This window comes from Arthrobacter sp. BL-252-APC-1A (assembly GCF_009696625.1).
GTDB lineage: Bacteria > Actinomycetota > Actinomycetes > Actinomycetales > Micrococcaceae > Arthrobacter_B.
This window is the reverse complement of the sequence record NZ_VULS01000007.1, coordinates 1-110,501: the sequence shown is the minus strand read 5'-3', so window position 1 is coordinate 110,501 and position 110,501 is coordinate 1. Positions and strand designations below refer to the sequence as shown.

Below are 110,501 nucleotides of genomic sequence, written 5' to 3'. Positions count from 1 at the left end.
CGGCTACCAGATCGCCACGCACTCGGTGGGCGACGCCGGTGTGGGCCAGATCCTTGAGGCCTACAAGCGTGTGGGCACGGCATCGGCTGCCGGTGCACCGAACCGCATTGAACATCTGGAAGTCCTGACCGACCCGGACATCTCAAACCTGGCAGAAACCGGCGTCGTAGCGTCCATGCAGCCCCTGCACATGCAGTGGCGTGCGGGAGACGGCACCGATGCCTGGGCGTCCAGGCTGGGCCCGCACCGCTCCCACGGCGGTTTCCGGGTCAGGGATGTGCTGGAAGCCGGCGGCCGCGTTGCCCTCGGTTCAGACTGGCCTGTGGCGCAGTACGACCCGCGCCTCGGCATGGCCTGGGCGCGGCTGCGGCGTACCCCCGGAAACGTTCAGGCCCCTGTTTTCGAACCGGAACAGAGGCTGAGCGGCTACGAAGCGCTGCTTGGTTACACCCGCTGGGCAGCCGAGGCACTGGGCCGCGGTGACCTCGGCGTGATCAAACCCGGTGCAACCGCAAACCTGGTGCTCTTCGCCGAAGATCCGGCAGAGACCGACGGCGATGCTCTCACCGACCTGCCCGTGCTGCTGACCGTAGTTGGCGGAGAACCCGTCCATTCCGCGCTGGCGTAGTTCCGCCTGCCTTACTGCTTTCTTCCTCCCCTGCCAGTTCCTGGCCCCCACAGAAACGGAAATCGGATGGCAATTCCCCAACCTGCCCCTGCGGCAGTCCGTAAACCCCAGCTGAAGCGCACCCTTGGGCTTCCCTCGGTTGTGTTCTTCGGACTCGCGTACATGGTGCCGCTTACCGTCTTCACCACCTACGGCATCGTCACGGAGCTGACCAGCGGGCATCTTCCCGCTGCCTACGCAGTGACCATGGTCGCCATGATCTTCACTGCCGTTGCCTACGCAAACATGGTTCGTGCCTATCCGGTGGCCGGAAGCGCCTACACCTACGTACAGCAGTCCTTCGGTGCCTCCACGGGTTTCCTCGCCGGCTGGGCGCTGCTCCTGGACTACCTGTTCCTGCCGATGCTCAACTACATGGTCATCGGGATCTACATGGGTGTGGCCTTCCCTGCGATCCCCGCGTGGATCTGGGTGGTTGCGGCCATCGCCATCGTCACCACCTTCAATGTGATCGGCATCCGCCTGGTCGCCAGCGCCAACATGATCCTGATCGCCGCCCAGGCGGTATTCATCCTCGTGTTTGTGGTGATGTCCCTTGGCACCTACGCAGGCTACGCCGAGCCGATTAGTCCGCTGGCACCCTTCTACAGCGAAGGATTCGATGCCGGCACCATATTCGCCGGCGCCGCAATCCTCTGTCTGTCCTTCCTGGGCTTCGACGCCGTCTCCACCCTGGCGGAAGAAACCCGGGACCCACGGCGGATTATTCCGCGGGCCATCCTGCTGTGTACCGTCCTTTCCGGCTCGATCTACCTGGGCCTGTCCTGGCTTGGCCACGTTGCCTTCCCGGACTGGATGTCCTTTACGGATCCCGACTCCGCTGCCGTTGACGTCATGGTCCACGTGGGCGGCACCTTCCTCAGCACGTTTTTCACGGCAGCATATGTAGCCGGCTGCATCGCCTCCGCCATGGCATCCCAGGTATCCGTTTCCCGGATCCTGCTGTCCATGGGCCGCGACGGGACACTCCCCCGCGGCGTGTTTGGCAGGATCCACCCCCGGTTCAAGACGCCGTACTCCGCCTCGCTGATCGTGGGAGCGGTCTCCCTGGTGGCTCTTGTGCTCAGTCTCGAACTGGCTTCTTCGATGATCAGCTTTGGGGCGCTCATCGCTTTCACCTTCGTGAACCTCAGCGTGATCAAGCACTACGCCATCGACAACGGGCGGCGCACTGGCCTGGACGCGCTGAAATACGTTGCCGTGCCCGCCGTCGGCGTTGCCCTGTGCCTGTGGCTCTGGACTTCGCTCTCCGCCACCACCTTTGTTGTGGGGCTGATTTGGGTTGGGGTGGGCGTTCTCCACCTCCTGTACCTCACCAGGTTCTTCCGGCGCCCGACGCCGACCCTGGACTTCAGCGAGACACCTGCCATCCCGGAAGACAGCCGGAGTTAGCAAAGCTCCAACAGGGGAGATGACGCCGAAGCGTCATCTCCCCTGTTTTTGTTGCTACCTCTTGCCGGAAGCAGGTTTGTACTGCAAACTACTTTGCATGAGCGAAAAAGCCTTCCGTAACGGCCAGCTTGAAGCAGGCAAACCGGATCCTGCCGGGGCCGCCGCAACGTCCGGAAAAGAAACGGACGGGCATTCAGCCCCTGAAGAGACCATGGACCTGCATTCCGCCCTCCGCGTGGTCCAGGATGCAGAGCGTTCCGCCCGCCGAACCCTCAGCGGAAACACATCCCTGGTGTACCTGCTCTGGGGTGTCACCTGGATTATTGGCTACGGCTCTTTGTGGGGAACACAGCAGGGGTGGCTTCCGCTGGAACCTTCGGCAGCACTGGCGATCCTCGGAATAGCCCTCGCAGCAGCCACCGGCTCGACTATTGCGATCTTCTTCCGCAGCAGCCGGGGACTGCGCGGACAGTCCGCGTTCCAGGGCGGAATGTACGGCGCCGCCTGGGCACTCGGGTTTACCGTCATGGGAGCGCTGAGTGCTGTGATCGGACGGGCGGTCGACGATTTCTGGCTGCGGGGCCTGCTCATCAACTCCGTCGCGATCCTCATCGTCGGGTTGCTGTACATCACCAGCGGAACCACCTTCAACGACCGCGCCCAGTCCTTCCTTGGAATCTGGCTGCTGATCGTCACGGTGGCAGCCCTCGTCTCCGGACCGGATTTCTTCCTGGCCGTTTTCCTCTTCCTAGGGGCCACCGGCATGCTGGCCGGAGCCGTGGTTGAACACCTGCGTACCCGCAGGCTCCGGAACGGGCGGGCCCATGCCTGAACTCGACCCGGTCATCCACGCCGAATCCCGGCTGCGTGCCCTCACTACGCTCAACGAAGTCGGTGAGAACAACCAGATTGCCTTTACCAAACTCCAGAAAATGCTGGAAATGACAGCCGGCAACCTCTCCACCCACCTGCGAAAGCTTGAAACCGCGGGCTACGTGGAAGTCACCAAGACGATAGAGGGCCGCACCCCCGCTACCTACGTGGGCATTACCCCCGAGGGCAGAGCCGCCTATGCCCGCTACCGCAAGAACCTTTCCGACCTGCTCTCCGGCCTGGCATAACGAATATTCCGGCCGGCCCTGCCACCAGGAGATAAGCAAAATGACCGCTCCTTCCCGAAGCTTCCAGGAAGTCCTGGCGGCAGCTCACGGAGTCAGCAAGGCCTACGGTGCCACCACTGCGCTGGACGGCGTGGACTTCACTGTCACTGCCGGCGAGACCGTCGGTTTGCTGGGACCCAACGGCGCCGGCAAGTCCACACTCCTGAACCTGCTCAGCGGTCTCCGGCAGCCCGATTCCGGCCGCGTCGAGCTTTTTGGACAGGATCCCAGGAACCCGTTGGCCCGCCAGGCATTAGGCACCACACCGCAGGCGACCTCAGTGCCGGCAACGCTGCGCGTGCGTGAAACGGTGGACTTCGTCGGATCGCACTACGCCAGTCCGGTGCCAACAGCAGAGCTGCTGGACGGGTTCGGACTGGGGGCTGCGTCCAATAAACAGTGCGGGGGGCTTTCCGGCGGCCAGCAGCGCCGCCTCCTCGTGGCCCTGGCCCTGGTGGGCCGTCCCCGCCTGGTGATCCTGGACGAGCCGACCACCGGCCTGGATGTCGAGGCCCGCGAGAACCTGTGGGAACGGCTGGCAGACTACCGTGCCGGCGGCGGCACGCTGCTGATTACCAGCCATTACCTCGACGAGATCCAGACCCTGGCCAGCCGGGTAGTAGTGATCAACGGCGGCTCCGTGGTGGCCGACGGCAACGTGGATGCGATCCGCAGCCGGGTGAGCATTAGCCGGGTTTCATTCCACACTTCCCTGCCGCCGTCGTACTTTGAATCCCAGCCGGGCACCGTGTCGGCGAGCCTGTCAGCGTCCGGCGCAACAACAGTACTAACGCACGACGCCGATGACACGGTTCGCCGGCTCGTTCGGGAGCAGGTGGAATTCCGCGGACTGGAGGTCCATGCCGCGAGCCTGGAGGAAGCCTTCATCTCGCTCACGCAACGGGCCGGCGGCCCGGAACACAACACGGAAAGGAAGGCAGCCCGATGACCGGTACTGCCGCGGCCCGTCCGCCTGCAACCCAACCGGCTAACAAGCCGCTGTTCGAGCTGATCCGCATCCACACCCGCGCGCAGGTCCTGGAACAGCTGCGCATTCCGGTGGCCGTTCTGTCCTCAACGGTGTTCCCGACCCTGGCGCTGGTGTTCTTCGTGCTGCCCCAGACGGCGGTTACGTCCGACCCCCAGGCCTCACTGATGTCGATCGCGCAGCTGGCAGTCTTCGGCGTGATGAGCGCGTTCCTCTTCAACTACGGCATCGGCGTGGCTGAGGAACGGGCCAATCCATGGAGCAGCTACGTCCGGACCCTGCCGGTCGGGGCCTTCCCGGCAACCGTGGCGCGGGCAATAACGGCCATGATGTTTGCGTTCTTCGCACTGGTCCCCGTGCTGGTAGTGGGAGCCACCACTACGGCTGGACTGCAGCTCTACACTGACGGAACGCTCTCCTGGTGGCGCATTCCGGTCTCAGTGGTGGTCTGGCTTCTTTGCGGGCTCCCGTTCCTTTTCCTGGGACTGCTGATCGGCTACCTCTGTACGTCCAAGGTCGCGATCGCAGTGACACAGGTGGTCTTTTTCCCGCTCGCCTTCGCAGGCGGCATGATGCTTCCGCCGGTCATCTTTTCTCCGGGGCTGAACACCTTCTCGCAGTTCCTGCCCTCCCGGGCCGCGCGGGACATCTCGGTCTCAGCGCTCTCCGGCGAGGATCTGCCGGCCACATCCGTACTCTGCTTCCTGGTCTGGACTGTGCTGCTCTGCGCGGGCGCTGTGTGGGCCAACCGCAGGGATCAAGGCCGGAGGTTCCGCTAGGACTGGCCGGAGCGGAAGAACTCGCCGCGGTCGGCGGTGTAGCCGAGCTCCGTTTCCACCGCCGCGCCCTTGCCGGCCGGCAACGCCATGACCCGGCGGCTCCGGGCCACCAGGGCAGCCAGGCCGCTGGTGCGTGCCTGCGCTTTGGATGCAGGCGGCCGCTGGCCGCGGGAAAGTGTGACGACGTCACCGGCAAGTCCGGCAGCGAAGACCCGGCCCATGTCGGCACTGCGCTGCTGGACCTGGTCCAGCTCCGCGGAAAGCTGGTCCACCCGCTCGCGCAGCCCGCTGACCTGCTGCTGCAGCTGCATGATCCGTTTGATGCCTTCCAGGGAGACACCTTCCTGGGATAGGCGCTGAACCTCCCGCAGCATCTCGATATCCCGCTGGGAATAGCGCCGGGAACGGCCCGGAGCCCGGCTGGGGCTCACGATCCCCAGCCGGTCGTACTGCCGGAGGGTTTGCGGATGCATGTCGGCGAGTTCCGCGGCAACCGAGATCACGAAGATCGGCGCGTTGACGTCAATGCCCACTGCCTTCTCCTTCGCTTCCGTGTGTTGTCGTTATCTTAGCCGGGCACCGGCCAAGGACCGCCGAGGTCCTAGAGACGCGCCTTGGCGGCCAGTCCAGCGCGGGGGTCCTCGCCCCTGGTGGCTTCGGCGAAGGCTTCGACCGCTGCCTTGGCATCCTTGTTCAGGTGGGAGGGAACCGCCACGTCAACAGTCACCAGGAGGTCGCCGTTGCCTTTGGAGGTGTGTACGCCGCGGCCCTTGACCCGCAGCGTGCGCCCGGACGGTGTTCCCGCCGGCACCTTGAGCTTCACCTTGTCCGAGGTCAGTGTAGGAACCTCGATCGTGGCACCCAGTGCCGCCTCCGGGAACGTCACTGGAACGTGGATGCGGATATTGTTCCCGTCCCGGACAAAGAAGTCGTGCGGGGTGACGTGCACCGTGACCATAAGGTCCCCGTTGCCGGCAGCGCCGGGCATCCCCTTGCCGCGGACCCGGATCCGCTGGCCGTCCTTGACCCCGGCCGGGACACGGACTTCCACTACTTCGCCGCTCGGCTCGCGCAGCCCGATTACCGTGCCGTTGATGGAGCCGGCAAAGGAAATCGTAGTGCTGGCTGTACGGTCGGCACCCTTCTGCGGCGGTGCTGAACCGAAGCCTCCTCCCCCGCCAAAGCCGCCGCCGCCAAAGAGGTCGGCGAACTCCGGCGGAATATTGCCGCCGCCGGTGCTGTAGGTAGTGCGGCGGGACCGGCCGGACGGCTGGCCGAAGAGGCCGCCGAAGATGTCCTCGAAGCCCGCACCTGCACCTCCTGCCGGGCCGCCTCCGCCGCCCGCCGAGAACCGGGCACCGCTGCCCATGGCGCGGATGGCGTCATACTGCTGGCGCTCCTCGGCATCGGAGAGCACCGAGTATGCCTCGGAGACGTCCTTGAACATCTTCTCCGCGGCAGGGTCATTCTGGTTCTGGTCCGGGTGGTACTTGCGGGCGAGCTTCCGGTACGACTTCTTGATGTCGGCGTCGGAAGCGTCCTTGGGAACACCCAGAATCTTGTAGAAATCCTTGTCGACCCAATCCTGGCTAGCCAATTGGTGTCCCCTTCCTCTGTCTTGCATAAACAACGCTTGGGCCTGCTCCGATGCGGAGCCGCCGGGGACCGCCGAAGCGGCGGTCCCCGGCGTGAAGTGCTACTGCTCCGGAACGGAGACGATCACCTGTGCCGCACGCAGCACCCTGTCGTTGGACTTATAGCCCGTGCGCAGGATCTGCGTAACGGTGTCCGAGGTGACGTCGGGGCTCTGCTGCTGGATAAGCGCTTCGTGGACGTTCGGATCGAACTCCACCCCGGTCTCATCGATCCGGGTCAGGCCGTAGCCCTTGAGCGTATTTTCCAGCTTTACCGAGATGGATGCGAAAGGGCCCTCAGCAAGGTCCCCGTGCTTGCGGGCCGCCTCGATGTCATCCAGGACAGGCAGGAGGGAATTGAGCATTCCGATCACTGCCATTTCCCGGGCGACGTCGCGGTCCCGCTCCACGCGGCGGCGGTAGTTGACGTACTCCGCCTGCAGGCGAAGCAGGTCATTGCGCAGCTCTGCGGCTTCAGGGGATCCGGCAGCCGCCGGGGCCTCGGCCCCGGCGCTGTTCAGGATCTCTTCGGCCTGGGAGAGCGCATCGCCTTCGGCGCTGCCTCCCTCCGGGGCGGGCTGGCTGCCCGCCTCGGAGGATCCTGCCTGCTGCGACTGCGGTTCCTGGTTTTCCTCCGGCTCGTTGCCGGGGGTCTGGTTTCCGTTGCCGTTCTCAGCAGCCATGGCTACTTCTTTTCTTCGTCGTCTACGACTTCGGCGTCCACGATGTCTTCATCGCCGGCTGCCGAGCCGCCTGCGTTCTCACCGTCGGCAGAGCCACCGGCTGCGCCGGCACCCGAGTCACCTGCTGCCTGGGCCTGCGAGTAGATCGCTTCGCCGAGCTTGGTCTGGGAAGCCTGCAGCTTCTCGAACGCGCTCTTCACCTCGTCGTCGTTGTCGGTTCCTTCCAGTGCCTTCTTCAGCGCATCGACGTCGCCCTTGACCTCGGACTTGACGTCCTCGGGCAGCTTGTCGTCGTTGTCGGAAAGGAGCTTGTCCACCGAGTAGGCCAGCTGCTCAGCGGAGTTGCGGACGTCGGCAGCCTCACGGCGCTTCTTGTCCTCCGCAGCGTGCTCTTCCGCCTCGCGGACCATGCGGTCGATGTCTTCCTTGGAGAGGGAGGAACCGCCGGTGATGGTCATGGACTGCTCAGCGCCGGTGCCCTTGTCCTTCGCGGAGACGTGGACAATGCCGTTGGCATCGATGTCGAAGGTGACCTCAACCTGCGGCACCCCGCGCGGAGCCGGTGCAATACCGGTCAGTTCGAAGGTGCCCAGCGGCTTGTTGTCCCGGGTGAACTCACGCTCGCCCTGGAAGACCTGGATGGCCACGGAAGGCTGGTTGTCGTCAGCGGTGGTGAAGGTCTCGCTGCGCTTGGTCGGGATGGCCGTGTTGCGCTCGATCAGCTTGGTCATCACGCCGCCCTTGGTCTCGATGCCCAGGGAGAGCGGGGTGACGTCGATCAGCAGGACGTCCTTGCGCTCGCCCTTCAGGACACCTGCCTGCAGGGCTGCACCTACGGCAACAACCTCATCCGGGTTCACGCCCTTGTTCGGTTCCTGGCCGCCGGCCAGTTCCTTGACGAGCTCGGAGACGGCAGGCATACGGGTGGAGCCGCCCACCAGGATGATGTGGTCGATGTCCGAGACCTTGATGCCCGCTTCGGAGATGACGTCGTTGAACGGCTTCTTGGTGCGGTCCAGCAGGTCCTTGGTCAGGTCCTGGAACTTGGCCCGGGAAAGGTGCTCGTCCAGGTGGACGGGGCCTTCGGGGGTCACCGAGAGGTACTGGAGGGAGATGTTGGTGGAGGTGGCCGAGGAGAGTTCCTTCTTGGCCTGCTCTGCAGCTTCCTTCAGTCGCTGGAGGGCGATCTTGTCCTTGGACAGGTCTGCACCCTTTGCCTTGGCCTGGGACAGCAGGTAATCAACGATGCGCTGGTCCCAGTCGTCGCCGCCAAGGCGGTTGTCACCGGCAGTGGCGCGGACCTGGATGGTAGAGAAGTCGTCTTCGTCCTTGCCGACTTCCAGCAGGGAGACGTCAAAGGTTCCGCCGCCGAGGTCGAAGACGAGGATCAGTTCGTCTTCCTTGCCCTTGTCCAGGCCGTAGGCCAGGGCAGCGGCGGTGGGCTCGTTGACGATGCGCAGCACGTTCAGGCCGGCGATTTCGCCGGCTTCCTTCGTGGCCTGGCGCTCGGCGTCGTTGAAGTAGGCAGGAACGGTCACGACGGCGTCGGTGACCTTTTCACCCAGGTAGGCTTCGGCGTCGGCCTTCAGCTTCTGCAGGATACGGGCGGAGATCTCCTGGGCGGTGTACTTCTTGCCGTCGATGTCCACGTTCCAGTCGGTGCCCATGTGGCGCTTGACCGAGGAAATGGTGCGGTCAATGTTGTTGACGGCCTGGCGCTTGGCGATCTCGCCAACCAGGACTTCACCGGACTTGGCGAAAGCGACGACCGACGGGGTGGTCCGGCCGCCTTCGGCGTTGGCAATGACGGTGGGCTCGCCGCCTTCGAGGACGGAGACTACGGAGTTGGTTGTTCCGAGGTCGATACCTACTGCACGTGACATATTTGCTTCCTCTTTCCTTGGAAAACGATGGCCGCCGGAGACTTCCGGATCCCGGAGATCAACGGCAGCCACCCGTAGCGCATATTGAGCGTTCTGCACTCAACTTTACCGGCCGGTGCGGGTTTGTCAACAAAGTTGAGTGATACTCACTCAACTTTGGCCCGCTATGGCAGCGCCGTCAGCGCCCAACTGCGTGGAGCAGGGATCGGGCCCAGAATTCAGCCTTTTCAAGCTCTCCCGGAAGGAGCGGCCCCTCGGTTCCCTTCACGTAAAAGGGCTGCGGGGCGGAAATGATCTCAGCCCCGTGCTGCCGCAGCTCATCGCTCAGCTTCTTGGCCGCATCCCCGTGGACAAAGAGCCGCACCCGGGTATCGAAGGCGGCGGCTTTGACACCGTGCAGCTGATCGGGCCCGAATGCTTCCAGTGCTGCCGAAATGATCGGCGTGGGACGCCAGCCGTTGATCGGGCTGCCTACCACCAGGAGGTCACCGGGATGGAGGTCCTTCGGACGGAACTCCGGAACCTGTACTGCTTCCGCACCGGTCCCGTCCAATGAGCGCGCGATGGCCTCGGCAATGTGCCGGGTATTGCCGAAGGCAGAGTCATACAGGACGACGGCTTTCATGCACGGTTCCCTTTCCTCTGCAGGTCCCGGTTACATCACCTTCCATCAAGGCACCGACACGGTGCGCGGCACAAGGGTTTGCCCAATCCGCGCCCTCCGGCAGCGGATATGACACAGCATGACCGGCCGGGGCGCATTGCCTGCATTCCATCCTGCGACCCGAGTATCGTCCTGCTATGCCCCAGGACACGTATTCGCATGGACACCACCGCAGCGTGGTGAACGCCCACGCCGCCCGCAGCGCCAGTGACTCTGCCGCTTACCTCCTGCCCCGCCTGCAGCCGGGGCACCGGATTCTCGATGTTGGCTGCGGTCCCGGCAGCATCACCGTGGATCTCGCGGCGGTGGCCGCGCCCGGCCGGGTCACGGGACTGGACCGTTCCGAGGATGTGCTGGTGCAGGCGCGGGCTCTGGCCGCCGAGCGCGGCACGGAGAACGTGGAGTTCCTGCCGGGGAACGTCTACGACCTGGATTTCCCGGATGACACGTTCGATGTGGTCCACGCGCACCAGGTGCTGCAGCACCTGACCGACCCGGTGGCAGCGCTGCACGAAAGGCGCCGGGTGACCCGCCCAGGCGGCCTGGTGGCAGTGCGCGACGCCGACTACCACGGTATGAGCTGGTACCCGGAACTGCCCGAGCTGGACGAATGGATGGACACCTACCAGCGAATTGCGCGCGGCAACCGGGCTGAACCCAATGCGGGACGCCGGCTGGTGAGCTGGGCCCTGGAGGCAGGCTTCACCGAGCTGGAGCCGTCGTCCTCGAACTGGCTGTACGCCACGGAAGACCGCCGCCGCTGGCACGCCGGTGCCTGGTCGCAGCGAGTACTCCAGTCGGCCTACGCAGAGCAGGCCGTTGAACGCGGCCTCGCTTCCCGGGCAGACCTGGCCCGGATCGCAGAAGCGTGGCTGCGCTGGGGCGAGGCCGCTGACGGCTGGTTCCTGATTCCCAACGGCGAACTCCTCGCGCGGGTGTGATCCGGTTTCCGGCCCGCCGCACTGCGGCTGGGTAGGCTTAAGCGATGTACCGCATCATTACGGTGTGCACCGGCAACATCTGCCGCTCCCCGATGGCCCAGTTCATTCTTGCCCAGGCGCTCGCCGAAGCCGGGCTGGCGGCAGAAACGGCAGTTGATTCCGCGGGTGTCACTGCCTGGGAAGCGGGACGGCCCATTGATCCCCGCGCTGCCGCCGAGCTCCTCAATCACGGCTATCCCGAACCCGCCGTCGACAGCTTCCGGGCCCGTGCCTTTGAGCCGGAATGGTATGGGGAACGGGACCTTATTCTCGCCCTGGATTACGGACACCTGACTCATTTGCAGGCAGAAGCCCCGTCCGGGTTCCGCTCCAGGATCCGGATGCTGCGCAGCTTCGACCCCGCCGCCGCGGACCTGCCGGCCAGCGGGCAGGGCATTGACGATCCCTGGTACGGCGACATGTCCGATTTCGATTCCTCCTACGCCCTGATCCAGGCTGCTGTGCCGGGTGTTGTGGACTTTGTCCGGTCTGCGCTGGCGGACCGGCACCCGTGAGAGTTCAGGCAACGCGTCCGCTACTGATCGGCATCGACGGTTTTTCCGGCGCGGGCAAGACCAGCCTGGCACTGGCACTGGCGGCTGAGCTGCGTGCCCGCCGTTCCGTGGAAGTCTTCCATCTGGAAGATGTCTATGCCGGGTGGGACGGACTGCGGGACGGGATGGAGTATTACCGGCTCAAGGTCCTGTCCCCGCTGGCCGCCGGTGAACCCGCACTGTGGCAGGCCTGGGACTGGGTCGCCGGATGCTACGCCCAGACGCACCGGACCGAACCGGCGGACATCGTGGTCTTCGAAGGTGTTGGCGCCGGACACCGTGCTGCCCGTGATCTCCTGGACGCGGTGGTGTGGATCCAGGCACCGGAGCAGCTCCGGAAGGAGCGCGCACTGGCCCGCGACGGCGAAACCTACGCGCCGCACTGGGACCGGTGGGCGGCACAGGAAGGGGCCTGGGCAGCGTCTGATCCGGTGGCTGATGCTGCGGACATCGTTGTCTCCACGGGAACCGCGTCCGGCCAGCTCCACCTGTACGTAAAGCGCGCGCTGGAGGCGCTTCCGCTCCCGTCAGCAGGCTGGGGACGGCAAGGGCGGTAAGGGCAGGTTCGGGAGCAGGCTACTGCAGGGTGGCCGTCAGCCGGGCAACGTTGTCCACGTAGCGCTGCCAGACCGGCCGGTTGCGCCATTCCTCGAGGATCAGTTCCTTGGACAGGCTGCGGTAGGTGTCCTCGATCTGGCGCGTCTTCTCCACGATGTTCCCGCCGAACATCATCATTGAAACTTCCAGGTTCAGCGAGAAGGAACGCATGTCCATGTTGGATGAACCCAGCACGGCAACATCGTTGTCCACGGTGAAATGCTTGGCGTGCAGCACCAGCGGTGCGGGGTACTGCCAAATCCGGATGCCGGCGTCGAGCAGTGCCTCATAGTAGGAACGCTGGGCATGGTCCACCAGGAACTGGTCGCCGCGCTCGGAGACGAACAGTTCAACCTGCACGCCGCGCTGGGCCGCCGTCGTAATGGCGTACAGCAGCGAATCATCCGGCACAAAGTACGGGCTGGTGATGGAGATGCGCTCGGAGGCGGAATACAGCAGCGACGTAAACAGCCGCAGGTTGTTCTCCGTGGTGAAACCGGGCCCGGAGGGGACTACCTGGCAGGTGATGTCCCCGGGCTTGGAGGTCCACTCGTACAGGCTGAGCTCCTGTTCGAGGTTCTCGTCCGTTTCCATGTTCCAGTCCGTAGCGAACACCACGTTGATTTCATCCACTACCGGCCCCTCGAGCCGGCTCATGAGTTCCACCCATTTGCGGCCCATCCTGTGGTTGTGGGGTTTGCGGTAGCCCGGTTCCACCAGGTTCTGCGACCCGGTGAAGCCGATGACTCCGTCCACTACAAGGATCTTGCGGTGGTTACGCAGGTCCGGCCGCCGCCAGTGGCCGCGCAGGGGCTGGATGGGAAGCATGGGGTGCCACTGGATCCTGCTGGTCTTCAGTTCCTTGAGCAGCTGCCGGTAGCCCTTTACCCTCAGGGTGCCAATGTGATCGAACAGGAGGCGCACGGTCACGCCGCGTTCGGCGGCGTCCTTCAGCGCGGTAAAGAATTCCCGGGTGACGGCGTCGTAGCTCATGATGTAGAACTCGACGTGCACGTACTTGGCAGCCCCGCGCACCGCGTCCGTCATCTGGCGGATGGATTCCTCATAGTCCCGCTGAAGCTCGACCTTGTTGCCGTCCAGGCTGGGAAGCGATCCCAGCCGCCGGTTCAGTTCCACGGCGGAGAGTACCCAATCCGGCCCTGAGTAGGAGCTGGACTCGGCCTCGAGCTCGCGGGTGTTCTCGCGGACCCTGCGGTTGATCATGGTCTGGCGTTCGACACGCTGTTCAGAAAGCCTGTGGTTGCCGAACAGGGTGAACAGGATGATCCCGGGGACCGGCAGGAAGAAGATCGCCAGCAGCCAGGCCATGGCCGTGGTGGGACGGCGGTTTCCAGGCACAACGCCGAGCGCAATGATCCGGATCGCGAAGTCGAGGATCGTCAGACTTGTCGCAAGCCAGTTTGGAGCAGTAACCGTCCACCACACGCGCGCTTGTCCCTCCGACCACCCAACCGTCCCTTCAGCCTAGCCGGACGGGAGCCAGGTTTGGCACACAGGGCGCACTAGGCTTGCTTCATGACAGTTTTGGTATTCCTGGATCCCGCGTTCCCGGCCGGCCGCGTGGCCGATGCTTCCAAGCCGCAGCTGATGGCTACGGACCTTGGGGTCACCCGCGGTGACGGTGTTTTCGAGTCGATGCTGGCGGTGGACGGGCATCCCCGGAAACTGGCCATGCATTTGGAGCGGATGGCGTCTTCAGCTGCAGCGCTGCAGCTGGATTTCCCGTCCTCTGCCCTCTGGGAGGCCGCCATCACGACGGCGCTGGCCGAGTTTGAGCGTGTCCACAGCGGGGTGCCCGCAGTGGTGAAACTGATGCTGACCCGCGGCCCCGAGGGCGCCGGTGTCCCAACCGCATGGGTGGCAGCCTCCCCGGTGCCGGATTCGACGGCGAAGCAGCGTGAAGAAGGCCTGGACGTGCTCCTGTTGGACCGCGGCTACGACTCTTCCGTGGCAGAGCGTGCCCCGTGGCTGCTCCTGGGCTCCAAAACGCTCTCCTACGCCGTGAACATGGCGGCCATCCGCTTCGCGAAACAGCACGGAGCAGACGACGTCATCTTCACTTCCTCGGACGGCAAGGTCCTGGAGGGTCCCACCTCCACCGTTGTCCTGGCTGTGGTCGAGGACGGAATCAAGACCCTGCTCACTCCCGAACTCGAAAGCGGGATCCTGCCCGGCACCACCCAGAGTGCGCTTTTTGCCGCCGCGGAGAATGCCGGCTGGCAGCTTGGCTACGGACCGCTGGAACCATCCCACCTGATGCAGGCGGACGGCGTGTGGCTGATTTCCAGCATCCGCCTGCTGGCACCGGTGAAGTCAGTCGACGGCGAACCGCTGCCGGTGTCCGCCGAACTGACGGCCGAGCTCTCGGCCCTGGTGGAAACCGTCCTGTAGCCGCGGTGAGGGCCGGGCGCGAGGTTCGAAGATGGAGCAGGCCCCCGGCCGGCCGTGTCCTAGGTCAGGATGAAGTTGAATGTTCCCGCAGCCACCGAAGCGGCCACGGCGGCGGCCGCCAGTCCCACTCCGTAACCGAGCACCCAAAGGTCTATGCGGCTAAACGTGGACGAACGTGCCCATGTCCGTTCTCCGCTGCCGAATCCGCGCGCTTCCATGGCTACCGCCAGCCGGGTTGCCCGGCGGATGGCCTGGACCAGCAGCGCCAGACCCTGCCCCAGGAAGTTGCGGAGCCTGCCCAGAGGGGAGGCTGCGGCGTCGGCCCCGCGGGCATGCCGGGCCAGTCCCAGGGTGCGCCATTCTTCCACCAGCAGCCCTACCAGCCGCATCGCCGCAAGCGCACCGAGCACAAACCTGGACGGCAGATGCAGCCGCTGGGCCAGCGCATCAGCGAGGTCCGTGGCATCAACGGTGACCAGCAGGAAAATGCCAGGCAGTGCGATCGCCAGGCCGCGAAGCCCAATGGCGATGCCTGCCGCCACCGAATCCGCGGTGAACAGCAGCGGACCGGCATCCAGCAGCACTTCTCCGGTTTTCTCGGCCAGCAGTGCCGTCCCCCAGGCGCCCACCAATGCAGCGATCAGCAGGGGCCAGATCCGTTTCACCAGGGTCCACGGGTTGATGCGCAGCAGCGGAAGCAGTGCCAGCTCACCGGCCAGAACCACCGTGGCACTGACCCAGTCCACGGTCAGCAGGACGGCGGCTGTGACCGCGACGGCGGCGCCCAGGGTGGCCAGCGGGTTGGCCGCGGCGAGGCGTGAGGCTCCCGATGCAGGAAGGGCTCCCGGAGCCGCGGGCTGGATGGCCGGCGCACTCATGCTGCCTCTCCCGTCATTCGCTGTGGAGAAGGCAGCAGCCGGGCAGTGCCGTTCTGGACCTGCAGTACGCTCCCGCCCAGGGCCGCGATGAACTCCCGGTCGTGCGTCACCGACACGACCGCACAGCCCGAATCCCGGCGTTGTTCGGCAAGCAGCGCCACCAGTTCGCGCCAGGTATTCGCATCCTGCCCGAAGGTCGGTTCGTCCAGGAGCAGGATGTCCGGTGCGGTAGCCAGCATGGTGGCCACCGACAGCCTGCGTTTCTCCCCGCCGGACAGCGTAAACGGGTTGACGCCCAGCAGCCCGTGCAGCCGCAGCCGGCTGGCCAGGGACTCCACCGTTGCCGCTGTTTCGGAGTCCCCGCGTCCGGCATGCCGTGGACCGAAGGCGAGTTCGTCCCGCACGCTGCCGGTCAGGAACTGGTGCTCGGGTTCCTGGAACACCGTCCCGATCCGGGTAACGAGCTGGGCAGACTTCCACTTCGACGGGATGCTTCCTGCCTCCCTGGCCAGCCCGGGAGCTGCCTCGAGGGTGCCGCCCCGGGGACGCAGCAGCCCGCCAAGGGTCAGGGCCAGCGTGGACTTTCCAGCACCGTTGGGACCGGTAATGCCAAGTGCGTCACCGGCCTTGAGGGAAAGACTGACGCCGCTGAGCACCGCTGGGCCCTTTGCCGTCCGCGCCACTTCCAGTTCACGGGCGTTCAGCAGCGCTTCCGCCGAAGGATCAGCAGCAGAAGGTTCCGGAATGGACTGGGCGGCGCCGGGCAGCCAGACTCCGGCCTCAGTAAGCCGGGCACGTGTCCGCTCGGCGGTGAGTACCTCCTGCGGCGGGCCGTCCGCCAGCAGTCCCCCGCCGGCGTCGAGCACTATCACCCGGTCCACCAGTTCCGCCCAGGCGGCAACCCTGTGCTCCACCACAATCAGGGTGGCGCCGGTCCGGTCCAGAACCCGGGCGACGGCGTCCCGGATCTCCAGCACACCCTCCGGGTCCAGGTTGGCGGTGGGTTCGTCCAGCAGCAGCAGCCCCGGGGACATGGCCAGGATGGAAGCCAGAGCCAACCGCTGCTTCTGACCGCCGGAAAGCGCAGCAGTGGAGTGGTTCAGCGGGAGGGCCAGCCCAACGTCGTCGAGGGCAGACTGCACCCGCGCCCAGATCTCCGTGCGCGGAACGCCAAGGTTTTCCGCCCCGAAGGCAACCTCGTCGCCCACCCGGGAGAGCACAATCTGCGAGTCCGGGTCCTGGAGCAGCAGCCCGGCTCGGCCGCGTGCTGATTGCGGGTGGACGCCGTCGAGCGCCAGCGTTCCGCTCTCCGTGCCGCCGGTGTCCTCTCCCAGTACGCCGGAAAGCGCGTGCAGCAAGGTCGATTTGCCTGCCCCGGACGCGCCCAGCAGGAGCACCCTCTCCCCCGCTGAGATCTCAAAAGATGCGCCCTGAACTGCCGGCGCCTTGCGGCCGGCGTGCCGCCAGCCCCAGTCCCGCGCGGTAACAGCCACAGGCCTGGACACCGCGGAAATACTCCGGTCCATCTACGCGTCCGCCGTCCGTCCTGAAGCGAAGGCGGAGAGGACCCCCGTCCGTGCCAGGGCCCGGACGGCCAGCCAGGACAACGCTCCGGCGAGGATCATCCCGGATACGGCGGCGAATACGGCGTAGAGCGCCTTCCACTGGAATGCCCATTCAGGCATGTAGAGGATGGTTTCACTGACCCCGAGGAAAATGCCCGAGCCCAGTCCGGCAAGCAGGGACACCGGAAGAGTGAACTTCCGGTAGAGGAAGATCAGGAACACCAGCTCCGCGCCCAGGCCCTGGATGGCGCCGGAAAGCAGCACGGACAAGCCGAACTGGGTTCCCAGCACACCGGAAACGGCTGCAGCGAGGACTTCGCAGTACAGTGCCGCTCCGGGTTTGCGGATGATCAGTCCGCCAAGGACGCCCGCGATCAGCCAGCCGCCGGTGTAGAGCCCGCCCAGCGGAGGGAAGGCAACGAAGAGGGCAGCCACACCGCCGTAGGCCAGTGACCAGGCCCAGAACACAACGCCGGTAGCAACGGCGAGAACGGACGCGACAACAATGTCCACTACGCGCCAGGATGACCGGTTTCTCGCAGTGGTGAAAGTGGTTTCTTGCATGGAAGGTTCCTCCTGGATTCAGGAGGGGAGGGAAAACCGCCTGCGGCGGTGCACCCCTGAGAACTCGACTCCCTTCGCCGGTACTAACCGGAGCAGGTTCGAGGGTCTGCGGCTTGTTCCGCACTCTCAGCGCCCGAAAACCGGCTTCCGGATGGCCCGGAGCCGGGAAGCGGCGCTCCCCTGTCGTATGTATGCGAGGTCCACTGTACACGCAGATCCGAGAGGAATCCCTGTGCGGCAGGTAGCGTAGGGAGCAATACCAACGCACAACACAAGGAGCACTCATGAACCTGATCCTGAAACTGCTGGGCACCGGTGTCAGCGTGGGCGCGGGCCTGGCCTCCGCGAAGATCCTGGATTTTGTCTGGACCAAAGCCACGGGCAATGAGCCACCCAAGGACAAGGACGGCGCGCTGGACGCAAGCCTGCGTTCCGCCGTCATCTTTGCCCTGGTTTCCGGAGCTGTCAGCCAGGTTATCCGGGTGCTGACCAACCGCGGCACGCAGCGCGCGATCGCCCGCTACAGCCGCACTCCCGAGGTCGTCTAACCCGGCTTCGTTCCACCATCGAGATGACAGAAACTGCCCGTATGAGCGTTTATACGGGCAGTTTCTGTCATCTCGATGGTTTTCTTTTGGGGAGCCGGATCAGCCCTCGCGGCTGCGTCCCGGAGGGCGGGAGGCAGCTTCCTCCTCAGCCTTGGCCTGCGCCAGGTCCTCGTCGCTGAGTTCCCCCGTGTAGTAGGTGCCGTCGGGCTCCTGTCCGGGATCGTCGTCGACCTTCGGGTCCGCAGAGTCCTCTGCATCTTTCTTCTCTGCCGTGGCCTCGAACATCAGCTGCTGGGCCCGTTCCACAACATCATCGAGCTCATCGATGGTGAGCAGCTCCGGACGAAGGTGCTTGGTCCGGTAACCCGCACGGCCCACCATGTGGGCTGAGACCGGAGCGGTGAGCAGCATAAAGATCCAGCACAGGCCGAGCACCGGAAGCAGGACCCAGCTGCGGAACTCCACGGCCATGGCCAGCAGGAAGAGCAGCAGGCCAAGCACCTGCGGCTTGGACGCAGCGTGCATCCGGCTCATCAGGTCAGGGAACCGGGTCAGGCCGATTGCCGCCGCCAGGGACATGGTGGCGCCGCCCAGCAGCAGGACCGCCACGATCACGTCAATCACAGTCTCGCTCACGGCTACCTCCGGTCCGTTACGAAGCGGGCCACGGTCACGGAGCCAATGAAGCCGATCAGCGAAATCGCGATCACCAGGGCAAGGAAGTCGAAGTTCCGATACACGACCATGTCCACTATCAGCGCGCCGCCGACGATCGCCAGCAGCACGTCCGCAGCGAGTACCCGGTCGAGGATGGAGGGTCCGCGGATAATCCTAAAAATGGCCCCTGCGGCAGCGACCGCCAGCATGACCGAAACGACGATGATTACAGCAGTCACCGGCTGACCTCCCCTGCGCGCAGTTCCTTCAGGTCTTTCTGTTCAGCCCGGACCAGCGCCAGGTCTTCCTTGGTGCCCATCATCCGGATCAGCCAGGATTCAGTGGCCCGCACGTCATCCCGGATCTTCTCGGCGGCTTCCTGGCTGTCCACACCCAGGCAGTGCAGGTACAGGGTGGACGTGGAACGGTCCACTTCCACCACCAGCGAGCCGGGGATCAGGGACAGCGCGTGGCCGGTTGCCGTGACCAGCAGGTCCGAATGGCTGCGCAGTTTCACGGCCACGACGGCGTTCCTGATCCGGGGGCCCTGGACCGTAGCCAGCCACAGCACGTGGAAGCTGGCGATCACCAGTTTCCGGAGGAAGCGTGCTCCGAACCCGGCGGCGTAGATGAGATTGAACCGGCCGGACAGGTCCACGGGCGGCAGGTAGAAGATGTTGGTGACTACGAAGGCGATGATCGCGCCGAAAACCAGGTTGCCCAGGCTGAAGTCCTGCCAAAGGGCTCCCCAGAGCAGGACCAGCCAGATGATCAGCGGCAGTTCCTTCAGCAGCGGAATCCGGGGATGGCTGCGCATGCGTGCTTTCTTGGTCACGGTGCACTCCCTTCGCCCAGGACGGCTTCAATGTACGGAGTGCGGTCCAGCAGGTCCTGCGCTGCGTCGTCGCTCAGGGAGAACAGGGGGCCGGCCAGGATGGTCAGTGACACACCCAGCGCCACCAGGCCCACGGTCGGGTAGACCATGGACTTCGGCAGCAGGTTTACCGTGGAACGGCCGCCAAAGCGCCCGCTGCTCTGTCCGCTCACGTTGCCGGAGTCGCGGACGGTGCTGCCGTCCGTAGTAGTGGCCAGCAGAATCGGATCCGGGTGTACGGCATCCTCCGGAGTCCGCCAGAAGGCACGGTTCCAGACCCGCGCCATTACCAGCAGGGTGAGGAGCGAGGTCAGCACGCTTGCTGCGACCAGGATGTAGGCCAGCGGGGTTCCGAGCTCCACGCCGGCCTGCATGAGGCCCAGCTTGCCCAGGAAGCCGGAGAACGGCGGAATGCCGGCAAGGTTGATGGCCGGGATGAAGTAGAGCACGGCCAGGAGCGGGGACAGCCGGGCCAGCCCGCCCAGCCGGTCCATGTTGGCAGTGCCGCCGCGGCGTTCGATCAGGCCGGTGACCAGGAACAGGCTGGTCTGGACCGTGATGTGGTGGACCACGTAGAAGACAGCCGCTCCAATGCCCACGACGGAGGCCACCGCCAGGCCAAAGACCATGTAGCCAATGTGGCTGACCAGGGTGAAGGAGAGCATACGTTTGATGTCGGTCTGGGCCAGGGCACCGAGGATGCCCACCAGCATGGTCAGCCCGGCCACCACCATAAGCAGCGTGTTGATCCGGTCTCCGGGGAACAGCAGGGTTTCGGTCCGGACCATGGCGTAGACGCCAACCTTGGTCAGCAGGCCGGCGAACACGGCGGTGACCGGTGCAGGAGCCGTGGGATAGGAGTCAGGGAGCCAGAAGGACAGCGGGAACACGGCCGCCTTGATGCCGAAGGCAACCAGCAGCATCAGGTGCAGCATCATCTGCGTTCCCGGGTCCAGCTCGCCCAGCTTGATCGCCAGGTCGGCCATGTTCACGGTGCCGGTCGCGGCGTAGATCATGCCGATGGCGGTAAGGAAGAGCACCGAGGAAATGACGCTGACGACGACGTAGGTCACTCCCGCTCGGATGCGGGGTGTGGTGCCGCCGAGCGTCATCAGCACGTAGCTGGCGGTGAGCAGGATTTCGAAGCCGACGTAGAGGTTGAACAGGTCCCCGGCCAGGAACGCGTTCGAGACTCCGGCAACCAGGATCAGGTAGGTCGGATGGAAGATCGAAATAGGTCCGTCTTCATCACCGTCGGTCATGCCCTGGCCGGCAGCATAGATAAGCACGGCCAGGCTGATGGCCGTGGAGACCACCAGCATCAGTGCGGAGAACTGGTCCACCACCATGGTGATGCCGAACGGCGGAATCCACCCGCCCAGGTTCACCGCCTGCGCGCCGGTCTGCCACACGGCACCGAGCAGGATGCATTCCAGCACCAGGGTCAGGGTGAGCACACTGATCGAGACGATCCGCTGGGAGCGCTGGTGCCGGATCAGGAGGAATGCCAGCGCGGCGCCGAAGAACGGCAGGACGACGGCAAGCGGGGCAAAACTGGAAGCGTTCATCGTTTTGCCTCTCCTGTAGGTCCGGTGCCCTGTCCGCGCTGCGAACCGGGTGCTTCTTCGGCCTCATCAGCCGGCGTGAACTCAGTCGTGTCCTCGGGGACATCGGCGTCGTCTTCCGCGTCGTAGCTGCTCTGGCTGGCCACGCGGCGGTCTTCAATGTCGTCCTGGACCTCGTCCTGCCGCCCAAGCACCCAGGAGCGGTAAATGATGCCCAGCATGAAGGCAGTGACGGAGAAGGAGATAACGATCGAGGTGAGGATGAACGCCTGCGGCAGCGGGTCGTTGTAGTCTTCCGGCGGGATCTCAGCGTTGAACAGCGGTGCCAGCCCCTGGTACCCGCCCGTGGCGAGCAGCAGGATGTTGGTCGCGTTGGTCATCATGGCCAGTCCCAGCACCACCCGGGTCAGGCTGCGTTCCAGCACCAGGTAGATTCCCGCCGCATAGAGTGCGCCCATGATGAGCAGCAGCGTGATGTTGACGCTCATCGGGACACTCCTTCCGTTTCAAGGATTTCGGGTTCGGGCTCCACCAGGTCATCGTCGTCGTCATCGTCTGAACCGCCTTCGCTGCGTTCATCGATTTCAGACCCGAGGCTGCGCAGGACGTCGAGCACCAGGCCGACCACCACCAGGTACACGCCAATGTCGAAGATGGTGGAGGTGACGAACTTGATGTCCCCGAAGACCGGCCAGGTGAACTCGATAATCGCGCTCTGCAGGACCTGTCCGCCGAAGGACAGCGGAGCTGCCGCGGAGAGGGCAGCGAGGCCCAGTCCGCCGCCCAGCAAAGTGCCCGCGCTGACGGGAGTTGCTTCGGCAAGCTCGAAGCGTCCGCCGGCAAGGTAACGGATGGTCAGCGCCAGTCCGGCCATCAGGCCGCCCGCGAAGCCGCCGCCGGGGGTGTTGTGCCCGGCAAGGAGCAGGTAGATGGAGAAGATGATCACCGAGTGGAACAGCAGGCGGGTGACGACTTCGAAAATAATGGAGCGGCGTTCGGGAGCGAGCGTCCGTCCGGCTACCAGCCAGGCTTCACGCGCCACCGAGGAGAACTTGCGGGCCAGCGCCAGGGTTGCGGCTTCACGCTCGGAGGAGGCGAAGTGCTCGCGGCCCCGGTCCACTGAACCGGTTGCCACTTCGTTGGCACGGCGGCGCTTGTCGCCGCGGCCGCGGATAAAGATCAGGGATGCGACGCCGGTAGCAGCCATGGCCAGGACGGAGATTTCACCGAAGGTATCCCAGGCGCGGATGTCCACCAGGGTCACGTTGACGATGTTCAGTCCGCCTCCGCCCTTGTAGGCAAGTTCGGGGTAGGACAGTGAAATGGGCTCGGCAACCCGGGACGCCATTGCGGACATCGCAAAGACCACCATGGCAGCGCCGAAGCTGATTCCCAGCAGGGCACGGAGCAGCCGCTGGCCGGTAGGCTCGCGCTTCCAGAGCCGGGCAGGCAGGGAACGCAGCGCCAGGACAAAGGCCACCAGGACGATCGTTTCCACCAGCATCTGGGTCAGGGCCAGGTCCGGTGCGCCCTGCAGGGCGAAGATGAGCGCGATGCCGTAGCCGCTCACGCTGACCATAAGCACGGCCAGGAACCGCTTGTTGGCCCGGGCTGCACCCACGGCACCGATCACCACAGCTGCACCCACCACTGCCTGCAGCGGGGTGTCGAACCAGTAGAAGTTCTCCGGCATTGGCGCGTTGCGAAGCAGGACGGCGCTCAGCGGGGTAACGATTGCCATGCTCAGGATGACGAACAGGTAGAACGTCAGCGAACCACGCTGCGTGCGGCCGGTGACCCAGACAGCGGCGTCGTCCAGGATGCCGATCAGGCCGCGGTAGGAACGCTCGGCATCAAGCGGGCTTGCGACACGGGCCTGGAACTTCTCCATCCGGGTGCGCTGCCAGAACAGCAGGCTTCCGGCCGCGATCGTCAGGGCAGTGAGGCCCAGGGCCAGGGTCAGGCCGTGCCAAAGCGCCAGGTGCGTCGCTTCGCCCTTCAGCGGGTAAAGATCCGCGTACGGGCTGATAATCGTGTCCAGCGGCTTGGGCCAGAGGCCAAAGAATACGGTGGCAGCTGCGAGGAGCGCCGGAGGTGCCAGGAAGGGCCACGGAATCGCCTTGAACGCTGTGGGCTTGCAGGATTCCTTGGTGGCAAAGCCGCCCCACACAAACCGGCAGCTGTACGCGAAGGTCAAGATGGCACCGGCAACCACGCCGATGAGCAGCACCACAGCCGTAGGCGTGCCCTGTTCCTCGGCGAAGTGGACGTAGGTCTCGTAGACGGATTCCTTGGCCACGAATCCCAGCAGCGGCGGCAGGCCCGCCATGGATGCTGCGCCAATGGCCGCAACAACGGCCAGTATGGGAGCCGAACGCCCGACGCCGGAAAGCTTGCGGATGTCTCGGGTACCGGCCTGGTGGTCGATGATGCCCACAACCAGGAACAGGGTGGCCTTGAAGAACCCGTGGGCAACAAGCAGGCCCAGCCCGGCCAGTGCCGCTTCGCGGTTGCCCAGCCCCACAACGAGCGTGAGGAAGCCGAGCTGGCTGACAGTTCCGTAGGCAAGCATCAGCTTCAGGTCGTGCTGGCGCAGTGCGCGCCAGCCGCCCAGGAGCAGGGTGGCAAGGCCCAGCACGGTGATGACCGGGGTCCAGTAGGTTGTTTCCCAGAATCCCGGGGCCAGGCGGGCGACGAGGTAGATGCCGGCCTTCACCATTGCGGCGGCGTGCAGGTAGGCACTGACCGGGGTGGGCGCGGCCATGGCGGCCGGGAGCCAGAAGTGGAAGGGGAAGAGCGCGGACTTGGAAACCGCACCAAGCAGCAGCAGGACGACGGCGACGTCGACGATGACTCCGCTGGCTGCCAGTTCCGGAGCCATCGCCATGATCTCGGATATCCGGTAAGTGCCTGCGGCGGAGCCGAGCATGATCATGCCCACGAGCATCGCAAGCCCGCCGAAGGTGGTGACGATCAGGGCCTGCAGCGCTGCACGCCGTGCCGAGAGCCGGTGGGCCGCGTAGCCGATCAGCAGGTAGGACAGGATTGTTGTCAGTTCCCAGAAGATGAACAGCAGGATCAGGTCATCTGCGGTAACCAGACCAAACATGGCCGCGGCGAAGGCCAGCAGCTGGGCGCCGAAGCTGCCCATTTTCGGATCTTCCGGACGGAAGTACCGGGCGCAGTAGAAGAGCACCAGGGAGCCGACGCCAAGAATGAGTATTGCCAGGACGGCGGAGAGCGCGTCCATCCGGAACGCGAGTTCCACGCGGAGGTCCGGGATCCAGGAAATGATGACCGACGGCGGCGCGTTCGGGGCCCCGGAAGCCAGGGACTGGTCCGAGTCGATGTACCGGGGGTAAGTTGCCATGAGCCAGATGAAAGCGCCGGCCGGAACTGCCGCCAGGAGATAGAAAGCAGACCTGCCAATCCGGCGGAAGAATAAGGGCGCCACTAGTGCCACCGCAAATAGAACGGTTAGCACAAATAGCACGTAGATCTCCCGGGTTCTCTGATGGGCCTTGCAGGTCAGAACACAGCTTTAGTTATCAACGTCGGGTCGAGGGGCTTCGTTTATTCTAGCTGAGGCATAAGCGCCGGTCACATTCAGTGCCCCTTGCATCCGCCGCAGATTTGTGACGCGTCCCTTCTCCTTTCGCACCCATTTGCCCGCTAGCATCTGGATCATGGCTTCGACGACGCACGCATCCCCCGGACACTCCGGGGCCCCCGCTAAAGCGCGACGGCGGGAGGTTTGGGCGTGGGCCTCCTGGGACTGGGGATCGGCATCCTTCAACGCCGTCATGACGACTTTTGTATTCACCGTCTATCTGACATCCGACTCATTTGGTGGCGAAGATCACGCTTCTGCCGTCCTCGGGGCGGGTTTGGCGGTTGCGGGTGTGCTGGTAGCCGTACTGGCGCCCGTTGCCGGCCAGCGCTCGGATGCAGGCGGGCGCCGCAAGCTGTGGCTGGGCATCAATACAGTTGCGGTCTGCATAGCAACCGGCCTGTGCTTCTTCGTTTATCCGGGTGAGAACTTCCTCCTGCTCGGCGTCGCCCTGATCGCGCTGGCCAATGTGTTTTTCGAGTTCGCCAACGTGAACTACTTTGCGATGCTCAAACAGGTCTCCACACCCTCCACTATCGGCAGGGTCAGCGGGTTCGGCTGGGCCATGGGCTACGTGGGTGGCATCGCCGCACTCGCCCTGGTGCTGGTGGGCTTCATCAACCCGGATGTCGGGTGGTTCGGAGTCACTTCAGAGAATGGCCAGAACATCCGTGCAGTGGCAGTCTTCTCCGCTGTCTGGTTCCTGGTGTTCTCCCTGCCAATCTTCTTCACCGTCCCCGAGGTCCCGCGGCAGCGCGCCGCCAAAATCGGATTCTTCGCGTCCTACGGCCTGCTGTTCCGCCGAATCAAGGCCATCTACAAGACCAGCCCGCACACCATTTTCTTCCTGCTGGCCAGTGCCGTGTTCCGGGACGGGCTGGCCGCAGTGTTCACTTTCGGCGGCGTGATTGCCGGCGGAACCTTCGGCTGGGAGCTGCCCCAGGTCATCATGTTCGCCATCTTCGGGAACATCGTCGCAGCAGCTGGATCGTTCGCCGGAGGCTTCCTGGACGACCGGATTGGCCCCAAACCGGTGATCGTTGGAGCTCTCACCGGCCTGCTGCTGGCCGGATCTGCCATCGCTGTCCTGGGAGCGGGCGATGTCAGCGTCTTGGGCCTGGAATGGACCGGAGACACTACGTTCTGGATCTTCGGCCTCGCTTTGTGCCTGTTCGTGGGACCGGCGCAGTCCGCCTCCCGTGCCTTCCTCGCACGGCTGGCACCCGAAGGCGAGGAGGCCGAACTGTTTGGGCTTTACGCCACCACGGGCCGCGCGGTGAGCTTCCTTGCACCATCGCTGTTCGCTGCGTTCATCGCCATATTCGGGGCACAGCGCTACGGCATCATCGGAATCCTGCTGGTCCTGCTCCTGGGACTGCTGGCGCTCCTGCCGGTCCGTTCCCCGGACCGCACCCCCAGGGCCGTCGTTCCCGAGATTTAGCAGACGCTATTCCAGCTGGGCTACCCACTGCCGCACGACGTCGGTGAAGTCCGCCATGGCCGCTTCCGCGGCTGCGCGGCTGGAGAGCGTGATGACTCCCCTGTTCCGTCCAACCATCCGCAGCACCTTGTGCGGATCATTGACGGTGATCTCCCGATGGTCAGGCTTGGGCCTTGCACCGGTGTGCAGCACTACCTGGACGTTGTCCGGCCGCCAAAGGTTGAACGTGGCGAAGTCATCGCGGAGGGTGAAGTTCGGCGCGTTCCACTTGATGTTCTCGCGGATCTGCGGGTCAACCGAAAGGATGGCCTCACGCAGGTGCCGCACCACCGAGGACATGGGGTGGTCCAGGGCAGCCAGGTAGTCCGTCAGGGCATCTAATTCTGCGGGTTCCATGCAGGACAATCTGGCACCGTGCCGAGCAGGTGTCCACAGTAAGGGCGCCTTGGCGCCGGACCTGGCCCTAGATGCTGGTGCGGTGGAAGTTCAGGTGGCTGCGCGACGCCGTCGGGCCCCGCTGTCCCTGGTACCGGTTACCGTAGACACCGGACCCGTAGGCGTACTCGGCCGGCGAGCTGAGCCTGAAGAAGCAGAGCTGGCCGATTTTGGAACCGGGCCACAGCTTGATCGGAAGGGTCGCCATGTTGGAGAGCTCGAGTGTCACGTGGCCGGAGAACCCGGGGTCGATAAACCCGGCGGTGGAGTGCGTCAGCAGGCCAAGCCGGCCCAGCGAGGACTTGCCTTCCAGCCGCGCAGCGACGTCATCGGGCAGGGTGACGCTTTCATACGTGGATCCGAGGACGAACTCACCCGGATGGAGGATAAAGGGCTCGTCAGGGGCCACCTCAACCAGGCGGGTAAGGTCCGGCTGGTCCAGGGACGGATCAATGTGCGCGTATTTATGGTTGTCGAAGAGCCGGAAGTAGCGGTCGATCCGCACGTCGACGCTGGAAGGCTGGACCATTGCGGGGTCATAGGGATCCAGGACGATCCGCTCGTCGGCAATTTCGGCTCGAATGTCGCGGTCAGATATCAGCACCTTCTAAAAATAGCGCATCCTCAACGCTGCCCAATTTCGGTGCGCACGGCATAGAGCTCGGGGAAAAAGGTGAGGTCGAGGGCGCTGCGGAGGAAGTGTGCCCCTGAGGAGCCGCCGGTTCCCCGCTTCATGCCGATTGTGCGCTGCACGGTGAGCAGGTGCCGGAAGCGCCAGAGCTGGAAGTTGTCCTCCAGGTCCACCAGTTCCTCGCAGGCCTCGTAGATGTCCCAGTTCTCAGCAGGGTTTTCATACACGTCCCGGAATATGTCCATCAACGGGCCGCTGAAGACATGCGCCTGGGTGACGTCCCGGTCCAGGAGTTCCTGCGGCACCGGGTAACCGCGCCGGTGCAGGGCCCGGATGAATTCGTCGTAGACGCTGGTCCCCGCAAGAAGGTCAGCCAGCAGTTCCTGGGCCTGCGGGTCCGCCCGGAACACTTCGAGCATGGCGGCGTTCTTGTTTCCCAGCAGGAACTCAACCGCACGGTACTGGTAGGACTGGAAGCCGGAAGAGGCTCCGAGCTCGCCGCGGAACTCCGCGTACTCCGACGGCGTCAGGGTTGCCAGGACGGACCACTGCTCGGTCAGCGAACGCTGGATGTGCTTGATCCGTGCGATCCCTTTCATGGCAGCACGCAGGTCGTCATTCATCAGCCGGGTACGGACTCCGCGCAATTCGTGGAGTACCAGCTTAAGCCAAAGCTCGGAGGTCTGGTGCTGGATGATGAACAGCATCTCGTCATGGTGGTCACTGACCGGGTGCTGGGCGGAGAGCAGTTCATCAAGGCCCAGATACGAGCCGTAGCTCATTTTCCTGCTGAAATCCCGCTCAATGCCCGGCTCCAGGTCCCGGGTGTTCCGGTCTACGCTCATCACTGCTCCATTTGTGGCTGTGGTTTGGTCTGTTGTCCCGGGCCTGCCGGGTGCGCGGTCCGCAGTGCTGACTTCACGGTAGCGGCAGCCCGCCGGGATTTTCTTCTGCGCCACGGACAGGCTGTGGAAGACTGGCCGTTTATGCATCCGACCCTCCAGAGGAGGCCCCCCTTGGACAACGGCATTAACAACACGCCCGACGGCGCAGCTGAGGAAGCAGGCGAAACCCGCCCGAGCTCACCCGAACCTGCCACTGCGCTGGAGCAGGCCATCGTGGCCGGCCAGTCGGGCACGATCAGCAACCAGGACGTCATTACCGCAATCTGGAATTCGGAGCTGCTCAGCGTGGGACGCCTGACAGTGGAGGACGACCCCGCCAGCTTCCAGGCGCTGGTCCTGCAGTCGCCCGAAGGAGCAGCTCCCGTAGCGGCCACTTTCACGGACGCCCAGCGCATTCCGCAGCGGATCCGCGACACCGCCCCGATTATGGTCAAGGCCTCCGGCGAAGCCACCCTGCGCAGCATCGCTCCCGGATACGGGCTGGCCATCAACCCCGGCAACTCCCTGGGCCTGGAACTCGGCCCCGAAGGCGTCGAAGCAGTAGTCGCCGCGTTTGGCGGCTCCGCAGCAGGCACAGACTCCTCCAACGAATAACACCTTCCCTGCCCGGTCCCCGGGATTTGCGGCGCGTTTATTGCCCTATGGATACGCCCGCACGGTTTTGCACCTAACGGCATTGCAGTGGGGGTGGCGGCGTCTACTCTGAGGAAACTCACTACAGATGGAGGGCTGTAAAGTGACCTGTTTCCCAGCTTCCCCAATGAACTGCTCGATCGTTCCGCCGTATCTGCTCTCCCGGATTGCGGACCGTCCCGACCGGCTCGCTGCAGCGGCCGATGCTGCCAGGCGCACGCTCATGGAATTCACTTCCGTGGCGGAAACCCGGCAGCTCGGCCGCTCCGCGATGCCTCCGTCCTCAGGAACCGCGTTCAGCCCCAAGCTCCGCAGGACCGTATTTGACGCCCTTGGGCAGCAGGAACTCCCGGGCAAGGAAGTGCGGACTGAGGGAACCCCGCCTACGGGCGATCCCGCCGTCGACGAAACCTACGACGGGCTCGGTGCCACCTACGCACTGTTCTCTGACGCGTACGGCCGCTCATCGGTCGACGGCGCCGGGCAGCCGCTGCTCGCAACCGTCCATTACGGCCGTGACTATGACAATGCTTTCTGGAACGGGGCCCAGATGGTCCTGGGTGACGGCGACGGCGAGGTATTCCAGCGGTTCAGCAAATCGCTGACGGTGATCGGCCATGAGCTGACCCACGGCGTCATCCAGTACACCGCCAACTTTGTCTACCAGGACCAGGCCGGGGCGCTGAATGAATCCGTGGCCGATGTGTTCGGAACCCTGGTGGAGCAGAAACTCCGCGGGCAGACGGCGGAGCAGGCCTCCTGGCTGATCGGGGAAGGCCTGTTCACTCCGGAAGTCTCCGGGACTGCCCTCCGATCCATGTCAGCCCCCGGCACGGCTTACGACGACGACGTGCTGGGCAAGGATCCGCAGCCGGCCAACATGGCGGACTATGTTGAAACCACTTCGGACAACGGGGGCGTGCACCTGAATTCCGGAATTCCCAACCACGCCTTCTACCTTGCCGCCGTGCGGCTGGGCGGATTCGCCTGGGAACGCGCAGGTCAGGTCTGGTACGACACCATTACCGAGCCCGGCCTCCCCGTCGACTGCACGTTTTCCGTCTTCGCCGCAGCCACCGTTGCGGCCGCGGAAAAGCGCTACGGCTCCGGAAGCGAAGAAAGTTCTGCTGTGCAGGCGGCATGGGAAGAGGTTAATGTCATGGTATGAGACTCGTTGTGGTGCGTACCGGAGGTATGGCTGGCATGCGGCGCACGTGGAGCAGTGAGGTGAGTTCCGAAGAGGCCGAAGAACGCTGGCTTCCCCTGCTCCAGGACCCGCCTCAGGAAGAGCAGAACGGTGCCGACCGCTTCACGTACGAGATAAGCGTGGGCAAAGAGGCCGTCACCATCCCGGAGACTTCGCTCAAGGGACGCTGGCGCGAGCTGGTGGAGCGGGCGCGCAGCGGCGAAGCGGCCCGCCGGGCCTAGCCGTTCTCCGGCGCACCGGAGCCTTACCGGCAGCCGAAACGTGTTTAGGCTGCTGGTGCCAAAGACATGTAAAGTGGTCTCCTGTGCCGGTGTTCACCGGCCCATGCGGGCGTAGCTCAATGGTAGAGCGCTAGCTTCCCAAGCTCGATACGCGGGTTCGATTCCCGTCGCCCGCTCCAACACGGATCACCCTGGCTCACCGGCCGGGGTGATCCTTTTTTGAGCCCAGGGGCCGGACCGGGGCGGGCGTAGACTTGTACACGCTATGAACCGCAAAATGTTTAAGTCCAAGATCCACCGGGCTACCGTTACCCATTCAAATCTCCACTACGTCGGGTCCGTGACGATTGACGAGGATCTTCTGGACGCAGCGGACATCCTTCCCGGCGAGCTGGTAGCGATCGTGGATGTGGACAACGGCTCGCGGCTGGAAACCTACACCATTGCCGGTGAACGCGGTTCCGGCGTCATAGGCATCAACGGGGCAGCCGCGCACCTGGTGAACATTGGCGACAAAGTCATCCTGATCACGTACGCCGACATGACCACCGAAGAGGCCCGCGCCTACGTTCCCACGGTGGTGCACGTTGATGCGGACAACCGCATCCTGCAGCTCGGCACGGATCCCGCCGAAGCCCTCACCCCCGGCACGGAGCGCCCTCCGCTGGCTGCCTCCCGTTCCTAGCGCCGCGGACATACCAAGTCCCTGACGGGAGCGGGCTGGGCCCCCGACGGCGCAAGCCTGCAGATACCTGCGGGCACACTACTCACCTTCGGCCCTTTTTTGCTGCCCAAACTACGCTTGTTCTGCCCGCTTCAACACGGATCGGTAACGGCCCACACCCCTGCCACCTGAGGTTTCGCTGGTTTCACCAGCGAACTGTGGCGCAACCCACCCCTGAGGGCATATGGTCGATCGAAAGGTTGCTGAGCTTCCTTTCGCGGAACATCACTGAAGTCCGTGCCTACGACGAGGTGGAGGCATATACCCATGCCACAAGGTGCAAAACATCACGGCAGACACCGGATGAAGAAGTCTGCAGCTGCGGGGTTCGCCCTCGCCGTTGGTGCCACTCTGCTGGCCGGCTGCAGCTCGGATTCCGGTTCTGCGCCGACCCTGACGTGGTACATCAACCCCGACGACGGCGGCCAGGCCGAACTCGCGAAGCGTTGCACTGACGCTTCGGACGGGGCATACACCATTGAGACTTCGCTTCTTCCCAACGATGCCCCGTCGCAGCGGGAGCAGCTGGCGCGGCGGCTCGCAGCCGGTGACACCAGCATGGACATCATGAGCCTGGACCCGCCCAACGTCCCTGAATACGCGGAACCGGGATACCTGGCGCCGATTCCTGATGACGTGCGTGAACGCACCACCGCCAACGTCCTGGAAGGCGCCCTTGCCGGTGCCACCTGGAAGGACGAGGTAGTCGCCGTCCCGTTCTGGGCGAACACTCAGATTCTCTGGTACCGCAAGTCCGTGGCCGAGGCCGCCGGGCTCGATATGAGCCAGCCCGTCACCTGGGACCAGCTGATCGAAGCGGTCGCCAGCCAGGACAAGTACCTCAGCGTCCAGGGCGCCCGGGCCGAGTCCATGACCGTATGGGTGAACGCTTTGATCGAATCGGCCGGCGGGCAGATCGTGGAGAACCCGGATGCCTCGGCCGATGAGATCCGGCTGGGCATCGACTCGGATGCCGGGAAGAAGGCCGCCGAAATCGTCTCCACCATCGGCAAGGAAGGCCTCGGCGGCCCGGGGCTTCCAACCCAGACCGAGAACTTTTCGATGATCCAGTTCCAGGGCGACAAGGGAGCGTTTATGGTCAACTATCCCTTCGTCTGGCCCGCGACCAACGCTGCCGTTGAGGAGGGTGCCCTGCCGGCTTCCCTGATCGACGACATTGGCTGGGCACTGTACCCCCAGGTCAACGAGGGCGAGGAAACCGCTCCCCCGCTGGGCGGCATCAATTTGGGCGTTGGCTCCAAGAGCAAGCATCCGGATGAGGCCTTCGACGCGATCGAGTGCATTGTCAGTCCTGAGAACCAGGCGTATTACTTCGCCAGCAACGGCAACCCGCCCTCGAACCCGGATGCGTATAACGATCCGGAGGTGGTGGATACGTTCCCCATGGCAGGGACGATCCGTGAATCGCTCGATCTGGCCAAACCCCGCCCGCAGACTCCGTACTACAACGAAATCTCCACCGGCATCCAGCAGACCTGGACTCCGCCGCAGGACGTCAATCCGGACACCACGCCGGAAACCAGCCAGCAGTTCATTCTTGAGGTCCTGAAGGGAGAGAGGCTGCTATGAGTACGTCAGTCGAGACGCGTGCCGCCGCTGCCGGCGGCAGTCCCAAAGGACGCAAACCCGGGCTGAGCGACCGGGCCAGGGCTGAACGGCGGCTGGGTTTCTGGCTGGCCGGGCCTGCGTTCATCATCATGCTGGCCGTAACCGCTTATCCCATCCTCCTGGCGCTCTGGGATTCGCTCTTCAAGTACCGCCTGACGGCTCCGGACGACCGGGAGTTCGTCTTCCTCAGCAACTACGCGACCATCCTCACCGATGAAGTCTTCTGGCGGGACCTGGGAGTAACCCTGCTGATCACCGTGGTCACCGTGGTGATCGAGCTCGTGCTCGGTTTTGCGCTGGCCATGGTCATGAACAGCGCTCTGAAGGCAGTCCGCGGCTGGCTGCGCACGGCCATCCTGGTCCCCTACGGCATCATCACCGTGGTATCGGCATTCGCCTGGTTCTACGCCTTCGACATCAACTCCGGATACATAAACCACTGGTTCAGCTGGGTGCCGGGCATCAGCACCGACCTGAACTGGTTCGCTGACTTCGGTACCGCCATCACCGTCATCATGGCCTCGGAGATCTGGAAGACGACGCCGTTCATCTCCCTCCTCCTGCTGGCCGGACTCGCGCAGGTCCCGGGTGAGCTCACCGAGGCGGCAGAGGTCGACGGCGCCACCTGGTGGCAGCGGTTCTCCCGGGTGATCGTGCCGAACATGAAGGCAGCCATCATGGTGGCCGTCCTGTTCCGCGCACTTGATGCCTTCCGAATCTTCGACAACGTCTACATCATGACCAGGGGCGCCTACGGCACTGAGACCCTGTCCCTCCTGGCCTACCGCACATCGATTACCCGGCTGGAGATCGGCATGGGTTCGGCAGTTTCAGTCCTGTTGTTCCTCTGCGTGATCCTGATCTGCTTCGTGGCGATCAAACTTTTCAAGGTGGACCTGACCGGCGCACGAGGGGGCAACTAAATGGAATCGTCACCGATACGCAGGCGCATCACCTGGACCATCATTTCCATCCTGGTGATCGTCTATGCGCTGTTCCCCGTTGCATCCATCTTCGCGACGTCGTTCAAGCTTCCCAGCGACCTCACCTCCGGCACGTTCCTGCCGACCACCTGGTCCACGGTGAACTACGAACAGATCCTGGTTGGAGACGCACAGGAACTGTTCCTCTCCGCGCTGCGGAACTCGATCGGCATTTCGCTGATCGCCACGTTCATCGCCGTCGTACTTGCTACGTTGTGTGCCTACGCCATCGCCCGCCTGGATTTCCCGGGCAAGCGGCTGGTGCTGACCACAGCTCTTGGCGTCTCGATCTTCCCGGTGATCTCCATCGTGACCCCCTTGTTCAACCTCTGGCGGAACATTGGTCTCTACGACACCTGGCCCGGGCTGATCATTCCCTACCTCTCGCTTACCCTTCCCATCTCCATCTGGACCCTGGCCGCGTTCTTCCGCCAGATTCCGTGGGAACTGGAGCAGGCGGCACAGGTGGACGGCGCCACCACGTGGCAGGCGTTCCGGAAGGCGATCGTTCCGCTTGCCGCGCCCGGCGTCTTCACGACGGCGATCATCGCATTCTTCATCGCCTGGAACGACTTCGTGTACGGCATTTCACTCACGTCGACCTCAGCCGCCCGGCCGGTTCCGGCCGCGCTGGCCTTCTTTACGGGAGCTTCCCAGTTCGAGGCACCAACGGGGGCAATTTCCGCAGCAGCGATCATTGTGACCATCCCGGTCGTTGTACTCGTACTGCTGTTCCAGCGACAGATCGTATCCGGACTAACCCAGGGCGCCGTCAAGGGCTAGCCCCCAGACGCACGGTACTAGAAAAGGAGCCATGAGCATGGCATCTATCACTCTCAACCATCTCGTCAAGAAGTACGGGGACGGCTTCCCCGCCGTCAACGACGTCAGCCTGGACATTGCCGACGGCGAGTTCATCATCCTGGTGGGACCGTCCGGCTGCGGTAAGTCGACCCTGCTTCGTATGATCGTGGGTCTGGAGGACATCACTTCCGGTGACCTGCTGATCAACGGTGAGCGCGTCAATGACAAGGCTCCGCGGGACCGGAACCTTGCGATGGTGTTCCAGAACTATGCCCTCTATCCGCACCTGACCGTATTCGAGAACATCGCCTTCCCGCTGCGGCTCAACAAGGGCAAGTACAACGATGAGGAAGTTAAGCGGCTCGTTAATGACGCAGCTTCCACCCTGGAGCTGACGGAGCACCTGGACCGCAAGCCCGCGAACCTCTCAGGCGGCCAGCGCCAGCGGGTAGCCATGGGCCGCGCGATCGTCCGTCAGGCCGATGCGTTCCTGTTCGATGAGCCGCTCTCCAACCTCGACGCCAAGCTCCGCGGCCAGATGCGGTCGGAAATCTCGCAGATGCAGCGGCGCCTGGGCGTGACCAGCATCTACGTGACCCACGACCAGACCGAGGCCATGACCCTCGGCGACCGCGTTGCAGTCCTGAAAAAGGGCATCCTGCAGCAGGTGGCGTCCCCCCGTGAACTGTATGAGCAGCCCGTCAACCTCTTTGTAGCCGGTTTCATTGGCTCCCCCTCCATGAACTTCCTCCCGGCGACCATCAAGGAAGGAAACATCCTGGAGACCGCCGTCGGTGATATCCAGGTCCCCGAAGACAAGGCTGCCAAGGCACAGGGCAAGAAAGTCGTGCTGGTGGGCATCCGGCCGGAGTTCTTTGAGGATGCCTCGCTGGTGGAAGGTGACAAGCTGGCGAAGGGATCCACTTTCAAGGCCGCCATCACCCACACCGAATGGCTCGGCAACGAACAGTACGGTTACATCCACTTCGACCCCACGCCCGAGGTCCGGGAACTGCTGGACAACCTGGCGCGGGACATGGACGCGGATGAACTCCGCCCGCAGATCGTGGTGACCCTCGACGCCGCCAGCCGGGTACGCGGCGGCCGTGAGGCAGAGCTGTGGCTGGACACCCGCAAGATCCATATCTTCGATCCGGAGACGGGCGAGAACCTGACCCGCGATCCGGAGGCCGGCGCGGAACTGACTGAAGAAGCTAATGAGCGGCGTGCCGAAGAAATCGCCATGGCCCGCGACGAACAAAAGGAAGCCGCGGCCACCGCAGCGGACGCCTAAGGGGCATCGGTCCGGCTGACCCGGGGACGGCACGCAGCCGCCTCCGGGTAAGCTGCGCCCGCCCGCGGCAGGTAACGTAAGAGCGTGCAGGCATCATCACCGGTAATCAGGGCAGTCACCATATGGCTCACTGTCCTCATGCTGACCATCGCGTCCGCCGTCGTCGCCATCTGGCTCGTAAACGCAAAGGTTTACGGGCCGGCCAACCAGGTGGAGGACTATTTCCAGGCGCTTCAGGAGGGCAACGGCGGCCAGGCCCTCGGGATCCTGAACGCCAAGGTTCCAGACGCCAACGCCGCCCTCCTGGACGGAGAGGCGCTGAAAGCCTCCATGGACGGGCTTGAAGTGCTGTCCATGGATGAAGCAGAAGCATCCGTTAAGGGACGCACCGACGTTGTGGTCAAGTACCGGCTGGATGGATCCGAACACCAGTCGACCTTCGAACTTGAGCGGACCGGTACCCGCTGGATCTTCTTCGATGAGTGGAAGATCCGTCCGCAGGAACTCCCGACCTTCCAGGTCAACGCCGCCAACCAGAACGAGGCTGTGCTGAACGGCAGCCAGGTCCTGCTGCCCGAGGGCAGCAACACGTTCACAGCGTTCTACCCCGCCCGGGTGGCGGCCTCCTACTCGAGCGGGTACTTCGAGGCTCCTGAACAGGCGGCAGTCCTGTCCTCTCCCGGAGATTCACTGGACCTGACGCTGCGGAGCCAGCCCACCGATGAGCTGGTGGAAGCGGTTGACACCCGGGTCCGCGAGTTCCTGGACAGCTGTGCCGGGGAACAGAACCGGCTGGCGCCTCCGGGCTGCCCCTTCTACCACCTGACGGACAACCGGGTTGAGCCTCCCATCACGTGGGAGATTGTCGATTACCCGAGTGTTGAGATCTCCCCCGCAGAGGGTCACTGGGTGCTCGCCCCGCTGCAGGGCACGGCCCGGGTCAAAGCCACCCAGACCGATCTGTTCTCCGGGGTGCAGAGCCCTCTGGTGGAAGACAAGGACTTCACCTTCGGTGCCCGGCTTTCAGTGACTGACGGCGGCATCTCCCTTACCGCGGTTATCGAGTAACACGAGATAGCAGAAACTGCCCGTATCCGGCCGGATACGGGCAGTTTCTGCTATCTCGTTGGGTGGGGGTGCGGGAGTTAGTCCAGTCCGCGCAGATCCAGGGTCAGTTCAGTCTCGCCGCCTGCCTGCACGACCACGGGGATGCCCCAGTCCTGCTGGTACAGATGGCATGCAGCATGGTCCGGGATCTCTCCCCCCGGTTCGCCGTCACATGCTGCGGCACGGGCGGTGATGTGCAGGACGCCTTCAGTGACGGCGTCGGAAAGCACCAGTTCACGGACCAGCCCGACGGCGGTGCCGCCTCCGGAGACCAGCAGCTCCTCGGGTGAGGAGGAGATCTTCAGCTGCGTCGGGTCTCCCCAGCGGTCGTCCAGCTTCTGTCCCTTGGGCGCTGCGAAACGGACCGTCAGCCCCAGCGGGCCGGCCGCGATGGCCGTCTTGGGGCGCTGTGTCTGACGCGCTCCCTCATCCACTGACTGTGCTTCCTTGGGGATGGGAAGCCGCACCAGCTGGTGCTTGTTGGCCTCCACAACGATCAGGAGCGGCTCAGCGGCTGTTGTGTCGATGAGGACCCCCGATGGTTCCGCAAGGCCGCGGGAGAGCGTCGAGACGCTTTGCGCGGCAGGATCGTAGCGCCGCACGGCACCGTTGTAGGTGTCGGCAATGGCTACTGAGCCGTCCGGCAGCACAGCGACGCCCAGGGGATGCTGCAGCCGTGCTTCGGCGGAGGCGCCGTCGCGGTAGCCGAAGTCGAAGAGTCCTGCGCCTACTGCAGTTTCGACCGTGACTGCCGTTTCCGCACCCGACGTGTCGAAGGTAAGTTTCCGGAGCGCTGACGTTTCCGAATCCGCTACCCAGATGCTGCCCTCGGCGTCCTGTGCCAGGCCTGAGGACTGGGCGAACCATGCGGCGCCACCGTCGCCGTCGAGCAGTCCCTCCAAGCCTGTGCCGGCCAGGATGGAAAGAGCGCCGGTGGCGGGATCGAACGCGAAGATCTGGTGCGTTCCGGCCATGGCGATAACGGCCTGGTTCAGGGCGGTGGACCAGAGGACGTCCCAGGGGGAGGAGAGCGACGTGCCCAGCGGGTCGGTTCCGAGATCGGTCGATACGGGGGCGGACTGGTTCTCCGCGTCGAGCAGCCGCTGCACTCCGTTGCCGGCCACCGTGGTGACTGCGCCCGTGGCGAGGTTCACGCCGCGCAGGCGGTGGTTCACGGTATCTGCCACCAGGACATCGTAGTCAAGGGTCTCAGCGACAGCGGCCGGCAGCACGGCGAGCCCCTGCGGTTCGTTGAACCGCGCAGTTCCGGCGTCGCCGTCGCGCCAGCCCTTGGTGCCTTCGCCAATGGTGCGGCGGACGGTGGTGAGGTCCGCTTCCAGCTCCACCAGACGGTGGTGCCCGGTATCGGCAACCAGGAAGGTCCCCTCCGGAAGGGCAACGGCCTTGCCCGGGAAGCGCAGATCGCCGGACGTCGCCTCGGCCGGGACGTAGGGACCGTCCCCGCGGTGCAGGGTGCCCTTCGCTTCGTGCTCGGCAACAAGCTCGGCGACGAGGGACTCCAGCCCGGCTGCGTGGCCCTCACCGGAGAGGTGGGCAACGATGTAGCCTTCGGGGTCGATGACCACCAGGGTGGGCCAGGCGCGGGCGGTGTAAGCCTGCCACGTTGCCAGTTCCGGATCGTCCAGGACCGGGTGGTGGATTTCGTAGCGTTCGACGGCGGCCGCCAGGGCAACCGGGTCGGCTTCGTGCTCGAACTTGGGCGAATGAACGCCCACCGTCACCAGGACGTCTGAGTACTTGGCTTCCAGGGGCCGCAGCTCATCCAGCACATGCAGGCAATTGATGCAGCAGAAGGTCCAGAAGTCCAGCAGCACAATCTTGCCGCGGAGGTCTTCGAGTCCCAGCTGCCTGCCACCGGTGTTGAGCCAGTTGCGTCCCTCCAGTTCGGAGGCCCGGACGCGGTATCCGGCGCGCACCGTTTCAGTCATCTGCGTTCTCCTTGGTCTGTCCTAGCATCACGTTCGGCCAGCTGGGCGAACATATTGTTGTAAGCCGTAAGTTCAGCATCGTTATTCCGTTCGGCCGCACGGTCTTTGCGTTTTGTTTCACGTGCATCCGTGCGCGACCACTGAAGTGCGACGCCGATTGCCACCAGGACAGTGGGAATTTCGCCGATTCCCCACATGATGGCTCCGCCGAGCTGCTGGTCCTCCAGTGCGCTGACACCCCAGTCCCGGCCCATGTTGCCGAAGTACGACGCCTGGATGAGCGAGGTCTGGCCCATGACCGCGACGCCGAAGAACGCGTGGAACGCCATGGTTGCCAGCAGGATCACCAGGCGCAGCGGGTACGGGGCCCGGCTGGGCAGCGGGTCGATCCCGATCATGGTCAGGATGAAGATGTAGCCGGTGAGCAGGAAGTGCAGGATCATCAGCTCGTGGCCCACGTGCTCGCGCAGCGCGAACCCGAACAGCTCCGAGTAATAGAAAATCACGATCGAGCCGGCAAAGTTCACGGCGGCAAAGATCGGATTGGTGATGATCTTGGAGTACCGCGAGTGCACCGCGATCAGGATCCATTCGCGCAGTCCGCGGCTGCCGTCCCCGCGCGGAGTGAGAGCCTTGAGGGCCAGCGTCACGGGCGCGCCGAGGACCAGGAACAGCGGGACCACCATGGTCAGCGCCATATGTCCGAGCATGTGCGTGCTGAACAGCACCATGCCGTACACCGCCGGCGCGCCGGAGGTGACGTAGGTGAGGGCGATCAGGCCCACGAACCAGCAGACGGTCCGGACGAAGGACCATTTGTCCCCCCGGCGGCGCAGCTTGCGTACGCCCAGCAGGTACGCGACGCCGATGGTCACCACAATGGCGACCCAGAGCCAGTCGAAGCGCCACTCGGTGAGGTAACGTTCCGCGGTCAGCTCGGGCGGCAGGTCGTAGCCGGTGAGGATGCGTGCAGGCGACGCGTTCGGGGGCAGTTCCTCCGGACGCGGCGGAGCGGTGCGGGCCAGCGCCGCAGCCACGCCGGAGATTGCCCCCATGATCAGCAGTTCGACGCCGATCAGCTGCCACAGCACACGGCGTGCGCTCATACCGCCGGAAGCGGGCGTCGTCGCACCCTTGCCGGAAGCGGCCACCGGAAGCTGCGGGATGATCCAGCGGCGGTGAAGCAGGCCTAGGATGCCCAGCACCAGGGTTGCCGCGACCTTGAAGAGCACCAGCGCCCCCCAGCGGGAATCCAGCTGTTCCAGGGACGTGATGCGCAGGGACGCGTTCACCAGGCCGGAGAGGGAAACCAGCACGAAACCGAAGCCGGCCAGGGCCGAGAAGCGGCGCAGGACCGTGCCGGTGATGTCCCCGAGCTGCTTGGCAATAACGGCGAGGACAATGATCCCGCCAATCCAGACGCAGACGCCGATCAGGTGCAGGCCAATGGAGTTCACCGCGGCGCTGTGGTCATCGCCGCCGGCCGCGTGGCCCACCAGCGCCATTGGCAGCAGGCCACCCACGGCAAGGATCAGGGTCAGCGCCAGGCCGGTCAGCGAGCGGACACCAAATGTCAGGGTGGTCACCACGGCAGCGATGATGCTCACTGCCAGCCAGGCCCGGCCGTTGGCGAAGTCCGTCAGGAAGGACGCGAGCCCGTCGGTGTAGGAGGGGTCAGGGCTAAGGGGCAGTCCGGACACGTCGGAGTAGGTAAAAAGCATGACGGCGATGGCGGACAGCGTCCACAGTGCCGCGGCGCCGGAGGCCAGGTACATGGCCTGAGTGAAGGCCGGATGCTCGGGGCGGGTTTCCCGCTCGCCCCTGCCGCGTTTAGGTCCCGCGTGCTTGGGCAGAATGAAGACGGCAAACACCAGGGCGCCGATGACTGCTGCCACGGCGCCGTTCTGGACGGCCTTTGCGATGGGCAGGCCCCAGCGTGTCAGCGCGCCCGGATCCGCCAGCTGAGCGGCGGCTGCTGAGCCTGTAAACAGCAGCGCCACTCCGAGCGCCAGCAGCATAACGGCGGCGCCTGCGGCGAGCCAGCCGTTGCGGGCGGGATGACCGGGTTCGGACGCTCCGCCGGCTGGACGGCCAGGGAGCGTGTTCTGGGTCTTGGCAGAGTTCGGCACGCTATCCATTCTCTACCCCTTGTAAAAATTGGGCCAATCACTGCCGCAGATTGATCCATTCGGCTGCGGGTGGCGTACCGGATGCGCGGCAGCAACACAAAGGACCGGTACCATTCCGGCACCGGCCCTTCGAGTGAAAAGCGAAATACTACTTCTTGGCGACAGCAGCCTTCAGCTTGGAACCTGCGGTCAGCTTGACGCTGTGGCCGGCCGGAATCTGAATGGTTTCGCCGGTCTGCGGGTTACGGCCCTGGCGAGCTGCGCGGTCGGTGCGCTCAACAGCAAGCCAGCCCGGGATGGTGATCTTCTCGCCGTTGGCAACGGAAGTGGCGAAGATGTCGAAGACAGCATCGAGCACGCCGTTGACGGCGGTCTGGCTGTTGCCGGACTTCTCTGCGACTGCGGCAACAAGTTCACTGCGGTTCATAGCCAATTTATGTCCTCCTGGACTCTGGTGTTTAGCGCGAGCGGTTCACGGATGCGTAACCGCCTCTGTTCGAAAACTTACCAGCTTAGGAGCCCAAGTCGCGCAGAAAACCGCGGGTTTTCGCGGTTTTTTCGGGTTTTTGGACGAATCAGGGCAGTTTTTGGTCTGCGGAACTGCCTAGGACGCAAAAAGGACGGCAACCATAACGGTTGCCGCCCTTTTCAGGCGTGGAAAGCGATGCTTACCAGCTGGACTTCTTGATGCCGGGCAGTTCGCCGGCGTGAGCCATATCGCGGAAACGCACGCGGGAGATACCGAACTTCTGGAGGGTACCGCGGGGGCGGCCGTCGATCTGGTCGCGGTTGCGCAGGCGAACCGGCGAAGCGTTGCGGGGAAGCTTCTGCAGGCCGAGGCGTGCTGCTTCGCGTGCTTCGTCAGTCGCGTTCGGGTCGACCAGGGTCTTCTTCAGTTCGAGGCGCTTGGCAGCGTAGCGCTCAACAACAACCTTGCGCTGCTCGTTGCGGGCAATCTTGGACTTCTTTGCCATTCTTAGCGCTCCTCACGGAATTCGACGTGCTGGCGGATCTTGGGGTCGTACTTCTTCAGAACCATGCGGTCCGGGTCGTTACGACGGTTCTTGCGGGTCACGTAGGTGTACCCGGTGCCGGCGGTCGACTTCAGCTTGATGATCGGACGAACGTCCTTATCCTTAGCCACTAGAGCTTCACACCCTTCGCGAGGAGTTCGGTGACGACTGCGTCAATGCCGCGGACGTCGATCGTCTTGATGCCGCGGGCCGAAACCTGCAGCGTCACGTTGCGGCGCAGGGACGGAACCCAGTAGCGCTTCTTCTGAATATTCGGGTCGAACCGACGCTTGTTGCGGCGGTGCGAGTGCGAAATGCTGTGACCAAAGCCGGGAACAGCTCCGGTTACCTGGCAGTAAGCTGCCATGATCTCTCCTCCAGTTGTAGTAAATATGACGGTCCTCAAAAAACAAGCACCAGGCGATGCCGCCATGGCACCTGCAATAAAGAGCGTCCCGCCACCAGTTTTGACACCGTTATTACTGCGACTTTCCGGAGGTTGACCTGGCGGGGTGAGATCCAGCCGAAGTGCCTCGCCGCGGGGAAGACGGTGAAGTTCGGGCAGCCATAGCAGTAATCCGCTGTGACAGCCTTCAATTCTAGGTTTATACGGGCGGCCACGCAAATGCCCTGGTCCGTACCCTTGCGGGACCAAACCAGATCATGGGCGCGACTTAACGCCTTCCTATCCTAAACGGTTACGTCGCCTGAGCCAAACCGGCTAATCAGTGGAAGGCTTCTCCAGCGCTCCGGCGGAAGTCACGACGGCGATCCCGGTTTCCGGGTCCTCTTTCACACCATCCAGGTCAGTTGCACCGCCCACCACGGCTCCGGAATCCACCACCATGTTCCGCAGCCGGGCGCCCGTGATGACGCGCACGCCGTCGAGCAGGACACAGCCGTGGACCTCGGCACCGGGCTCGATGTGGCAGTCCGGTCCCACGACGCTGCGGGTGACTTCACCGTCCACCCGGCAGCCCGGAGCCAGCAGGCTTGTTTCCACCCGGGCAGATGCACCCACGAAGGCGGGCAGCCGCCGCGGAGTCGCGGAGAGGATCGGCCATGCCGGGTCATCGAAGACCATCCCGTGGCCGTCCAGGAGGTCCATGTGGGCCTGATGGTAGCTGTCCGGAGTACCCATGTCCCGCCAGTAGCCGTCCAGCCGGTGCTCGACGACTTTCTCCCGTTCCACAAGATAGGGCAGCAGCTGGTCTCCGTAGTCCTCCAGCTTGCCGTCGCGTTCCATGAGTTCCTCGAGGCTGCGCAGCAGCACCTCGGCGTCGTAGAGGAAAATTTCCGCGGCGATCAGGTCTGTCCTGGGATTCTCCGGCTTGTACTCGAACCCGGTGACGGTCCCGCCGTCCACTTCCAGGACACCGTGCTCGGACGGGTCGTGGACGATCCGGTGGCTCACCACGGTCAGCGCTGCTCCGGCAGCCGAATGCGTGGCAATCACGTCGCGGTAATCCAGGCGGTAAAGGTGGTCGGCGCTGAGGACCAGAATCAAATCGGGGTCGTATTCGCGGATGTAGTCCACCTGGCGGTACAGGGCATCTGCGTTGCCCTCGGCGAACCCTTCACCATCAGAGCCCTGGAACGGCGGCAGGACGCGCAGTCCCCCATTGGTCCGGTCCAGATCCCAGGGACGTCCGCTGACCAGATGGTCGTTCAGTGACTTCGGTTCGTACTGCTCGACGATCCAGACGTCGCTAAGTCCGGAATTATGCAGGTTGGAGAGGGGAATATCGATCAGCCGGTAGGAACCGCCCACCGGCATTGCCGGCTTGGCGCGGGTATCCGTGAGGCTCCCGAGCCGTCCGCCGGAACCTCCGGCAAGAATGATGGTCAGTATCCGGGGCTGGCGCATTCAGGATCCTTCGGTTGGGGCACCCGGGCGGTCCGAGGCCGGATCGAGCAGTGTCAGGATTTTCGTGCCGACGCGGGTCAGGTCTTCGACATCTTTGTCATCCAGCGCGTCGAAGACAGCCGCGCGGACGGCTTCCACATGTCCGGGAGCAAGTTCGACGAGCGCATCCATGCCTTCTTTGGTGAGTGCCGCCGTCGTCACCCTGGCATCCGCAGGGGACGGAAAACGGCGCATCCAGCCGCGCTGTTCCAGCTTCTTCACTACATGGGACAGGCGGGAAAGGGACGCGTTGGACCGTGAAGCAAGCTCACTCATTGCCAGCTGCTGCCCTTCCGCTTCGGAAGTCATTGCCATGACGTGGTAATCGAAAAGCGTGATCCGCGCCCGGCGGAAGAGATCGGCATCGAGCGTCCCCGGAAGGCGGGTGGCCACGGCATAGATGGAAAGCCAGGCGCTGCGCTCCTGCGGGCTCAGCCAGCGGGTGGGCTGCGGTTCGGTCATGCGGGTAATTCTCTCACGTAACTTGAGGCTTCAAGCTGGTCCTCTGGAAGACAGCCGCGGCCGCCGGCGTTGCGCGCACCGGCCGCGGCCGCCTCCCGGAGGAGCGGCTAGCGGACCGGTTCCCGGTCGCCCTGGTCTGCGGGAGGTGCAGAGACTCCAGCGGCATCGAACGGCAGGGAGTCGACGTCGAGCAGCGGGTTCTCATCCTGGGTTTCCACCAGCTCGCGGGCTTCGGCCTCCGTGGCGACGCTGGGCATTGAACCCGGCATGGGCCGTTTGGCCGATTCCTTCATGATGCCGATCGCGACCGCACCGACCGCTGAGGTGGCCATCAGGTAGTAGGCGGGCATCATGTCATTGTCGGTGATGGTGATGAGGCCCTGCATGATCAGCGGAGCCGTGCCGCCAAAGATGGCCACGGCGAAGTTGTACGCGATGCCCATTGCTCCGTAGCGGCTTGCCGTCGGGAAGAGCGCAGGCAGCGCTGAGGCCAGGTTGGCTACGTAGAACGTCACCGGGACAGCCAGCAGTGCCAGGCCGAGGAGAGTGGACCAGATGGGCCCCAGCCCGATCAGCACAAATGACGGGACCGCCAGGACAATCGTTGAGCCTGCACCCATCCAGAGCACCGGGCGGCGGCCGATGCGGTCTGACAGCCGGCCGGTAAGCGGGATGCACAGCGCCATCGCCACGAGCACGGGAATGGTCAGCAGCGTTCCGTGTACCGGGTCATATCCCTTTGAATCGGTCAGGTAGGAAGGCATGTAGGAGGTCAGCGCGTATCCCACGGTGTTCGCTGCTGCCACCAGCACCATGGCCAGCACAATCGGCCGCCAGTAGGTGCGGAAAATGCCGAACGTTCCCTGTGCCACGGCATCTTTGTCAGCTGCCTTGCCGGCAGCTGAGGCGGCCTGTTCCTCCTGCGCATCCAGGGTCGCCTGGAATGCCGGGGATTCTTCGATCTTGAGGCGGAAGTAGATCGCAACGGCACCAAGCGGTCCGGCGATCAGGAACGGGATGCGCCAGCCCCAGTCGAGCATCGTTTCTTCGCTCAGGGTCAGCTGGAGCGTGGATACCGTCAGCGCACCCAGGGCGAAGCCCATGTAGCTGCCGAGGTCCAGGATGCTGGCCAGGAAGCCGCGCCGCTTATCCGGGGCGTATTCGGAGACGAAGGTTGTCGCGCCGGCATATTCGCCTCCGGTGCTGAAGCCCTGGAGCAGTTTCATGAGAATCAGCAGCACGGGCGCAGCCATGCCGATCTGGGCGTAGCCGGGGAGGAGCCCGATCGCGAACGTGGACGCTGCCATCAGGATCAGCGTGGTGGCCAGCGTCTTCTGGCGGCCGATCCTGTCGCCGATGCGGCCGAAGATCACGCCGCCCAGCGGGCGGGCAACGAAGGTTGCCGCGAACACGCCCAGGCTGAACAGCAGCTGGGAGGCGGGGTCGGCGTCGGACAGGAAGACGGCGCCCATGGTGACGGCGAGGTAGCCGTAGACACCAATGTCGAACCACTCCATGGTGTTGCCGACGACGGTGCCGCCGACGGCTTTTTTCATCATCGCGTGGTCAACGACGTTGACGTCTTCCACCTCAAGGCGGCGCCGGCGGAGCGGACTCCGCTTCGGCTTGCGTGCCGCTGCACCCGGGAGTGAACCGGGCGGAGCGGAGCTCATATCAGGTGCTTCTTGCTGCATTTGGGCCTTCTTCTCTAGAGGTCATCTGCGTAAGGGCAATGTGCATCCCTGTCCCGGACAGGTCCGGGCAGACCAACAAGTGTAAAAAAGAAGGCCGTATTAGCCGAATCGTAAGCGTACTTATGCTTGAAGATTCCCACTGCAGGCACCTGTCTTGGCCACTATCCGCAAGGAGAAGCAGCAATTTATGTGAAGTGGATCACATTATGGATTTTGGATGCCCTGCACTGCACTCCTGCAGGCTTTTATCCCTGCGGAGTGAGCTGCACCAGGGAGGGGAAACGGGCACTGAGGTTGTCTCCTGAGGAGACCCCTCGAAGCCTCCTGCCCACCCAGGGACCCAGGTACTCCCGCGCCCACCGTGCGTCGTGCCTGAGCCGCTGGATCCGGTCACGGGCGGGAAGGGTATCCAACTCTGGGACGTCCAGGGCATCGGTGGCCCGAAGGACTTCCAGGACCTTCTTCGCAGTGAGGATATGGCCGGCCGGGGACATGTGGAGCCGGTCCACGTCCCAGTACCTTTCATCCTGAAGGACTTTCAGCCGCCAGTAGTCCACCAGGATCGCCCCGTGCGCATCCGCGGCTTCCCGCACCAGTTCGTTGTACAGCGCCGTGCGGCCCCGGGTCCGGCCGAAGATCGGTGACTGTCCGGAATCGAATCCGGTGAAGACCAGCACCGCCGCTCCGGAAGCGCGCAGGCGGCCGATCGCGGAGTCGTAGGACTGCACAATCGCGTCGATGTCCACCTTCGGCCGCAGGATGTCATTGCCGCCGGCGTAGATGCTGACGAGGGTAGGTTCCAGGGCCAGCGCAGGCTCAATCTGTTCGTCGATGACCTGGCGGAGTTTTTTGCCGCGGATGGCCAGATTGGCATAGCCCCATGAATCGTCTGCCAGGGCCAGCTGTTCGGCAACCCGGTCTGCCCACCCCCGGACACCGTTGGGCCGGGACGGGTCCCAGTCCCCCACACCTTCGGTAAAGGAGTCTCCAAGGGCCACGTATCGCTGCGAGAAAGTCACCACCACAGCCTACAAGCCGATCTTCCGCCAGCCGGGCAACGGGCAGTCTAGACTCGGAGCCGGAACACTCCCGTCAATCGAAGGGCACCATGTCCAGCCAGTCCCAGACGCAGAACGCTCCCGCACCGGATCCGCGCAGCTCCGGCCGGCGCGCCGCCGTCGTCATTAACCCCACCAAGAAAACCGACGTGGATATCCGCGCCCTGGTGGAGGACATCTGCCGCAGCGAAGGCTGGGCAGAACCGCTGTGGCTTGAGACCGAGGCGGACGACCCGGGCCACGGGATGGCGAGGGAGGCACTAAAACAGGGCGCCGACGTCGTAATTGCTGCCGGCGGCGACGGAACCGTCCGCTGTGTGGCCGCTGAACTTACGGGCACGGACACGCCGCTGGGCCTGCTCCCCCTTGGCACCGGCAACCTGCTGGCCCGGAATCTGGACGTGCCGGTGGACGATCCCGAAGGGGCCGTCCGCACTGCCCTGACCGGAACCGAACGGCGCATCGACGTGGTCCATGTGAAGGTGGACGAAGCCGTGGACAGTGAGATCTTCCTGGTTATGGCCGGACTGGGCTACGACGCCGTGATGATGGGGGACACGAACACTTCCCTCAAGGACCGCGTGGGATGGCTGGCCTACGTGGACGCCGGCATCCGGAACCTGCCCGGCAAGCCGGTGAAGACCATGATTTCGATCGACGGCGGGAAGCCGTTCTCCCGGCGGCTGCGCAGCGTGATGGGCGGGAACTGCGGCAAGATCATGGGCGGCCTGGAGGTCTTTCCCGGCGCGAAGATCGACGACGGACTGCTGGACATCATGACAATGGCCCCCAAGGGCAGCCTGGGCTGGCTGTCAGTGGCTGCCGGCCTTCTGCGCCGCGGCAAGGGACGGGGAACAGCCGTCGAGTACTTCCAGTGCAAGAGCGCTGATATCTGGGCAGACACTCCCCAGGACTTCGAAATGGACGGGGACCATCTGGGCAGTGCCACCCGGCTTTCCCTCCGTGTTGATCCGAGTGCCCTGAGGATCCGGATGCCGCACGGGAAGAAGGACCCGGCAATCCTCACCAACCCGGAGCCCTAGTCCCGGTGACCGTTTCTTAAAGCAATCAGCCCCGGTCTTGTCCGGGGCTGATTCAGTTGCCTAGAGCCAGGACATCGGATCGATGTACTCGCCGTTGATGAGCACTTCGAAATGCAGGTGGGGGCCGGTTGAGTTACCGGTGCTGCCTACGGCACCAATAACCTGGCCTTCTTCAACCTGCTGGCCGGGTTCGACCCAAATGTCATTCAGGTGATTGTAGGTGGTGAGGACGCCGTCCCCGTGGTCGACGACGATCCGCAGGCCGCCTCCGCCGGTGGTGTGCCAGCCGGCTTCGGTTACCGTGCCCGTCCGCGCGCTCCGGACGTCGGTGCCCAGTGCGCCGCGGAAATCGGTGCCGGTGTGCCATTCCTGGCCGTAGCCGGTGATCGGGTTGAGCCGCCAGCCAAACGGCGAGGTGATCACCAGGCCGTCCACCGGTACCGATGGTTTTGCCGGGGCTTCTTCCGTGACGGGTGCTGTTGAGCCCGTGCCTTCCTCCGCAGGTGCTTCCTGTGCAGGTGCTTCCTGCGCGGGTTCGGGCTCCTCGAAGGGCCGGGTGACCAGCTGGCGGTCCGCAACCGTCTCCGGTGCGGCCACGGTAGCGGCTTCAGCCACCCCGAATACCATCCCCGTCAGCAGCAGGGAGGCACCCGTTCCGAGAGCCGCAGTCTTGCGGGCAGGCGTGCTGCAGCCCTTGGCGCGCTGCAGGATTTCCCGGACCTGCCGGGAAAGGGCCTCCCGGGAGAGAACCGGCCCCTGGCCGTTGCCGGGCAGCCCGGCGTGCCTTCCCCCTGGGCGGTACCGGGACGCTGTCTGGGAAACGTACCGGCGGAGCGCGCCAGTGAGGTTCCTGGCAGTCTCGTTTACATGTGTTGTCATGCACACTCCACTGTGGCTAGACATCAGTTCTGTCGGTACTGCTTGTGCCTGAGGAGGACGCGTTGAATTACGCAGATTCGAGTGACTTGTTCCAGTTTAGGCAAGCAGATATTGACAGTGGAGGTTTTGTGTGGGATCCAACAGACCGCGGTGGCACGGTCTACAGCGCCCGTGTCCGGGCTGGTTCACAGCCTAAGGGGAGGAAGACTCAGTGTGGGAGCAGCAGCTACGCGGTCTCGGCCCGGCCGTGGCGCCAGTAACCCATAAACGCGACCTGCTTCCGGTCAATTCCCGCCTCACGGACGAGGTAGCGGCGAAGGCCCCGGACCACGGCTGCTTCGCCGGCAATCCAGGCGTAGAACGGCAGGGCTCCGGCCGGGGTGTTGGGGCTGGGAGAGTTCTCCACGACTTCCGGCGCCAGCCGTGCCGGGGTCTCCCACAGGATGACTGAATCGATGTCCACGTCCTCCAGCTCCTGCCGGCGGGCGGGAACCGGCGCAGCTTCGATCCTCCCCACACTGGCGTAACCGGGCACGGCCACGGCGCTTCGTACTGCACTTTCAAGCGCTTCACCATGAGGGCGGCCGTTCCGCGGCAGCCAGGTGACGGCAACCTTGGACGGGGTGGAAAGGGGCTGGATGTCCGAGGCATCCGGGATCTCCAGCAGAGCGTGTCCGGTGAAGTCCGCCGGCAGATTCTCCAGAATGGAGGCGATGGCGGGCACGGCTGTCTCGTCCCCCGCGAGCAGGACGTGCTGGGCGAGTCCGGGCCGCCATTCAATGCCGCCGTAGGATTCCGCGGTGACGCAGTGCACCACGTTGGGGCCGATAACCGTGACACGGTCTCCGGGCTTGGCTTCGGCAGCCCAGGTGGAGGCTGGACCACCCACGCCGTCGGCGTCGAAGTGGAGCACGAAGTCGACGTCAATTTCCGGCTGCGGGAGTGAACAACGGGCGGCACGCACCGTGTAGGTGCGCATTGAGCCGCGTTCCTGCACGTCCATGGCGAGCCAGTTCCGGTACCAGCCGGCATCCTCGCAGTCGATCACGGGCAAGGGCGTCCGGGTGCCGTCGGCTGCCTGCGGCGGAATAACCACCTTGATGCGCAGGTCATCTGTGCTTCCCTGCACCCCGAAGTCGCGCAGGCACTCGCCGCCAAAGGTAATGCGCTGGAAGTTCGCGCTCAACCGCTGCACTGCACGGACTTCGACGTCGAAGGCCAGAACCGCGGCGTTGGCGCCCTGGCGCCGGGGAGCCGCAGCTGCAGCCTTGGTGGTGGTGCGGGTGCCGGTCATGAAGCTGCCTCCATAGGATTGCGGGTCTCAAGGCGGGAATCGTGCGGGTTGGGCAGGTAGCCCACGGCTGGGGGCTGCTTTGCGGGTGCAGCCGGCGGGCGGGTGTGATGCCGGCCCACCGGCACCACCATGGGCGTGCCCGAAACGGGATCGGGGATGACAGCGGCTTCCAGGCCGAACACGTCCTGGACCAGCTCTTCGGTGACAATCTCCTCAGGGGTGCCCTGCGCTGCGATCCGGCCTGCCTTCATGGCAATGAGATGGTCCCCGTAGCGGGCAGCGAGGTTAAGGTCATGCAGCACAATCACCACGGTGGTGCCTGCCCGCTTGTTGAGGTCCGTGATGAGGTCGAGGACCTCAACCTGGTGCGTGACGTCAAGGAAAGTAGTGGGCTCATCCAGCAACAGGATGTCTGTCTGCTGAGCCAGTGCCATGGCAATCCAGACCCGCTGGCGCTGCCCGCCGGAGAGCTCATCAATATCCCGTCCGGCCAGTTCAAGTGTGCCGGTGGCTTCAAGTGCAGCGGCTACGGCGGCTTCGTCTTCTGCGTTCCACTGACGGAACCAGCCCTGGTGCGGGTAGCGTCCGCGCCCCACCAGGTCCGCCACCGTAATGCCGTCAGGAGCGTTCGGGGTCTGCGGCAGCAGGCCCAGGATGCGTGCGACTTCGCGGCTCGGCATGGCGTTGATGTCCCGCCCGTTTAGCTCCACCGCTCCGGAGGCAGGCTTCAGCAGCCTGGCGAGGCCGCGCAGCAGCGTGGACTTGCCGCAGGCGTTTGCCCCGACGATCACGGTAATCTTGCCGGCCGGCAGTTCCAGGCTGAGCCCGTCGACTACCGTCCGGTCTGCGTAGGAGAGCACCAGGTCCCGCGCTTGAAGCTTATTCTGCATGCTTTAGCCTCCTTGGCCAACACGGTTGGAGCTGACGAGCAGCCACAGCAGGAAGGGCGCTCCCAGAGCGCCGGTAACCACGCCAACGGGCAGTGCGCCCGGGAGCAGGTTGCTTGCCGTGAAATCGGCGGCCAGCAGGATCACGGCACCGGTCAGTCCCGCTGCTGCCAGGGACGCACGGCCTCCGATCAGCCGCCGGGAGATTGGTCCCGCGAGGAACGCCACGAAAGCCACGGGCCCGGCTGCCGCGGTCGCAACGGCTGCGAGGGCCACGCCGGTGAACAGCAGTCCCGCACGGGTACCTTCGACCGGCAGGCCGAGCCCGGCAGCGAAATCGTCACCGAGTTCAAGGACCCGCAGGCGCCGTCCCAGCAGGACCGCGGCGGGAAGGAGCACCGCGAGGGCAACGGCCACAATGCCGGCGCGTTCCCAGGACGCAGAGTTCAGGGAGCCGGTCAGCCACACCAGCGATTCAGCCGCAGTGCGGACGTCTGTGCGGGTCAGCAGGAAGTTGACCAGGGCCTGGAGCACCGCGGCAAAGCCGATTCCGATGAGCACCAGCCGGGCTCCCGCCGCTCCGCCGCGTCGGCTGAGCAGATGAAGACAAACCGCAATCAGACTGGCCCCGATCAGGGCGGCCAGGGAGACGGAAGCACCCGCAGCGCCGAAGACCACCATGGCGGTAACCGCTGCAGCGCTGGCGCCGTAGCTGATCCCGATGATGTCCGGACTGGCCAGGGGGTTGCGGAGCATTGTCTGGAAGAGATGGCCGGAAACGCCGAAGGCGGCTCCGATAAGGACTGCGGTCACGGCGCGCGGCAGCTTGCTCTCCATCACGATGAAGGATGCTCCCGGGATCTTCTCGCCGGCCAGGATCCGCACAAAGTCCGGGATCGTCACGGTATAGCTGCCCAGCAGCACGCCGGCGAAGAACAGGACGACGACGGCGGCGGCCAGGGCGGCCAGCACTCGCCGGCGGCGGCGGCCGGTGCGGCGGCGGACGTCATGGACCATGGCTGCAGCGGAGCTGTTCCCGCGCAGCAGGGGTGCGGCGCTCACAGCTCGGCCAGCTTCCGCCGGCGGATGATCGCAATGAAGACGGGTGCGCCAATAACGGCGGTCATGATGCCCACAGGCACCTCGCCCGGTGGCAGGATAAGCCGGCCAACGACGTCGGAAACCAGCAGCAGGACCGGCGCCAGCACGGCTGAAATAACCAGGATCCACCGGTAGTCGGGGCCGGCCAGTCCGCGCACGAGGTGCGGGATGACGAGGCCCAGGAAGGCGATGGGACCGGCTGCGGCAGTGGCAGCGCCGCAGAGCAGCACTACCCCGACCGCCATGATGCCGCGTGAAAGCGCCACGTTCTGCCCAAGGCCGCGGGCGGCGTCGTCACCCAGGCTCAGGTTGTTCAGCGCCCGCCCGGACGCCAGCAGAATTACCGCGCCGACGGCGAGGAAAGGGATCAGCGGGACCAGCACGTCCCAGCCGCGGCCGGAGACGGTGCCGACCTGCCAGAAGCGGAATGTGTTCAGTGTCTGCTGGCTGGAGACAAGCACGGCAGAGAGCAGGCTGGTAAGCCCGGCAGTAAGCGCCGCTCCGGCCAGTGCCAGCTTCACAGGCGTAGCCCCTTCCCGCCCCAGGGAAGCAACGGCATAAACCAGGAGGGCTGCCAGTGCCGTACCGGCCAGCGCGAACCACACGTAGCCGGTGAAGGAGGTGACGCCAAAGACGTAGATGGCCGTCACGACCGCGAACGCGGCGCCGGCGTTGAGCCCCATGATGCCCGGATCGGCCAGCGGGTTGCGGGTCATACCCTGCAGTGCAGTTCCGGTCAGGCCGAGCGCTGCTCCGATGAGGAGGGCTGCGACCGTGCGGGGAAGCCGGCTCAGCACTACCGCGTGGTCGCCGTTGGCAGGATCAGCGCTGGTGAGGGCCTGCCACACGGTTTCAAGGGACAGGGGGCGTGCGCCCAGCGCAACGGATGCAAAGGCTGCGGCCAGGAGTACGGCCAGGGATAGACCGAGCAGGAGCGTGGGCTGAATCCGCCGGCGGTTCCCTGCAGGCAGCTGCGGGCCGGAAACAGGGGTGCTGACCATGGCTGTTGAGGACACGGCGGCACCTCCTGAAGCCAGCGGTATATGACTTAAGTAAGGCTAACCTACAGCCGGTCAGATTAAGAAACAGTTCTGTGCCGTATTACTCCCGCCGGGAGGCCAGTTGTGGCCCTTATGAAGGCTCAGAGGAGCCGTAACTGACCTCTCGCGTGGGAGTACGTGCGGCAGGGGTGCAAAAAGGCGGCTATTCGGCGCCGTGCCCCGGGGTAACTTCCTCGCCTGGGCGGACCGGGCCGGGAGCGGTTCCGTTTCCGAACGGACGTCCGCCGAGCGCTTCCCTGCCGTGATCGGTCAGCCAGACTGAGTTGTCCGGTCCCTTCGGGACAATTCCCGTGGGGTTAATGTCTTCATGGACGATGTAGTAGTGCTGCTTGATCTGCACGAAGTCCACGGTGTCGCCAAAGCCTGGGGTCTGGAACAGGTCCCGGGCGTAGCCCCAAAGGTTAGGCATTTCGGTGAGCTTGTTCCGGTTGCACTTGAAGTGGCCGTGGTAGACGGCATCGAACCGGACCAGGGTGGTGAACAGCCGGACGTCGGACTCGGTGATGGTGTCACCGATGAGGTAGCGCTGCTTCGAAAGCCGGTCTTCCAGCCAGTCCATGGCCGTCCAGAGCCGGTCATAAGCAGCGTCGTAGGCTTCCTGGGAACCGGCGAAACCGCAGCGGTAAACACCGTTGTTAATCTCGGTGAAGACGCGCTTGTTCACTTCGCGCATTTCATCCAGGTGTTCGGCCGGCCAGAGATCCGGTGCGCCCTCGCGGTGGAAGTCCACCCACTCGGTGCAGAAGTCCTCGGTGATCTGCGGGAAATTATTGGTCACCACGGCACCGGTGGGAATGTCCACTACCGCGGGGACCGTGATTCCACGGCTGTATCCGGGAGTCCGCCGGAAGAATGCTTCCTGCAGGCGTTCGATCCCGAGCACTGGATCCTTTCCGTCCGGATCGAGGTCGAAAGTCCAGCTGCGGGAGTCATGCGTGGGGCCGGGCGTGCCCAGGGAAATGGCGTCTTCGAGTCCCAGCAGGCGGCGCACAATGATGGTGCGGTTGGCCCAGGGGCAGGCCCGCGCAGCGATCAGGCGGTAGCGTCCAGCTTCCACCGGGTAGCCGTCCCGCCCGTCGCGGGTGATGCGGGTTTCGATGTAGTTCGTGTCGCGGGTGTATTCCTGCCCGCCGGACACATAGGACCCCTTGGTGCTGTAGTCCCCGCCGGATGCTGTCTCCGCCATGCTCGCTCCATCCCTCAGCCGCGTACCTGCTCTGCCCTCCACCCTATCGCCCTGCCCGCGGAGCAGGTTGCGCTGTAGAGTCGGGGACCAACAGCACTGCCGAACCGCGGGTTCTCAGAACGAAGGGACTTTCTTGATGCGCGTAGCCGTCCTCGGAGCCACCGGAAACGTCGGGACCGCCGTCCTGCGGCGACTGCAGGCCGCACGGGCTGAGCGCCCCGGCGGACTGGAGATAGTCGGCGTCGCACGCCGGGTCCCGGCGCAGGCGACCGGCCCCTATGAAGGGGTGCAGTGGCACAGCATCGATGTGGCAGCCCGGTCCGGGACCGAGGATCTCACTGAGGTGCTGCGCGGAGTGGATGCCGTGATCCACCTGGTGTGGGCCATCCAGCCGAACCGTGACGAAGCCGAACTTCACCGGATCAACGTCCGCGGCACGCAGAACATGCTGGCTGCGGCTGCTGAGGCCGGCGTCCGGCAGGTTGTGTGCGCCTCCTCGGTGGGTGCCTACTCCCCCGCCCCGAAGGACAGGCTGACGGACGAAAACTGGCCGGCCCGAGGCATCGCCACTTCCCACTACAGCCGGCACAAGGGCGAGCAGGAAGAGCTCCTCGACGATTTTGAGCGCCGCTACCCCGAAATCCGCGTGGCGCGCCTGCGCCCCGGACTGATCTTCCAGTCCGACGCCGGCAGCGAAATTGGGCGCTATTTCCTCGGTCCGCTCGTTCCCCGCTCCATCCTGAACAAGCTCAGCCTGCCGCTGATCCCGCTGCCGGCAGAATTCTCCTTCCAGGTGGTCCATGCGGACGACATTGCCGACGCGTACTGGCGTGTGGTGGACCAGCGGGCTGAGGGTGCCTTCAACATAGCGGCGGATCCGGTTGTGACACCTGAACTGCTCGCGGGCCTGCTCGGAGCACGCCGGATCCTGAACATTCCGGTCAAGGCAGTGCGCGCAGTCGTGGGCCTGACTTGGGCAGCGGGGCTTCAGGCTACCGACCCGGGGTGGATCGACATGGCTGCGGGGGCGCCGCTGATGGATACCACCAGGGCTCGCGAAGTGCTCGGCTGGGAACCGAAACGGTCTTCGCTGCGGGCTTTCCAGGACGTCCTGGACGGGCTCAGCGAACAGGCAGGCGTCCCCGCCTCTCCCCTGCTGGGACCCGGCCGGTAGCAGCACGGGCGGCCCGTCCGGGCGGCTGGCACCGCTGCATGCTGTCCGGGCGCATCTAGTAGCGTGGCCTCAATGGCCTCATCTTCCCTGCCCCCTGTGCCCCCGGCGCCCGCGCCAAAGCCGACGATTTTTTCAGGCCTTCTCCACGCATGCCGTGGAGGCCTCATCGGCCTGGTGGAGCTGGTCCCCGGCGTGTCCGGCGGTACCGTAGCGCTTGTCCTCGGTGTCTTTGACCGGCTGATCGCGTCAGCGAACCACTTCATCAGCGGCGCCGTGCACCTGCTTTTCCGACGGGACCGGGCCGGCGCCGCCCGCAAACTGGCCCCGGTCGAGTGGAACCTGATACTTCCGCTGGTCCTCGGCATGTTCCTCGCACTGGTGGTTCTGTCCAGGCCGCTGCATGCCTTTGTCGAGAACTACGAGGTCATTGCCAGTGCGCTGTTCTTCGGTATGGTGTCCGCGAGTCTGGTCGTCCCCATCAGCATGGCTCGGGCAGCAGGACCGACGACGCCGGCGGGCAGGTTTACCGGGCCGTTCCTGGTGCTGCTGACTGCCGCAGCGGCATTTATGCTGCTTGGAATTCCGGCGCTGCAGATTGAAGAACCGTCGTGGTGGATCCTGATCCTCAGCGGCGCCATAGCCGTGTGCGCACTTGCCCTGCCAGGTCTCTCCGGGTCGTTTCTCCTGCTGACCTTCGGCATGTATGAACCAACTCTCGCGGCAGTCAGCAACCGGGACCTTGGCTACCTGGCCCTCTTCGCCACCGGCGCGGTCCTGGGACTGGCCTCGTTTGTCCGGTTGCTGGGATACCTGCTCCGTGTCCGGCGGCGTGCTGTGCTGCTGGTAGCCACCGGACTTATCCTGGGTTCCCTTCGCGCACTGTGGCCCTGGCAGGAAAACAGTGCCCTGCTCGCTCCCGGCGATGCCTGGATGGGCCCGCTGGCCGCATGCCTGGCCGGTGCCGGAGTGGTCCTGATCCTCTGGTTCGGCCAAACACGCGCTGCGGCTGCCGCTTACAAGTCGTCGTCGTAATCCTTGCCCGCGTGCTGCTGGCGCAGCTCGCGGCCCTGCTGGACGTCCTTCTCTTCCTGTTCCGCCCGTTTGTCGCTCTGCCGGGTATCCCTCGGGGGCAGCTGGATCGAGTGCTCGGCCTGGATCCCAGCCTGCAGTTCCCGGCCGCGTTCCACCTCAGCATCAAACTCGGCACCGAAGAGCAGTGAAATGTTGGCCAGCCAGATCCACAGCAGCAGCACGATCACGCCGCCGATGGCTCCGTAGGTGGCGTTGTAGCTGCCGAAGTTGCCGACGTAGAACGCGAAGCCCAGTGTCGCAATGGCCAGGACAACCAGAGCGAGGAACGCCCCCATGCTCATCCAGCGGAACTTGGGCTGCTTCACGTTGGGGGTGGCGTAGTAAAGCAGTGCAATCAGAATGACTGCGAAAATCACCATGACCGGCCACTTGGCGATGTTCCAGACCAGCAGGGCCTGGCTGCCCAGCCCAATAAAGTTGCCAATCGATTCGGCGATCGGGCCGCTGACCACCAGCATGATCAGCAGGCTGGCCGCCAGCAGGATCATGATCAGGGTGACCAGCAGCTGCAGCGGGCGCAGCTTCCAGATGGGCCGGCCCTCTTCGACTTCGTAGATCCGGTTCATGGCCCGGCCGAAGGCTCCCACGTAACCGGAAGCGGACCACAGGGCACCGGCAAGACCAACAAACAGGGCAAGGCCTGCACCGCGGGAAGACGTGAGCTGCTCGATTGGGCCTTTCAGCACCTCCACCGCAGCAGCCGGAGCGAAGCCCTCCAGGTATTCGATCATCGCGTTCGTGGTGCTTTCAGCCTGGCCCACCAGGCCCAGGATGGAGACCATCGCCAGCAGCCCCGGGAACAGTGAAAGCACGGTGTAATACGTCAGTGCAGCGGCCAGGTCGGTGCACTGGTCCTTGGAGAACTCCCGCGCTGTCTTGCGGAAGATGTACATCCAGCTGGGCTTGGTGACTTCGCCCGGGCTGTCCGGTTTGGACGCCGTTCCGAGCGATGCTTCGCCCGCCTGGTCAGATTTGTCCTGCTGAGCCATGGGCCCTCCTGGCACTGGTCGAGTCCGGGTTACCCATCGTATTGCTAAGCAGGCTTATGTCCAAGCAGCCCCGCCGTTCTCACCAGGCCTTGTAGTAGTCCTCCAGCTGCGCTTCTTCGTCCGGAGTCAAAGCGCCGCCGTGGTCCATGTCCGGGGAGTCCTCAATGGCCTTCCGGGAATAGTTCACGTAGAGGTCGTCGTCATCCCGCCTCGAACCCGTCAGGGGCACAAAGTACTGGCGGTCCTCGAAAAGGCCAAGGGCCACCGTGACCCATGCGGGCTGTCCGGTGGCCCGGTCGAGGTGGACATTTCCTACCAGGCCGAGCCGTTCGCCGTCTTTTGCCCAAACATTCGAACCCTGCAGTTCATGGATCACGTACTGGTCAACCATTCGATTGGCTCCTTTTCAGTTCTCTGTCCGCACCGTCCGGGACCGGGCGCCTGCGCCGTGGGTATCATTCCAGCCTGCCTGACCCCCGGGTTGTCAACAGCTAGCGGTCCACGTTCTCATCCCGGTCCTCCCATGCGTCGTTCCCGGGACCGGCAAAAGCACGGTTGCGCTGCACCGCGTCGATGCTGCCGGTGAACAGCTGCGAGGTGCTGGTGTCCTCTGGATCGCCGCCTGCCGGGCGCCGCACCGTTTCACGGCTCCGGGGGCGGACTGCCGCATAGGACTCGCCCAGGCGCTCGAACCGCTGGCGCGGCAGCGCCTTGGGGTGGTTCTCCTGCAGGAAGGAGACCATGGACTCACGGACCAGGCAGCGCAGGTCGAAGAGGGTTCCCGAGTCCGGCGCGGAGACCAGGATGCGCACACGGATCAGCCCCTGGATTGCATCAGTCACCTGCAGGACACCTGTGCGCCCGTCCCAGAGATCGGTGTCAGCCAGGATTCGCTTCAGTTCCGTGCGCAGCTCTCCAACCGGGGTTTCCCAGTCCAGGTCCAGTTCAACGGTGCCCAGGATGGCGGACTGTTTGCGGGTCCAGTTCTCGAACGGCGTGGACGTGAAGTAGGTGGAGGGCAGGATCAACCGCCGGTCATCCCAGATGTGCACCACCACGTAGGTCATGGTGATTTCCTCGATGGTGCCCCACTGCCCCTCCACCACCACAACGTCGTCAACGCGGATCGCATCGGTGAACGCGAGCTGGAGGCCGGCGAAGACGTTGCCCAGCGTGCTCTGCACGGCAAGGCCGGCAACAATTGAAAGCAGGCCGGCGGAGGCAAGCAGGCCGGCGCCGAGCGCCCGGACTTCATCAATGGTCAGCAGGACGCACGCCACCGCGACGGTGATGACCAGGGCAACGGCAACCCGGCGGCCCAGGATTACCTGGGTTTTGAGACGGCGCAGCCGGCGGTTGTCTTTGGTGTCGGTGCTGTACTTGGTCAGGATGACCGCTTCAACGATCAGCAGGGCCACGACGGCGAGCCATCCGATCGCGGCAATCAGGCCAATGACCAGGATGTAGTCCACCGTCTCGTGCCAGGGCTCCCCGCGCACCGTAGCGCCGAGGGCGATGCGGGTCCCAATAAGGGCCAGCACCAGCCGTAAAGGGTTCCGTCCGAGGGCGGTCACATCGCGGACGTGCGGGACCTTTCGGAAGAGCCGGGTGGCAGAGCCCCGCACGATCCTGGCTGCGATGAGCGCGGCGGCCACGGCGATGGCCACCGCGATCAGCGGACGAAGCGGGTCTGTTGCGTCAAGGAACTCCTGCATGGTGCCGATAATGGCAAACCTCCCCGGGGGTGTGTCCAATTCTGTGATGTTCGTCGGCATCGTGGCCGGTTAACGGAGAAGTGCCCCTCCGGCAGGCCGGGAGGGGCACTTCTCAGGGGTCAGCAGGCTTACTTGACCTGCGCCGCGGCCTCGCCCAGCATGGGGACGAAGTTGTCCAGGGCGTAAGGAATGCTCAGCACGTTGGCTGCTGAAATCGACAGTGTCAGGGTGTTGTCCGAGTCGGCTACAAGCCCGCCGTTCTTGACGGCCGGGATCTGGCTCAGCAGCGGATCCGCAGTGATTGCGTCCTTGGCGGCGTCGTCCGCAACCCAGCTCACGAACAGGTCGGCTTCGAGTTCGTTCGCACGTTCCGGCGACCAGGTCAGGTAGAACGCGTCATCGGGTGCGTTCTCATCAACGATCGGCGCCTGGACCATTCCCAGTTCCTTCAGGAACTTCGGCCGGTTGTCGCCGGAGGTGTAGATGGAGATCTGGTCAGCTCCGGCAGTGGTGTCCAGGTTGCCGTAGATGAAGCTGGTCCCGGCAAGTTCGGGATACTCTGCAGCCTTGTCGGCGATGGCCTTTTCGGTATCCTCAACCAGCTGGGCTGCTTCGTCGCTCTTGCCCAGGGCCTCGCCAATCATCGTGGCGGAGTCCTGCCAGGAGGTGTAGTACGGCGTTTCCGGGTAGGCGACAACCGGCGCGATGGCGCTCAGCTTGTCGTATTCCTCTTCGGTAATACCGGAGTAGGCCGCCAGGATGACGTCCGGAGTTGTCGCCGCGATTTCATCGAAGTTGATGCCGTCGGTTTCGGCGTACTGCACGGGGGCGTTTTCCGAGCCGATGGGTGCACCCAGTTCTTCAAGGGCGTCGTCGATCCACGGCGTCGTACCGTTTTCGTTGCCGCCCCACTCATAAAGCGGCATACCAACGGGAACAACGCCGAGCGCGAGGGCCGTGTCCGTGTTCACCCAGGAAACGGTGGCAACGCGCTCGGGGGCGGACTCGATGGTGGTTTCGCCGAAGGCATGCTCGATGGTGACGGGGAATTGGTCGCTGGAGCCGGCTGCACTGGAGGTGCCCGCATCCGAGGACGATCCCGTGGAGCAGGCGGAGAGGGACAGCACGGCGACGGCGGCGACGGCCGCGAGGCTGCGCATGCGGGACAGGGCCATGTTTTGGGCTCCTTGATAGTGCAATGTGGACTGGGGCCGGAGGTTTTTACCGGCAAGGTAAGGCTAACCTATGGAAGCCCGAATTACGCAAAACTGATGTGCGCTAATCAGTTTTCGAGGGTCGTGCGCGGAGCAGACGGCGCAGATCGGCATCCGGGTTTGAAAGATCGGCAGCCTCCACGGGCTTGCCCAGCGTGATCAGCCGGCGGGCTGCACGCAGTGAATTACCGGCGTTGATGCCGGCAGCTCCGGCCAGGGTACCGTCCGGCTTCTGGCGGAAGACCATGTATCCCGGACCCGGGCTGCCGCGTTCCACGGTTGTTCCGGATGCCGACATATTGCCAACAGCTTCCGCGTGCATCCCGTAGCGGTCCGTCCAAAACCACGGCACGGCGTCCTCCGGCGGCTCTTCACCGAGAATGCCGGCCGCGGCAGCCTGTCCGGAGCGGACCGCCGCATCCCAGTGTTCGGTGCGCCGCTGAAGCCCTCCGTTGCTGCTCCGCCGGACGGCATCACCCGCTGCAAACACCCGGGGATGGCTGGTGCGCCCGGCGGCGTCAACCAGCACACCATCATCGACACCGAGGCCGGCCGCAGCAGCCAGCGTTGTGTCCGGGACCATTCCTACCGCTGCAAGCACTGTGTCCGCCGGCAGGGCAGACCCGTCTTCCATTAGGACAGACAGTGCACCGTTTGCGCGCACCACGTCGATGGGCAGTCCGGTTAGGGTTCGGACGCCCGCGGTTTCGTGCAGGGAGTGCAGGTAAGCAGCGAGTTCCGGGCCCACTGCGGGAACCAGCGGCACCGGGACAGGATCAATGAGCACGACGGCGGTGCCCAGCGAGGCAGCACTCGAGGCCACTTCGGCGCCAATGAGTCCGGCACCGATGATGACCAGCTGTTTATCCGGGCCGAGCCGCGAACGCAGCAGGTCCGCGTCTGAGCGGCTGCGAAGAGTGTGGAGCAGGTCGGAACCGGTAAACGGGAGAGTCCTGGCGACCCCGCCGGTGGCCAGCAGCAGCACATCGGCCCGCAGTTCGCCGCCGCCTGCCAGCGTCACGGACCCGTTGTCCGGGTCCAGCTTGACGGCAGTGCCGGCTATGACCTCCACTGCGTTGGACCCGTACCAGCCAGGTTCGGCGAGCGCCGGAAAAGCCAGCTCTCCGGTCAAATAGTCCTTGCTCAGCGGCGGCCGGTCATAGGGCATGCCGGCTGGATCCAGAAGCTGGATTGCGCCTTGGTATCCACGCCTTCGAAGTTCAGCCGCGGCGCTGAATCCTGCGGGTCCGGCACCGATAACAGCAACGGAGCGGGGCAGGGAGGCGCTGGGCATACCTAGGATCCTGCGGGGGCATCGCCCGGATAGAGGATGACGTCGCCGTCGACCACCTCAACGCGGTGTGCCACCGCGTTCACCGTGGCGGGCAGGCAAAGCGCCGCTCCGGTCTTCAGGCAGAAGCGCGCCGAGTGAACGGGGCACTCCACTTCCCCGTCTTCGATCCACCCTTCAGCCAGCGAGGCCTCTTCATGGGTGCATGTGTCATTCAGGGCGTAGAAGTTGCCGTCGTCGCTGTGGAATACCGCGATGTCATCAGCTGTCCCCGCGGTGGTGGAATCCACGGTGACTGCTTCGCCTTCGTCAATTTCATCTGCCGCAGCTACGCGGATGCCTTCACTCATGCTCCCCACGTTACCGCCCGCAGCAGACTGTCCCGGAAACCAGACTCCTAGGCACCCGCCGTCCCGGCTGTCCCGTACTGGCGGTTTCCCTCAAGTTCGGAAATGAGGGAAATCAGCTCCCTGCGCAGTGCCGGCCGCAGTTCAGCCGTAAGGCTCTGGTCTTCCAGGCGGATCGCCTGGTCCAGGGCTTCGCGGCCGTACTCGGAAATATGCACTGCGCGTTTGGGCGCTTCAGCTCCTTCACCCACTTCGTTGACCAGGCCCTGCGCCCGCATGCTTACCAGCGTGGTCCCCAGCGTCTGTGCTGTGACCCTCAGCCGGCGGGCAAGCTCCGCGCGCCGCATCGGACCAAAGTCCCGCAGTACCTTCAAAGCCGTGACCCGCTCCTGCGTCAGGCCCATCGCCCGCAGCCGGTTGTCCATTTCCCGGCGCAGCATCCTCGCTGCCGTGGAGAGCAGCCGGATGGCTTCCCAATCCCCCTCGTTCTGCATACCTTGGTTCCCCCTGAGATAGCTGTGGCTGGTGTTCCAATTCCTCAGTGTACTTACTATCCAAACCGCAGTTGGGGGGTGCCTGTCAAGCAGGGTCCGGCTTAGCGCCCGGCGAAGGATTCGAATTGCTCCAGTGAATCGGGCTCTCCGGACAGATCAATGCGGGCGGCTGAGCGCCGGCCCATGGCGTGGAGCGCCAGCTCCGTCACGTCTCCCCGAATGGTCACCGGACGGTCACCCCTCCGAACGCGTGCCTGTTCGCCGCTGGGCAGCTCCAGCAGGACACCGACCGGGCTGCGACGGTAACCCACACGGGCCATAAGGGGCAGGCGCCGCCGTATCTCAGCGAGCTCTCCCGGAGGAAGCTGCCGGGGTGCAGGCTCTCCGGCTCCGCGCCGGACGTCCTCATGATGGACAACGAACTCAAGCAGGTTGGCGGCGTCACCGCTGAAGCGCATGACGGAGAATCCGCGCCCGCCTGCGGCAAACCGGTCCACCAGGCGGCGGTATCCCTGTTCCGTCGCGGCCTCGGCCACCAGGGGGTTCAGGCTTGTTTCCTGGCCCGGCCGGTCCCGGCGGATTGCGTCTCCAGCCATCTTCCACGGCTGTTCCTCACGCACAATCAGGTGTGCGAGCAGCCGTGCCACAGTCCAGCCTGCACAAAGCGTGGGTGCCGACGGATCAGTGCCGTGCAGAGTCCGGACCATCGCCTGACGTTCAGTTTCCATCCATGCCATGCCCGGTACCTTACATGCTCGCAGCCCGGGCTCTGCCAGGGATGCCGGACGGGATTAGCTACTGTCCGGTACCTGTTCTTCAGCTACCCCTTTACCCGCCAGTAGGAACGCGTAGCATGGCTGGCACAGCCAGCGGAGGCTGCATGGGGAGCGGCCCTGACCTAGGGGAAAACACATGAGTTCCACTAATCTGCAGGATGCCCAAAACACCGGCGAAGACGATTCGGTCCGGCGGCTCCGGGAACGGAAAGTCAGTGAAAAAGATGCCCGAGAGGTCGCCGAGGCGTCCCGAATAACCGATGAACAGCGGCCCAGTTTCGCCAAGGGAATCTATCTTGGGGACTTCGATCTCTCACTGATCCGCCCTCATCCGGCGCCGGCACCCGAAGAGGTGGCCCGCTCCGAAAAGTTCCTGGCGGATTTGACCGCATACTGCTCGACCATGGATGGGCAGCTGATCGAGCGGACCGGGGTGATCCCCGACGAGTATCTGGCCGGCCTGGCCGAACTCGGAGTCTTTGGCATCAAGATTCCGCAGGAGTACGGCGGGCTCGGCCTGTCGCTGCTCTACTACGGCAGGGCACTGATGATTCTCGGGACGGTGCACCCCAGCCTGGGAGCCCTGGTTTCCGCCGACCTCTCGATCGGGGTGCCGGAACCGGTGAAGGTCTTCGGCACAGAGGAACAGCGCCGTGAGTACCTCCCCCGCTGCGCCGCCGGCGCCATCACTGCCTTCCTGCTTACGGAGCCCGACGTCGGTTCAGACCCCGCGCGTATGCGCACCACCGCTGTCCCTTCTGAAGACGGCAGCGAGTACGTGCTGGACGGGGTAAAGCTGTGGACCACCAACGGCGTGATTGCTGAGCTGGTGGTGGTGATGGCAGCGGTTCCGCCGCACGACGGACGAAAAGGCGGGATCAGCGCCTTCATCGTTGAAATGGACTCACCCGGGATCAGCGTGGAGAACCGTAACAACTTCATGGGCCTGCGCGGCATTGAAAACGGTGTCACCCGCCTGCAGGGCGTCCGGGTTCCGGCTGCGAACCGGGTGGGCCGCGAGGGCCAGGGACTGAAAATTGCCCTGACCACGCTGAACACGGGACGGCTGTCCATTCCCGCAATGTGCGCAGCCGGCGCAAAGTGGTCCCTGAAGATTGCCCGCGGCTGGTCCGGAGCACGGGAGCAGTGGGGACGTCCGATCGGCCGCCATGAAGCTGTGGGCAAGAAGCTCGCCTTTATTGCCGCTACGGCTTTCGCGCTTGAATCAGTCTTCGAGCTGTCTGCGGAAATGGCAGACGCCGGCACCAAGGACATCCGCATCGAGGCGGCGCTGGCGAAGCTGTGGGCCAGCGAAATGGCCTACAACATTGCCGATGAACTTGTCCAGGTCCGGGGCGGCCGCGGCTTTGAGACAGCGGCTTCCCTGGCTGCCCGCGGGGAACGTGCCGTCGCTGCCGAACAGCAGCTGCGGGACCTGCGCATCAACCGGGTCTTTGAGGGGTCCACAGAGATCATGCACCTGCTGATTGCCCGCGAGGCAGTGGATGCGCATCTGAAGGCAGCTGGAGACCTGGCCGTGGCTGACGCTCCGATGGCCAGCAAGGTGAGGGCCGGCGCGAAGGCGAGCGGCTTCTACGGCAAGTGGCTCCCAACTCTCGCTTTCGGCCAGGGCAACGTCCCGACGTCGTACGCCGAGTTTGGTCCGCTGGCCATGCACCTGCGCTACGCGGAGCGTGCCTCCCGGAAATTGGCACGCTCAACCTTCTACGGGATGGCCCGCTGGCAGGCCGGACTGGAACAGCACCAGGCCTTCCTGGGCAGAATCGTGGATATTGGCGCCGAGCTCTTTGCCATGTCGGCATCCTGCATGAAGGCCGAGACTATCCGGCGGAGGGATCCGGCGGAGGGCGCATCAGCCTACGAACTGGCCAACGCCTTCTGCGCCCAGTCGAAGGTCCGGGTGGATGCACTGTTCACCGAGCTGTGGAACAACTCCGATGCGGTAGACCACAAGGTGTCGAAGAAGGTCCTGGACGGCCGGTACACCTGGCTCGAGGACGGCGTCCTGGACCAGTCCGAGGGCACGGGGCCGTGGATTTCCTCAACGGCCACCGATGGCAAGCCGAAGGAGAACCTGCACCGCAAGTACCGCTGACGGGCTCGGTCGCCTGCCCGGGATTTGTCTGGCAGGAACGTGTCTTGCCTGCGTTGCAGACCCCGAGAGGACTCAGGCGGAGCCGTTCGGAAGAACCACGCCCCAGTGCTGTTTGAACGCTGCAGCTCCGTCTTCTGTAATAGTGAGGCCCCTGCCCCTCGCAGCAGGCCTGACCCAGGCTTTGCGAAGTGCATGACCAGCGAGCAGCGCTCCCAGACGGCCGGCAAGGTGTGGCCGCCGCTCAGTCCAGTCGGGACAGGAACGGCACAGCGGGCGCCTGCCCGCTGTGCCGTCAGGGGGAAGGATCCCCAACGATGCCAGAGCGTCCAGACCGACTTCAGTCGCCTGAAGGCCTCCGTCCGTGCTGGACAGCCAGAGCATGGCCGCCATGGAGTCAGTCAGCGCGACTCCCAGGCTCCCTGCCAGATGGTCATAATAGAGCCGGGCGTGTGAGAGCCGGCGTGCTTCGCTGCTCTGCCGAAAAGAAACTACGGGCGTCTCAGGGCATAGTGTGCCCAGGTGTTCCAGCACCTGGGCAACCGCCGGGTCCTTGACGCGGTAGAACCGCTGGCGGCCCCTCGGTGTAGCCGTAACCAGCCCGGCCTCGACCAGGACGCCCAAATGCTCACTCGCCGTCGAAGCACTGATCCGGGCTGCTGCCGCGAGCTCGGAAGCAGGCCTGCTGCTCCCGTCCATCAGCAGATTCAGTATCGTTGACCGCGCCGCGGCGGAAAGCGCATGTCCCAGCGCTGTGAAGTCCCTGCCCACGGGACCACTGTACGTCCGGCATTCTTCGGCGCCTACCGAACGGTTGCGGCAGTACGGTGCATCCCTGACACAGCACACCTACAGTTCACTGGTTGTTTGGAACGGAACGACTGCCGGAGGCTACCGTTCCTACCGGCGAGATCACACTGCCTCTGCCTGTCCAGCTTTGCAAGAACTCTGCCTCAGCGCCGACCCTGCCTTCAGAGGCAATCCGGAATTGCTCAATCCGGAGCAACTGCTGACCGTGGCTGCGAGTTCATGCCTGCTTCTGTCCTTCCTGGCGCTGGCCAGCCGGACAGGGCTTGACATCCACTCCTACCAAGACAGGTCAGCCGCTGTCCTGGACACCAGCACGGAACCGGTCCGGGTCACGGAAATAGTCCTGTCACCGACCATCCACGTCACGTCAGGAACAGATGCCTCGCAAGTCAAAGCCGTCCTTGAATCCGCGCACCTTGGCTGTTACATAGCCAACACACTCAATTGTCCGGTGCGGTTGGAGCCAACGGTGGTCGAACCATGAAAGGGCCCCGCGACATTGCGGTCATTCTGCCGAACCGGCCCGGAGCGCTGTCCGAATTCGGCCAGGTGCTCGGACACGCGGGTGTGAGCCTTGAGGGTGGTGGTGTTTTCACCCACCACGACGAAGGAATAGCTCATTTTCTGGTCAACGACGCCGCTGCGGCCCTCGAAGCACTAACGTCGGCCGGCATCGGACCGGTGACCGTTAGCCCCGTGGTAACCGTGAAGCTGGACCAGGGAACACCGGGAGAGCTCGGAGCCTTGGCGAAGCGGCTCGGAGATGGCATGGTCAACATCCTCATTCAATACAGCGACCACGCCAACCGGCTCGTCCTGGTACCGGAGCCCGGCCACTACGGCACTGTGCACCGACTTGCCCGGGAATGGATGTCGGAACAGCCCAATGAAGCGGACAGCCCGCCCAGGGTCAGCCCTGGGGCGGGCCTCTCACCGAATTAGTCCGCTCAGCGGCTGGAAGCCCTGGGAGCTCCGATGCCTGGATCGATCTGGAACGGCCCCGTTGCCGACGGCCGTACATCGAAGTCGAAGATCGACGTTGGAATGTAAACCGTTGAGCAGGAATTCGGAATATCCACCACCCCGGAGAGCCTGCCCTCAATTGGCGCGGCGCCGAGGAGCAGGTAGGCCTGCTCCGGGCTGTACCCGAACTTGGTCAGGTAGTCGATGGCGTGCAGGCATGCCCGCTGGTAGGAGAGGTGGGAGTCAAGGTAGCGCTGTTCGCCGTCGAGCGTCACTGACGTTCCGGAGAAGGCGATCCACTCGCTGAACTGCGGGTCCACGTTTCCTGGCATGAAGATGGCGTTCTCATGCACGCCGTACGTATCCATTCCGCCCTTGATGATGTCCACCCGAAGGTCGATGAAACCGCCCATCTCGATGGCACCGCAGAACGTGATTTCGCCGTCGCCCTGGGAAAAGTGCAGGTCACCTACGGAAAGGTTCGCGCCGTCCACGAAGACCGGGTAGAAGATCCGTGAGCCCTTTGACAGGTTCTTGATGTCCTGGTTGCCGCCGTTCTCCCGGGGTGGCGCAGTGCGGGCCGCTTCTCCGCCCACGCGCGCCCACTCTTCGCGCGGGAGTCCGCCGAGCACTGCATGTTCGGCTTCCGGTGGAAGCGCCAGCGGCGGCACCCGGTGCGGATCGGTGGCGATGAGGTCACCTTCACGCTTGTTCCATTTCGCCAGCAATGCCGCCGACGGCGCGGTGCCCATTAAGCCGGGATGAATGAGACCGGTGAAGGAAACGCCCGGGACGTGGCGCGACGTCGCTGTCTGGCCGTTGATGTCCCAGATTGCTTTGTAGGCGTCCGGGAACTGGTCCGTGAGGAAGCCGCCGCCGTTCTCCTTCGCGAAGATCCCGGTGTACCCCCACCCCTGTCCCGCCAGCGGACCGGAGTCTTCCTGCGGAATCGGCCCCACGTCCAGGATGTCCACCACCAGCAGGTCTCCGGGCTTCGCCCCATCAACGGCGAAGGGGCCACTGAGTTTGTGCACTGTCAGGAGCGGGGCGTAGAGGATGTCTTCGGCGGAATCGTCGTTGACAATGGCACCGTCGAACCATTCACGGCAGTCAACGCGAAAGGATTCTCCGGGTTTTACGGTTGCTACCGGAGGAATTTCGGGATGCCATCGATTGTGGCCAAGCTTTTCCTGGTCTTCGAATTTCCTGGCTGAATCGAGTGGAAACAGGTTTTTTGGCACCATTCCTCCTTGGGGAAACTGGATCACGCTTTTTAGTCGGGGCGGGGAAGTTTCTGGTGGAGCGGATTCCGGGTGATTCCCGTGCCGGCGGACCTGCGCCCCGTACCGGGCGAGGATACGACGGCAGGTTCGGACGCAGTGCGCGCCGTACTTTCGATGAGCCTGTAGGCGCTGGAGGAGGACCGGGACAGGTTGGGCGCCGTGAACCGCCGCCGCGCCGGAGCCCCGCATCCGGGGCAGGGCACTGCCTCCCGGACCTGACCCATGGGCGCCTGGATTTCGAAGTCAGCGCAGTCCTTGCACCGGTAGGCGTAAAGCGGCATTAGTCACCTTTCCGGGACTCGGTTTCCTGACCTGCAAACCCACAATCTGGGATATTCGACAGACCAGAAAAGGTGTACCAAACGGCACCAAAGGTGGCATCCAGAACCGTTGGGCCGCGATTGTTCAATACCCTAATGAAAGTTCTCGATAAAGGTCAATGGTTTTTTCCCTGCACGGCCAACTTGCGGGGAACTGCCTTGACACCCGCACGCCTCCAGCGCAGACTCGGGCCGTCCGGCCAGGATGGAAATCGAAGGGACGCCCATGAGCACCTACCCGGCACCCGCAGCGGCCGGTCCGCACCGCCTTGCCGGAAGGACCGCCGTCATCACTGCCGCCAGCCGCGGCATTGGACTGGCAACCGCGCACCGTTTCGTAGCTGAGGGGGCGCGGGTACTGATCACGGGCCGGGATCAGGCGGCGCTGCAGGAGGCCGCCGCGGGTTTTCCGGAGGGCACGGTTGTTGCCGTGTCCGGCAACGCCGCGGACCCTCTGCACCAGCGTTCGGTGCTTGACGCGGCAGCTGAGACGTTCGGTGCGCTGGACGTCCTGGTGAACTGCGCAGGCACCAACCCCGTTTATGGTCCGCTGCTGGACCTGGATCGGGATGCCGCACGCAAGATCCTCGAGACGAATGTGCTCACCGCCCTTGCCTGGGTGCAGGCTGCCTGCAGGCATCCCGGTGCGGGTTTCCTCCGGGGCGGGGCATCAGTGATCAACATGTCTTCCGTCAGCGCACGCACCGCGACGCCGCGTGGGTCACCGGGCAGGTGCTGACGCTCGACGGCGGGCTGCTGGCCGGTGGGTAGCCGAACCCGTTCGGCTCCGGCTAGGGGACGACGACGGCCCGGCCCAGCAGCTGGTTGTTCTTCAGCTTCTCGTAGGCAGCCGGTGCGTCATCGAGTGAAAAGACTTCGGTGTGCACGTTGATGTGCCCGCCCCGGGCAAGGTCGAAGACCTCGAACAGCTCGGTGCGCGATCCCCAGTAGGGCGAGCGCACTGACACATCCCACGCCGCACCCGACACCAGCCCCATCTTCAGGGTGCCTGCTCCGGCACCAAGCAGCACATGGTCGCCCTGGTGGCGAACCATTGCCTGGCCCAGGTCAAGGGTGGCCTGGTTGGCTACGAAGTCGAAGACGGCGTCGACGCCCAGGCCGTTGGTGAGGTCGCTGATCATGGTCGCGGCGCCGGCCTCGGACGGGAAGGTGTACTGGGCACCGACGTCACTGGCCAGGTTCAGCTTTGCCTCGTCAATGTCCAGGGCCACGACCGTGGCGCTGGTGAGCGCACGCAGGATCTGGATGGCCACGTGTCCCAGGCCTCCCACCCCAATGACGACGGCGGTGGCACCGGAGTGCAGCTTCTCCAGGGAGCCCTTGATGCCGTGATACGGCGTCAGGCCGGCATCTGTCAGGGAAACGTTCTTCACCGGGTCCAGATCCCCAAGAGGGAGCAGATGCCGGGCACTGTCAACAATCATGTATTCCGCCATGGAACCGGGTGCCCCCAACCCGGGAGGGGCAATGCCGAACTTGGCCGCGTTCCGGCAGTAGTTTTCCCGTCCGGAGGAGCACTCGTAGCAGAGCCCGCAGCCCCACGGACCGTAGACGGCCATCGACTGGCCTTCTTCGATGTACTTCACGCCTTCGCCGATTTTGTCCACAATGCCGGCGCCTTCGTGGCCCAGCGTCAGCGGCAGTCCGTAGACGTACTCGCCTTCGGGCAGGGACATGATGTATTCATCCGAATGGCAGACGCCCGCGGCAGTAACCTTGAGCCGCACCTGTCCCGGTCCGGGCTCCGGGGTATCGATTTCGACGACTTCCGGGGCTGCACCAATGCTGCGGTATTGAAGGGCCTTCATGGCATGCTCCTGTCTCCGCACCGGCAGATCCCGCCCGCACGGGTGGATGGATTTGCCTCTTAATCCTTGCATTGATCAGCTCAATACACAGCCCCGCAGGCCGAGTACCGGGCTGCGGGGCTGTGGACTGGAGCAGGTATGCCGGGAAACGCGCTCAGCCGAAGAGCGCCGCCGCCTTCGTCAGGGTCTGGAAGACACCGTAGGCCAGTGGGATTCCCACCAGCAGCCAGCTGAAAGTCAGTTTCACGTTGCTCATCGGGTACCTTCCTCAAGGGCTGAATCGAGGTCCTTCTCTGCTGTTGCGTCCGCTGCTTCAGCCGTTCGCCCCGGTGCCGGTGTCTTGGCCGGTTCGTGGTGCTTCTCAGCCACGGGCTTGATCAGCAGGTTGGCAATGAACCCGACGATCAGCAGGCCAACCATGGTCAGCAGTGCAGGCTGGTATGCCTGTGCAGTCAGCTCCCCGGGGGTGCCCTGTGCGTCCAGGAATGAATTGACGATCAGCGGGCCGGCGATGCCCGCAGCGGACCATGCCGTGAGCAGGCGGCCGTGGATGGCACCGACCTGGAACGTTCCGAAGAGGTCTCGCAGATACGCCGGAACCGTGGCGAATCCTCCTCCGTAGAAGGAGAGGATGATGAACGCCAGGAGCACGTAGAGGATGGTCGACGATGATCCGAACAGGGCCAGCAGCACGTAGCACGCAGCTCCGGCACCGAGGTAGATCATGTAGATCCGTTTGCGGCCGATCACGTCGGAGGTCGCTGACCAGACGAACCGGCCTCCCATGTTGCCGATCGAAAGCAGCCCCACGAAGCCCCCGGCGACTGCGGCAGTGACCAGGGAGGCGCCGTCGGGCTCGCGGAAGAAGTCCTGGATCATGGGCGCTGCCTGTTCCAGGATGCCGATGCCGGCCGCCACGTTGCAGAAGAGCACAATCCAGACAAGCCAGAACTGGCGGGTCTTGATGGCGTTCGACGCCGAGACGTTGGCTGTGGTCACCAGCGGCTTTTTGGCCACCGTGGCGGGATCGAAACCCTTGGGCTTCCAGTCGTCTGCGGGGACACGGATGGTCCATGCCCCGTAGAGCATATAGATCAGGTAAACGATGCCGAGGGTCACAAAGAGCTTTCCGACGGCATCGCCGCTGGCAACCCAGCCGTCGGTTCCGGAATCCGGGTCGTAAAAGGCCAGGAGAGCAGAGGACAGCGGACTTGCGATCAGTGCACCGCCGCCAAATCCCATGATTGCCATGCCGGTGGCAAGGCCTGGACGGTCGGGGAACCATTTGATCAGGGTGGAGACCGGAGAGATGTAGCCGATGCCCAGGCCAATACCGCCAAGGAACCCATAGCCGATGTAGACCAGCCAGAGCTGCCCGGTGAAGATGCCCAGGGCCCCGACCATAAACCCGCCGGACCAGAACAGCGCCGACACGAACATGGCTTTGCGCGGCCCGTTCCGGTCCACCCAGGTTCCCATCACTGCTGCCGAGAGACCGAGCATCACGATCGCGACGGAGAAAATGACGCCAATCTGGGTGAGGCTTGCGTCGAAGTACTGGACCAGCGCCGTTTTGTAGACGCTCGTGGCGTAGGCCTGGCCGATGCAGAGGTGCACTGCCAAAGCGGCTGGAGGTATAAGCCAGCGGTTGAATCCGGGTGGTGCAATGATGCGTTCTCGGTCCAGCCAGCTCATTTAAGACTCCTGTGTCTCCCAGCGGTTTTGGCCGGCCGGTGCCGCCAGCGCGGCACCGGCCCGTGCGCCCAGCCTCGTCGATTACCGGGCCTCACGGGGTGCCGACACGCCGTGAACAGCTGGGTCACATGTCTGGACCAGCCGCAACCTACCGGCGGGTAACTAATTTTGAAAAACCCTTGCTTTGTTACCGCTCAGTAAGTTAGATGTAACCGACATCACATTCCTACTGCTCAGTAACCCCGATTCATTACACGGTATGACACCCGGAAATGCTGCGCAGCGCACCACGAAGGCGGAGCCCACAGGCGTACTCCCGCAGTCCACGCGGTCCACGGGACCGCAGTTGAATCAGAAAAGGGATATTCAATGACGAGTTCCACGACCGGCCGGTCCACTACCCGGCCGCTCAGCATTCTGACCGGCCTGTTGGCCTTGTTCCTGGTCTTGCTGCTGGCCTTCTTTGTTCTCTTCACAAGCCAGGTGGCCAGCGGTGCCACGCAGCTTTCCGAAGGTGCCCAGCGGGCATCCGCCGGAGCGGGCGACCTGAAGGAAGGCGCTGCAGCCGCAAAGGAAGGCGCAGACAAGGTCGCTGCGGGCACTGAAAAGGTTGACGACGGCGCACAGACTCTCGCAGAAGGCATCGGCACGGCCAAGACCGGAGCCAAGTCGCTGAACGAGGGCGCAGTCACCCTGAACGACGGCGCTGTGCAGCTGCAGACCGGTGCCTACTCCGCTGCAGAGGGTGCGGCCAAGATCGCCAACGGTGCTGTCAGCGCCAATGCAGGTGCCGGACGCCTCGCCGATGGCGGAGCCAAGCTCTCCGAAGGAGCCGGCCGGATTGCCGCCGGCGGTGCCGAGCTTCAGGCTGGTGCCGAGCGTGCCAATACAGGTGCCGGAGCGCTGCGCGAAGGAAGCGGCGTCCTCAAGGCCGGTGCTGAGAATGCCCGCCAGGGAGCCAGGACTGTCAGCGCGGGTGCCGGCGACCTCGCGGCAGGAGCTGCTGCTGCCAACGACGGCGCCTCGCAGCTGCTGGCCGGAGCCAGCCAGTTGAAGGCCGGCACCGGGCAGGCTGTGGCCGGAACTGCCGACCTCGCTGCAGGGGCCAAGCGCGTCCAGGACGGCGCAGCTGCCCTGAGCCAGGGAACGAACAACGCCGTTGCAGGCTCGGAAGAGATCGTGGCCGGTGCCCAGAACCTCTCCGGCGGAATCAAAGCCCTGGTCGACGGCGGCCCGGCCCTCCGGGACGGCGCCTTGACGCTTTCCGCCGCTGCACCTGCAGTGAACGTGGGCGCTGGAATATTCGCTGCCAAGGCCGATGCACTGGCGGCTGGAGCCGATCCGGTCAAGCAGGGAGCACAGGGCCTGGTTGCCGGGCTGACGGGACTGCGAGACGCTGCTCCCGGGCTGACCACCGAACAGCTGCAGGCTGAACTCAACAAGCTCATTGACGGCGCCGCTGCCACAAGCGGCGGTGTAAACGCCCTGGCGGACAACGCGGCAGCGTTCAGCGACTCCTACAACACCCAGCTCCGGGACAACCTCAACGCGGTTGCCGCGGGCGGACTGGAAGCTTCCGCGGGCGCCACCAAGCTCAGTGGAGGTGCGGCCGCAGTACGGGAAGGCGCAGGGAAGGTTGCCGCCGGCACACAGAACCTGCACAACGGTCTGCTGCAGCTCAAGGCCGGGTTCGACGGGCAGGGCACAGCCGAGGAACCCGGTCTGGTCCGGGGCTCCCAGGGAGTTTACAACGGCACCCTCGCTTTGGGTGACGGTTCCAAGCAGCTCAACGCCGGAGCCACCGCGCTGGTCGACGGCCTGACCACGCTCCGGACGGGAACCACCGCACTGCAGGCCGGGGCGGGCAAACTCTCCGCCGGGGCAAACCAGCTCGCCGACGGCAACGGTGCACTGGCCGAAGGTGCCGGCGCGCTGCAAGCCGGAGCGGGCCAGCTCGCCGACGGAACTCCTGTTCTTGCCGCCGGTGCCGGACAGCTGGCCGAGGGCGGCGCCGAACTGCAGACCGGTGCAGACACCCTCGCCGCCGGCGCAGGCACTCTCTCGACCGGCCTCGGAACCCTCGAGACCGGAGCGGGAACGCTTTACGCCGGCAACACCAAGCTGGCTGACGGCGCCACCAAGCTCGCTGACGGCACGGGACGCCTGCTCTCCGGCTCCGATTCCCTGAATGAAGGCATGGCCAAGCTCGACGACGGTGCCAAGACGCTCAAGGAAGGCACCACCACGCTGAAGACCGGCGCAGTCGATCTGGCCGAGGGCAACGGCAAACTGGCCGACGGTACCGCAACACTGGCTGACGGCAACGGGGAGATCTCCACCGGCGCCGACACGATGATGGAGCGTACTTCCGCCATGACCCCGGGTGAGCTCCTCCGCTCCCCAGCCATCCTGGCGATCCTGATCCCGGTGGCTCTGCTGCTTATCCCGCTGGCCCTGCTGCTTGCAGGCCGCAGCCGCCGCTCGCAGCACTAGGAGCGGCGCGCCGATAAGCGCACCACCGACGACGGAAAGGCCGGACACCAACCCTTTGGGGAAGGTGCCCGGCCTTTCTTATGCCTGGCAGGCGGTCTTGGTACGCCGCGTAGCCCGGAACTAAAGTTCAACCATGCAGGAAAACCAGTCCCATCAGCACGCCGCCCCGGAAGGCTCCGCTCCTCTGCCGCCGCCCGACCAGTTCTGGGACGGGTTCTACCGTGAAAGCACCCAGGTGTGGAGCGGGAACCCCAACGCGCTGCTTGTCCGTGAAGTCGAGGGACTCAAGCCCGGAACGGCCCTCGAGCTTGGCTGCGGAGAGGGTGCCGACGCCGTGTGGCTGGCCAAACAGGGCTGGGATGTCACCGGCATGGATATCTCGGCGGTTGCCCTTGAGCGGGCTTTTGCGCACGCCCGGGAGGCCGGCGTCGAAAACCTCGTCACGCTGGTCGAAGCCGACCTGGCTGATTGGTCGGCCACGGATTCCGGAACGGACCACGGCTACGACCTGGTCTGCGCCCAGTTTCTGCACTCCCCCACCGACCTTCCGCGCAATGCGATCCTGCAGCGTGCAGTGTCAGCAGTGGCTCCCCGCGGCCGCCTCCTCGTCGTCGGGCATCAGGGATTTCCGCCGTGGGGACGCCATCCTGTGCCGGACCCTGCCCTGCCTACCGCGGAGGAACTTGCCGCGGAACTCGGGCTGGCTGAACGGGGCTGGATCATTGAAACTGCTGAAGCTATTCCGCGGACGGTTCAGGGGCCGGAGGGGCAGGAAGCGGTCATCCACGACAACGTGCTGCTTGCCCGCCGGGGCGCCTAGGGTTCCCTGGGCATCTCCGCCACGGTGAACGGCCGGGGAAGCAGGGACAGCGCCACGACTCCGGACTTGGTTATATGAGTGCCGGTAACCATGAAGGACGACGGCGCCGCTCCCTCCTCGAAAAGCCGTTTTCCGCTGCCAACGACCACGGGAAAGATCAGCAGGCGGTATTCGTCCACCATGCCTGCATCATGCAGCGCCCGGGCCAGCCGGTAGCTGCCATGCACCTGCAGCTCCCCCTGCGAGTGCTCCTTGAGCTCTCCGATAGCCCCGAGAACGTCCCCCGAAATCACTGAGGTGTTGTGCCAGCTGGGTTCTGTAATCGTGCTGGACACCAGGTATTTCGGCAGATGGTTCAATGCGTCGGCGACGACGTCGGACCTGTCAGTCACAAGCTCCCAGTACGGCTGCATCATCTCGTAAGTGGAGCGGCCCAACAGGATTGCGTCCGCCTGCCGGAACCACCCGGAGACCAGGCTGTCCATTTCCTCGCCTGCAAGGGGAACCAGCCATCCGCCGCGGACAAACCCGTTGGACGGGTCCTCGTCTGCTGCACCGGGTCCCTGCATCACACCGTCAACGCTCAGGAATGTGTTCACTGTGAGCCGCATGAGGCACCTCCCGGATCCGGTCCACCGTTCGCGGCGGTTCCCCTAGGCTCGGTCAGCGGCGGAGCGCAGTCAAGGGTAGGCTACGCCGCCCACGCGTGCGGGGCGGGACGGCGCGTTCCCGGCAGCGCCACGTTCGCCCGCCAGTCCTGGATCCACTCAGGGAGCACCAGGTCTTCCGGTGGGCGGCGGCCTGCCGCTTCGAAGATCTCCTCATTGCTGACCGGGCCCTTCTTGGAGAGCATGCGGGTGGCGATGAAGGCGCTCGCGTAAATCTCGCCGTCGACCACCATGCGCTGTTCGAAGTAGATGGCACGGTCATCGAAGCCAATGATTCTGGTTTCGATGCTGTAGCGCTGCCACGGTTCCAGCGATTTGCGGAAGCTGATCGTCTCGTTGCTGATGACCGGGCCCCAGCCCTTCCGGCGCATCAGTTTCCAGAAGCCGCTGCGGATCATCAGGTCGAAGCGGCCCAGGTCCATCAGCGAAAGGTACATGCCGTTGTTGACGTGGTTCGCGAAGTCCAGGTCGGTCGGCAGGACGCGCATGGGCAGCGAAGACGTGTCAAAGAGATCCAGTTTGGGCCGGCGGCGGCGGGCGGTGAGGAGCAGCAGCAGCGTGCGGAAGATCAGGTGCATGCCGTCATATTACCCACGAGTAACTTAGACAGCATCAACCGTTACCTGCGTTTCTGCCGGCACGCACCCAAATACCGCCGTCTACCCGTTACATGGTGGCCACTGCAGTGTTATGACTTCTCGGCATGAGTGAGCAATTCAAGGTGGGCGACCGTGTGCGGTGGAACTCGCGCACGGGATCCGTCACCGGGGAAATCACCGAAGTCCATACCTCCGACTTTGAGTTCATGGGCCGGCGCCGGCTGTGCTCGGAAGACGAACCGCAGTACAAGGTCTGCAGCGACGCCACCTCACTGCATGCGGTGCACCGGCGCGAGGCTCTGCGGAAGCTGGGCTAGGACCGGGAAACAAACGACGGCGGCCTCCCGCCCGGAGACCGCCGCCGTCACTGCCGGTGTGCCCGGGCTAGGAACGGGCTGCCGCCCGCGCACGCAGCTTCGCGAGCACCTGGTCCTCCGCTTCCGGGCCGGCTTTGATCCCGCCCGGAACCCGGAAGAACATCGCGAGTCCTATGCGCCCGAGCCCCTGTATCCCAGCCATAGTTAGCGCTGGGGCTGGTGCGGCCACACAGGCCGCACCAGCAAAGAGGGCTGGGAAAACCCGGGCAACAGGGCAGAGCTGCGCCCCCCGAAACTACGTCAGCCGGTTGAAAGCGAGCTGCGCCAGCGCGGCGGCCTGGTCGGCAAGGACCGAATCGTCGAAGAGCACCCGCGGCGAGTGGTTCCACGCCGCTGTCTCAGGATCCACCTCCGGCGGCGTAGCCCCCAGGAACAGGAACGCCCCGGGAATCTTCTGCAGTACCAGGGAGAAGTCCTCGGAACCCATCAGCGGGTCGCGGGACTGGATGACGCGCTCCTCCCCGAAGAGCTCGCGCAGCTCACGGATCGCCTCGAAGGTCCGTGACGGATCGTTCTCGGTCATGGGGTAGAGGATTTCGAAGCTGACTTCCGCGGTACAGCCGTGGGCTGCAGCTATCCCGTCCGCGAGCGCCTTGGTCTCCACGATCAGCCTGTCCACTGATTCTGCGGAGAGGGTGCGCACACTGGCCCCCAGCCTGGCGGTATCCGGAATGACGTTGATGGCCCGGCCCGCTTCAAGCTGGGTGACGGTCAGGACGATCGGGTCGAAGACGGAGAACTTCCGCGTCGCCATCACCTGAAGCGCTCCGGCGATCTCTACCAGCGCCGGCACCGGGTCCAGGGCATTGTGCGGCTGGGAGCCGTGTCCGCCGGATCCGTGAACGGTAATCCGCAGTTCGTTGGCCCCGGCCATGAGGGTTCCGGGGCGGGTGCGGAAGACTCCCAGCGGCCCGGGCCGGACGTGCACGCCGTAGGCTGCCACGGGCTTCTCCCCCGCCGCCTCAAGGACGCCCTCCTCGATCATCAGCCCGGCACCGCCGTCGCCCTCTTCCCCGGGCTGGAACATAAAGATCACGTTCCCCGAGATGTCCCGCTGCTGCGCAGCGAGCAGCCGGGCAGCACCGACCAGGCCGGCGACGTGGAGGTCATGGCCGCAGGCATGCATGGCACCGTTTGTTGAGGCGTACTCCAGATCGGTGAGTTCCTGAACCGGCAGCGCATCCATGTCTCCGCGCAGCAGCACCGACGGTCCGTCTTCACCTCCGCGGAGCACAGCGGTCACGGAGCTGAGCGACTTGCCGGTCGTAATCTCCAGGCCCAGACCGTCCAGGGCATCCAGGATCTTCTGCTGGGTTCGCGGCAGGTGCAGGCCCACCTCGGGCTCCCGGTGGATATCCCGGCGCAGGGACACCAAATCCGGCAGCAGGTCCTGGCCCTCAGCAGCAAACATCCTCGTCCTTACGGTTTGTCCAGCACAGCGGTAAAAGGACTTTAGTCCTGCGTCGAAGTAAACCACTCCGGGCGTCCAAAGGCACTTGTCAGCAGGCACAGAACCCGGTTGTGCGCCGCCATTCATAACCTTCCGGTTCCGTCGTACGGCGGATCCGGAAGCGGCCGTCCCGGATCTAGACTGTTGGCCATGATTGAAACCCAGCCGTCCGGGACGGACACCGCCGGTCCAGTGGTGCAGGAGAAGAAACCGGGGGTGTCCGGAGAGTCCCTTCGCAGCCTGGCCGGACGGATCCGCAGGTTCCGGCTCAGCCTGCCCTGGAACTCGGAGGACGACTGGGAACGCCCCGCTCCTGACCCCGAGGGGTACCGGCGTGACGTGATCGGTGTGCTCATCGCCCTCCTGCTCAGCGCGGTGATGCTTGAATTCATGCGCGGGTTCGCGTTCGGCGACGGGGATATCGGCAATCCGTGGGTCCAGCATCTGGTGCAGGCATCCATCTTCGTCATCCTGGTCTTCCGGCGCCGATTCCCCATTGCCGTGATGCTGCTCAGCTCAGCCACCTTCCTCATAGTCGGCATCACCATGCCGCCGATCAGCCAGACGCTGGGATTCCAGGCAGCCTACTTCGCTTCCCTCTACAGCGCCGTCGCATGGGCACGGAACCGGCGGGCACTGTGGCTGGCGGTCACAGTGGTGGTCGCCGCCATGTTCCTCTGGATCATCGTGGGTTTCACGCTTTCGAGCAGCTACGACGAAATCCTCAAGGCGTTCAACATCAGTTCGAATGACCCCGTGGGACTGTTCGCGCCGCTGACTTCCTATGTGCTGTACTCCTTTATGCTCAACGCCGCCTACTTCGGCGGGGCGATCATGTTCGGCTGGAACTCCTGGCGCAGCGCCCACCAGCGCGAACAACTGGCCGAACAGGCGCTCCAGCTCGAGGCGCAGGCGGCGGACCTGGCCCGTAAGGCAGTCATCGAGGAGCGCCTGCGCATCGCCCGGGAACTGCACGACGTCGTTGCCCACCATATCTCGGTAATCGGCATCCAGGCCGGTGCAGCCCGCCGGGTCCTGGAAAAGAAGCCCGACGCCGCGGCCGGTGCGCTGCAGACCATTGAGTCCTCCAGCCGCGACGCCGTCGCGGAGATGCGGTCCCTGCTCGGTGTGCTCCGCTCCTCCGACGCCGAGACGGACGGACCGGCGCAGCGCCAGCCGGAGCCCGGACTGGAGGAGATTCCCCAGCTTGTGGAGGAGTACCGCAACAACGGCCTGGACGTGAAGTTCCACCGGGCCGAGCACGAACCCGGCGTGCTGGAAAACCTCTCCGCGCCGCTCGCGCTCTCCGTCTACCGGACCATCCAGGAGTCCCTGGCGAACATCCGGCGCCATTCCACGGCCGGGAGCGCCGTCGTCGCCCTGCGAAGCGGCAGCACACCGGCAGGCTCGGACACACCTTCCCTGCGCTGGGTCGAAGTTGAAACGGTCGACGACGGCCGGCCGCGGCAGGGCACCGGCGGCACCGGCTACGGCCTGCGTGGCATCCGCGAACGTGCCGCCCTGCACGGCGGAATCACGGACGTTGGCCCCCGCGACGGCGGCGGCTGGCGGGTGCGGGTCCGCTTTACGCTGCGCTGACATCCGGCTTGCCCTGCACGGCAGCCAAGCCGCTATGGTAAACCCGGGGGCGGCACCGGGCCGGCCGGGGATTTATTGAGGACTTAATGGAACCGATCCGTGTTCTGCTTGCTGACGACCAGGCGCTGGTACGCGCCGGCTTCGCCATGATGCTCTCCGTCGAAGATGAGATCGACGTGGTGGGCGAAGTCGCCAACGGACAGGAAGCCGTGGACTTCGCTGCAGCCAATGACGTGGACATCATCCTGATGGACGTGCAGATGCCGGTACTGGACGGCATCCGGGCCACGGAGCAGATCGTGGCGGCGGACCGCGCCAAAGTCATCATCCTCACCACTTTTGAACGCGACGACTACCTCTTTGACGCCATCCAGGCCGGGGCCAGCGGGTTCCTGCTCAAGAACGCCGATCCCGATGACCTGGTTGGCGCAGTCCACTCGGTAGCCTGCGGGCACGCGCTTCTCGCTCCTGAGGTAACGGTGCGGGTGATTGAACGTTTCGCCCGCCAGCTGGAGGCCGAGCGGAACACCGCCGCAGCGCCCGCAGGTCCCGCGCCGGTGGAACCGCAGCCGGACCCGGCCCAGCAGAAGCTCCTCGCCTCCCTGACCGCACGCGAGCGGGAGGTGCTGGAACTGGTGGCGGCCGGACTCAGCAACGCCGAAATCGCTGCCCGCATGTTCGTTGCAGAAGCAACCGTCAAGACCCACGTTTCCAACCTGCTGGGCAAGGTCCAGGTGCGGGACAGGGTGCAGGCCGTGGTTTTCGCCTACGAATCCGGACTCATTCTTCCGGGTGAGGCAGGCCGCGAGGCGTAACCCGCAGCTTCCCCCCAACGGCCGATCCGCCGTCGTGCTCCATTCCCTAGGCTTAAGGCAGTTAATCTTCCACAACTGTCCGGCTTGCCGGGAAAAGGAGCAGTACCCCCATGCTGCAGGTCCGCAATCTCACCCGAAGGTTCGGTGACAAGACCGCCGTCGATTCGGTGACGTTCGATATCCCCTCGGGCCAAATGACCGGGTTTGTCGGCGCCAACGGTGCCGGCAAGACCACCACCATGCGCATGATCATGGGCGTCCTCAGCACCACGGCCGGGGAGATCCTGCTCGACGGCGAGCCGCTGACCGCCGAGGCACGCTCCAGCTTCGGCTACATGCCGGAGGAGCGCGGTCTGTACCCCAAGCAGCCGATCCTGGACCAGCTGGTCTATCTGGGCCAGCTTCACCGGATGAGCGGCGCCGCAGCGAGGAAGGGCGCCATCGAGCTGCTGGAACGCTTTGGCCTGGGCGGACGCACCAAGGACAAGCTTGAATCCCTCTCCCTGGGCAACCAGCAGCGGGTCCAGATCGCGGCATCTCTCCTGCACAAGCCCACCGTCCTGATCCTCGACGAACCGTTCTCCGGCCTGGACCCGGTTGCAGTGGATTCAATGGTGGAACTGCTGCGCGAACGCACCTCCGCCGGAGTTCCGGTGCTCTTCTCCAGCCACCAGCTGGACCTGGTGGACCGGCTCTGCGACAACATGGTTGTGCTGCAGCAGGGCAAGGTCATTGCATCCGGCACCGGTGATGACCTGCGTGCAAAGGCCGTAAACCGGCACCGGATCACCATTTCTCCGGACGCAGGCTGGGTCCGTGACGAACCCGGAGTGCGGGTCCTCGACGTCGCCGGTCCCACCGCGATCCTCCAGTTCGACGACGACGACGCGCGCCAGCGACTGCTGGCCACCGCACTAACCCGGGGTTCAGTTGAGGAATTCGCCCCGATCCGTCCGTCCCTGAGCGAAATCTACCGTGAGGTCACCGCAGCATGAGCACCGTTTCCCGGCCCACCCCGGCGTGGGCGATCGTCACCCTCCGCGAGGTCATGGTCAAGGCCCGCGACCGCAGTTACCTGATCTCCACGCTCGTCACGCTGGTACTGATTGTCGGCGTCGTGGTCTTCAACGCCTACATGAGTACCAAGGCGGAGGAATACACAGTAGCCGTCAACGATTCCGCGGCGACCGCCGTCGTTGACCTCGCGCACGAAACCGGCCAGGCCGACGGCGGGAACACCAGTTTCGAGGCGGTAGTGGCTTCCAGCGCCGAGGGCGCCGAAGAACTGGTCAGCAGCGAAGAAGCCGATGCCGCACTGACCCGCGATGCGGACGGCGAGTGGATGCTCACCGGCAACGAGGAACTCTCCAGCGGACTGCAGCAGGGCATCTCCGAGGCCTTGCGTGCCTACGCGCTCGAGATCAACGCCGGTGAGGCCGGCACCACGTCTGAAGCCCTGCTGGAAGGCAGCGAGTTCGAGACCGCCCTGCTGAACGGCAACGCGGAAAACCAGTTCGTTGCCCAGTTCACCGGGTTTGTGTTCGGGTTCCTCTTCTACATGGCCGCGATCATCTTCGGCATGGCGATCGCCACCTCCGTCCTGGAGGAAAAGCAGAACCGCGTGGTCGAAATCCTCGCCACCGCCATTCCGATCCGCCAGCTGCTCTACGGCAAGGTTGCCGGCAACACGATCCTGGCCATGATCCAGCTGGCCCTCTACGCCGGGGCGGCACTGCTCGCCCTGACGTTCACCGGAACCGCGGACTCGGTCAGCACCATCATCCCGGCGTCGGGCTGGTTCCTGGTCTTCTTCCTGGTGGGCTTCCTGATCCTGGCGTCCCTGTGGGCCATGCTCGGTTCGATGGCTTCCCGCTCCGAGGACCTGAACAACAGCTCCGGCCCGGTGCTGACCGTCATCATTGCGGCGCTCTTCGCCGGGCTGTTCGCCAAGGGACAGCTGCTGGTTGTGGCGTCCTTCGTCCCGGTGATCTCCACCGTGGCCATGCCGGTGCGTATGCTCAGCGGCGAGATTCCGCTCTGGGAGACGTTCGTATCCCTGGCCATTGCCCTGGCTGCCGCCTACGCGCTGCTGCGGTTCGGCGAGAAGATCTACCGCCGCGCGGTGATGCAGGGCGGCGGAGCGCTGACGCTGCGCAAGGCGATGAAGCTGGAGCAGTAGTTTCCCGCCCATCGACATGACAGAAACTGCCCGTATGAGCGTTCATACGGGCAGTTTCTGTGATCTCGTTCTGTTGCCTCGTCGGGCGGGGGGTTAGGCGTCCTTGAGGTCGATCCCCTTGGTCTCGGGCATCAGCCACACGGCGACGGCGGTGCAGCCGCAGAGGATCATGATGTAGACGCTGGACATCCAGCCCACATTCCATTCGATCAGCTGCGCGTTCAGGTAGGGCGCGGTGCCGCCGAAGACCGCCACCGAGACCGAGTAGGCAAACCCGATGCCCTGGGTGCGCACCTTGGTGGGGAAGTTCTCCGACAGGGTTGCCGAGAGCAGGGCTCCGGGAATGGCGACGACGACGAGGGCCAGCGAGGACGCCGCCAGCAGGGTCCACGGAGCGGAGCTGATCAGGCCCATCAGCGGCAGCTGCAGCAGGATCATCAGTCCTGCAAAGGCCAGCATCAGCGGACGGCGGCCCACTGAATCCGAGAGCCGCCCCCAGAACGGCAGCGAAACAAGGGCAATCAGCTGCGCGATGACGGACATCCAGTACGCCGATGCCGCAGGCATGTCCTGCTGGGTGATGGCGTAGGTGGACGCGTAGGAGGTCCAGGTGTAGTGCGCGGCAGTGATGCCCGAGGTCATGGCGATCATCAGGATGATCGCCCGGACGATCTGCCGGCGCGGCAGCGGAGCCGGAGCCTGCGCACCGGCGGCAGCGGCAGCGGCGTCGTCGAACACTTCGCTTTCAAGCATGCCCTTGCGCAGGTACAGGGCGGCGAGCGCCAGGAAGGCCCCCAGGATGAACGGAATCCGCCATCCCCATTCGGCCACGGCGCTCTCCCCCAGCACAGCGGTCACCGACCCGCCCACCGTGTACGCAAGGATTGAGCCGGCGAAGATCGCCACGAACACGATGCTGCCCCACATGCCGCGGCGGTGGTTCGGGGCGATTTCCGCGATGTAGGTGTTGGCCGTGGCTGACTCGCCGCCGTGCGCGAAGCCCTGCCCAATGCGGGCCGCAAGCAGGATGACCGAGGCCCAGACGCCGACCGTCTGGTAGTCCGGCATCAGCCCGATCACCAGGGATCCGCCGGCCATCATCAGCATGGTGGTGATCAGGACGAACTTGCGGCCCCGGCGGTCAGCGACCCGGCCAAACACGATGCCGCCCAGCGGCCGCATGAGGAAGCCGACGGCGAAGACGGCGAGCGTCGAGAGCAGCGCCGAGACGGGGTCGTCCGGGTTGAACATCGCTGCGGCGATGAAGGGGGCGAAGACCGCGTAGGCGCTCCACTCGTACCACTCCAGGATGTTGCCGGCTGTGGTTGCCAGCAGTGACTTCTTCTTACCTGCGGTGGCTGACGCCAGCCGCGCCGGGACGGCAGCCGAAGGCTGTGCAGACATGATGGCTCCTTTGCCAGTGTTGCATCGGGTGAGTGGGGCGGGGTGAATGCGTCCCTCGAAAGGGTGGGACGGGGGCTAGCTTCTCCGCAGGGTTTCAGCGGCTGATTCCAGAAGCAGGGGGACGCCTTCTTCGAGGGTGGGTCCGAAGGTGTCGCCGGGGCGTTCGCCCTTGAGGTAACGCGTGTAGATCGCTTCGCAGAAAATGGCCGACTTCCACAGCGCCAGCGCCTGATACCAGGGCAGGGCACTGACATCGAGTCCGGTTCTGTCCGCATAACCGGAGATCAGCTGGTCCCGGCTCCAGTACCCGGGCTGCCGGGTCACTGACGTCAGGTCCATCACGGTCTGTTCGGCACCTGGTTCGGCGTAGGTCGCTGCCAGGTAGCCCAGGTCTGCCAGCGGATCCCCCAGGGTGGCCATCTCCCAGTCCAGGATCCCCGTGACGGTGGCAGGCTGCTGCCGCCCGAACATCAGGTTCCCCAGCCGGTAGTCCCCGTGCACCACCGACGCGCGCTGCGACACCGGGATCTTCGCGCCCAGGTCCCGGGCGACCTGCGCCACCAGCGGCACCTCACGCAGGGTGTTCGCTTCCCACAGCCCGGCAAAGCGCTTCACCTGCCGCTCCAGGTACCCCTCCGCCCGGCCCAGTCCGGAAAGCTCCGGTCCGGTCACGTCCACCCCGTGCAGCCGGGCCAGCGTTTCGACGACGGCGCGGCTGATGTCTCCGCGCTGCTCCGGGGTATCCAGGTGTTCCGGGGCGGATCCGGTTATGACGTGCCCGTCCAGGTAGGACATGACGTAGAACGGCACACCCAGCAGGGTCTCGTCACTGCAAACCGCAAGGATCTGCGGCACCGGAATCCCCTCACCGCCCAGCAGCTGCTGGACCCGGGCTTCCCGGACCATGTCATGCGTGGACCGGGGAAGCGGCGGACGCGGGCCGCGGCGCAGTACAAAGGACTCCCCGCCGCGGGTGATCCGGTAGGTGATGTTGGACTGCCCGTCACCAATGCGTTCCCAGGCGAGTTCACCGCTGCCAAGTCCGTGCTCGTCCAGGAAGCCGGTGACGACGTCGAGCACCAGCAGCGGCGGTCTCTCCAATGAGGCAGCCTCGGAAGCGGTAGACACTACTTCGGTCCCGTCGGCACGGGTCTGAAGCCCGCTCACTGCTCCTGCTCCCCGCGTACGACGGCGTTGCCCTGGTAGGTCGCGCCGGCTTCCACTTCCTTGCGGCGCCGGGCCGAAGCCCGCCGTGCGATGGCCCATTTATGGGTCTCGTTCGAACCGTCGTAGATCCGGAACGGCCGGACTTCGTTGAGGTACTGGGCCAGCGGCAGCCCGTCGGAAACGCCGTCACCGCCGCACAGCTGCACGCAGCGGTCGATCACCCGGTACACAGCCTCGGAGCAGTGCACCTTGGCAACTGAAGACATCGCGGAGCCTGCCTTCGGGTCCGCTGCCAGCATTTCTGCAGTGCGGGTGATGATGGCGGCCGAGGTTTCAATGTCGATCACGCTCTGCGCAATGAGTTCCTGGGCGAGGCCGAGTTCGCTGAGCCGGGAACCAAAAATCTCCCGGCTTCCCGTGCGGTCCAGCGCAATATCCAGCGAGCGGCGGGCCAGCCCAAGCCAGCGCATGCAGTGTGTAAGCCGGGCAGGCCCAAGCCGGACCTGTGCATATTTGAAGCCCAGCCCCACTTCGCCCAGCACGGCGTCTTCCGGGACGGCGCAGTTCTCGAAGTACACGTGCGGGTGTCCGCCGCCGATGGTCCGGTCGATGGTGTGGATGTGCTCCCCCACGCGGATGCCCGGGTTGTCCATGTCCACCAGGAACATGGTTGCGCCGGCCGGGGTATCGCCGTCGGCCTCCGTCCGGGCCATGACTATGCAGAAGCCCGCACCGATGGCACCGGAGGTGAAGCGTTTGTGGCCGTTGATAAGCCAGGTGCCGTCGCCCTTCGTCGCGGTGGTCAGCAGGGCGTCGGGGTCCGATCCCGCGCCGGGATGCGGTTCGGTCATGCCGAAACAGGAGCGGACGTCCCCGGCAGCCAGCGGCACCAGGTACTGCTGCTTCTGCTCCGGGGTGCCGATGAGTTCAAGCATGTGCATGTTGCCCTCGTCCGGTGCCATGCAGTTCAGGGCGGTGGGGCCGATGGGGGAATAACCGGCTTCTTCGAAGATTTCCGGCCAGTCCTGCAGCGGCAGCCCCTGGCCGCCGTACTCCACGGGCACGTGCGGCGCGAAGACTCCGGCGTTCTTGGCGGCCTGCTGCAGCCTGGCGCGCTCGGACTCAGTCAGGGCCTGCCCGGGGACGGGCTCAGCGGGAATCACCACGTCCCGGATAAATGCCCGGGTTCGCAGCCGGAGGTCTTCCACGGCTTCCCGGCTGACGGCGGTGTGTGCTGGGGCGCTCATCAGGCGGTACCTCCCGCGGCCAGCAGGCCGCCGTCGAGCGTCAGTACCTGCCCGGTGACCCATGATGCGTCCGGGGAGACCAGATACGTCACTGCGTTGGCAACGTCTTCGGGTGTGCCCAGCCGGCCCAGCGGATAGGTGCTGGTGACAGCTTCTTCCTTGCCCTCATACAGTGCCCGGGAGAAGCGGGTCTTCACTACAGCCGGGGAAACCGCGTTGACGCGGATCTCCGGCCCGAGTTCGACGGCGAGGGACCGGGTCAGGTGGGACACGGCGGCTTTGCTGATGCCGTAAAGCCCGATGCCCGGTGACGGGGTATCTCCCGAGACCGAGGACAGGTTGACTACCGATCCGCCGCGTTCGCGGAACCCGAGGCCGGTGTGGGCCACGGTGTCCTGCACCCAGGCGAGGGTGCCCAGGACGTTGACTTCGAAAATCTTCCGGGCAGCTTCCAAGTCCATTTCCACCAGCGGACCGAAGACCGGGTTGATGCCGGCGTTATTGACCAGGATGTCCAGCCCGCCGAATTCCCGGCCGACGGTGTCCAGAACGTCACTGCGGTGATCCGGGTCGTCGGAGGCGCCCGCAACGGCGATGACGGTGCCGTCCGGAAAGCTGTCCGCGGCTTCCTTCAGGACATCTGCCTTCCGGGCCGTCATGCAGACCCGTACACCGTGGGACACCAGGTCCCGGGCAATGGCGAGGCCGATCCCCCGGCTCGCGCCGGTGACGATTGCTGTTCTTCCTTGGAGTTTTCCTTGGAGCCCACGGTCAATTGCCACGGATCATCCTTCCTTTGGGTTCTTCCGCAGTTCCCGGCGGCGGATCTTGCCGGTCTGCGTCTTGGGCAGGTCATCGATCACGTACACGGACCGCGGGTACTTGTAGGCGGCCAGGTGTTCCTTGGTGAAGGCAATCAGTTCTTCTTCAGTGGCCGTATGCCCGGCTTTCAGCGAGACGTACGCGACGACGGTTTCGCCGCGGTACGCATCGGGCATCCCCACGACGGCGGCTTCATAGACGGCTGGATGTTCGTAGAGCACGTCCTCCACCTCGCGCGGCCAGACCTTGTAGCCGGAAACGTTGATCTGGTCCTTCATGCGGTCAACGATGTACACCCAGCCGGATTCGTCCATTGTGGCGACGTCACCGGTGCGCAGCCGTCCGCCGGGCATGGTGCGGGCGGTGGCTTCGGGGTTGTTCCAGTAGCCGGGGACGATCTGCGGCCCGGAGAGCTCGAGTTCTCCCTGTTCACCGAACGGCAGCGCGTTTCCGGCTGTGTCGATGATGCGCGCGGTGACGTTGGGCAGCGGCAGCCCGATGGACAGGCTGCCGCTGGCGGGATCCACGGGCGCCTGCACGCCCGGCGGAACGCCGATGACTGCCGACGTTGTCTCCGTCATGCCGAAGATGTTGTGGATGTACGCGCCGAAGCGCTCCTGGAACGCGTGCACGGTCGACGGCGGGATCGGTGCGCCGCCGGAATACAGGGTCTTGGCGGAGGCGAAGTGTTCGGCTCTGGCATCCGGAACCTGATAGATGGCGTTGAAGACCGTGATCGATCCGGTGGTGCACGTAACCCGGTGTTCGGCGAAGGCGTCCACCACCACCGCCGGATCAGTTCGGTTCACCATGACCAGGGTGGTGTCCGCGAGCAGCGGAGCGGCGGCGTCGATCACGGCGCCGGTGATGTGGAACAGCGGCGCGACGGCGAGCACGGAGTCCCCCGGCTGCAGCCCCATCCATGCTGAGCACGTGGCCGCGACGTTGAGGATGTTTCCGTGGGTATTCATGGCACCTTTGGGGGCGCCGGTGGTTCCGGAGGTATAGGCCAGCAGGGCGACGTCGTCCTGGTTGAGGGTGCGGGGCGCCGGGGCGCGGCCGGCATACTCCGCGATCCAGGCGGCCATGTCCCCGTCCGGCGAGGGCTGCGCCGGTTCCGCGGAGCTGAAGATCCGGGGATCACAGCGGCTCTGGTATTCCAGCCCGGACGTGGTGACGATCCATTCAACGGCGCTGCCGGCAGCGGCAGCCTTCGTGGCCGGATAGAGCGAATCATCGGCGAGAATGCCTCTTGCCCCGGAATCTTCAATCAGGTGCCGCAGCTCGCGTTCCTTATACATCGGGTTCATCAGCACGGCGATGGCGCCCAGTTTCCAGAGCCCCAGGAACGCGATTACGTACTGCGGGATGTTCTGCAGCTGGATGCCGATGCGGTCGCCGTGCCCGATTCCCCGGTTTTCAAGCGCAGCCGCGAACGCGTCGGAGAGCTCATCGAGTTCCGCGGCGGTGAGCCGGCCGTCGAAGTAGGCGATCGCTGTCCCGCCGGGGTTGGCCCGGACGCGGGCCTTCCACGCATCCACCAGCGAGGGGGTCCGGACGTCGAGCGTGGTCGAGAGCCCGGGCGGATAGGCACCGGCCCATGCTGCCGGTGAGAGCGCCATGTCCTCCACTGCCTGCCTGCTTCCCTGTCATGGTTCCGCAACAACCTTGCGAGCGATCGCTCGGTAGAAGTAGTGTGAAGAACGTCACAAGGTAGTGTCAACCCCCTTTGGCAACCTAAAGTTTTCGACCATGAAGAGATCCGATGACTAAAGCTGCACCGAAGGAACCCGGCTCCGCATCTCGGCCGCCGGCCGCACGGGGCTGGCGCGACTACGCGGTGGATGATCTGCCGCCAATGCTCGCCAGCGCGCTGGAGTGCTTCATGGAGCACGGCTACCACGGCACCACCATCCGCCAGCTGGCCGCGCGCACCGGGCTGTCCGTTCCCGGGCTCTACCACTACTACCCCTCGAAACAGGCACTGTTGGTCGCCATCGCCTCCCACGCCATGAATGACCTGTGGGTCCGCAGCGAGCAGGCCGTTTCCGAGGCCGGCAGCGACCTCTCCCGGCAGTTCGACCTGCTGGTGGAATGTCTGGTGCTCTTCCACGCCCGGCGCCGCGGCCAGGCCTTTATAGCCTTCAGCGAGATCCGCAGCCTGGAACCGGACGCACGCGCCGCTCACATCGCGGCGCGGGACCGGCAGCAGCGGCTTATGGACAGGATCCTGGAGGAGGGAAGGGCCGCGGGCATCTTTGCCGCACCGCACCCGCGCGAAGCAAGCACCGCCGTCGTCACCATGTGCACCGGCGTCGCGCAGTGGTTCCGGCTGGACGGTGAACTCTCACCGGAGGAACTGGCCGAACGTTACCGGATTATCGCCCGGATGGCTGTGGGTGCCCAGCCTCTATAGCGAGGCGCTGGGTGACGACGCCGCTAGGGGGCCGCAGGCGGCCCGCCGGCAGGCGCGCTTCCGCCCGGGGCACCACCAGCCGGCGGTTCGCCGCCGGGTCCGCCCGCTCCGCCGGGTCCGCCCATTCCAGCGCCGGGCGCATCTCCTCCTGCCGGTCCGCCCATTCCCCCGCCAGGTTCAGTGCGGGTATCCACCCCCGCGGTCAGGGATACCGAGTAGCCCTGTTCAACGCTTCCGGTGACCTTACCGAGTTGGCTCGCGCCGCCGTCGTCCCCAAAAACGCTGTCACTCGCCAGGGTGACCTGGGCGAGGTTCCGCACTGAGGTTTCATAGCCCGCAGTGGCATACACCGCTTTGCAGGCTTCCTCAGGCAGAGCTACCTGGGACGTTGCTATCGCGTTCGCCGAATCCGTGATCGACGCTTCGTCGGGGTAGACCTCAAAGTGGATGTGCGGCCAGCGGCCGGAGTAGCAGGCAGGGAAAATACTGCTGAACCGGACGACGCCGTCGGCGTCTGCGATCTGAACCCCACGGAGGTAATTCTGGTCCTCCACACCTTCCGAATACATTGAGTACAAGCCCTCCCGGGTGCAGTGCCAGACGTACACGGCCACACCGGCGAAGGGGGCACCACCATTGGCGAGGTCGGTGATCCTCAGCTCCAGGGTCATCGGAATGCCCTCGGCAGTTCCGGAGGATTCGCCGAAGCTGGAGCGGATATCGCTGCGTACGATTCCGCTCTGCTCCAGCACATCCGGTCCGTTCGACCCGTCCCCCGGGTACGGGCCGGCCGTCTCATCCGGAATCTCGCCGCAACCGGCCTCAGACGCAGCTCCGCAGGCGGTCAGGGCCAGGGTGAGCCCGCCGATTCCAAAGGCCTTCAGGAGCTGCCGGCGCTGAAGCAGTGTGCCGACGTCGAACGCCAGCCCCTGGTCCTCCAGGTCCTCATGCGGGCGCGGCAGCGGGCGTCCCTGATATGCGGATTTTTCCGGTTTGTGCGGCATTTTTCTCCTCGACTCACAGGTTTCCCCCGGATTGAGGTTAGGCCGCCTTTCTGAGTCCGAGCTGAGCAGGCACCCGCCCTTCGGCGGCGGCTGCGGCAGGCTACGCGTACAGCTCGTCAAGCAGCGCCAGGCCGCGCTGTGCCCAGGCAATCTCGGATTCAGCCCGTGCCGTCAGCCCCTCATAAGTGAACCGCTTGAAGGCCGCCACCCGGTCATGGTCACCGGCCGGAACAGTTGCCAGGCGGCGGTTGAGCATATCCGACGTGCCGCCGTCGATCTCCTGGATCTTCTGCTGCCACTGGACCAGCCGGGCGCCGTAGTGCTCGGCATGGGCCCGGAGCTGGCTGCGGGCAGCATCCGGATCCGCCCACTCCAAATACGCGGCCTTGAGGTGCATGGGATCACGCTCCCGCGGATAGTCCAGCTGTGTGTTGATCCAGGTTCGGAAGGCTTCCCGGCCGGAATCGGTCACGTGGTACTGCCGCTTGCGGCCCTTGGTGCCCCAGGCGACTTCCTCACCCTCCAGCAGCCCATCGCGCTCCATGCGGCGCAGCTCCGGATAAATCTGCGAGTCCGGCGCATGCCAGACGTAGCCAACGGACGATTCGAACTGCTTGTACAGGTCATAGCCGGTCATGGGCTCCACGTTCAGCAGCGCCAGCAGTGCGTACCGAAGGCTCATAACGGCCTCTTTCGTAAAAAGAAATCCCTTGCCTAACCACTATAGACATAGATACTGTGGCGCATATCACTAACTATCTATGTTGATAGTTAGTTGTACCGCAGCATCAGTGCTGATGCTTTTGGAAGGAACGCAATGACCGCCGTCTCGACCGCTGCCGTAAGCAACATCCAGGCCCAGAGCTCCACCACCAGCAAGGTGCTGGGCTACCCGCTGAATGCCTGGTACGTGGCTGCCTGGGACCACGAGGTGACCCGCAAGCCCATGTCCCGCCGGATCGCCGACCGCCCCCTGGCGCTCTACCGGACCGAGGACGGCAAGGCCGTTGCCCTGGCCGATGCCTGCTGGCACCGGCTGGCCCCGCTGTCCATGGGCAAGACCACCGGCCGGGACGGAATCCAGTGCCCGTACCACGGGATCGTCTACAATTCCGCGGGCCGCTGCATCTCCATGCCGGCACAGGAAACCATCAATCCCAGCGCCACCGTGCCGTCCTTCCCGGTGGTGGAACGCCACCGCTACGTCTGGGTGTGGCTGGGTGATCCCACGCTGGCCGACCCGGACTCCGTGCCGGACATGCACCAGCTGTCATCCGATGAGTGGGCCGGCGACGGCGAGACAATCTTTGCGCCCTGCAACTACCAGCTGGTGCTGGACAACCTCATGGACCTCACCCATGAAGAGTTCGTCCACTCCTCCTCCATCGGCCAGGATGAGCTCAGCGAATCCGAATTCATCGTCACGCACGACGACGACACCGTAACCGTCACCCGCTGGATGCTCAACATCGATCCGCCGCCCTTCTGGCTCAAGAACATGCGGGACAAGTTCCCCGGGTTCGAAGGCAAGGTAGACCGGTGGCAGATCATCACCTACCGTGCGCCGTCCACCATCAACATTGATGTGGGCGTGGCCAAGGCCGGAACGGGGGCCCCGCAGGGTGACCGCAGCCAGGGCGTGAACGGGTTCGTGATGAACACCATTACCCCGGAGACGGCCAAAACCTGCCACTATTTCTGGGCCTTTATGCGCAACTACCGGCTGGACAGCCAGCTCATCACCACCCAGCTGCGCAACGGCGTCCACGGCGTGTTCGGCGAGGATGAGGAAATGCTCGCTGCCCAGCAGGCAGCGATCGACGCGAACCCGGACTACGAGTTCTACAACCTGAACATCGACGCCGGCGGCATGTGGGTGCGGCGGCTGATCGAGCGCCGGCTTGCGGCCGAGGGCCGGCGTCCGGATGGCAGCCGGCTTCCGGACGGCAGCCGGGCCAGCGCGGTGCTGGGCTAGGCGATGGCAGCAACGAACGTCGAAGTCTGGCAGCGCGCCGTCGTCCGGGAAACCCGGGACGTGGCCGAGGGCATCCGCCGCATAGTGCTCGCACCCGGGCAGCCGGTTCCGGCTGCGGCGGGAAGCCACGTGGACGTCATGGTCACCATTGATGGTGAGAAGCACCGCCGGTCCTACTCAATCGTGGAAACGCACGACGGCGGCAGGGAACTGGCGATCAGCGTGTTCCGCACCGCGGCGTCCCGCGGCGGATCCATCTTCATGCACACCCTGGCGCCGGGCGATGAGCTGGAAATAACCCAACCCCTGCAGAACTTTCCGCTGCGGGTGGGGGCACCGCGCTACGTCCTGCTGGCGGGGGGCGTGGGCATCACCGCCATCCTGAACATGGCCCGGGTCCTGAAGAACGTAAAGGCCGACTACCGGCTGGTCTATGCCGGACGGAACCGCAGCGCCATGGCGTACCTGGCTGAACTGCAGGCAGAGCACGGTGCCGCCCTTGAAATCCATGTGGACGCCGAGGGAAGCGGGCTGTCCGTGACGGAATTGGTCGAAGGGCTGCAGGACGGAACGGAACTGTACATGTGCGGGCCCATCCGCCTCATGGACGCCGTGCGCCGGTCCTGGCGGGACCACGGCCTGGACCCCGCCAACCTGCGCTATGAGACGTTCGGCAACTCCGGCTGGTACCGCCCGGAAGAGTTCATTGTGCGGGTGCCGCGCCTGGGACTGGAAACCCGGGTGGGGCCGGGCCGGTCCATGCTCGAAGCCCTCGAAGACGCCGGAGCGGACATGATGTTCGACTGCCGCAAGGGCGAGTGCGGGCTCTGCGAAGTCCGGATCCTGGACCTGGAAGGCAAAGTGGACCACCGGGACGTCTTCTACAGCGAACGCCAGCAGCGCGCCCGGGAGAAAATGTGCTGCTGCGTGTCGCGCGCCGTCACAGATTCCGCCGCGGAAGCCGGGAATCCCGGGCTCACGCGGGGTCCCGCCGTCGTCACCATTGAGGTCTCCTAAACTGTTCTGTGATACGTCTTACGAAGGAGCGGTACCCACCTGCCTGAGCAGGCACTAAGCCGCGCCTTCGTATAGATTGAACTGAGCATTCCGCATAACGGAATGGTCGGTGAGTCACCGAATTACTTTGAGGGGACCCCGCCCTCAACCGAGAGGCTGCATATGAGCGTCAGTGAAGACAGAACGGACATCCTCAGCGGGCTGACCAGCCAGCTGCCGGACCGTGACCCGGAAGAGACCGCGGAATGGATTGAATCCCTTGACGAGCTGATCCGCTCGCAGGGCACCGAGCGTGCGCAGTTCATCATGCGTTCACTGCTCCAGCGGGCAGGTTCCCGCTCCGTTGGTGTACCCATGGTGACCACCACCGACTACGTCAACACCATTCCCGTGGACCAGGAACCCGAGTTCCCCGGCGATGAGGAAACCGAACGCCGCTACCGCGCCTGGCTGCGCTGGAACGCCGCGGTCATGGTGCACCGTGCGCAGCGCCCGGGCATCGGCGTCGGCGGCCACATCTCCACCTATGCCGGTGCCGCCACCCTGTACGAAGTGGGCATGAACCACTTCTTCCGCGGCAAGGACCACCCCGGCGGCGGCGACCAGGTCTTCTTCCAGGGCCATGCCTCCCCCGGCGTCTACGCCCGCGCCTTCCTTGAGGGCCGCCTGAGCGAAGAGGACCTCGACGGTTTCCGGCAGGAGAAGTCCCGCGAGGGACACGCCCTGTCCTCCTACCCGCACCCGCGGAACATGCCCGATTTCTGGGAGTTCCCCACCGTGTCCATGGGCATTGGCCCCATGAATGCCATCTACCAGGCGCAGTCCAACCGCTACCTGCACAACCGCGGCCTCAAGGACACCTCCGACCAGCACGTCTGGGCGTTCCTGGGCGACGGCGAAATGGACGAGCCTGAATCGCGCGGCCTGCTCCAGCTTGCCGCCAACGACAAGCTGGACAACCTGACCTTCGTGGTCAACTGCAACCTGCAGCGCCTGGACGGACCCGTCCGCGGCAACGGCAAGATCATGCAGGAACTGGAAGCCTTCTTCCGCGGCGCCGGCTGGAACGTCATCAAGGTTGTCTGGGGCCGCGAGTGGGACTCGCTGCTTGAAAAGGACAACGACGGCGCGCTGGTGGACATCATGAACTCCACGCTCGACGGCGACTACCAGACCTACAAGGCCGAGTCCGGCGGATTCGTCCGTGAGCACTTCTTCGGCAAGACCCCGCAGACCAAGGACATGGTTGCGGACCTGAGCGACCAGGAAATCTGGAACCTCAAGCGCGGCGGGCACGACTACCGCAAGGTCTACGCCGCGTACAAGGCTGCCACCGAGTTCAAGGGCAAGCCAACGGTCATCCTGGCGCACACGGTCAAGGGCTACGGCCTGGGCACGCACTTCGAAGCCCGCAACGCCACGCACCAGATGAAGAAGCTGACGCTGGAGGACCTGAAGGCTTTCCGCGACCACCTGCGCATCCCCATCACGGATGAGCAGCTGGAAGCCGATCCGTACCAGCCGCCGTACTACCACCCGGGAGCTGACTCGCCGGAGATCAAGTACCTGCTGGAACGCCGCCGGGAACTGGGCGGCAACGTGCCCGAACGCCGTGAGAAGCACGCACCGGTGAAGCTGCCGGAGGCATCTGCCTACGAGGTAGCCAACCGCGGTTCGGGCAAGCAGCTGGCGGCCACCACCATGGCCTTTGTCCGCCTGCTCAAGGACCTCATGCGGGACAAGGAATTCGGCAAGCGCATTGTGCCGATCATTCCCGACGAGGCCCGTACCTTCGGCATGGACTCGTTCTTCCCGACGGCGAAGATCTACAACCCCAAGGGGCAGAACTACCTCTCCGTGGACCGGGACCTCGTCCTGGCCTACAAGGAATCCCCGCAGGGCCAGATTGTCCACGTGGGCATCAACGAAGCCGGTTCCATCGCAGCGTTCACCGCTGCCGGTTCCGCCTACGCCACCCACGGCGAACCGCTGATCCCGGTCTACGTGTTCTACTCGATGTTCGGATTCCAGCGCACCGCTGACTACATCTGGGCAGCAGCTGACCAGATGGCCCGCGGTTTCCTGATCTCCGCCACCGCCGGCCGTACCACCCTCACCGGTGAAGGCCTGCAGCACGCCGACGGCCACTCCCCGATCCTGGCCTCCACCAACCCCGCGGTGAAGACCTACGATCCGGCCTACGGCTACGAGATCGGGCACATCATGCGCCGCGGCCTCGAGGAGATGTACGGAGAGGATTCCGAAGACCGGAACCTGATCTACAACATCATGGTTTACAACGAGCCGATCCTGCAGCCCAAGGCTCCGGAGGACCTGGACGTTGAAGGTGTCATCAAGGGCATCTACAAGGTCTCCGCATCCGACGCCAAGGGTCCCAAGGCCCAGCTCCTCGCTTCCGGTGTGGCAGTTCCGTGGGCGCTGGAAGCACAGCAGCTGCTCGCCAACGACTGGGGTGTCTCGGCTGATGTCTGGTCCGTGACCTCCTGGAACGAACTGCGCCGTGACGGTCTGGCCGCTGAGGAAGAAGCTTTCCTCAACCCCGGATCCGAACCGCGCGTACCCTTCGTGACCCAGCAGCTTGCCGGTGCTGAAGGACCGATCGTTGCCTCAACGGACTACATGAAGGCAGTTCCGGACCAGATCCGCCAGTTCCTGCCGAACGACTTCGCGTCCCTGGGCGCGGACGACTTCGGTTTCGCTGACACGCGTGCAGCAGCCCGTCGCTACTTCAAGATCGACAGCCACTCCATGGTCGTGAAGACCCTGCAGCTGCTTGCCGGCCGTGGTGAAGTGGATGCTGATGCTCCGCGCCTGGCGATGGAGAAGTACGACCTGCTGAACGTCAACGCAGGCACCAGCGGCAACGCAGGCGGCGACGCCTAAGCGGTACCGTCTGTCCCGGAAGGGCCGGAAACCGTTCGCGGTTTCCGGCCCTTCTGCGTATGTTTCCGGAGTCTCAGCGATGCCGCGTGAGGTCCTCGGCGATTTCCCTGGCTGCAGCCTGGAGCAAGGGCACGGCCCGGCGTCCGAAGGCATCATCCACCCGCGAGGTTGGCCCCGACACGGAGATCGCTGTAGGTGTGGGTGCGCCCGGAACTCCCACCGCGAAGCAGCGCACCCCAAGTTCCTGTTCCTGTTCGTCCACGGAGTAGCCGCGCTGCCGAATCCGGGAAACGTCTACCAGGAGTTCCTCGACATCGGTGATGCTGGCCTGCGTCGCGGCCGGCAGGCCGGTTCGGGAGATGACCCTGCGAACCTGCTCGTCGCTGAGCTGCGCCAGAATTGCCTTTCCGACGCCGGTGGCGTGGGTGTGGGCCCGCCGCCCCACTTCCGTGAAGGTCCGCATCGAATGGCGCGAAGGCGCCTGGGCAATGTAGAGCGCCTGGTCGGAGTCCAGGACGGCCATGTTGGCGGTCTCCCCCAGTTCATCCACGAGGTTTTTCAGGACCGGCATGGCCAGGACGCCAAGCTGGGCTGATGCGGCCTCCCCGAGGCGGATAAGCCGGGGGCCCAGTGAATAACGGCGGTTGGGCAGCTGCCGTACGTACCCCAGTCCCACCAGCGTCCGGAGCAGGCGGTGAATCGTAGGGAGCGGCAGGTCTGCCGAAGCGGCGAGTTCGCTCAGTGTGGCCGATCCGCCGGCATCCGTTATGAGTTCCAGCAGTTCAAAGACCCGCTCAACGGACTGGACTCCGGTTCCAGTGGTTCGCTCATCCATCAGGCAGGTCCTTCCGGTACGGTTCACCCAAGTGAACGGTTCAGCACTGAGTCCATTGTCATTCCGTATGGCAAACAATATTATCCGTCATACGGAAGGCAAAGGCGCAGGGAGGAGATTCCGATGGCTGTCCCCGGACCGGGAAACTCAATCGCCCTGCGGGTGAAGTCGCCGTCGGACGTTGGTGCAGAGAGTGAGCTCGCCGCTGCTGTCGGCGCCGCCGGGGCGACCCTCACCGGACTTGACGTGGTGGAATCCGCGCAGCGGTTCCTGCTGATCGACCTTACCTGCAACACGGTTGACGCAGCCCACGCGGCCGGGGTCGCTGAAGCGCTGGAAGGACTGGACGGCGTTAGCGTACAGAGTGTTACGGACCGGACTTTCGCAATGCACCTGGACGGCAAAATCGGCGTCGTGCCCACCGTGGCGCTGGACAACCGTGACGACTTATCCCGTGCCTACACACCCGGAGTCGCACGCGTCTGCCTCGCCATCGCGGAGGACGCGGCTCAAGCAAGGCGCCTGACCATCAAAGGAAATACCGTTGCCGTGGTCACCGACGGGTCCGCTGTTCTGGGGCTTGGAAACATCGGACCCGCTGCAGCGCTTCCCGTCATGGAGGGCAAGGCTGCGCTGTTCAAGAAGTTCGGCGGCGTGGATGCCTGGCCGGTATGCCTGGACACCCAGGACAGCGAAGAAATCATCCGGACCGTCAAGGCGATCGCTCCGTCTTACGGCGGCATCAACCTGGAAGACATCGCCGCCCCGCACTGCTTCGAAATTGAACGCCGGCTGCGCGAAGAACTCGATATTCCCGTCTTCCATGACGACCAGCACGGCACCGCGGTTGTGGTGCTGGCGGCTCTGAAAAATGCCCTGCGCGTTGTGGGGAAGCCTCTGCCCGGAACACGCATTGTGGTCTCCGGGGTGGGCGCGGCCGGGTCTGCAATCATCCGGCTCCTGCTGGCCGACGGCGCCGAACGGATTACCGCCTTCAGCCGCGAAGGGGTGGTCAGCTCTGCGGATGTCCAACCGGACCCCACCCGGGCCTGGCTGGCCGCCCATACAAACGCGGAACAGTTCTCCGGGAGCCTGCCGGAGGCACTTGCGGGAGCCGACGTGTTCATCGGCGTCAGCGCTCCCAACATCCTCACTGAGGCAGACATTGCCGCCATGGCCCCGGACGCCGTCGTTTTTGCCCTGGCCAACCCGGACCCTGAGGTAGATCCGGCAGCGGCTGCAAGACACGCCGCCGTCGTGGCGACCGGGCGCAGCGACTTCCCGAACCAGATTAACAACGTCCTGGTGTTTCCCGGGTTCTTCCGCGGCCTGCTCGATTCCGGCGTCACGGACTTCTCCGACGCCATGCTGGTGGCCGCCGCACACGCCATCGCAGAGCGCGTCACCCCGGCAGAGCTCTCCGCCGCGTACATCGTGCCCAGTGTCTTTGATCCGGGAGTCGCCCCAGCAGTGGCCACGGCAGTCGAAGCTGCTGCCGGGGCGGCGTCGTCTTCGGGGACGGCACCGTGACTTCCCGCGCCCACGCACCGCGCCTGGGTCTGGGCAGCTCGGACTACGAGCACGTTGCGCAGTCGCTCCGGCCCACGGATAAGCTGCTGGCCCGGGCTTATCCCGGGGATGACGGCAGCCGCCAGCCCGTTCAGACGGTCTACGTTCCGGCCAACACGTTCACTCCCAGCCTGCCTCTGGAATGGGGCCGGCGGGCGCTGGCTGCGGTGCAGGGCCAAGAGGGGCTGGAACGGCTCGCTTCCCGGCTGGGCCTGGGGGAACCCGACGTCCTTGCCGGTCTTGTGGCACGGAAACTCTCCACCGAACCGGTAGAAGACCTGCGGCTGGATTTCGAAGACGGTTACGGAACCCGCCCGGACGACGAAGAAGATGCGGATGCTGCCGCGGCCGGGTTCGCCGTTGCAGCGGCTGCCTCGGCGGGATCCGCCCCCGCTTTTATGGGGATCAGGTTCAAGTCCCTCGAAGCCGGCACCCGGGAGCGCGGGCTGCGCACCCTTGATCTCTTCCTCTCCGCGCTGCTGGCAGAACTCAAGGTGCACGGCCTGGAGCTGCCCGAAGGCCTCACGCTCACGCTGCCCAAGGTCAGCACCGCGGCGCAGGTTGAAGCCATGACATACGTCTGCGGCCGTCTGGAGGAAGTCCATGGGCTGCCTGCCGGGCGGCTGCGGTTCGAGGTGCAGGTGGAAACACCGCAGGTGATCCTGGGCGCCGACGGCACCGCCGCCGTCGCGAGGCTCCTGCACGCCGCTTCCGGCCGGGTGAGCGGCCTGCACTACGGCACGTATGACTACAGTGCGGCACTGGGAATCGCTCCGGAACACCAGTCGCTGGAGCATCCGGCCGCGGATTATGCGAAGACCGTGATGCAGGCCGCCGCTGCAGGCACCGGAGTCCGGCTGTCCGACGGCTCCACGAACATCCTGCCGCTCGGGGACGCTGAAAACATGCACCACGCCTGGGCACTGCACGCCCGGCTGGTGGCGCGCTCACTGGCCGCCGGTTTCTATCAGGGCTGGGACCTGCACCCCCACCAGCTGCCTACCCGGTTTCTTGCCACGTACGCCTTCTACCGCAGCGGGTTCAGCGCCGCAGCCTCCCGGCTGGCGAACTACGCAGCCGGACGGGAAGGCACCGTTCTGGACGAGCCCGCCACCGCCCGCGCCCTGGCCCGGTTCATCCAACGGGCCGCAGCCTGCGGAGCCGTAACCGAGGCTGAGCTTTCCGCTGCCGGGGTGCCGCCGGAAGAACTGAACCGCCTTGCCCGCACCCGAGAACCGGAGCACATGTGAGCCGCTATTACGCGCCCGAAGCCAGCCTTCCACCCCAGACAGCGCTCCTCTCCGGTCGTGCCGTGGTCACCGAGGCCTATACCGTCATACCGCGCGGCGTGCTGCGGGACATCGTGACAAGCGTCCTGCCGGAATGGCAGGGCACCCGGGCCTGGATCCTGAACCGGCCCGTCGCCGGCGGGGCCACGACGTTCGCGCAGTATCTGATGGAGGTGGCCCCGGGAGGCGGATCCCGATCTCCCGAGCCGCAGCAGCAGGTGGAATCGTTTGTCTTTGTGCTCGACGGCGGTCCACTGGCAATCACCATCGACGGCGAGCGCCACAAACTGGACCCGGGCGGCTTTGCCTACCTGCCGCCGGAACGGCTCTGGGAAGCAGCCAACGATGGCAGTGAACCGGCACGGTTCCAATGGATCCGCAAGGCGTACGAGCCGCTGGCCGGGCACACCCCGGCCGTCGTCGTCGGGCATGAAAGCGAAATCGAACCGGCGGGCATGCCCGGAACGGACAACAGATGGCGGACCACCCGCATGCTGCCGGTGGGTGACCTGGCTTATGACATGCACGTCAACGTGGTGACCTTCGAACCCGGTGCGTCCATTCCGTTTGCCGAGACCCACGTGATGGAGCACGGGCTCTACATTCTGGAGGGAAAGGGCGTATACCGGCTCAACGAGGACTGGGTGGAAGTGCAGGAAGGCGACTACCTGTCCCTGCGGGCGTTCTGCCCGCAGGCCTGTTATGCGGGCGGCCCTTCGAACTTCAGGTACCTGCTGTACAAAGACGTCAACCGCCAGATCATGCTGTGAACCAGAAAGAGCCCATGCACTCCGTATTCTCCCTCCCCAGCCCGGACCTGACCGTAAACTGCTCGATCATGCTGGCGGATCTTCCGCTGCTCGAACGCCCGGCTGCCGCAGCGGCCGCAGGGTTCGACGCCGTCGAGTTCTGGTGGCCGTTCGAGTCGCCGGTGCCCGGGGACCAGGAGGTCGATGCCTTCCTGCGTGCGATTTCCGATGCGGGAGTGCGGCTGACGGGGCTCAACTTCTATGCCGGGCATATGTCCGCCGGGGAACGCGGGGTGCTCTCCTCGCCTTCGAAGAGTGCCGCGTTCCGTTCCAGTCTGGATACCATCGCCGGGATTGCGGAGCGAACAGGGTGCCGGGGGTTCAATGCGCTGTACGGCCTGCCGGAAGACGATGTTGCGCCAGCCGTCCAGGCTGACTGCGCGGTGGAGAATCTGGCGGCAGCCGCCGACGCCGTCGCTCATCTGGGTGGGACAGTGCTGCTTGAGCCGCTCAGCGGACTGCCGTCGTATCCCCTTGAGTCAGCCGCCGACTGCTTCACCGTGCTCGACCGGGTTCACGGCACCGGACGGCAGAACATTGCCCTCTTGGCAGATTTTTACCATTTGGCCGTGAACGGGGAGGACATCCCGGCCCTCATCGCGGGCCACGCGGCGAGGTTTGGCCACATCCAGCTTGCTGACGCTCCGGGACGGGGTGCGCCCGGAACCGGCAATCTGCCTCTGGTGGAGTGGACGGCGGAGGCTATCTCGGCGGGTTACAGCGGGTTCATCAGCCTGGAGTACCGGAGTCCCAGCACGGAAGCGTTTGCCTGGCTGGAACCGTACCGCGCGGGCGCGGCAGGCACCCGGTGACCAGCTTCGACCTGGTGATCCGCGGGCACAGGATCTTCGCCACCGCCGGGACGGGTGCCTGGGAGGTTGGCGTCCGCGGAGGTGTCATTGCCGCCGTCGAGCCGCTGGGCACTGGCTTGTCCGGAACGCGGGAAATCGAGCTGGCAACGGATGAGGTGCTGCTGCCGGGTCTGGTGGACACCCACGTCCATGTGAACGAACCCGGGCGCACCGAGTGGGAGGGCTTTGCATCGGCCACCCGTGCTGCTGCCGCCGGCGGGGTAACCACCCTGATCGACATGCCGCTGAATTCGATTCCGCCCACCGTGTCCGTTGCGGCGCTGGAGGCCAAACGCGAGGCTGCCTCCGGGCAGGTGTACATCGATGTGGGGTTCTGGGGCGGAGCGGTTCCCGGCAACACGGCCCGCCTACGTCCCCTGCACAATGCCGGTGTCTTTGGCTTCAAATGCTTCCTGGTCCATTCGGGGGTGGACGAATTTCCGCATCTGGAACCGGAGGAAATGGAGAAGGACCTTACTGAGCTGGCCGCCTTCGATTCCCTGCTGATCGTTCACGCAGAGGATCCGCAGGTGATTGCCGAGGCAGCGCAGCCCTCCGGTCCCCAGTACGGCAGGTTTCTGGCATCCCGGCCGCGGGCGGCGGAGAACAAGGCGATTGCCCGGGTCATCGATGCCGCCCGGAGAACCGGCGGGCGGGCGCACATCCTGCATCTGTCCTCCGCCGAAGCGCTGCCGCTCATCGCCGCTGCCAAACGGGAAGGCATCCGGCTGACGGTCGAGACCTGCCCGCATTACCTGACGCTGACCGCCGAGGAAGTTCCGGACCGGGCTACGGCTTTCAAGTGCTGTCCGCCGATCCGGGAAGCCGCCAACCGGGAACAGCTGTGGCAGGGACTCACGGACGGGACAATCGATTTGGTTGTGTCGGATCATTCCCCCAGCACCCTGGACCTCAAGGACCTTCAGCACGGTGACTTCGGGGTGGCCTGGGGCGGGGTGTCGTCACTCCAGCTGGGACTCTCCGTGGTTTGGACCGAGGCGCGGCGCCGCGGGATCCCGTTGGAAAGGGTCGTGGCGTGGATGTCCCGCGGGCCGGCCGAGCTGGTGCAGCTGGACCGCAAAGGGCGTCTGGAAGAAGGCGCCGACGCTGACCTTGCGGTTTTCGCCCCTGATGAGTCGTTTGTGGTCGATCCCGCCCGGCTGCATCACAAGAACCCCGTCACGCCCTACAGCGGCAAGATGCTGACCGGCGTAGTTCGGCGAACGTTCCTGCGGGGCACACAGGTCACCCATGTCGGAAAATCCCTGGAGGCTCCGTCAGGGTGTTTGCTCCGCCGCTAATCGGCTGCACCCAATGCGCACCGGGGATAAACTAACCGGCACGCGCACGGGGTCCGGCTGCCGGGTCTGGCTCGGCAGCCGCATCCGGCTCGGTCCCCTGAGAGTAATTCAGCACTGGATTCACCCGATAGGTCAGCCCAAATGAAGACTGCCATTCCAAGACGCCCGGAACGGGCTGCTTCGCGGACCAGAATCCCAGCGACTTGTATTTGTGATGCTTGCGGCAGAGGTTCGCCAGATTCCCGTGTTCGGTGTCTCCGCCTTCTGCCCAGGGAACCGTATGGTCAATTTCGGTTCTTGGTGTCCCAACGGAACATCCGGGAAAACGGCAGGTGCCGTCCCGGGCCTGCAGCCAGCGTTTGAGTCCAGCCGGAACCTTCCGATGCCGGCCCACGGCCAGGATCTCGCCCGTTCCGGGGTCCTGGACCAGCCCGGTCCAGTGAAGAGCCTGCCGTGCCAGCCGCCGCGCCGCTTCGGAGCTGATTGGGCCATACCCGTTTAGCTCAGCCGGCTGGTCGTCCGCACCAAAGAGCGTATCTGCCGGGATAAGCACCATAATCTCCGCCGCTGTCTGTGGCAGGTCCCGGGACTGTGGGCTGCTACCGGCTTCGGACCCGAGCAGGAGGGAAGCCAAGATGTCTGCCCTGAGCTGGTCCAGCGTTCGGGAGTCCCCTCCGTCCTGCTGTCCGCGGGCAACCGATGTCAGCCTGGAAATAATGGCCTGGCCCTTCTCCGCAGCCACGAACGCAGTGAGCTGTCCCATCCCGTCAGGAAGCGGATCGAATCCCACCCGGCGTCTCTCCAGGGCGGCACGGTGTCGTTCGATCATGGTTTCCGGCCACTGCCGTTCCCTGAGCCGCCGGGCGGACCGCATGAACTGGGCGCAGGTCCGCCCTTCGGCCAGCTGCAGCAGCTCGCTCTGGAACCCCTGCTGTTTGTCTTCGGGAACACTGTCAGCCTGGTCGATAATGGCCTGGGCGTGCCGGTAACTGAAGCTCCCGCGCGACAGGCCCGCGAGCGTCTCCGAATACCGCCCGCACAGCGCCTCCGACTCGCTCACCAGCCGCATCGCAGTCATGTGGGGCAAGTGCAGCACCGCGCCAGCCTCGGCTGCAGTCAGTGACATGGCCATCGCCGGATCCGGTTTCTTCAGGGTTTTCTCAACGTCCCGACTGATGAGCTGCTCCATCCGGTGCAGTACGCGGGCCTGCTGTGCCTGTGCCCAGGCTGTGAGCCGGGCCAGCTCCTCCAGGACCCCGGCGGCCTCCGCTGCGTCCATTGCGTCCAGCCCGGAAACAGACAGGGACCCTTGCAGACGCCGGGAGAGGGATCCTGCGGGGGCAAACCCCTCAAGGCACGCGCCGCTGGAAATCCCGTCCGGATCCAGTACACGTTCCATACCCGCAAAGTGCCATGTCCGGGGGCGGGTCCGCATCAAAGACAACGCAAGCTGTGGAAAACCCAGAGCCTCCCGAATGCCCCTGTGGATGATCGCCCCGGGACCACTACGAGCGCAAAGGCAGCCGCCGCAGCTCGACGTCGACTGTTCCACCGTCAATAACCGCAACCATGTATGTACAGAAAGGCTGCCGCCGCCGGTCCGTCGGAGACCCGGGGTTGAGCAGCCGCAGGCCGCCCGGGGCAGTGGTGTCCCATGGAATATGGCTGTGCCCGAAAATCAGCAGGTCAGCATCGGGATACGCCTCAGCCATCCGTGTCTCGCGGCCCTGCGTCGCACCGGTCTCATGAACGACGGCGATCCTCACCTCCTCAACGACGGCGCGTGCCACTTCGGGCAGCCGGGCACGAAGAGCGGGACCGTCATTGTTGCCCCAGCAGGCCAGCAGCTTCGTTGACCGCTGTTCAAGTTCATTCAGCAAATCCTCACTAACCCAGTCCCCTGCATGCACCACCAGGTCCGCAGTTTCAACGGCAGCCCAGACCTCGTCCGGGAGTACCTTCGCCCGCACGGGAAGGTGCGTGTCCGCGAGCAGGACAATCTTTGTGGCCATCAGTCCATCACTCCTTACGCAGGTTCTGTTCCTGTCCTTCCCTGCACCATGCCTGCAAACTCGCCAGGCGCTCCTGCAGGCCCAGCACCGTGCAGAGATCCCGGACGGAGGTGATCCGCGGGTCCTGCTCCACCAGGGACACAACTTCGCCGGCGAGCGCGGCTTTTTTGTCCGGGACGCCCAGGGACGCGAACAGGTTCTCAATGACTCCCTGTGCCGCTGAATGCGAGTTGGGATTGTGGGGGTCACCGGTCATTAGGTCCCGCACCTCGCCTTCCAGGTCCTGGAGAAGGGGCAGCTCGAATAAGCCAAGGAGACGCACCGTGACTGAAGCACTTCGAATCTGGCGCGAAAGAGCGCACCCCGGCGAAGCGGATGACGCCGGAAGATGGTCGAGCAGCAGCCGGAGCGCCCGGTGGGCACGGCTGAGCCTTAGCCGGTAAGCCACCGGCGAAACGCCAAGGACAGCTGCGGCCTGTGGCCCCGAGAGGTCTTCGAAGACGGCCAGGCCCAGCGTTTCCTGATGGGTTTCCGAGAGCATCCGCCAGGCCCGTGCGACGTCGATGCGCCGGGTGGCCAGATCGATATCGGCAGTGGAGGCCGGAAGGTCCGCGGCCTCGGCAAGCCGCAGGCCGAGCGCCCCGTTTCTGCGCTCACCGCGGCCGTTGTTCAGGAGGATGTTGCGGCTGATGCCGAAGATCCAGGCACGTGCGTCACCGGCAGAGGGAGGAACTTCGTCAAGGCGGCGCCACACCACCAGGAAGGTGTCCGCGACTATGTCTTCGGCGCGGTCGGCATCGGCGCGGCGCCGGACGAACCGGAGGAGGTCCGGATAGACCGCGGCGTAGAGCGTCCGGAACTGCTGCTCCCGGTCAGGTTCACCTGAAAAGTGGGTCATGCACTGTACCTGTCCACCACCCGGCTGAGTGTTTCATACCGCACCGGACAATCAGCAGGAATTACCCGGCGTGCTCCCTGCGCAGGTCCGCCTTGCGGATCTTGCCGCTGGCTGTCCGGGGGAAATCAGGCACGATCTCCACCGTTTTGGGAATCTTGTATCGTGCCAGCCGACCGTCCAAATGGGCAGCGACCGCATCGGGTTCCAGGGTGAACCCTTCTCGCAGCGTGATGATGGCCCTGGGCACCTCGCCCCACTTTTCATCCGGGACGCCGATCACTGCCACCCCGCTGACCGCTTCGATTTCGGTGATGATCTGCTCGATTTCGGCGGGATAAATGTTCTCTCCCCCGGAAATGATCATGTCCTTGAGCCGGTCGGAGATAAACAGGAACCCGTCTGCGTCGAAATAGCCCATGTCGCCCGAACGGAACCAGGTCCCGTCGGTGAAGGCGGATTCCGTGGCGTCAGGGCGGTTCCAGTAGGACTTGATGACGTTGGGTCCGCTGATCTGGACCTCACCCACTTCACCGGGCTCAGCCGTGGTGCCGTCAGGCCGGGCGACACGGACAGAGGTGAAAAAGTGCGGAATGCCGGCGGAACCGGCTTTTTCCCGGGAGTACGACGGCGGCAGGGCAGTGGCGCCGGGAGCCGTCTCGGTCATGCCGTAGCCGCCGGAGAAACTCAGGCCGCGCTCTTCGTAGGCGTCGATGACACGCAGCGGCACGGCAGAACCGCCGCAGGTGAGCTTCCGGAGCGAGCTTATGTCGCGTTTGGCCCAGTCCGGGTGTTCGCAGAGCAGCTGGTAGGTGGTGGGCACGCCGCTGATGTAGGTGGCCCGGTATCTTTCGATCAGTTCCAGGGTGCGGCCGGGTTCGAACCGCGTCTCGAGGATGACGGTGGCACCTTTGAGGAGGTTCGGAAGCACACCCATGTCCAGGGAAGCGACGTGGAACAGCGGGGAGATCATCAGCGCAATGTCGTTCTCGGCGACGTCGTAGTCAACCAAAACGTTGAAGCAGTTCCACGTCAGGTTTCCGTGCGTGAGCAGCGCACCCTTGGGCTGCCCAGTGGTGCCGGAGGTGTAGAGAATAATGGCACCGTCGTCGAGCGAGACCTGCGCATCAGCAAACGGTGCAGTGCCGGCAAAGCAGTCCTCATAAGGCTGCACGGTAAGGGCACCGGCCTCGGCCGCAGGTGTTTTTGTTCCGTCGTCAACCAGCAGGCGCAGCCGGACGGCCGTGTCCCGGGCGCCGCGGGAAGCCAGTTCGTCCAGCGCCAGGGTGTTTACCAGTACCGCGCTGCCGGAGTCCTGCAGGGCGAACTGGATTTCAGGCGGTGCCAGCCGGGTGTTGAGCGGAACGAAAACGGCCCCCAGCGACGCCGCGGCGAAGAACGTTTCCAGGAAGGAAGGGTGGTTGTCGCCGAGGAAGGCAACCCGGGTGCCGTGCTCCACTCCGTTGGCGCGAAGCGCGGCTGCAAGGCTGTTGATCCGGGCGTCGAGCTGCTCGTACGTCATTGCCTCTCCACCGAAGACCAATGCGGTCCGCGAACCGGATTTGATGCGCTGCCGGTTGATCCATGAACCAACACCCTGGTTCTGCATTACTCAAACGTCCTTCGTCACTGTGCCGGATGGTGCTGGGGGGTAGTGCCGGAGCCCGCCTGAGGAGGTACAGGCGGGCTCCGGCACGGCTTCTAGTCGACTGTCATGGCTCCGAGGTCCGGAGCCTTCTCGACGAAGTTGTACTTGACCATGAGTTCGCCCATGTTCTCGAGCTCCTCGGTGCGCAGCTCGGCGTCGTACTGCTCCATCTTCAGGTTGGCGGCCACTTCGGCCGGCATGTTCATGAAGGCCGGCAGGACTGCCTTGACGTCGTCAATGTTGGCTTCGGCCTGGGTCAGCAGGTCTTCCATGGCGCTCTTGAACTTCTCCACGGTCTCCGGGCTGGAGGAGGCGTAGTTCCCGGAGGTGAAGGTCACCATGGTGGGCATACCGGGAACCGCTTCCTGGTTGGAGTAACCCACCAGTACGTTGTCCGGGTTGGAGAGGGCCTTGCTGAGGAACGGTTCGGGGATCCAGATGGCGTCCGTGTTGCCGAGGTCCAGCTGCGCTTCCATGTCCGGGAACGGCATTTCGGAGAACTTGATCTGGGTGGGATCGGCGCCGGCCAGGGAGGCTGCCTCCATGATCGTCAGGTCGCCCTGGGTGTTCACCGCATTAACGGAGGCGGTCTTGCCTTCCAGATCGGCGAACGTAGTGATCCCGGAGTCGGCCCGGGCCACTACGCCGTTGATGTCCTCTCCTTCGGCGTAGGAGTTGGAGTACCCGGTGACGATCTTCATGTCCAGGCCCTTGTCCTTGGCCACCATGACGGTCAGCGGGTTGCCGACGGCGAAGTTCATGTCTCCGGTGGAGACAGCGGGCAGCATGGCGGCGCCGCCCTGTCCGGTCTGGAGTTCGACGTCGAGCCCGTGCTCCTCGAAAATGCCCTCGTCCACGCCGTATTGCATGGCTGCCGAAGGTGCGATGCCGATGACGCCGACGACGATCTGCTCGAGTTCGCCGTTCGCAGCGGCCGAACCGGATGCGGACGGGGAGGAGCTGGAATCGCTGCCGGACAGGCTGCCTCCGCCGCAGCCCGCCAGTGCCAGGGTTGCGACGGCGCCGAGCGCAAGGGCCTTGGCAGCCCGCCGGGTAATGAAGTGCCTCATGACTTTCCTCTTCCTTGAGGGGGGAAATGGATACTGCTGGAGATGGTGCTGGTGATGCGTTGGTGCTGCCCGAACCGCGGACGGGGCCGGGGGTCTGGTGGTCCTAGGCGTAGAAGCGGGCCAGGAACTCTGCGACGACCGCGGGGCGTTCCTCGCCGTCGATCTCGATCGTGTTGGATGTCTTGATCTGCACACCGCCCTTGACCTCGGTGACTTCGGAGATGACCGAGTGGAGGCGGACCTTGGAGCCAACCTTTACCGGGTTGGTGAAGCGGACCCGGTCCAGGCCGTAGTTGACCTTGGTCTTCACGCCTTCAACGTCGAAGAGCGAGCTCCAGAGCGGAATGATCAGGGACAGCGTCAGGAAACCGTGCGCAATCGGTGCACCGAACGGGCCGTCCTTCGCTTTCTCCGGATCGGTGTGGATCCACTGGTGGTCATCCGTTGCGTCGGCAAAGGTGTTGATCTGGTCCTGGGTGATCTCGATGTAATCGGTGTAGCCGAGGTTCTTGCCCACCAGGGAGGGAAGTTCTTCGAAGGTGACAACAGTGGCACTCATGTGGTTTTTTCCTTGCGGTTAGTTGGTAGCGGTCTGGGGCTGGAGTTCTTCGGGCAGGGGCGGGAACTTCTCTCCCACGCTCTGCTGCTTTCCGGCGAACGGGAAAGCTGCGGCGAGCTCCTCGTAGGACCAGCCGCCGTCCCGGTACTCCGACTCCACAGCCTCGGGATGGGACCACAGCTGCAGCCGGTCACCACCCACACCAATGGCCTGCCCGGTAATCCCGGCAGCCTCCTCCGAGGCCAGGAACG

107 protein-coding genes, 1 tRNA gene, 3 pseudogenes and 1 riboswitch are annotated in these 110,501 nt (G+C 64.8%); of the genes and pseudogenes, 45 read left to right on the top strand and 66 right to left on the bottom strand.

Going from position 1 to position 110,501, the window contains the following annotated elements; genetic code table 11:
- Positions 1-7 precede the first annotated feature (7 nt).
- The 6 genes and pseudogenes from FYJ28_RS11910 to FYJ28_RS11885 form a co-directional block, all read left to right on the top strand.
- Positions 8-628, top strand: a pseudogene (locus FYJ28_RS11910) (amidohydrolase family protein); the annotation flags it as partial.
- Positions 629-694: 66 nt separating this feature from the next.
- The gene (locus FYJ28_RS11905) at positions 695-2,080 is read left to right on the top strand and encodes an APC family permease (protein WP_055239075.1); all 1,386 of its coding nucleotides are present in this window, start codon (positions 695-697) and stop codon (positions 2,078-2,080) included.
- Positions 2,081-2,177: 97 nt separating this feature from the next.
- A complete protein-coding gene (locus tag FYJ28_RS11900) occupies positions 2,178-2,912 on the top strand; it encodes a hypothetical protein (RefSeq protein ID WP_229780424.1) in 735 nt (244 codons plus the stop codon).
- Positions 2,905-3,201, top strand: coding sequence for a transcriptional regulator (locus tag FYJ28_RS11895; RefSeq protein ID WP_055239074.1), 297 nt, complete (start codon positions 2,905-2,907; stop codon positions 3,199-3,201). The genes FYJ28_RS11900 and FYJ28_RS11895 overlap by 8 nt, the downstream gene beginning before the upstream one ends.
- A 40-nt stretch (positions 3,202-3,241) precedes the next feature.
- Positions 3,242-4,189: an ABC transporter ATP-binding protein gene (locus FYJ28_RS11890; protein ID WP_055239073.1), complete on the top strand. Its 948-nt coding sequence runs from the start codon at positions 3,242-3,244 to the stop codon at positions 4,187-4,189.
- On the top strand, positions 4,186-5,007 hold the full coding sequence (locus tag FYJ28_RS11885) for a hypothetical protein (protein WP_055239072.1): 822 nt from the start codon (positions 4,186-4,188) through the stop codon (positions 5,005-5,007). The genes FYJ28_RS11890 and FYJ28_RS11885 overlap by 4 nt, the downstream gene beginning before the upstream one ends.
- Here the strand turns inward: FYJ28_RS11885 and FYJ28_RS17630 are convergent.
- From FYJ28_RS17630 to FYJ28_RS11860, 5 genes are all read right to left on the bottom strand, one after another.
- Complete coding sequence (locus tag FYJ28_RS17630) at positions 5,004-5,534, bottom strand: heat shock protein transcriptional repressor HspR (RefSeq protein WP_082413301.1); 531 nt, start codon at positions 5,532-5,534, stop codon at positions 5,004-5,006. The two genes, FYJ28_RS11885 and FYJ28_RS17630, sit on opposite strands and share 4 nt — an antisense overlap.
- Positions 5,535-5,608: 74 nt before the next feature.
- Complete coding sequence (locus tag FYJ28_RS11875) at positions 5,609-6,604, bottom strand: DnaJ C-terminal domain-containing protein (protein ID WP_195840663.1); 996 nt, start codon at positions 6,602-6,604, stop codon at positions 5,609-5,611.
- 99 nt (positions 6,605-6,703) lie between these two features.
- Positions 6,704-7,324 carry a nucleotide exchange factor GrpE gene (locus FYJ28_RS11870; RefSeq protein ID WP_055239070.1) on the bottom strand — a complete coding sequence of 207 codons (621 nt, stop codon included), beginning with the start codon at positions 7,322-7,324 and terminating at the stop codon, positions 6,704-6,706.
- Between the two features lie 2 nt (positions 7,325-7,326).
- A complete protein-coding gene (gene dnaK, locus FYJ28_RS11865) occupies positions 7,327-9,207 on the bottom strand; it encodes a molecular chaperone DnaK (RefSeq protein WP_055239069.1) in 1,881 nt (626 codons plus the stop codon).
- A 178-nt stretch (positions 9,208-9,385) separates the two neighbouring features.
- Entirely contained in the window at positions 9,386-9,832 is a 447-nt protein-coding gene (locus FYJ28_RS11860; RefSeq protein WP_154579419.1) for a flavodoxin family protein, read from the bottom strand.
- Positions 9,833-9,972: 140 nt separating this feature from the next.
- Here FYJ28_RS11860 and FYJ28_RS11855 point away from each other — a divergent pair, with 140 nt between their 5' ends.
- Genes FYJ28_RS11855 through FYJ28_RS11845 form a run of 3 tightly spaced genes read left to right on the top strand, consistent with a single transcriptional unit; the run spans position 9,973 to position 11,962 of the window.
- The gene (locus FYJ28_RS11855; protein ID WP_442778587.1) at positions 9,973-10,812 is read left to right on the top strand and encodes a methyltransferase domain-containing protein; all 840 of its coding nucleotides are present in this window, start codon (positions 9,973-9,975) and stop codon (positions 10,810-10,812) included.
- 44 nt (positions 10,813-10,856) lie between these two features.
- Positions 10,857-11,366, top strand: coding sequence for a low molecular weight protein-tyrosine-phosphatase (locus FYJ28_RS11850; RefSeq protein WP_154579417.1), 510 nt, complete (start codon positions 10,857-10,859; stop codon positions 11,364-11,366).
- Complete coding sequence (locus tag FYJ28_RS11845; RefSeq protein ID WP_195840662.1) at positions 11,363-11,962, top strand: AAA family ATPase; 600 nt, start codon at positions 11,363-11,365, stop codon at positions 11,960-11,962. The genes FYJ28_RS11850 and FYJ28_RS11845 overlap by 4 nt, the downstream gene beginning before the upstream one ends.
- A gap of 19 nt (positions 11,963-11,981) precedes the next feature.
- Here the strand turns inward: FYJ28_RS11845 and cls are convergent, their stop codons facing one another.
- The gene (gene cls / locus FYJ28_RS11840; RefSeq protein WP_055239064.1) at positions 11,982-13,448 is read right to left on the bottom strand and encodes a cardiolipin synthase; all 1,467 of its coding nucleotides are present in this window, start codon (positions 13,446-13,448) and stop codon (positions 11,982-11,984) included.
- A gap of 90 nt (positions 13,449-13,538) precedes the next feature.
- On the opposite strand from cls, the gene FYJ28_RS11835 reads away from it, so the two are divergent.
- A complete protein-coding gene (locus FYJ28_RS11835) occupies positions 13,539-14,414 on the top strand; it encodes an aminodeoxychorismate lyase (RefSeq protein ID WP_154579415.1) in 876 nt (291 codons plus the stop codon).
- Between the two features lie 59 nt (positions 14,415-14,473).
- On the opposite strand, the gene FYJ28_RS11830 is transcribed toward FYJ28_RS11835, so the two are convergent.
- The 3 genes from FYJ28_RS11830 to FYJ28_RS11820 are packed head-to-tail and all read right to left on the bottom strand — an operon-like array spanning position 14,474 to position 17,421.
- Complete coding sequence (locus FYJ28_RS11830; protein ID WP_154579414.1) at positions 14,474-15,292, bottom strand: energy-coupling factor transporter transmembrane component T family protein; 819 nt, start codon at positions 15,290-15,292, stop codon at positions 14,474-14,476.
- On the bottom strand, positions 15,289-16,818 hold the full coding sequence (locus FYJ28_RS11825) for an ABC transporter ATP-binding protein (RefSeq protein WP_055239061.1): 1,530 nt from the start codon (positions 16,816-16,818) through the stop codon (positions 15,289-15,291). The genes FYJ28_RS11830 and FYJ28_RS11825 overlap by 4 nt, the downstream gene beginning before the upstream one ends.
- Positions 16,819-17,421: an ECF transporter S component gene (locus tag FYJ28_RS11820; RefSeq protein WP_055239060.1), complete on the bottom strand. Its 603-nt coding sequence runs from the start codon at positions 17,419-17,421 to the stop codon at positions 16,819-16,821. It lies immediately after the preceding gene.
- Positions 17,422-17,473: 52 nt separating this feature from the next.
- Positions 17,474-17,613: riboswitch (TPP riboswitch) on the bottom strand.
- Between the two features lie 92 nt (positions 17,614-17,705).
- Here FYJ28_RS11820 and FYJ28_RS11815 point away from each other — a divergent pair.
- Positions 17,706-17,969: a DUF4235 domain-containing protein gene (locus FYJ28_RS11815; protein WP_055239059.1), complete on the top strand. Its 264-nt coding sequence runs from the start codon at positions 17,706-17,708 to the stop codon at positions 17,967-17,969.
- Positions 17,970-18,263: 294 nt separating this feature from the next.
- Here the strand turns inward: FYJ28_RS11815 and mnhG are convergent.
- From mnhG to FYJ28_RS11785, 6 genes and pseudogenes are all read right to left on the bottom strand, one after another.
- Positions 18,264-18,605 (bottom strand): annotated as a pseudogene (mnhG, locus tag FYJ28_RS17370) (monovalent cation/H(+) antiporter subunit G); the annotation flags it as partial.
- A gap of 2 nt (positions 18,606-18,607) precedes the next feature.
- Complete coding sequence (locus FYJ28_RS11805; RefSeq protein ID WP_055239708.1) at positions 18,608-18,835, bottom strand: monovalent cation/H+ antiporter complex subunit F; 228 nt, start codon at positions 18,833-18,835, stop codon at positions 18,608-18,610.
- A 26-nt stretch (positions 18,836-18,861) separates the two neighbouring features.
- The gene (locus FYJ28_RS11800) at positions 18,862-19,443 is read right to left on the bottom strand and encodes a Na+/H+ antiporter subunit E (RefSeq protein WP_154579483.1); all 582 of its coding nucleotides are present in this window, start codon (positions 19,441-19,443) and stop codon (positions 18,862-18,864) included.
- Positions 19,444-19,457: 14 nt separating this feature from the next.
- The gene (locus FYJ28_RS11795) at positions 19,458-21,068 is read right to left on the bottom strand and encodes a Na+/H+ antiporter subunit D (protein ID WP_055239057.1); all 1,611 of its coding nucleotides are present in this window, start codon (positions 21,066-21,068) and stop codon (positions 19,458-19,460) included.
- Positions 21,065-21,553, bottom strand: coding sequence for a Na(+)/H(+) antiporter subunit C (locus tag FYJ28_RS11790; protein WP_055239056.1), 489 nt, complete (start codon positions 21,551-21,553; stop codon positions 21,065-21,067). Before FYJ28_RS11790 ends, FYJ28_RS11795 begins: the two co-directional genes overlap by 4 nt.
- Positions 21,550-24,558 carry a Na+/H+ antiporter subunit A gene (locus FYJ28_RS11785; RefSeq protein ID WP_326831681.1) on the bottom strand — a complete coding sequence of 1,003 codons (3,009 nt, stop codon included), beginning with the start codon at positions 24,556-24,558 and terminating at the stop codon, positions 21,550-21,552. The genes FYJ28_RS11790 and FYJ28_RS11785 overlap by 4 nt, the downstream gene beginning before the upstream one ends.
- Positions 24,559-24,751: 193 nt before the next feature.
- On the opposite strand from FYJ28_RS11785, the gene FYJ28_RS11780 reads away from it, so the two are divergent.
- Entirely contained in the window at positions 24,752-26,116 is a 1,365-nt protein-coding gene (locus tag FYJ28_RS11780; RefSeq protein ID WP_154579412.1) for an MFS transporter, read from the top strand.
- Positions 26,117-26,122: 6 nt separating this feature from the next.
- Here the strand turns inward: FYJ28_RS11780 and FYJ28_RS11775 are convergent, their stop codons facing one another.
- The 3 genes from FYJ28_RS11775 to kynA form a co-directional block, all read right to left on the bottom strand.
- Positions 26,123-26,512: a DUF1801 domain-containing protein gene (locus FYJ28_RS11775; RefSeq protein ID WP_154579411.1), complete on the bottom strand. Its 390-nt coding sequence runs from the start codon at positions 26,510-26,512 to the stop codon at positions 26,123-26,125.
- 67 nt (positions 26,513-26,579) lie between these two features.
- Positions 26,580-27,155, bottom strand: coding sequence for a dCTP deaminase (gene dcd / locus FYJ28_RS11770; protein ID WP_055239052.1), 576 nt, complete (start codon positions 27,153-27,155; stop codon positions 26,580-26,582).
- Positions 27,156-27,175: 20 nt separating this feature from the next.
- Entirely contained in the window at positions 27,176-28,027 is an 852-nt protein-coding gene (gene kynA, locus FYJ28_RS11765; RefSeq protein WP_055239051.1) for a tryptophan 2,3-dioxygenase, read from the bottom strand.
- A gap of 171 nt (positions 28,028-28,198) precedes the next feature.
- Between kynA and FYJ28_RS11760 the strand changes: the two genes are divergently transcribed.
- The 10 genes from FYJ28_RS11760 (at position 28,199) to FYJ28_RS11715 (ending at position 36,650) form a co-directional block, all read left to right on the top strand.
- Entirely contained in the window at positions 28,199-28,681 is a 483-nt protein-coding gene (locus tag FYJ28_RS11760) for an SseB family protein (RefSeq protein WP_195840661.1), read from the top strand.
- A 166-nt stretch (positions 28,682-28,847) separates the two neighbouring features.
- A complete protein-coding gene (locus FYJ28_RS11755) occupies positions 28,848-29,888 on the top strand; it encodes a M4 family metallopeptidase (RefSeq protein WP_055239049.1) in 1,041 nt (346 codons plus the stop codon).
- Positions 29,885-30,148, top strand: a complete 264-nt coding sequence (locus FYJ28_RS11750) for a protealysin inhibitor emfourin (RefSeq protein WP_154579409.1) — start codon at positions 29,885-29,887, stop codon at positions 30,146-30,148. Before FYJ28_RS11755 ends, FYJ28_RS11750 begins: the two co-directional genes overlap by 4 nt.
- A 105-nt stretch (positions 30,149-30,253) precedes the next feature.
- Positions 30,254-30,327 (top strand) — tRNA-Gly (locus FYJ28_RS11745).
- Between the two features lie 86 nt (positions 30,328-30,413).
- Positions 30,414-30,833: an aspartate 1-decarboxylase gene (gene panD, locus FYJ28_RS11740; RefSeq protein ID WP_055239047.1), complete on the top strand. Its 420-nt coding sequence runs from the start codon at positions 30,414-30,416 to the stop codon at positions 30,831-30,833.
- Positions 30,834-31,175: 342 nt separating this feature from the next.
- Entirely contained in the window at positions 31,176-32,462 is a 1,287-nt protein-coding gene (locus FYJ28_RS11735; protein ID WP_152969809.1) for an extracellular solute-binding protein, read from the top strand.
- Positions 32,459-33,424 (top strand): carbohydrate ABC transporter permease, encoded by a 966-nt coding sequence (locus tag FYJ28_RS11730; protein WP_154579408.1) that lies wholly within the window; start codon positions 32,459-32,461, stop codon positions 33,422-33,424. The genes FYJ28_RS11735 and FYJ28_RS11730 overlap by 4 nt, the downstream gene beginning before the upstream one ends.
- Complete coding sequence (locus FYJ28_RS11725) at positions 33,425-34,267, top strand: carbohydrate ABC transporter permease (RefSeq protein ID WP_055239044.1); 843 nt, start codon at positions 33,425-33,427, stop codon at positions 34,265-34,267.
- Positions 34,268-34,304: 37 nt separating this feature from the next.
- Complete coding sequence (locus FYJ28_RS11720; protein WP_055239043.1) at positions 34,305-35,582, top strand: ABC transporter ATP-binding protein; 1,278 nt, start codon at positions 34,305-34,307, stop codon at positions 35,580-35,582.
- A gap of 84 nt (positions 35,583-35,666) precedes the next feature.
- Positions 35,667-36,650 carry a hypothetical protein gene (locus tag FYJ28_RS11715; protein WP_055239042.1) on the top strand — a complete coding sequence of 328 codons (984 nt, stop codon included), beginning with the start codon at positions 35,667-35,669 and terminating at the stop codon, positions 36,648-36,650.
- 77 nt (positions 36,651-36,727) lie between these two features.
- Here the strand turns inward: FYJ28_RS11715 and FYJ28_RS11710 are convergent, their stop codons facing one another.
- The 10 genes from FYJ28_RS11710 to FYJ28_RS11665 all read right to left on the bottom strand — a co-directional run bounded on the left by FYJ28_RS11710 (position 36,728) and on the right by FYJ28_RS11665 (position 46,861).
- A complete protein-coding gene (locus FYJ28_RS11710) occupies positions 36,728-38,638 on the bottom strand; it encodes an NHL domain-containing thioredoxin family protein (protein ID WP_154579407.1) in 1,911 nt (636 codons plus the stop codon).
- On the bottom strand, positions 38,635-40,776 hold the full coding sequence (locus tag FYJ28_RS11705) for a cytochrome c oxidase assembly protein (RefSeq protein ID WP_154579406.1): 2,142 nt from the start codon (positions 40,774-40,776) through the stop codon (positions 38,635-38,637). The genes FYJ28_RS11710 and FYJ28_RS11705 overlap by 4 nt, the downstream gene beginning before the upstream one ends.
- Before the next feature lie 139 nt (positions 40,777-40,915).
- A complete protein-coding gene (locus FYJ28_RS11700; protein ID WP_055239039.1) occupies positions 40,916-41,200 on the bottom strand; it encodes an HU family DNA-binding protein in 285 nt (94 codons plus the stop codon).
- Between the two features lie 235 nt (positions 41,201-41,435).
- Positions 41,436-41,741, bottom strand: coding sequence for a 30S ribosomal protein S14 (gene rpsN, locus FYJ28_RS11695; protein WP_055239038.1), 306 nt, complete (start codon positions 41,739-41,741; stop codon positions 41,436-41,438).
- Positions 41,742-41,743: 2 nt separating this feature from the next.
- Positions 41,744-41,911, bottom strand: a complete 168-nt coding sequence (gene rpmG, locus FYJ28_RS11690; protein WP_013602737.1) for a 50S ribosomal protein L33 — start codon at positions 41,909-41,911, stop codon at positions 41,744-41,746.
- The gene (gene rpmB, locus FYJ28_RS11685) at positions 41,911-42,147 is read right to left on the bottom strand and encodes a 50S ribosomal protein L28 (protein WP_055239037.1); all 237 of its coding nucleotides are present in this window, start codon (positions 42,145-42,147) and stop codon (positions 41,911-41,913) included. The genes rpmG and rpmB overlap by 1 nt, the downstream gene beginning before the upstream one ends.
- Before the next feature lie 354 nt (positions 42,148-42,501).
- Positions 42,502-43,647 carry a glucose-1-phosphate adenylyltransferase family protein gene (locus FYJ28_RS11680; RefSeq protein ID WP_154579405.1) on the bottom strand — a complete coding sequence of 382 codons (1,146 nt, stop codon included), beginning with the start codon at positions 43,645-43,647 and terminating at the stop codon, positions 42,502-42,504.
- Entirely contained in the window at positions 43,648-44,148 is a 501-nt protein-coding gene (locus FYJ28_RS11675; RefSeq protein WP_154579404.1) for a MarR family winged helix-turn-helix transcriptional regulator, read from the bottom strand.
- Positions 44,149-44,255: 107 nt separating this feature from the next.
- Positions 44,256-45,842: an MFS transporter gene (locus tag FYJ28_RS11670; RefSeq protein ID WP_154579403.1), complete on the bottom strand. Its 1,587-nt coding sequence runs from the start codon at positions 45,840-45,842 to the stop codon at positions 44,256-44,258.
- A gap of 245 nt (positions 45,843-46,087) precedes the next feature.
- Entirely contained in the window at positions 46,088-46,861 is a 774-nt protein-coding gene (locus FYJ28_RS11665) for an SGNH/GDSL hydrolase family protein (RefSeq protein ID WP_326831680.1), read from the bottom strand.
- Between the two features lie 89 nt (positions 46,862-46,950).
- Between FYJ28_RS11665 and FYJ28_RS11660 the strand changes: the two genes are divergently transcribed.
- On the top strand, positions 46,951-47,943 hold the full coding sequence (locus FYJ28_RS11660) for a diacylglycerol/lipid kinase family protein (RefSeq protein WP_154579402.1): 993 nt from the start codon (positions 46,951-46,953) through the stop codon (positions 47,941-47,943).
- Positions 47,944-48,003: 60 nt separating this feature from the next.
- On the opposite strand, the gene FYJ28_RS11655 is transcribed toward FYJ28_RS11660, so the two are convergent.
- From FYJ28_RS11655 to FYJ28_RS11630, 6 genes are all read right to left on the bottom strand, one after another.
- The gene (locus tag FYJ28_RS11655; RefSeq protein WP_229780423.1) at positions 48,004-48,822 is read right to left on the bottom strand and encodes a M23 family metallopeptidase; all 819 of its coding nucleotides are present in this window, start codon (positions 48,820-48,822) and stop codon (positions 48,004-48,006) included.
- A gap of 226 nt (positions 48,823-49,048) precedes the next feature.
- A complete protein-coding gene (locus FYJ28_RS11650) occupies positions 49,049-50,116 on the bottom strand; it encodes a siderophore-interacting protein (RefSeq protein ID WP_055239032.1) in 1,068 nt (355 codons plus the stop codon).
- The gene (locus FYJ28_RS11645; protein ID WP_055239031.1) at positions 50,113-51,006 is read right to left on the bottom strand and encodes an ABC transporter ATP-binding protein; all 894 of its coding nucleotides are present in this window, start codon (positions 51,004-51,006) and stop codon (positions 50,113-50,115) included. The genes FYJ28_RS11650 and FYJ28_RS11645 overlap by 4 nt, the downstream gene beginning before the upstream one ends.
- A gap of 3 nt (positions 51,007-51,009) precedes the next feature.
- Positions 51,010-52,020: a FecCD family ABC transporter permease gene (locus FYJ28_RS11640; protein ID WP_055239705.1), complete on the bottom strand. Its 1,011-nt coding sequence runs from the start codon at positions 52,018-52,020 to the stop codon at positions 51,010-51,012.
- Positions 52,021-52,061: 41 nt separating this feature from the next.
- Positions 52,062-53,120 carry a FecCD family ABC transporter permease gene (locus FYJ28_RS11635; RefSeq protein ID WP_326831679.1) on the bottom strand — a complete coding sequence of 353 codons (1,059 nt, stop codon included), beginning with the start codon at positions 53,118-53,120 and terminating at the stop codon, positions 52,062-52,064.
- Positions 53,121-53,307: 187 nt separating this feature from the next.
- Positions 53,308-54,351, bottom strand: coding sequence for a glutathione S-transferase family protein (locus FYJ28_RS11630; RefSeq protein ID WP_154579401.1), 1,044 nt, complete (start codon positions 54,349-54,351; stop codon positions 53,308-53,310).
- A 136-nt stretch (positions 54,352-54,487) separates the two neighbouring features.
- Between FYJ28_RS11630 and FYJ28_RS11625 the strand changes: the two genes are divergently transcribed.
- On the top strand, positions 54,488-55,525 hold the full coding sequence (locus FYJ28_RS11625; protein ID WP_154579400.1) for an NAD-dependent epimerase/dehydratase family protein: 1,038 nt from the start codon (positions 54,488-54,490) through the stop codon (positions 55,523-55,525).
- A 72-nt stretch (positions 55,526-55,597) separates the two neighbouring features.
- A complete protein-coding gene (locus FYJ28_RS11620; protein ID WP_154579399.1) occupies positions 55,598-56,557 on the top strand; it encodes a DUF368 domain-containing protein in 960 nt (319 codons plus the stop codon).
- Here the strand turns inward: FYJ28_RS11620 and FYJ28_RS11615 are convergent.
- The 8 genes from FYJ28_RS11615 to FYJ28_RS11580 form a co-directional block, all read right to left on the bottom strand.
- Entirely contained in the window at positions 56,539-57,606 is a 1,068-nt protein-coding gene (locus FYJ28_RS11615) for a YihY/virulence factor BrkB family protein (RefSeq protein ID WP_055239026.1), read from the bottom strand. The two genes, FYJ28_RS11620 and FYJ28_RS11615, sit on opposite strands and share 19 nt — an antisense overlap.
- 79 nt (positions 57,607-57,685) lie before the next feature.
- Positions 57,686-57,997: a PRC-barrel domain-containing protein gene (locus tag FYJ28_RS11610; protein ID WP_154579398.1), complete on the bottom strand. Its 312-nt coding sequence runs from the start codon at positions 57,995-57,997 to the stop codon at positions 57,686-57,688.
- Between the two features lie 100 nt (positions 57,998-58,097).
- Positions 58,098-59,360, bottom strand: coding sequence for a mechanosensitive ion channel family protein (locus tag FYJ28_RS11605; protein ID WP_229780422.1), 1,263 nt, complete (start codon positions 59,358-59,360; stop codon positions 58,098-58,100).
- 89 nt (positions 59,361-59,449) lie between these two features.
- Positions 59,450-60,496, bottom strand: coding sequence for an iron-siderophore ABC transporter substrate-binding protein (locus FYJ28_RS11600; RefSeq protein ID WP_055239024.1), 1,047 nt, complete (start codon positions 60,494-60,496; stop codon positions 59,450-59,452).
- Between the two features lie 103 nt (positions 60,497-60,599).
- Positions 60,600-61,829 (bottom strand): NAD(P)/FAD-dependent oxidoreductase, encoded by a 1,230-nt coding sequence (locus FYJ28_RS11595; protein WP_154579397.1) that lies wholly within the window; start codon positions 61,827-61,829, stop codon positions 60,600-60,602.
- Positions 61,830-61,831: 2 nt separating this feature from the next.
- Entirely contained in the window at positions 61,832-62,176 is a 345-nt protein-coding gene (locus tag FYJ28_RS11590) for a bifunctional 3-phenylpropionate/cinnamic acid dioxygenase ferredoxin subunit (protein ID WP_055239022.1), read from the bottom strand.
- 47 nt (positions 62,177-62,223) lie between these two features.
- On the bottom strand, positions 62,224-62,667 hold the full coding sequence (locus FYJ28_RS11585) for a MarR family transcriptional regulator (RefSeq protein ID WP_055239021.1): 444 nt from the start codon (positions 62,665-62,667) through the stop codon (positions 62,224-62,226).
- A 101-nt stretch (positions 62,668-62,768) separates the two neighbouring features.
- Entirely contained in the window at positions 62,769-63,404 is a 636-nt protein-coding gene (locus FYJ28_RS11580) for a TIGR03085 family metal-binding protein (RefSeq protein ID WP_055239020.1), read from the bottom strand.
- A 175-nt stretch (positions 63,405-63,579) separates the two neighbouring features.
- Here FYJ28_RS11580 and FYJ28_RS11575 point away from each other — a divergent pair, with 175 nt between their 5' ends.
- Positions 63,580-65,559, top strand: a complete 1,980-nt coding sequence (locus FYJ28_RS11575) for an acyl-CoA dehydrogenase family protein (RefSeq protein WP_154579396.1) — start codon at positions 63,580-63,582, stop codon at positions 65,557-65,559.
- 72 nt (positions 65,560-65,631) lie between these two features.
- Here the strand turns inward: FYJ28_RS11575 and FYJ28_RS11570 are convergent, their stop codons facing one another.
- Positions 65,632-66,327 carry an ArsR/SmtB family transcription factor gene (locus FYJ28_RS11570; protein WP_326831678.1) on the bottom strand — a complete coding sequence of 232 codons (696 nt, stop codon included), beginning with the start codon at positions 66,325-66,327 and terminating at the stop codon, positions 65,632-65,634.
- On the opposite strand from FYJ28_RS11570, the gene FYJ28_RS17710 reads away from it, so the two are divergent.
- Positions 66,311-66,850 carry an OsmC family protein gene (locus tag FYJ28_RS17710; protein WP_442778586.1) on the top strand — a complete coding sequence of 180 codons (540 nt, stop codon included), beginning with the start codon at positions 66,311-66,313 and terminating at the stop codon, positions 66,848-66,850. The two genes, FYJ28_RS11570 and FYJ28_RS17710, sit on opposite strands and share 17 nt — an antisense overlap.
- A complete protein-coding gene (locus FYJ28_RS11560) occupies positions 66,847-67,308 on the top strand; it encodes a hypothetical protein (RefSeq protein ID WP_154579395.1) in 462 nt (153 codons plus the stop codon). Before FYJ28_RS17710 ends, FYJ28_RS11560 begins: the two co-directional genes overlap by 4 nt.
- Before the next feature lie 5 nt (positions 67,309-67,313).
- Here FYJ28_RS11560 and fmdA read toward each other — a convergent pair whose 3' ends face one another.
- Both fmdA and FYJ28_RS11550 read right to left on the bottom strand, forming a co-directional pair.
- Positions 67,314-68,570, bottom strand: a complete 1,257-nt coding sequence (gene fmdA / locus FYJ28_RS11555) for a formamidase (protein ID WP_326831677.1) — start codon at positions 68,568-68,570, stop codon at positions 67,314-67,316.
- 32 nt (positions 68,571-68,602) lie between these two features.
- Entirely contained in the window at positions 68,603-68,893 is a 291-nt protein-coding gene (locus FYJ28_RS11550) for an FmdB family zinc ribbon protein (RefSeq protein ID WP_154579393.1), read from the bottom strand.
- A gap of 265 nt (positions 68,894-69,158) precedes the next feature.
- On the opposite strand from FYJ28_RS11550, the gene FYJ28_RS11545 reads away from it, so the two are divergent.
- Entirely contained in the window at positions 69,159-69,671 is a 513-nt protein-coding gene (locus tag FYJ28_RS11545; RefSeq protein WP_154579392.1) for an SDR family NAD(P)-dependent oxidoreductase, read from the top strand.
- 52 nt (positions 69,672-69,723) lie between these two features.
- On the opposite strand, the gene FYJ28_RS11540 is transcribed toward FYJ28_RS11545, so the two are convergent.
- The 3 genes from FYJ28_RS11540 to FYJ28_RS11535 all read right to left on the bottom strand — a co-directional run bounded on the left by FYJ28_RS11540 (position 69,724) and on the right by FYJ28_RS11535 (position 72,456).
- Positions 69,724-70,761 (bottom strand): NAD(P)-dependent alcohol dehydrogenase, encoded by a 1,038-nt coding sequence (locus FYJ28_RS11540; protein WP_154579391.1) that lies wholly within the window; start codon positions 70,759-70,761, stop codon positions 69,724-69,726.
- Between the two features lie 154 nt (positions 70,762-70,915).
- Positions 70,916-71,017 carry an MFS transporter small subunit gene (locus FYJ28_RS17705; RefSeq protein ID WP_195840660.1) on the bottom strand — a complete coding sequence of 34 codons (102 nt, stop codon included), beginning with the start codon at positions 71,015-71,017 and terminating at the stop codon, positions 70,916-70,918.
- On the bottom strand, positions 71,014-72,456 hold the full coding sequence (locus FYJ28_RS11535) for an OFA family MFS transporter (RefSeq protein ID WP_154579390.1): 1,443 nt from the start codon (positions 72,454-72,456) through the stop codon (positions 71,014-71,016). Before FYJ28_RS11535 ends, FYJ28_RS17705 begins: the two co-directional genes overlap by 4 nt.
- A 369-nt stretch (positions 72,457-72,825) precedes the next feature.
- On the opposite strand from FYJ28_RS11535, the gene FYJ28_RS11530 reads away from it, so the two are divergent.
- Together FYJ28_RS11530 and FYJ28_RS11525 are read left to right on the top strand one after the other, a co-directional pair.
- A complete protein-coding gene (locus FYJ28_RS11530; protein WP_154579389.1) occupies positions 72,826-74,949 on the top strand; it encodes a hypothetical protein in 2,124 nt (707 codons plus the stop codon).
- Positions 74,950-75,082: 133 nt separating this feature from the next.
- Positions 75,083-75,769 (top strand): SAM-dependent methyltransferase, encoded by a 687-nt coding sequence (locus FYJ28_RS11525; RefSeq protein WP_154579388.1) that lies wholly within the window; start codon positions 75,083-75,085, stop codon positions 75,767-75,769.
- Here FYJ28_RS11525 and FYJ28_RS11520 read toward each other — a convergent pair.
- Both FYJ28_RS11520 and FYJ28_RS11515 read right to left on the bottom strand, forming a co-directional pair.
- Positions 75,766-76,380, bottom strand: a complete 615-nt coding sequence (locus FYJ28_RS11520; protein WP_154579387.1) for a dihydrofolate reductase family protein — start codon at positions 76,378-76,380, stop codon at positions 75,766-75,768. The two genes, FYJ28_RS11525 and FYJ28_RS11520, sit on opposite strands and share 4 nt — an antisense overlap.
- 80 nt (positions 76,381-76,460) lie before the next feature.
- Entirely contained in the window at positions 76,461-77,015 is a 555-nt protein-coding gene (locus FYJ28_RS11515; protein WP_154579386.1) for an acyl-CoA thioesterase, read from the bottom strand.
- A gap of 125 nt (positions 77,016-77,140) precedes the next feature.
- Here FYJ28_RS11515 and FYJ28_RS11510 point away from each other — a divergent pair, with 125 nt between their 5' ends.
- Positions 77,141-77,353, top strand: coding sequence for a DUF2945 domain-containing protein (locus tag FYJ28_RS11510; protein WP_055239008.1), 213 nt, complete (start codon positions 77,141-77,143; stop codon positions 77,351-77,353).
- A gap of 295 nt (positions 77,354-77,648) precedes the next feature.
- Here FYJ28_RS11510 and FYJ28_RS11505 read toward each other — a convergent pair whose 3' ends face one another.
- Positions 77,649-78,824, bottom strand: a complete 1,176-nt coding sequence (locus FYJ28_RS11505; RefSeq protein WP_154579385.1) for a M20 metallopeptidase family protein — start codon at positions 78,822-78,824, stop codon at positions 77,649-77,651.
- A 189-nt stretch (positions 78,825-79,013) separates the two neighbouring features.
- Here FYJ28_RS11505 and FYJ28_RS11500 point away from each other — a divergent pair, with 189 nt between their 5' ends.
- The 4 genes from FYJ28_RS11500 to FYJ28_RS11485 all read left to right on the top strand — a co-directional run bounded on the left by FYJ28_RS11500 (position 79,014) and on the right by FYJ28_RS11485 (position 83,456).
- The gene (locus FYJ28_RS11500; RefSeq protein WP_154579384.1) at positions 79,014-80,462 is read left to right on the top strand and encodes a sensor histidine kinase; all 1,449 of its coding nucleotides are present in this window, start codon (positions 79,014-79,016) and stop codon (positions 80,460-80,462) included.
- An 86-nt stretch (positions 80,463-80,548) separates the two neighbouring features.
- Positions 80,549-81,277: a response regulator gene (locus FYJ28_RS11495; RefSeq protein WP_152225863.1), complete on the top strand. Its 729-nt coding sequence runs from the start codon at positions 80,549-80,551 to the stop codon at positions 81,275-81,277.
- A 110-nt stretch (positions 81,278-81,387) separates the two neighbouring features.
- Positions 81,388-82,272 (top strand): ABC transporter ATP-binding protein, encoded by an 885-nt coding sequence (locus FYJ28_RS11490; RefSeq protein ID WP_154579383.1) that lies wholly within the window; start codon positions 81,388-81,390, stop codon positions 82,270-82,272.
- Positions 82,269-83,456: an ABC transporter permease gene (locus tag FYJ28_RS11485; protein ID WP_154579382.1), complete on the top strand. Its 1,188-nt coding sequence runs from the start codon at positions 82,269-82,271 to the stop codon at positions 83,454-83,456. Before FYJ28_RS11490 ends, FYJ28_RS11485 begins: the two co-directional genes overlap by 4 nt.
- A 93-nt stretch (positions 83,457-83,549) precedes the next feature.
- Here the strand turns inward: FYJ28_RS11485 and FYJ28_RS11480 are convergent, their stop codons facing one another.
- The 5 genes from FYJ28_RS11480 to FYJ28_RS11460 all read right to left on the bottom strand — a co-directional run bounded on the left by FYJ28_RS11480 (position 83,550) and on the right by FYJ28_RS11460 (position 89,718).
- Positions 83,550-84,860, bottom strand: a complete 1,311-nt coding sequence (locus FYJ28_RS11480; protein WP_154579381.1) for an MFS transporter — start codon at positions 84,858-84,860, stop codon at positions 83,550-83,552.
- A gap of 75 nt (positions 84,861-84,935) precedes the next feature.
- Complete coding sequence (locus FYJ28_RS11475; RefSeq protein ID WP_326831676.1) at positions 84,936-86,027, bottom strand: phosphotransferase family protein; 1,092 nt, start codon at positions 86,025-86,027, stop codon at positions 84,936-84,938.
- Positions 86,024-87,274, bottom strand: coding sequence for an acyl-CoA dehydrogenase family protein (locus FYJ28_RS11470; RefSeq protein ID WP_154579379.1), 1,251 nt, complete (start codon positions 87,272-87,274; stop codon positions 86,024-86,026). The genes FYJ28_RS11475 and FYJ28_RS11470 overlap by 4 nt, the downstream gene beginning before the upstream one ends.
- Positions 87,274-88,056 carry an SDR family oxidoreductase gene (locus tag FYJ28_RS11465; RefSeq protein ID WP_326831675.1) on the bottom strand — a complete coding sequence of 261 codons (783 nt, stop codon included), beginning with the start codon at positions 88,054-88,056 and terminating at the stop codon, positions 87,274-87,276. The genes FYJ28_RS11470 and FYJ28_RS11465 overlap by 1 nt, the downstream gene beginning before the upstream one ends.
- Before the next feature lie 3 nt (positions 88,057-88,059).
- The gene (locus tag FYJ28_RS11460) at positions 88,060-89,718 is read right to left on the bottom strand and encodes a class I adenylate-forming enzyme family protein (RefSeq protein ID WP_154579475.1); all 1,659 of its coding nucleotides are present in this window, start codon (positions 89,716-89,718) and stop codon (positions 88,060-88,062) included.
- Between the two features lie 143 nt (positions 89,719-89,861).
- Here FYJ28_RS11460 and FYJ28_RS11455 point away from each other — a divergent pair, with 143 nt between their 5' ends.
- Entirely contained in the window at positions 89,862-90,512 is a 651-nt protein-coding gene (locus FYJ28_RS11455; protein ID WP_152225849.1) for a TetR family transcriptional regulator, read from the top strand.
- A 23-nt stretch (positions 90,513-90,535) separates the two neighbouring features.
- Here FYJ28_RS11455 and FYJ28_RS11450 read toward each other — a convergent pair whose 3' ends face one another.
- Entirely contained in the window at positions 90,536-91,516 is a 981-nt protein-coding gene (locus FYJ28_RS11450) for an intradiol ring-cleavage dioxygenase (protein ID WP_154579378.1), read from the bottom strand.
- A gap of 100 nt (positions 91,517-91,616) precedes the next feature.
- Positions 91,617-92,198 carry a helix-turn-helix transcriptional regulator gene (locus tag FYJ28_RS11445; RefSeq protein ID WP_152225844.1) on the bottom strand — a complete coding sequence of 194 codons (582 nt, stop codon included), beginning with the start codon at positions 92,196-92,198 and terminating at the stop codon, positions 91,617-91,619.
- A 135-nt stretch (positions 92,199-92,333) separates the two neighbouring features.
- On the opposite strand from FYJ28_RS11445, the gene FYJ28_RS11440 reads away from it, so the two are divergent.
- The 3 genes from FYJ28_RS11440 (at position 92,334) to aceE (ending at position 97,412) form a co-directional block, all read left to right on the top strand.
- A complete protein-coding gene (locus FYJ28_RS11440; RefSeq protein ID WP_152225842.1) occupies positions 92,334-93,491 on the top strand; it encodes an aromatic ring-hydroxylating dioxygenase subunit alpha in 1,158 nt (385 codons plus the stop codon).
- 3 nt (positions 93,492-93,494) lie between these two features.
- Complete coding sequence (locus FYJ28_RS11435; protein WP_154579377.1) at positions 93,495-94,508, top strand: PDR/VanB family oxidoreductase; 1,014 nt, start codon at positions 93,495-93,497, stop codon at positions 94,506-94,508.
- A gap of 162 nt (positions 94,509-94,670) precedes the next feature.
- Positions 94,671-97,412, top strand: a complete 2,742-nt coding sequence (gene aceE / locus FYJ28_RS11430) for a pyruvate dehydrogenase (acetyl-transferring), homodimeric type (RefSeq protein WP_154579376.1) — start codon at positions 94,671-94,673, stop codon at positions 97,410-97,412.
- A gap of 73 nt (positions 97,413-97,485) precedes the next feature.
- Here aceE and FYJ28_RS11425 read toward each other — a convergent pair whose 3' ends face one another.
- Positions 97,486-98,247: an IclR family transcriptional regulator gene (locus tag FYJ28_RS11425; RefSeq protein ID WP_154579375.1), complete on the bottom strand. Its 762-nt coding sequence runs from the start codon at positions 98,245-98,247 to the stop codon at positions 97,486-97,488.
- A gap of 123 nt (positions 98,248-98,370) precedes the next feature.
- Here FYJ28_RS11425 and FYJ28_RS11420 point away from each other — a divergent pair, with 123 nt between their 5' ends.
- From FYJ28_RS11420 to allB, 5 genes are read left to right on the top strand one after another with little or no spacing between them, the layout of a single operon-like run.
- Complete coding sequence (locus FYJ28_RS11420) at positions 98,371-99,777, top strand: NAD(P)-dependent malic enzyme (RefSeq protein ID WP_154579374.1); 1,407 nt, start codon at positions 98,371-98,373, stop codon at positions 99,775-99,777.
- The gene (locus tag FYJ28_RS11415; protein WP_442778585.1) at positions 99,774-101,066 is read left to right on the top strand and encodes a DUF6986 family protein; all 1,293 of its coding nucleotides are present in this window, start codon (positions 99,774-99,776) and stop codon (positions 101,064-101,066) included. The genes FYJ28_RS11420 and FYJ28_RS11415 overlap by 4 nt, the downstream gene beginning before the upstream one ends.
- Positions 101,063-101,875 carry a bifunctional allantoicase/(S)-ureidoglycine aminohydrolase gene (locus FYJ28_RS11410; RefSeq protein ID WP_326831674.1) on the top strand — a complete coding sequence of 271 codons (813 nt, stop codon included), beginning with the start codon at positions 101,063-101,065 and terminating at the stop codon, positions 101,873-101,875. Before FYJ28_RS11415 ends, FYJ28_RS11410 begins: the two co-directional genes overlap by 4 nt.
- Before the next feature lie 14 nt (positions 101,876-101,889).
- Positions 101,890-102,726, top strand: a complete 837-nt coding sequence (locus FYJ28_RS11405) for a hydroxypyruvate isomerase family protein (protein ID WP_154579373.1) — start codon at positions 101,890-101,892, stop codon at positions 102,724-102,726.
- A complete protein-coding gene (gene allB / locus FYJ28_RS11400) occupies positions 102,723-104,066 on the top strand; it encodes an allantoinase AllB (RefSeq protein ID WP_326831673.1) in 1,344 nt (447 codons plus the stop codon). The genes FYJ28_RS11405 and allB overlap by 4 nt, the downstream gene beginning before the upstream one ends.
- Before the next feature lie 31 nt (positions 104,067-104,097).
- On the opposite strand, the gene FYJ28_RS11395 is transcribed toward allB, so the two are convergent.
- The 7 genes and pseudogenes from FYJ28_RS11395 to FYJ28_RS17135 form a co-directional block, all read right to left on the bottom strand.
- Positions 104,098-105,465 carry an HNH endonuclease signature motif containing protein gene (locus FYJ28_RS11395; protein WP_195840659.1) on the bottom strand — a complete coding sequence of 456 codons (1,368 nt, stop codon included), beginning with the start codon at positions 105,463-105,465 and terminating at the stop codon, positions 104,098-104,100.
- 106 nt (positions 105,466-105,571) lie between these two features.
- The gene (locus FYJ28_RS11390; protein WP_154579371.1) at positions 105,572-106,078 is read right to left on the bottom strand and encodes a metallophosphoesterase family protein; all 507 of its coding nucleotides are present in this window, start codon (positions 106,076-106,078) and stop codon (positions 105,572-105,574) included.
- A 7-nt stretch (positions 106,079-106,085) separates the two neighbouring features.
- Positions 106,086-106,976 carry an RNA polymerase sigma factor gene (locus FYJ28_RS11385; protein WP_154579370.1) on the bottom strand — a complete coding sequence of 297 codons (891 nt, stop codon included), beginning with the start codon at positions 106,974-106,976 and terminating at the stop codon, positions 106,086-106,088.
- A gap of 61 nt (positions 106,977-107,037) precedes the next feature.
- A complete protein-coding gene (locus tag FYJ28_RS11380) occupies positions 107,038-108,582 on the bottom strand; it encodes an acyl-CoA synthetase (protein WP_154579369.1) in 1,545 nt (514 codons plus the stop codon).
- A gap of 92 nt (positions 108,583-108,674) precedes the next feature.
- The gene (locus tag FYJ28_RS11375) at positions 108,675-109,691 is read right to left on the bottom strand and encodes an ABC transporter substrate-binding protein (RefSeq protein WP_154579368.1); all 1,017 of its coding nucleotides are present in this window, start codon (positions 109,689-109,691) and stop codon (positions 108,675-108,677) included.
- Positions 109,692-109,794: 103 nt separating this feature from the next.
- Positions 109,795-110,250, bottom strand: a complete 456-nt coding sequence (locus FYJ28_RS11370) for a MaoC family dehydratase (protein ID WP_154579367.1) — start codon at positions 110,248-110,250, stop codon at positions 109,795-109,797.
- An 18-nt stretch (positions 110,251-110,268) separates the two neighbouring features.
- Positions 110,269-110,501 (bottom strand): annotated as a pseudogene (locus FYJ28_RS17135) (dehydrogenase); the annotation flags it as partial.

Excerpts from the sequence above, each read along its gene's own strand:
- FYJ28_RS11530 (WP_154579389.1), top strand. The coding sequence starts at position 72,826 with ATGACGAGTTCCACGACCGGCCGGTCCACTACCCGGCCGCTCAGCATT.
- FYJ28_RS11380 (WP_154579369.1), bottom strand. The coding sequence starts at position 108,582 with ATGCAGAACCAGGGTGTTGGTTCATGGATCAACCGGCAGCGCATCAAA.
- FYJ28_RS11900 (WP_229780424.1), top strand. The coding sequence starts at position 2,178 with ATGAGCGAAAAAGCCTTCCGTAACGGCCAGCTTGAAGCAGGCAAACCG.
- FYJ28_RS11425 (WP_154579375.1), bottom strand. The coding sequence starts at position 98,247 with ATGGATGAGCGAACCACTGGAACCGGAGTCCAGTCCGTTGAGCGGGTC.
- rpmB (WP_055239037.1), bottom strand. The coding sequence starts at position 42,147 with ATGGCAGCTTACTGCCAGGTAACCGGAGCTGTTCCCGGCTTTGGTCAC.
- FYJ28_RS11905 (WP_055239075.1), top strand. The coding sequence starts at position 695 with ATGGCAATTCCCCAACCTGCCCCTGCGGCAGTCCGTAAACCCCAGCTG.
- FYJ28_RS11705 (WP_154579406.1), bottom strand. The coding sequence starts at position 40,776 with ATGGATAGCGTGCCGAACTCTGCCAAGACCCAGAACACGCTCCCTGGC.
- FYJ28_RS11650 (WP_055239032.1), bottom strand. The coding sequence starts at position 50,116 with ATGACCGGCACCCGCACCACCACCAAGGCTGCAGCTGCGGCTCCCCGG.
- FYJ28_RS11485 (WP_154579382.1), top strand. The coding sequence starts at position 82,269 with ATGAGCACCGTTTCCCGGCCCACCCCGGCGTGGGCGATCGTCACCCTC.
- FYJ28_RS11655 (WP_229780423.1), bottom strand. The coding sequence starts at position 48,822 with ATGACAACACATGTAAACGAGACTGCCAGGAACCTCACTGGCGCGCTC.
- FYJ28_RS11630 (WP_154579401.1), bottom strand. The coding sequence starts at position 54,351 with ATGGCGGAGACAGCATCCGGCGGGGACTACAGCACCAAGGGGTCCTAT.
- FYJ28_RS11385 (WP_154579370.1), bottom strand. The coding sequence starts at position 106,976 with ATGACCCACTTTTCAGGTGAACCTGACCGGGAGCAGCAGTTCCGGACG.
- FYJ28_RS11510 (WP_055239008.1), top strand. The coding sequence starts at position 77,141 with ATGAGTGAGCAATTCAAGGTGGGCGACCGTGTGCGGTGGAACTCGCGC.
- FYJ28_RS11820 (WP_055239060.1), bottom strand. The coding sequence starts at position 17,421 with ATGCAAGAAACCACTTTCACCACTGCGAGAAACCGGTCATCCTGGCGC.
- FYJ28_RS11515 (WP_154579386.1), bottom strand. The coding sequence starts at position 77,015 with ATGCACCTGATCTTCCGCACGCTGCTGCTGCTCCTCACCGCCCGCCGC.
- FYJ28_RS11670 (WP_154579403.1), bottom strand. The coding sequence starts at position 45,842 with ATGCAGCAAGAAGCACCTGATATGAGCTCCGCTCCGCCCGGTTCACTC.
- FYJ28_RS11575 (WP_154579396.1), top strand. The coding sequence starts at position 63,580 with ATGAGTTCCACTAATCTGCAGGATGCCCAAAACACCGGCGAAGACGAT.
- FYJ28_RS11505 (WP_154579385.1), bottom strand. The coding sequence starts at position 78,824 with ATGTTTGCTGCTGAGGGCCAGGACCTGCTGCCGGATTTGGTGTCCCTG.
- FYJ28_RS11535 (WP_154579390.1), bottom strand. The coding sequence starts at position 72,456 with ATGAGCTGGCTGGACCGAGAACGCATCATTGCACCACCCGGATTCAAC.
- FYJ28_RS11440 (WP_152225842.1), top strand. The coding sequence starts at position 92,334 with ATGACCGCCGTCTCGACCGCTGCCGTAAGCAACATCCAGGCCCAGAGC.
- FYJ28_RS11730 (WP_154579408.1), top strand. The coding sequence starts at position 32,459 with ATGAGTACGTCAGTCGAGACGCGTGCCGCCGCTGCCGGCGGCAGTCCC.
- FYJ28_RS11445 (WP_152225844.1), bottom strand. The coding sequence starts at position 92,198 with ATGAGCCTTCGGTACGCACTGCTGGCGCTGCTGAACGTGGAGCCCATG.
- FYJ28_RS11545 (WP_154579392.1), top strand. The coding sequence starts at position 69,159 with ATGAGCACCTACCCGGCACCCGCAGCGGCCGGTCCGCACCGCCTTGCC.
- FYJ28_RS11800 (WP_154579483.1), bottom strand. The coding sequence starts at position 19,443 with ATGCGCAGCCATCCCCGGATTCCGCTGCTGAAGGAACTGCCGCTGATC.
- FYJ28_RS11590 (WP_055239022.1), bottom strand. The coding sequence starts at position 62,176 with ATGAGTGAAGGCATCCGCGTAGCTGCGGCAGATGAAATTGACGAAGGC.
- FYJ28_RS11375 (WP_154579368.1), bottom strand. The coding sequence starts at position 109,691 with ATGAGGCACTTCATTACCCGGCGGGCTGCCAAGGCCCTTGCGCTCGGC.
- FYJ28_RS11830 (WP_154579414.1), bottom strand. The coding sequence starts at position 15,292 with ATGAGTGCGCCGGCCATCCAGCCCGCGGCTCCGGGAGCCCTTCCTGCA.
- FYJ28_RS11420 (WP_154579374.1), top strand. The coding sequence starts at position 98,371 with ATGGCTGTCCCCGGACCGGGAAACTCAATCGCCCTGCGGGTGAAGTCG.
- FYJ28_RS11390 (WP_154579371.1), bottom strand. The coding sequence starts at position 106,078 with ATGGCCACAAAGATTGTCCTGCTCGCGGACACGCACCTTCCCGTGCGG.
- FYJ28_RS11595 (WP_154579397.1), bottom strand. The coding sequence starts at position 61,829 with ATGCCCAGCGCCTCCCTGCCCCGCTCCGTTGCTGTTATCGGTGCCGGA.
- FYJ28_RS11725 (WP_055239044.1), top strand. The coding sequence starts at position 33,425 with ATGGAATCGTCACCGATACGCAGGCGCATCACCTGGACCATCATTTCC.
- FYJ28_RS11455 (WP_152225849.1), top strand. The coding sequence starts at position 89,862 with ATGACTAAAGCTGCACCGAAGGAACCCGGCTCCGCATCTCGGCCGCCG.
- FYJ28_RS11395 (WP_195840659.1), bottom strand. The coding sequence starts at position 105,465 with ATGGAACGTGTACTGGATCCGGACGGGATTTCCAGCGGCGCGTGCCTT.
- FYJ28_RS11720 (WP_055239043.1), top strand. The coding sequence starts at position 34,305 with ATGGCATCTATCACTCTCAACCATCTCGTCAAGAAGTACGGGGACGGC.
- FYJ28_RS11550 (WP_154579393.1), bottom strand. The coding sequence starts at position 68,893 with ATGCCGCTTTACGCCTACCGGTGCAAGGACTGCGCTGACTTCGAAATC.
- FYJ28_RS11435 (WP_154579377.1), top strand. The coding sequence starts at position 93,495 with ATGGCAGCAACGAACGTCGAAGTCTGGCAGCGCGCCGTCGTCCGGGAA.
- panD (WP_055239047.1), top strand. The coding sequence starts at position 30,414 with ATGAACCGCAAAATGTTTAAGTCCAAGATCCACCGGGCTACCGTTACC.
- FYJ28_RS11520 (WP_154579387.1), bottom strand. The coding sequence starts at position 76,380 with ATGCGGCTCACAGTGAACACATTCCTGAGCGTTGACGGTGTGATGCAG.
- FYJ28_RS11460 (WP_154579475.1), bottom strand. The coding sequence starts at position 89,718 with ATGGCGCTCTCACCGGCAGCATGGGCCGGTGCCTATCCGCCCGGGCTC.
- FYJ28_RS11885 (WP_055239072.1), top strand. The coding sequence starts at position 4,186 with ATGACCGGTACTGCCGCGGCCCGTCCGCCTGCAACCCAACCGGCTAAC.
- FYJ28_RS11470 (WP_154579379.1), bottom strand. The coding sequence starts at position 87,274 with ATGAGCGCCCCAGCACACACCGCCGTCAGCCGGGAAGCCGTGGAAGAC.
- FYJ28_RS11735 (WP_152969809.1), top strand. The coding sequence starts at position 31,176 with ATGAAGAAGTCTGCAGCTGCGGGGTTCGCCCTCGCCGTTGGTGCCACT.
- FYJ28_RS11805 (WP_055239708.1), bottom strand. The coding sequence starts at position 18,835 with ATGCTGGCGGTCGCTGCCGCAGGGGCCATTTTTAGGATTATCCGCGGA.
- FYJ28_RS11755 (WP_055239049.1), top strand. The coding sequence starts at position 28,848 with ATGAACTGCTCGATCGTTCCGCCGTATCTGCTCTCCCGGATTGCGGAC.
- aceE (WP_154579376.1), top strand. The coding sequence starts at position 94,671 with ATGAGCGTCAGTGAAGACAGAACGGACATCCTCAGCGGGCTGACCAGC.
- FYJ28_RS11680 (WP_154579405.1), bottom strand. The coding sequence starts at position 43,647 with ATGCGCCAGCCCCGGATACTGACCATCATTCTTGCCGGAGGTTCCGGC.
- FYJ28_RS11790 (WP_055239056.1), bottom strand. The coding sequence starts at position 21,553 with ATGAGCGTCAACATCACGCTGCTGCTCATCATGGGCGCACTCTATGCG.
- FYJ28_RS11895 (WP_055239074.1), top strand. The coding sequence starts at position 2,905 with ATGCCTGAACTCGACCCGGTCATCCACGCCGAATCCCGGCTGCGTGCC.
- FYJ28_RS11780 (WP_154579412.1), top strand. The coding sequence starts at position 24,752 with ATGGCTTCGACGACGCACGCATCCCCCGGACACTCCGGGGCCCCCGCT.
- FYJ28_RS11795 (WP_055239057.1), bottom strand. The coding sequence starts at position 21,068 with ATGAACGCTTCCAGTTTTGCCCCGCTTGCCGTCGTCCTGCCGTTCTTC.
- FYJ28_RS11645 (WP_055239031.1), bottom strand. The coding sequence starts at position 51,006 with ATGCAGAATAAGCTTCAAGCGCGGGACCTGGTGCTCTCCTACGCAGAC.
- FYJ28_RS11850 (WP_154579417.1), top strand. The coding sequence starts at position 10,857 with ATGTACCGCATCATTACGGTGTGCACCGGCAACATCTGCCGCTCCCCG.
- FYJ28_RS17705 (WP_195840660.1), bottom strand. The coding sequence starts at position 71,017 with ATGAGCAACGTGAAACTGACTTTCAGCTGGCTGCTGGTGGGAATCCCA.
- rpsN (WP_055239038.1), bottom strand. The coding sequence starts at position 41,741 with ATGGCAAAGAAGTCCAAGATTGCCCGCAACGAGCAGCGCAAGGTTGTT.
- FYJ28_RS11615 (WP_055239026.1), bottom strand. The coding sequence starts at position 57,606 with ATGGCTCAGCAGGACAAATCTGACCAGGCGGGCGAAGCATCGCTCGGA.
- FYJ28_RS11580 (WP_055239020.1), bottom strand. The coding sequence starts at position 63,404 with ATGGCATGGATGGAAACTGAACGTCAGGCGATGGTCCGGACTCTGCAC.
- FYJ28_RS11495 (WP_152225863.1), top strand. The coding sequence starts at position 80,549 with ATGGAACCGATCCGTGTTCTGCTTGCTGACGACCAGGCGCTGGTACGC.
- FYJ28_RS11675 (WP_154579404.1), bottom strand. The coding sequence starts at position 44,148 with ATGACCGAACCGCAGCCCACCCGCTGGCTGAGCCCGCAGGAGCGCAGC.
- FYJ28_RS11540 (WP_154579391.1), bottom strand. The coding sequence starts at position 70,761 with ATGAAGGCCCTTCAATACCGCAGCATTGGTGCAGCCCCGGAAGTCGTC.
- FYJ28_RS11610 (WP_154579398.1), bottom strand. The coding sequence starts at position 57,997 with ATGGTTGACCAGTACGTGATCCATGAACTGCAGGGTTCGAATGTTTGG.
- FYJ28_RS11560 (WP_154579395.1), top strand. The coding sequence starts at position 66,847 with ATGAAAGGGCCCCGCGACATTGCGGTCATTCTGCCGAACCGGCCCGGA.
- FYJ28_RS11660 (WP_154579402.1), top strand. The coding sequence starts at position 46,951 with ATGTCCAGCCAGTCCCAGACGCAGAACGCTCCCGCACCGGATCCGCGC.
- FYJ28_RS11620 (WP_154579399.1), top strand. The coding sequence starts at position 55,598 with ATGGCCTCATCTTCCCTGCCCCCTGTGCCCCCGGCGCCCGCGCCAAAG.
- dnaK (WP_055239069.1), bottom strand. The coding sequence starts at position 9,207 with ATGTCACGTGCAGTAGGTATCGACCTCGGAACAACCAACTCCGTAGTC.
- FYJ28_RS11815 (WP_055239059.1), top strand. The coding sequence starts at position 17,706 with ATGAACCTGATCCTGAAACTGCTGGGCACCGGTGTCAGCGTGGGCGCG.
- FYJ28_RS11825 (WP_055239061.1), bottom strand. The coding sequence starts at position 16,818 with ATGGACCGGAGTATTTCCGCGGTGTCCAGGCCTGTGGCTGTTACCGCG.
- FYJ28_RS11405 (WP_154579373.1), top strand. The coding sequence starts at position 101,890 with ATGCACTCCGTATTCTCCCTCCCCAGCCCGGACCTGACCGTAAACTGC.
- FYJ28_RS11710 (WP_154579407.1), bottom strand. The coding sequence starts at position 38,638 with ATGACTGAAACGGTGCGCGCCGGATACCGCGTCCGGGCCTCCGAACTG.
- FYJ28_RS11600 (WP_055239024.1), bottom strand. The coding sequence starts at position 60,496 with ATGGCCCTGTCCCGCATGCGCAGCCTCGCGGCCGTCGCCGCCGTCGCC.
- FYJ28_RS11870 (WP_055239070.1), bottom strand. The coding sequence starts at position 7,324 with ATGGCTGCTGAGAACGGCAACGGAAACCAGACCCCCGGCAACGAGCCG.
- FYJ28_RS11775 (WP_154579411.1), bottom strand. The coding sequence starts at position 26,512 with ATGGAACCCGCAGAATTAGATGCCCTGACGGACTACCTGGCTGCCCTG.
- FYJ28_RS11525 (WP_154579388.1), top strand. The coding sequence starts at position 75,083 with ATGCAGGAAAACCAGTCCCATCAGCACGCCGCCCCGGAAGGCTCCGCT.
- FYJ28_RS11450 (WP_154579378.1), bottom strand. The coding sequence starts at position 91,516 with ATGCCGCACAAACCGGAAAAATCCGCATATCAGGGACGCCCGCTGCCG.
- FYJ28_RS11835 (WP_154579415.1), top strand. The coding sequence starts at position 13,539 with ATGACAGTTTTGGTATTCCTGGATCCCGCGTTCCCGGCCGGCCGCGTG.
- FYJ28_RS11860 (WP_154579419.1), bottom strand. The coding sequence starts at position 9,832 with ATGAAAGCCGTCGTCCTGTATGACTCTGCCTTCGGCAATACCCGGCAC.
- FYJ28_RS11890 (WP_055239073.1), top strand. The coding sequence starts at position 3,242 with ATGACCGCTCCTTCCCGAAGCTTCCAGGAAGTCCTGGCGGCAGCTCAC.
- FYJ28_RS11640 (WP_055239705.1), bottom strand. The coding sequence starts at position 52,020 with ATGGTCCATGACGTCCGCCGCCGCACCGGCCGCCGCCGCCGGCGAGTG.
- FYJ28_RS11490 (WP_154579383.1), top strand. The coding sequence starts at position 81,388 with ATGCTGCAGGTCCGCAATCTCACCCGAAGGTTCGGTGACAAGACCGCC.
- FYJ28_RS11750 (WP_154579409.1), top strand. The coding sequence starts at position 29,885 with ATGAGACTCGTTGTGGTGCGTACCGGAGGTATGGCTGGCATGCGGCGC.
- FYJ28_RS11500 (WP_154579384.1), top strand. The coding sequence starts at position 79,014 with ATGATTGAAACCCAGCCGTCCGGGACGGACACCGCCGGTCCAGTGGTG.
- FYJ28_RS11625 (WP_154579400.1), top strand. The coding sequence starts at position 54,488 with ATGCGCGTAGCCGTCCTCGGAGCCACCGGAAACGTCGGGACCGCCGTC.
- kynA (WP_055239051.1), bottom strand. The coding sequence starts at position 28,027 with ATGAGCGTAGACCGGAACACCCGGGACCTGGAGCCGGGCATTGAGCGG.
- FYJ28_RS11370 (WP_154579367.1), bottom strand. The coding sequence starts at position 110,250 with ATGAGTGCCACTGTTGTCACCTTCGAAGAACTTCCCTCCCTGGTGGGC.
- FYJ28_RS11480 (WP_154579381.1), bottom strand. The coding sequence starts at position 84,860 with ATGTCTGCACAGCCTTCGGCTGCCGTCCCGGCGCGGCTGGCGTCAGCC.
- FYJ28_RS11585 (WP_055239021.1), bottom strand. The coding sequence starts at position 62,667 with ATGCAGAACGAGGGGGATTGGGAAGCCATCCGGCTGCTCTCCACGGCA.